Annotated in this window: 109 protein-coding genes, 1 pseudogene and 2 riboswitches (1 of these 112 running past the window's edge); of the genes and pseudogenes, 33 read left to right on the forward strand and 77 right to left on the reverse strand. The window is 43.1% G+C overall.

Going from position 1 to position 115,343, the window contains the following annotated elements; genetic code table 11:
• Positions 1-203: hypothetical protein (locus BK139_RS24230; RefSeq protein ID WP_217695234.1), on the forward strand; the 203-nt coding region annotated here is incomplete at its 5' end.
• A gap of 27 nt (positions 204-230) precedes the next feature.
• On the opposite strand, the gene hprK is transcribed toward BK139_RS24230, so the two are convergent.
• The gene (hprK, locus tag BK139_RS06075) at positions 231-1,166 is read right to left on the reverse strand and encodes an HPr(Ser) kinase/phosphatase (protein ID WP_061793405.1); all 936 of its coding nucleotides are present in this window, start codon (positions 1,164-1,166) and stop codon (positions 231-233) included.
• A gap of 353 nt (positions 1,167-1,519) precedes the next feature.
• On the opposite strand from hprK, the gene BK139_RS06080 reads away from it, so the two are divergent.
• From BK139_RS06080 to BK139_RS06110, 7 genes are all read left to right on the forward strand, one after another.
• Positions 1,520-2,899, forward strand: a complete 1,380-nt coding sequence (locus BK139_RS06080; protein WP_076257473.1) for a PTS transporter subunit EIIC — start codon at positions 1,520-1,522, stop codon at positions 2,897-2,899.
• A gap of 85 nt (positions 2,900-2,984) precedes the next feature.
• Positions 2,985-4,055, forward strand: a complete 1,071-nt coding sequence (locus BK139_RS06085) for a DUF871 domain-containing protein (RefSeq protein ID WP_076257474.1) — start codon at positions 2,985-2,987, stop codon at positions 4,053-4,055.
• The gene (murQ, locus tag BK139_RS06090) at positions 4,055-4,954 is read left to right on the forward strand and encodes an N-acetylmuramic acid 6-phosphate etherase (protein WP_076257475.1); all 900 of its coding nucleotides are present in this window, start codon (positions 4,055-4,057) and stop codon (positions 4,952-4,954) included. Before BK139_RS06085 ends, murQ begins: the two co-directional genes overlap by 1 nt.
• A gap of 187 nt (positions 4,955-5,141) precedes the next feature.
• The gene (nagA, locus tag BK139_RS06095) at positions 5,142-6,332 is read left to right on the forward strand and encodes an N-acetylglucosamine-6-phosphate deacetylase (protein ID WP_076257476.1); all 1,191 of its coding nucleotides are present in this window, start codon (positions 5,142-5,144) and stop codon (positions 6,330-6,332) included.
• Complete coding sequence (gene nagB / locus BK139_RS06100; RefSeq protein WP_076257477.1) at positions 6,329-7,063, forward strand: glucosamine-6-phosphate deaminase; 735 nt, start codon at positions 6,329-6,331, stop codon at positions 7,061-7,063. The genes nagA and nagB overlap by 4 nt, the downstream gene beginning before the upstream one ends.
• Positions 7,064-7,095: 32 nt before the next feature.
• Positions 7,096-7,827 carry a GntR family transcriptional regulator gene (locus BK139_RS06105; protein WP_076257478.1) on the forward strand — a complete coding sequence of 244 codons (732 nt, stop codon included), beginning with the start codon at positions 7,096-7,098 and terminating at the stop codon, positions 7,825-7,827.
• A 105-nt stretch (positions 7,828-7,932) separates the two neighbouring features.
• The gene (locus BK139_RS06110; protein ID WP_076257479.1) at positions 7,933-8,598 is read left to right on the forward strand and encodes an N-acetylmuramoyl-L-alanine amidase; all 666 of its coding nucleotides are present in this window, start codon (positions 7,933-7,935) and stop codon (positions 8,596-8,598) included.
• Positions 8,599-8,637: 39 nt separating this feature from the next.
• Here BK139_RS06110 and BK139_RS06115 read toward each other — a convergent pair whose 3' ends face one another.
• The 9 genes from BK139_RS06115 to BK139_RS06155 form a co-directional block, all read right to left on the reverse strand.
• Positions 8,638-8,997 carry a phage holin family protein gene (locus BK139_RS06115; RefSeq protein ID WP_048009336.1) on the reverse strand — a complete coding sequence of 120 codons (360 nt, stop codon included), beginning with the start codon at positions 8,995-8,997 and terminating at the stop codon, positions 8,638-8,640.
• Between the two features lie 3 nt (positions 8,998-9,000).
• Positions 9,001-9,195, reverse strand: a complete 195-nt coding sequence (locus BK139_RS06120) for a PspC domain-containing protein (protein ID WP_048009337.1) — start codon at positions 9,193-9,195, stop codon at positions 9,001-9,003.
• Positions 9,196-9,525: 330 nt separating this feature from the next.
• Entirely contained in the window at positions 9,526-10,635 is a 1,110-nt protein-coding gene (locus BK139_RS06125; RefSeq protein WP_048009338.1) for a DUF4097 family beta strand repeat-containing protein, read from the reverse strand.
• A 23-nt stretch (positions 10,636-10,658) separates the two neighbouring features.
• Positions 10,659-10,973, reverse strand: coding sequence for a magnetosome magnetite crystal formation protein family (locus BK139_RS06130; RefSeq protein WP_076257620.1), 315 nt, complete (start codon positions 10,971-10,973; stop codon positions 10,659-10,661).
• A gap of 481 nt (positions 10,974-11,454) precedes the next feature.
• Positions 11,455-11,799 (reverse strand): hypothetical protein, encoded by a 345-nt coding sequence (locus BK139_RS06135; protein WP_035329260.1) that lies wholly within the window; start codon positions 11,797-11,799, stop codon positions 11,455-11,457.
• A 414-nt stretch (positions 11,800-12,213) separates the two neighbouring features.
• On the reverse strand, positions 12,214-12,927 hold the full coding sequence (locus tag BK139_RS06140) for a DUF459 domain-containing protein (RefSeq protein ID WP_286148062.1): 714 nt from the start codon (positions 12,925-12,927) through the stop codon (positions 12,214-12,216).
• 127 nt (positions 12,928-13,054) lie between these two features.
• Complete coding sequence (uvrA, locus tag BK139_RS06145; RefSeq protein ID WP_076257480.1) at positions 13,055-15,931, reverse strand: excinuclease ABC subunit UvrA; 2,877 nt, start codon at positions 15,929-15,931, stop codon at positions 13,055-13,057.
• A 7-nt stretch (positions 15,932-15,938) separates the two neighbouring features.
• Positions 15,939-17,918, reverse strand: coding sequence for an excinuclease ABC subunit UvrB (gene uvrB / locus BK139_RS06150; RefSeq protein WP_076257481.1), 1,980 nt, complete (start codon positions 17,916-17,918; stop codon positions 15,939-15,941).
• A gap of 396 nt (positions 17,919-18,314) precedes the next feature.
• Positions 18,315-18,551 (reverse strand): DUF2198 family protein, encoded by a 237-nt coding sequence (locus BK139_RS06155; RefSeq protein WP_076257482.1) that lies wholly within the window; start codon positions 18,549-18,551, stop codon positions 18,315-18,317.
• Positions 18,552-18,700: 149 nt separating this feature from the next.
• Between BK139_RS06155 and BK139_RS06160 the strand changes: the two genes are divergently transcribed.
• Positions 18,701-18,976: an alpha/beta-type small acid-soluble spore protein gene (locus tag BK139_RS06160; protein ID WP_076257483.1), complete on the forward strand. Its 276-nt coding sequence runs from the start codon at positions 18,701-18,703 to the stop codon at positions 18,974-18,976.
• 148 nt (positions 18,977-19,124) lie between these two features.
• Here BK139_RS06160 and BK139_RS06165 read toward each other — a convergent pair whose 3' ends face one another.
• The 5 genes from BK139_RS06165 to BK139_RS06185 form a co-directional block, all read right to left on the reverse strand.
• Positions 19,125-20,333: a M20 family metallopeptidase gene (locus BK139_RS06165; RefSeq protein ID WP_076257484.1), complete on the reverse strand. Its 1,209-nt coding sequence runs from the start codon at positions 20,331-20,333 to the stop codon at positions 19,125-19,127.
• A 129-nt stretch (positions 20,334-20,462) separates the two neighbouring features.
• Positions 20,463-21,290 carry a MetQ/NlpA family ABC transporter substrate-binding protein gene (locus tag BK139_RS06170; protein ID WP_076257485.1) on the reverse strand — a complete coding sequence of 276 codons (828 nt, stop codon included), beginning with the start codon at positions 21,288-21,290 and terminating at the stop codon, positions 20,463-20,465.
• Between the two features lie 18 nt (positions 21,291-21,308).
• Positions 21,309-21,959: a methionine ABC transporter permease gene (locus BK139_RS06175; RefSeq protein WP_035329251.1), complete on the reverse strand. Its 651-nt coding sequence runs from the start codon at positions 21,957-21,959 to the stop codon at positions 21,309-21,311.
• A complete protein-coding gene (locus BK139_RS06180) occupies positions 21,949-22,980 on the reverse strand; it encodes a methionine ABC transporter ATP-binding protein (protein ID WP_076257486.1) in 1,032 nt (343 codons plus the stop codon). The genes BK139_RS06175 and BK139_RS06180 overlap by 11 nt, the downstream gene beginning before the upstream one ends.
• A 158-nt stretch (positions 22,981-23,138) precedes the next feature.
• Positions 23,139-23,240: riboswitch (SAM riboswitch) on the reverse strand.
• A gap of 101 nt (positions 23,241-23,341) precedes the next feature.
• Positions 23,342-23,441, reverse strand: a riboswitch (SAM riboswitch).
• 72 nt (positions 23,442-23,513) lie between these two features.
• Positions 23,514-24,428, reverse strand: a complete 915-nt coding sequence (locus tag BK139_RS06185; RefSeq protein ID WP_076257621.1) for a DMT family transporter — start codon at positions 24,426-24,428, stop codon at positions 23,514-23,516.
• Positions 24,429-24,560: 132 nt separating this feature from the next.
• Between BK139_RS06185 and pdxR the strand changes: the two genes are divergently transcribed.
• Complete coding sequence (gene pdxR / locus BK139_RS06190) at positions 24,561-25,985, forward strand: MocR-like pyridoxine biosynthesis transcription factor PdxR (protein WP_076257487.1); 1,425 nt, start codon at positions 24,561-24,563, stop codon at positions 25,983-25,985.
• A gap of 126 nt (positions 25,986-26,111) precedes the next feature.
• On the forward strand, positions 26,112-27,527 hold the full coding sequence (locus BK139_RS06195; protein ID WP_076257488.1) for a PAS domain-containing sensor histidine kinase: 1,416 nt from the start codon (positions 26,112-26,114) through the stop codon (positions 27,525-27,527).
• 31 nt (positions 27,528-27,558) lie between these two features.
• Here BK139_RS06195 and BK139_RS06200 read toward each other — a convergent pair whose 3' ends face one another.
• Positions 27,559-28,314, reverse strand: a complete 756-nt coding sequence (locus tag BK139_RS06200; RefSeq protein ID WP_076257489.1) for an NRDE family protein — start codon at positions 28,312-28,314, stop codon at positions 27,559-27,561.
• 88 nt (positions 28,315-28,402) lie between these two features.
• The gene (locus tag BK139_RS06205; RefSeq protein WP_076257490.1) at positions 28,403-29,506 is read right to left on the reverse strand and encodes an AI-2E family transporter; all 1,104 of its coding nucleotides are present in this window, start codon (positions 29,504-29,506) and stop codon (positions 28,403-28,405) included.
• Between the two features lie 259 nt (positions 29,507-29,765).
• Here BK139_RS06205 and BK139_RS06210 point away from each other — a divergent pair, with 259 nt between their 5' ends.
• The 3 genes from BK139_RS06210 to BK139_RS06220 all read left to right on the forward strand — a co-directional run bounded on the left by BK139_RS06210 (position 29,766) and on the right by BK139_RS06220 (position 32,328).
• Positions 29,766-29,951 (forward strand): hypothetical protein, encoded by a 186-nt coding sequence (locus BK139_RS06210; protein ID WP_076257491.1) that lies wholly within the window; start codon positions 29,766-29,768, stop codon positions 29,949-29,951.
• 85 nt (positions 29,952-30,036) lie between these two features.
• Entirely contained in the window at positions 30,037-31,140 is a 1,104-nt protein-coding gene (locus tag BK139_RS06215) for a glycosyltransferase family 4 protein (RefSeq protein ID WP_076257492.1), read from the forward strand.
• A gap of 12 nt (positions 31,141-31,152) precedes the next feature.
• Positions 31,153-32,328: a glycosyltransferase family 4 protein gene (locus tag BK139_RS06220; RefSeq protein ID WP_076257493.1), complete on the forward strand. Its 1,176-nt coding sequence runs from the start codon at positions 31,153-31,155 to the stop codon at positions 32,326-32,328.
• Here BK139_RS06220 and BK139_RS06225 read toward each other — a convergent pair.
• The 9 genes from BK139_RS06225 to BK139_RS06265 all read right to left on the reverse strand — a co-directional run bounded on the left by BK139_RS06225 (position 32,321) and on the right by BK139_RS06265 (position 43,305).
• A complete protein-coding gene (locus BK139_RS06225) occupies positions 32,321-33,478 on the reverse strand; it encodes a glycosyltransferase (protein WP_076257622.1) in 1,158 nt (385 codons plus the stop codon). The genes BK139_RS06220 and BK139_RS06225 overlap by 8 nt on opposite strands.
• 32 nt (positions 33,479-33,510) lie before the next feature.
• Positions 33,511-34,986 (reverse strand): sugar phosphate nucleotidyltransferase, encoded by a 1,476-nt coding sequence (locus BK139_RS06230; protein ID WP_353615004.1) that lies wholly within the window; start codon positions 34,984-34,986, stop codon positions 33,511-33,513.
• Between the two features lie 391 nt (positions 34,987-35,377).
• On the reverse strand, positions 35,378-36,571 hold the full coding sequence (locus BK139_RS06235; protein ID WP_076257495.1) for a PDZ domain-containing protein: 1,194 nt from the start codon (positions 36,569-36,571) through the stop codon (positions 35,378-35,380).
• Between the two features lie 179 nt (positions 36,572-36,750).
• Positions 36,751-38,202: a S41 family peptidase gene (locus BK139_RS06240; RefSeq protein ID WP_076257496.1), complete on the reverse strand. Its 1,452-nt coding sequence runs from the start codon at positions 38,200-38,202 to the stop codon at positions 36,751-36,753.
• A gap of 258 nt (positions 38,203-38,460) precedes the next feature.
• A complete protein-coding gene (locus BK139_RS06245; protein WP_076257497.1) occupies positions 38,461-39,795 on the reverse strand; it encodes a murein hydrolase activator EnvC family protein in 1,335 nt (444 codons plus the stop codon).
• 157 nt (positions 39,796-39,952) lie between these two features.
• Complete coding sequence (ftsX, locus tag BK139_RS06250) at positions 39,953-40,846, reverse strand: permease-like cell division protein FtsX (protein ID WP_048009812.1); 894 nt, start codon at positions 40,844-40,846, stop codon at positions 39,953-39,955.
• The gene (ftsE, locus tag BK139_RS06255; RefSeq protein WP_048009813.1) at positions 40,836-41,522 is read right to left on the reverse strand and encodes a cell division ATP-binding protein FtsE; all 687 of its coding nucleotides are present in this window, start codon (positions 41,520-41,522) and stop codon (positions 40,836-40,838) included. Before ftsE ends, ftsX begins: the two co-directional genes overlap by 11 nt.
• 510 nt (positions 41,523-42,032) lie before the next feature.
• Positions 42,033-42,386 (reverse strand): cytochrome c551, encoded by a 354-nt coding sequence (gene cccB / locus BK139_RS06260; protein WP_048009814.1) that lies wholly within the window; start codon positions 42,384-42,386, stop codon positions 42,033-42,035.
• Positions 42,387-42,438: 52 nt separating this feature from the next.
• Positions 42,439-43,305, reverse strand: coding sequence for a YitT family protein (locus tag BK139_RS06265; protein WP_076257498.1), 867 nt, complete (start codon positions 43,303-43,305; stop codon positions 42,439-42,441).
• Between the two features lie 282 nt (positions 43,306-43,587).
• Here BK139_RS06265 and BK139_RS06270 point away from each other — a divergent pair, with 282 nt between their 5' ends.
• Positions 43,588-44,190: a hypothetical protein gene (locus BK139_RS06270; protein ID WP_076257499.1), complete on the forward strand. Its 603-nt coding sequence runs from the start codon at positions 43,588-43,590 to the stop codon at positions 44,188-44,190.
• 87 nt (positions 44,191-44,277) lie between these two features.
• Here BK139_RS06270 and prfB read toward each other — a convergent pair.
• The 13 genes from prfB to BK139_RS06340 form a co-directional block, all read right to left on the reverse strand.
• Positions 44,278-45,391, reverse strand: a protein-coding gene (prfB, locus tag BK139_RS06275) for a peptide chain release factor 2 (protein ID WP_139325602.1) whose coding sequence is annotated in 2 segments (ribosomal slippage) — positions 44,278-45,318 and positions 45,320-45,391 — 1,113 coding nt in all. Because the reading frame shifts where the segments join, the coding sequence is not laid out codon by codon here.
• A 128-nt stretch (positions 45,392-45,519) separates the two neighbouring features.
• Positions 45,520-48,033, reverse strand: coding sequence for a preprotein translocase subunit SecA (gene secA / locus BK139_RS06285; RefSeq protein ID WP_076257501.1), 2,514 nt, complete (start codon positions 48,031-48,033; stop codon positions 45,520-45,522).
• A 556-nt stretch (positions 48,034-48,589) separates the two neighbouring features.
• Positions 48,590-49,639 carry a YecA family protein gene (locus BK139_RS06290; protein ID WP_076257502.1) on the reverse strand — a complete coding sequence of 350 codons (1,050 nt, stop codon included), beginning with the start codon at positions 49,637-49,639 and terminating at the stop codon, positions 48,590-48,592.
• Between the two features lie 21 nt (positions 49,640-49,660).
• On the reverse strand, positions 49,661-50,053 hold the full coding sequence (locus tag BK139_RS06295; protein WP_076257503.1) for a UPF0158 family protein: 393 nt from the start codon (positions 50,051-50,053) through the stop codon (positions 49,661-49,663).
• 95 nt (positions 50,054-50,148) lie between these two features.
• Positions 50,149-50,415: a phage terminase large subunit family protein gene (locus tag BK139_RS06300; RefSeq protein ID WP_076257504.1), complete on the reverse strand. Its 267-nt coding sequence runs from the start codon at positions 50,413-50,415 to the stop codon at positions 50,149-50,151.
• Between the two features lie 11 nt (positions 50,416-50,426).
• The gene (locus BK139_RS06305) at positions 50,427-51,593 is read right to left on the reverse strand and encodes a HEAT repeat domain-containing protein (protein WP_076257505.1); all 1,167 of its coding nucleotides are present in this window, start codon (positions 51,591-51,593) and stop codon (positions 50,427-50,429) included.
• 20 nt (positions 51,594-51,613) lie between these two features.
• Entirely contained in the window at positions 51,614-53,914 is a 2,301-nt protein-coding gene (locus tag BK139_RS06310; RefSeq protein WP_076257506.1) for a TOTE conflict system archaeo-eukaryotic primase domain-containing protein, read from the reverse strand.
• A 166-nt stretch (positions 53,915-54,080) separates the two neighbouring features.
• Positions 54,081-54,920 carry a DUF1028 domain-containing protein gene (locus tag BK139_RS06315; protein ID WP_076257507.1) on the reverse strand — a complete coding sequence of 280 codons (840 nt, stop codon included), beginning with the start codon at positions 54,918-54,920 and terminating at the stop codon, positions 54,081-54,083.
• Positions 54,921-54,933: 13 nt separating this feature from the next.
• Positions 54,934-55,464: a chromate transporter gene (locus BK139_RS06320; protein WP_076257508.1), complete on the reverse strand. Its 531-nt coding sequence runs from the start codon at positions 55,462-55,464 to the stop codon at positions 54,934-54,936.
• Positions 55,461-56,036 (reverse strand): chromate transporter, encoded by a 576-nt coding sequence (locus tag BK139_RS06325; protein WP_076257509.1) that lies wholly within the window; start codon positions 56,034-56,036, stop codon positions 55,461-55,463. Before BK139_RS06325 ends, BK139_RS06320 begins: the two co-directional genes overlap by 4 nt.
• Before the next feature lie 183 nt (positions 56,037-56,219).
• Entirely contained in the window at positions 56,220-57,830 is a 1,611-nt protein-coding gene (locus BK139_RS06330; RefSeq protein ID WP_076257510.1) for a gamma-glutamyltransferase family protein, read from the reverse strand.
• A 155-nt stretch (positions 57,831-57,985) separates the two neighbouring features.
• Positions 57,986-59,539, reverse strand: coding sequence for a glutathione ABC transporter substrate-binding protein (locus tag BK139_RS06335; RefSeq protein ID WP_076257511.1), 1,554 nt, complete (start codon positions 59,537-59,539; stop codon positions 57,986-57,988).
• A 16-nt stretch (positions 59,540-59,555) separates the two neighbouring features.
• A complete protein-coding gene (locus BK139_RS06340; protein WP_076257512.1) occupies positions 59,556-60,620 on the reverse strand; it encodes a M24 family metallopeptidase in 1,065 nt (354 codons plus the stop codon).
• A 231-nt stretch (positions 60,621-60,851) separates the two neighbouring features.
• Here BK139_RS06340 and nikC point away from each other — a divergent pair, with 231 nt between their 5' ends.
• From nikC to BK139_RS06375, 7 genes are all read left to right on the forward strand, one after another.
• Positions 60,852-61,751, forward strand: a complete 900-nt coding sequence (nikC, locus tag BK139_RS06345) for a nickel transporter permease (RefSeq protein WP_083675303.1) — start codon at positions 60,852-60,854, stop codon at positions 61,749-61,751.
• A gap of 12 nt (positions 61,752-61,763) precedes the next feature.
• The gene (gene nikB, locus BK139_RS06350) at positions 61,764-62,684 is read left to right on the forward strand and encodes a nickel ABC transporter permease (RefSeq protein WP_076257513.1); all 921 of its coding nucleotides are present in this window, start codon (positions 61,764-61,766) and stop codon (positions 62,682-62,684) included.
• Between the two features lie 30 nt (positions 62,685-62,714).
• On the forward strand, positions 62,715-63,749 hold the full coding sequence (locus BK139_RS06355; protein ID WP_076257514.1) for an ABC transporter ATP-binding protein: 1,035 nt from the start codon (positions 62,715-62,717) through the stop codon (positions 63,747-63,749).
• Positions 63,730-64,725, forward strand: a complete 996-nt coding sequence (locus BK139_RS06360) for an ABC transporter ATP-binding protein (RefSeq protein ID WP_076257515.1) — start codon at positions 63,730-63,732, stop codon at positions 64,723-64,725. Before BK139_RS06355 ends, BK139_RS06360 begins: the two co-directional genes overlap by 20 nt.
• Positions 64,726-65,145: 420 nt before the next feature.
• A complete protein-coding gene (locus BK139_RS06365) occupies positions 65,146-65,913 on the forward strand; it encodes a sensor histidine kinase (protein WP_076257516.1) in 768 nt (255 codons plus the stop codon).
• Entirely contained in the window at positions 65,910-66,602 is a 693-nt protein-coding gene (locus BK139_RS06370; protein WP_076257517.1) for a response regulator transcription factor, read from the forward strand. The genes BK139_RS06365 and BK139_RS06370 overlap by 4 nt, the downstream gene beginning before the upstream one ends.
• A complete protein-coding gene (locus BK139_RS06375; protein ID WP_076257518.1) occupies positions 66,602-67,861 on the forward strand; it encodes a hypothetical protein in 1,260 nt (419 codons plus the stop codon). The genes BK139_RS06370 and BK139_RS06375 overlap by 1 nt, the downstream gene beginning before the upstream one ends.
• A 13-nt stretch (positions 67,862-67,874) precedes the next feature.
• On the opposite strand, the gene BK139_RS06380 is transcribed toward BK139_RS06375, so the two are convergent.
• The gene (locus BK139_RS06380; protein WP_076257519.1) at positions 67,875-68,855 is read right to left on the reverse strand and encodes an HD-GYP domain-containing protein; all 981 of its coding nucleotides are present in this window, start codon (positions 68,853-68,855) and stop codon (positions 67,875-67,877) included.
• 440 nt (positions 68,856-69,295) lie between these two features.
• On the opposite strand from BK139_RS06380, the gene BK139_RS23670 reads away from it, so the two are divergent.
• From BK139_RS23670 to BK139_RS06405, 5 genes are all read left to right on the forward strand, one after another.
• Positions 69,296-69,430 (forward strand): FbpB family small basic protein, encoded by a 135-nt coding sequence (locus tag BK139_RS23670; RefSeq protein ID WP_139325604.1) that lies wholly within the window; start codon positions 69,296-69,298, stop codon positions 69,428-69,430.
• 378 nt (positions 69,431-69,808) lie between these two features.
• On the forward strand, positions 69,809-70,195 hold the full coding sequence (locus BK139_RS06390) for a sporulation protein (protein ID WP_076257520.1): 387 nt from the start codon (positions 69,809-69,811) through the stop codon (positions 70,193-70,195).
• Positions 70,196-70,431: 236 nt separating this feature from the next.
• Positions 70,432-70,710 carry a YkvA family protein gene (locus tag BK139_RS06395; RefSeq protein ID WP_076257521.1) on the forward strand — a complete coding sequence of 93 codons (279 nt, stop codon included), beginning with the start codon at positions 70,432-70,434 and terminating at the stop codon, positions 70,708-70,710.
• A 131-nt stretch (positions 70,711-70,841) separates the two neighbouring features.
• On the forward strand, positions 70,842-71,816 hold the full coding sequence (locus BK139_RS06400) for a BMP family lipoprotein (protein WP_076257522.1): 975 nt from the start codon (positions 70,842-70,844) through the stop codon (positions 71,814-71,816).
• A gap of 12 nt (positions 71,817-71,828) precedes the next feature.
• Entirely contained in the window at positions 71,829-73,490 is a 1,662-nt protein-coding gene (locus tag BK139_RS06405; RefSeq protein WP_076257523.1) for a methyl-accepting chemotaxis protein, read from the forward strand.
• Between the two features lie 215 nt (positions 73,491-73,705).
• On the opposite strand, the gene hpf is transcribed toward BK139_RS06405, so the two are convergent.
• The 22 genes and pseudogenes from hpf to BK139_RS06510 form a co-directional block, all read right to left on the reverse strand.
• The gene (hpf, locus tag BK139_RS06410; RefSeq protein ID WP_048009852.1) at positions 73,706-74,263 is read right to left on the reverse strand and encodes a ribosome hibernation-promoting factor, HPF/YfiA family; all 558 of its coding nucleotides are present in this window, start codon (positions 74,261-74,263) and stop codon (positions 73,706-73,708) included.
• A gap of 229 nt (positions 74,264-74,492) precedes the next feature.
• Positions 74,493-74,693 carry a YjfB family protein gene (locus BK139_RS06415; RefSeq protein WP_076257524.1) on the reverse strand — a complete coding sequence of 67 codons (201 nt, stop codon included), beginning with the start codon at positions 74,691-74,693 and terminating at the stop codon, positions 74,493-74,495.
• Between the two features lie 29 nt (positions 74,694-74,722).
• Positions 74,723-75,106 (reverse strand): DUF8042 domain-containing protein, encoded by a 384-nt coding sequence (locus BK139_RS06420; RefSeq protein WP_286148091.1) that lies wholly within the window; start codon positions 75,104-75,106, stop codon positions 74,723-74,725.
• Between the two features lie 13 nt (positions 75,107-75,119).
• Positions 75,120-75,464, reverse strand: a complete 345-nt coding sequence (gene fliT / locus BK139_RS06425; RefSeq protein WP_076257526.1) for a flagellar protein FliT — start codon at positions 75,462-75,464, stop codon at positions 75,120-75,122.
• On the reverse strand, positions 75,464-75,865 hold the full coding sequence (gene fliS, locus BK139_RS06430) for a flagellar export chaperone FliS (protein WP_076257527.1): 402 nt from the start codon (positions 75,863-75,865) through the stop codon (positions 75,464-75,466). The genes fliT and fliS overlap by 1 nt, the downstream gene beginning before the upstream one ends.
• A gap of 18 nt (positions 75,866-75,883) precedes the next feature.
• Positions 75,884-78,007, reverse strand: coding sequence for a flagellar filament capping protein FliD (fliD, locus tag BK139_RS06435; RefSeq protein ID WP_076257528.1), 2,124 nt, complete (start codon positions 78,005-78,007; stop codon positions 75,884-75,886).
• 14 nt (positions 78,008-78,021) lie between these two features.
• Positions 78,022-78,381, reverse strand: a complete 360-nt coding sequence (gene flaG / locus BK139_RS06440) for a flagellar protein FlaG (RefSeq protein ID WP_076257529.1) — start codon at positions 78,379-78,381, stop codon at positions 78,022-78,024.
• Positions 78,382-78,898: 517 nt separating this feature from the next.
• On the reverse strand, positions 78,899-80,128 hold the full coding sequence (fliB, locus tag BK139_RS06445; protein ID WP_076257530.1) for a flagellin lysine-N-methylase: 1,230 nt from the start codon (positions 80,126-80,128) through the stop codon (positions 78,899-78,901).
• A gap of 59 nt (positions 80,129-80,187) precedes the next feature.
• Complete coding sequence (gene hag, locus BK139_RS06450) at positions 80,188-81,012, reverse strand: flagellin Hag (protein WP_076257531.1); 825 nt, start codon at positions 81,010-81,012, stop codon at positions 80,188-80,190.
• 147 nt (positions 81,013-81,159) lie between these two features.
• On the reverse strand, positions 81,160-81,390 hold the full coding sequence (gene csrA / locus BK139_RS06455) for a carbon storage regulator CsrA (protein WP_076257532.1): 231 nt from the start codon (positions 81,388-81,390) through the stop codon (positions 81,160-81,162).
• Positions 81,390-81,830, reverse strand: a complete 441-nt coding sequence (gene fliW / locus BK139_RS06460; protein WP_076257533.1) for a flagellar assembly protein FliW — start codon at positions 81,828-81,830, stop codon at positions 81,390-81,392. The genes csrA and fliW overlap by 1 nt, the downstream gene beginning before the upstream one ends.
• A 15-nt stretch (positions 81,831-81,845) precedes the next feature.
• Entirely contained in the window at positions 81,846-82,409 is a 564-nt protein-coding gene (locus BK139_RS06465; RefSeq protein WP_076257534.1) for a DUF6470 family protein, read from the reverse strand.
• Between the two features lie 55 nt (positions 82,410-82,464).
• Positions 82,465-83,325: a flagellar hook-associated protein FlgL gene (gene flgL / locus BK139_RS06470; RefSeq protein ID WP_076257535.1), complete on the reverse strand. Its 861-nt coding sequence runs from the start codon at positions 83,323-83,325 to the stop codon at positions 82,465-82,467.
• A gap of 13 nt (positions 83,326-83,338) precedes the next feature.
• On the reverse strand, positions 83,339-84,901 hold the full coding sequence (gene flgK / locus BK139_RS06475) for a flagellar hook-associated protein FlgK (protein WP_076257536.1): 1,563 nt from the start codon (positions 84,899-84,901) through the stop codon (positions 83,339-83,341).
• An 18-nt stretch (positions 84,902-84,919) separates the two neighbouring features.
• Positions 84,920-85,399: a flagellar protein FlgN gene (locus BK139_RS06480; protein ID WP_076257537.1), complete on the reverse strand. Its 480-nt coding sequence runs from the start codon at positions 85,397-85,399 to the stop codon at positions 84,920-84,922.
• Positions 85,400-85,414: 15 nt separating this feature from the next.
• On the reverse strand, positions 85,415-85,681 hold the full coding sequence (flgM, locus tag BK139_RS06485) for a flagellar biosynthesis anti-sigma factor FlgM (RefSeq protein WP_076257538.1): 267 nt from the start codon (positions 85,679-85,681) through the stop codon (positions 85,415-85,417).
• A 144-nt stretch (positions 85,682-85,825) separates the two neighbouring features.
• Positions 85,826-86,257, reverse strand: a complete 432-nt coding sequence (locus BK139_RS06490; protein ID WP_076257539.1) for a TIGR03826 family flagellar region protein — start codon at positions 86,255-86,257, stop codon at positions 85,826-85,828.
• Positions 86,258-86,328: 71 nt separating this feature from the next.
• Positions 86,329-88,893, reverse strand: a complete 2,565-nt coding sequence (locus tag BK139_RS06495; protein ID WP_076257540.1) for an EAL domain-containing protein — start codon at positions 88,891-88,893, stop codon at positions 86,329-86,331.
• A 151-nt stretch (positions 88,894-89,044) separates the two neighbouring features.
• Positions 89,045-89,422, reverse strand: a complete 378-nt coding sequence (locus BK139_RS24540; protein ID WP_353615005.1) for a ComF family protein — start codon at positions 89,420-89,422, stop codon at positions 89,045-89,047.
• A 129-nt stretch (positions 89,423-89,551) separates the two neighbouring features.
• Positions 89,552-89,746 (reverse strand): annotated as a pseudogene (locus tag BK139_RS24545) (double zinc ribbon domain-containing protein); the annotation flags it as partial.
• Complete coding sequence (locus tag BK139_RS06505) at positions 89,739-91,208, reverse strand: ATP-dependent helicase ComFA (RefSeq protein WP_076257625.1); 1,470 nt, start codon at positions 91,206-91,208, stop codon at positions 89,739-89,741. The gene BK139_RS06505 and the pseudogene BK139_RS24545, both read right to left, overlap by 8 nt.
• Positions 91,209-91,428: 220 nt before the next feature.
• Positions 91,429-92,268, reverse strand: coding sequence for a DegV family protein (locus BK139_RS06510; RefSeq protein WP_076257626.1), 840 nt, complete (start codon positions 92,266-92,268; stop codon positions 91,429-91,431).
• Positions 92,269-92,463: 195 nt separating this feature from the next.
• Between BK139_RS06510 and BK139_RS06515 the strand changes: the two genes are divergently transcribed.
• Positions 92,464-92,742: a hypothetical protein gene (locus BK139_RS06515; protein WP_076257542.1), complete on the forward strand. Its 279-nt coding sequence runs from the start codon at positions 92,464-92,466 to the stop codon at positions 92,740-92,742.
• 70 nt (positions 92,743-92,812) lie between these two features.
• Here the strand turns inward: BK139_RS06515 and BK139_RS06520 are convergent, their stop codons facing one another.
• Together BK139_RS06520 and BK139_RS06525 are read right to left on the reverse strand one after the other, a co-directional pair.
• A complete protein-coding gene (locus tag BK139_RS06520; RefSeq protein ID WP_076257543.1) occupies positions 92,813-93,499 on the reverse strand; it encodes a response regulator in 687 nt (228 codons plus the stop codon).
• A gap of 51 nt (positions 93,500-93,550) precedes the next feature.
• Positions 93,551-94,693: a sensor histidine kinase gene (locus tag BK139_RS06525; RefSeq protein ID WP_076257544.1), complete on the reverse strand. Its 1,143-nt coding sequence runs from the start codon at positions 94,691-94,693 to the stop codon at positions 93,551-93,553.
• Positions 94,694-95,063: 370 nt separating this feature from the next.
• Here BK139_RS06525 and BK139_RS06530 point away from each other — a divergent pair, with 370 nt between their 5' ends.
• The 5 genes from BK139_RS06530 (at position 95,064) to BK139_RS06550 (ending at position 101,786) form a co-directional block, all read left to right on the forward strand.
• Complete coding sequence (locus BK139_RS06530; protein ID WP_076257545.1) at positions 95,064-95,696, forward strand: YigZ family protein; 633 nt, start codon at positions 95,064-95,066, stop codon at positions 95,694-95,696.
• Positions 95,697-95,793: 97 nt separating this feature from the next.
• Positions 95,794-96,822 (forward strand): LCP family protein, encoded by a 1,029-nt coding sequence (locus BK139_RS06535; RefSeq protein WP_076257546.1) that lies wholly within the window; start codon positions 95,794-95,796, stop codon positions 96,820-96,822.
• A 158-nt stretch (positions 96,823-96,980) separates the two neighbouring features.
• On the forward strand, positions 96,981-99,440 hold the full coding sequence (locus BK139_RS06540) for an N-acetylmuramoyl-L-alanine amidase family protein (RefSeq protein ID WP_076257547.1): 2,460 nt from the start codon (positions 96,981-96,983) through the stop codon (positions 99,438-99,440).
• A gap of 133 nt (positions 99,441-99,573) precedes the next feature.
• Entirely contained in the window at positions 99,574-100,257 is a 684-nt protein-coding gene (locus BK139_RS06545; RefSeq protein WP_076257548.1) for an SH3 domain-containing protein, read from the forward strand.
• 2 nt (positions 100,258-100,259) lie between these two features.
• The gene (locus tag BK139_RS06550) at positions 100,260-101,786 is read left to right on the forward strand and encodes a SpoIID/LytB domain-containing protein (RefSeq protein ID WP_076257549.1); all 1,527 of its coding nucleotides are present in this window, start codon (positions 100,260-100,262) and stop codon (positions 101,784-101,786) included.
• A 23-nt stretch (positions 101,787-101,809) separates the two neighbouring features.
• Here the strand turns inward: BK139_RS06550 and BK139_RS06555 are convergent, their stop codons facing one another.
• The 13 genes from BK139_RS06555 to BK139_RS06615 form a co-directional block, all read right to left on the reverse strand.
• Entirely contained in the window at positions 101,810-103,054 is a 1,245-nt protein-coding gene (locus BK139_RS06555; RefSeq protein WP_076257550.1) for a glycosyltransferase family 4 protein, read from the reverse strand.
• A 13-nt stretch (positions 103,055-103,067) separates the two neighbouring features.
• Complete coding sequence (gene galU, locus BK139_RS06560) at positions 103,068-103,931, reverse strand: UTP--glucose-1-phosphate uridylyltransferase GalU (RefSeq protein WP_076257551.1); 864 nt, start codon at positions 103,929-103,931, stop codon at positions 103,068-103,070.
• Positions 103,928-105,010 carry a glycosyltransferase gene (locus BK139_RS06565; RefSeq protein WP_076257552.1) on the reverse strand — a complete coding sequence of 361 codons (1,083 nt, stop codon included), beginning with the start codon at positions 105,008-105,010 and terminating at the stop codon, positions 103,928-103,930. The genes galU and BK139_RS06565 overlap by 4 nt, the downstream gene beginning before the upstream one ends.
• Positions 105,007-106,119, reverse strand: a complete 1,113-nt coding sequence (locus BK139_RS06570; RefSeq protein WP_076257553.1) for a glycosyltransferase — start codon at positions 106,117-106,119, stop codon at positions 105,007-105,009. Before BK139_RS06570 ends, BK139_RS06565 begins: the two co-directional genes overlap by 4 nt.
• An 11-nt stretch (positions 106,120-106,130) precedes the next feature.
• Positions 106,131-107,510 carry an oligosaccharide repeat unit polymerase gene (locus tag BK139_RS06575; RefSeq protein ID WP_076257554.1) on the reverse strand — a complete coding sequence of 460 codons (1,380 nt, stop codon included), beginning with the start codon at positions 107,508-107,510 and terminating at the stop codon, positions 106,131-106,133.
• A gap of 12 nt (positions 107,511-107,522) precedes the next feature.
• Positions 107,523-108,581, reverse strand: coding sequence for a non-hydrolyzing UDP-N-acetylglucosamine 2-epimerase (gene wecB, locus BK139_RS06580; protein WP_076257555.1), 1,059 nt, complete (start codon positions 108,579-108,581; stop codon positions 107,523-107,525).
• A 45-nt stretch (positions 108,582-108,626) separates the two neighbouring features.
• On the reverse strand, positions 108,627-110,066 hold the full coding sequence (locus BK139_RS06585; RefSeq protein ID WP_076257556.1) for a lipopolysaccharide biosynthesis protein: 1,440 nt from the start codon (positions 110,064-110,066) through the stop codon (positions 108,627-108,629).
• The gene (locus tag BK139_RS06590; protein ID WP_076257557.1) at positions 110,067-110,798 is read right to left on the reverse strand and encodes an acyltransferase; all 732 of its coding nucleotides are present in this window, start codon (positions 110,796-110,798) and stop codon (positions 110,067-110,069) included.
• A 25-nt stretch (positions 110,799-110,823) separates the two neighbouring features.
• Positions 110,824-112,137 (reverse strand): nucleotide sugar dehydrogenase, encoded by a 1,314-nt coding sequence (locus BK139_RS06595; RefSeq protein WP_076257558.1) that lies wholly within the window; start codon positions 112,135-112,137, stop codon positions 110,824-110,826.
• A 13-nt stretch (positions 112,138-112,150) separates the two neighbouring features.
• On the reverse strand, positions 112,151-113,164 hold the full coding sequence (locus tag BK139_RS06600; protein ID WP_076257559.1) for a Gfo/Idh/MocA family protein: 1,014 nt from the start codon (positions 113,162-113,164) through the stop codon (positions 112,151-112,153).
• On the reverse strand, positions 113,157-113,894 hold the full coding sequence (locus tag BK139_RS06605; RefSeq protein ID WP_076257560.1) for a hypothetical protein: 738 nt from the start codon (positions 113,892-113,894) through the stop codon (positions 113,157-113,159). The genes BK139_RS06600 and BK139_RS06605 overlap by 8 nt, the downstream gene beginning before the upstream one ends.
• A 65-nt stretch (positions 113,895-113,959) precedes the next feature.
• Positions 113,960-115,072, reverse strand: a complete 1,113-nt coding sequence (locus BK139_RS06610) for a DegT/DnrJ/EryC1/StrS family aminotransferase (protein ID WP_076257561.1) — start codon at positions 115,070-115,072, stop codon at positions 113,960-113,962.
• Between the two features lie 269 nt (positions 115,073-115,341).
• Positions 115,342-115,343 carry a 2-nt sliver of a glycosyltransferase family 4 protein gene (locus BK139_RS06615; RefSeq protein ID WP_076257562.1) on the reverse strand. 1,069 nt of this gene lie beyond the right edge of the window, so only 2 of the gene's 1,071 nt are visible here; the start codon falls outside the window, past its right edge — the gene reads right to left on this strand; its stop codon straddles the right edge of the window (only 2 of its three bases are visible, at positions 115,342-115,343).

Genomic DNA, 115,343 nt, shown 5'->3' on the forward strand with positions numbered 1-115,343 from the left:
AGGGAACGGCTTATGACCTCGAGTCCCTAGGAGCCGAAACAAGACAAGCTTATGACCTCGAGCCGATGGCGCCTGGAGCTAGACAGTTATCAAATTTGAAAGATATAATTTCTATTAATTCTATGAAAGCGCAAGGCGCCCTTTATCTAGTTATTTTGAAGCCTGATAAAAGATTAGCAGCTTTCAATCAAACGTTTGATTGAAAAAATGATTGATCTGTTTTTAACAGCTTAACGATCATCATGGTCTCCATCCTCAATTACATCAGACAGTCGGTTCGTGAACTGTTCCGCTGCATTCATTCCCATTCTCTTTAAGCGGAAATTCATGGCAGCCACCTCAATGATGACAGCGAGATTTCGTCCTGGTCTTACCGGAATGGTCAGCTTCGTAATCTCCGTATCAATGATTTTCATTTTTTCTTCATCAAGGCCTAGACGATCGTACTGCTTTTTCGGATCCCACAGCTCCAAATTCATAACCACAGAGATTTTTTTATAGCTGCGGACAGCTCCAGCACCGAACAGTGTCATAACATTGATAATGCCGAGACCGCGGATTTCAAGCAGATGTTCGATCAATTCCGGTGAATTTCCCACCAGGTAATCTTCATCTTCCTGCCTGATCTCCACACAGTCATCCGCAACAAGGCGGTGTCCGCGTTTTACCAGTTCGAGTGCCGTCTCGCTTTTACCTACTCCGCTCTTACCTGTTATCAGCACCCCTACCCCATAAATATCAACAAGGACGCCGTGAACAGCTGTTGTTGGAGCAAGCTTGCTTTCCAGGAAATTGGTCAGCAGACTGGAAAAACGGGTTGTTTTTTGCTTGGAGCGAAGCAGCGGAACTGATTCTCTCTCGGCTGCTTCAATCAGTTCTTCAGGGATATCAAGCCCTCTCGTCACGATTATGCCGGGCGTAATATCTGTACAGAGGCGTTCAAGCCGGATTTCCCGCTCGGAATTTGTTAACGTTTCAACGAAAGACAGTTCCGTTTTTCCGATCAATTGAACGCGTTCAGCCGGATAATAATCAAAATAACCTGCCATCTCCAAGCCCGGACGTGAAATATCACTGGTTGTAATCGGCCGGTTTATGCCTTCCTCTCCGGCTATCAATTCAAGCCCGAACTTTTCTATAATATCTTTCGTGCGCACTTTTACCAAAATAAGTTCCTCCTTTAATGCTGGCACTGCCGGATGATCTCTTTATATGTAACTCTTTAATTAAGTTCATACTGAAGTTCACTTTATTTTAGCACTTTTTAACCCAGAACCAAATTTCTTATATCTATTTTTTCAAAAATTAACACTAGTCCCATATGCTTAATCCTGTATAAAAAGGACAATTTTCATGATTGTTCTGCGTATAAATATGATGACATGCCCGAATAAAAATATATATAAATGGTATAGACAACTAGACTTAACCTTGGTAATATGGGTATGTAAGCGAATTCATTTATTTCTTTAGCTCTTATTACGTTCATTTATTTTAGAAAAAGAGGGGGAAAAAGCTCATGCGTAAAGAAGAACGCTTGGCGAAAGAGATTACGGAGCAGTTAGGCGGCACCGGCAATATTGCGGAACTGGCCTCCTGCATGACCCGTCTTCGCGTGAAGCCGATCGATGAAAGCAAAGTCAACCTGAATGGCATCAAGGATATTGACGGCGTTATGGGTGTTGTGGAAGCAGAAACACTCCAAATCATTCTCGGGCCCGGGATCGTCACCAAGGTAGCTGACGAAGTTTCCAGAATGACAGGCAAAAATGTTTCTTCCGTTGATGAGGACGAAGAGATTGACACTTCATTGGAAGGACTGGCAGCCCGGACGAAAGCCGGACTCAATGAGAAAAATGCTACTCCTTTCAAGCTGTTTTTACGAAAAATTGCAAGTATCTTCATCCCGCTGATTCCGGCTATTGTTGCTTCCGGTTTGATTGCAGGGATCAATAATGTCATCATCAAATCAGGCGGAGATCCGGAATCTACTCTTGTGCAAATGCTTGATCTAATTGGCTGGGGGTTATTCGGTTACCTGGGCGTATTTGTTGGTATTAACACAGCGAAGGAGTTTGGAGGATCTCCTGCTCTTGGCGGTGCGGCCGGTATTCTATTAATCAATCCAGGCCTTGCCAATATCACTTTATTCGGTGAAGCGCTGGTGCCAGGCCGCGGAGGACTTATCGGAGTCATGCTCGCTGCTGCATTGGTGGCCTTTTTGGAAAAAAGAATCCGCAGGGTCGTTCCTTCAGCTATTGATATAATCGTAACACCGACACTTGCATTATTAATTACAGGCTTTGCGACATTCTTTGTCCTGCAGCCTGTTGGCGGATTCCTTTCTGATATTATTACTAAAGGCCTGCTTGGCATACTTGATTTCGGCGGCATCCTGGCTGGATTAGTACTTGCCGGAACATTCCTTCCTTTAGTTGTAACTGGTTTGCATCAAGGATTAACACCAGTTCACATGGAATTGATTAACTCAATCGGCGATGACCCTCTTCTGCCAATTCTTGCAATGGGCGGAGCCGGCCAGGTAGGTGCAGCATTTGCCATTTATTTCAAAACAAAGAATGCCCGTCTAAAAAGAGTTATTAAAGGCGGACTTCCGGTTGGAATGCTCGGAATCGGCGAACCGCTTATTTTCGGGGTTACCCTGCCGCTGGGGCGCCCGTTCCTGACAGCGTGTCTCGGAGCTGCTGTCGGCGGTGCTTTCCAGGCATTCTTCAAAATTGCTACAGTAGCCATCGGGGTTTCAGGCATACCGCTTGCCTTCCTCGTTCACACCAATCAAATCATACTGTATCTGATCGGCTTATTAATTGCCTATGCTTTCGGGTTCCTGTTCACATGGCTGTTCGGATTCAAAGAGGAAATGGCGAAAAACATATAATAAACAAGGAGAAGGAGGAGCATTCCTCCTTCTTTACTTATGAGTCCTCATTTTTACAAAATTCAGATTTAAAGAGGTGACCAGGATGCTTGGAATATCAATTTACTTATCAGAAGAGCGTCAGTATCAAAATGCGGAATGGATAGAAAGGGCGGCTTCTCACGGCCTCACATCCATTTTCACATCCCTCCATATTCCCGAAGATGACCACAGCACTTATAAACATTTGCTTCAGAATCTTGGGGCCTTGGCAAAGCAGCAGCATATGGAACTCCTCGCAGATGTTTCCCCCCAGTCATTGAGCCATTTAGGATTGGGCTGGGATTCGATTGATACACTTCTCGAATGGGGCCTTACCGGAATCCGGGCTGATTACGGCTTCACTTCTGAACAGATTGTTGAACTCTCAAAAAAAATGAAACTTGGAATCAATGCCAGTACCATCTCTGCTGAAGAATTGCATGAGTGGATGGAAATGGGATTAAACACCAATAATATAGAAGCCTGGCATAACTTTTACCCGCGGCCGGAAACCGGTTTGGATAAAGACTTTTTAATAGAGCGAAATAAGCTCCTAAAAGGCATGGGGATAACTACCATGGCGTTTGTGCCTGGAGACGGGGAACTTCGCGGTCCAATTTTTTCCAGTCTGCCTACTCTTGAAAAACACCGGGGCTCGTCACCTGCTGCTGCTGCGGCTGAACTGTTGAACAGCTGCTGGACAGACAAGGTATTGATTGGTGACCATTCTGTAAAAGACGGGACTCTTGTTCAGCTGGCGAAAATCGCGGAAGGTGTCGTGCCTCTCCGAATCGAGCTGATCGGCGGACAAATCTATGAGGATCTTTTTAATAAAACCCATACAAACCGGATGGATCCTGCCCGGGATGTTGTCAGGTCGGTTGAATCAAGATCCTATGCAGGGCAGGGATCTAATAAATGGGAGCCTGTGAACCAGCTGGAACGCAAAAAAGGCAGTGTCACAGTTGATAATATTCTATATGGCCGATACGCAGGAGAGATGCAAATTACACTGGCAGATCTCCCTCGGGATGAACGCGTGAATGTAATCGCCAGAGTAATAGAAGAAGATATGCCCCTGCTGGATGAGATTAAGGCAGGAACAAAATTTCAATTAACAGTGAGGGATAAATAATGAATATTACAAAGCTGAATACAGAGCAGCGAAACCCAAAAACAATGGAAATCGATTTAATGACAACAGAAGAAATTATTACAATCATAAATCAGGAGGATACAATTGTTCCTAATGCCATCGCAAGAGAAATCCCCCATATTGTAAAAGTGGTGGATGAAATTACGGAGAGCTTTAAAAAAGGAGGCCGCTTGATTTATGTTGGGGCCGGCACCTCAGGACGCCTTGGCATTATCGATGCTTCAGAATGCCCGCCAACCTATGGAACAGACCCTGAAATGGTTGTCGGCATTATCGCCGGGGGCAAGGAAGCCATGACCGAGGCGGTTGAAGGCGCTGAGGATGACAGTGAACAGGGACGCCAGGATGTCGCCGATATTCAATTATCGGACAAGGATGTGCTTGTCGGCATTGCGGCGAGCGGCCGTACGCCATACACGATCGGAGCTCTTCAATACGGAAATGAAGTCGGCGCTGTTACTGTTTCTGTTGCCTGCACCAAAGATTCCGAAATGGGGAAAATCTCTAAATATACGATTGCACCTATCACAGGTCCCGAAGTGGTTACAGGCTCTACAAGAATGAAAGCAGGCACTGCACAAAAGCTCGTCCTGAACATGCTGACGACAGCATCCATGATCAAGTTGGGAAAAGTGTACGGCAATTTAATGGTTGATGTCCAGATGACAAACGAGAAGCTGTTTAAGCGTGCAGAAAATATCGTCAAAATGGCTACAGGCGCATCTGATGAAGAAGCCCGGGACGCACTTAAAGAACAAAACTATCATACAAAGGCAGCCATTCTTCAAATTTTAACAGGATTAAAAGGTGAAGCAGCCGCCGAGCTTCTGAAAAAGCATAATGGCTACTTACGGGAAGCAGCTGCGGATACGAATTAATCATTTTTTGGTATGTATTTCTTTTAACACTCAAATAAATAGGATAGAAAGCGTCCGATCGCCTTCTATCCTTTTTTTAGTTGTATAGACCATAAAGTTTTACAAAGTTAATTCCTTCTACTGGTATAGACATCTAACCACAAACCTTTTATAATAAAAGTATCATTCAAACGGAGATGAACTGAAAATGAGCCGTCTATTACTGAAAAATGCCAGAATTCTTCTGGAAAACAGCACCATTGATAAAGGGTTTATTTTAATAGAAAATGAGCAAATCCTGCAGACTGGAACTTTGGAGGAGCTTCCTGCCATCATCCAGGATACAGAAATTATAGAGCTTTCCCCTGAGCACACCATCAGTCCGGGGTTTATTGATGTCCACATACATGGCGCTGGCGGTTCCGATACGATGGATGCTACATTTGAAGCGCTGAATACGATGGCCGGCGTTTTGCCTGAAGAAGGGACTACAAGTTTCCTTGCCACAACCATCACACAGGAAAAAGAAAAAATAGAAGCTGCACTGGTCAATGCGGCTCACTTTCAAAAAGAACAAAATACTCCCGGCAAAGCGGAAGTGATCGGAATCCACCTGGAAGGCCCGTTTATTAACGAAGCAAGAGGCGGAGCCCAGCCGAAGGGTCACATCCTTGAGCCTGATATTGAACTCTTTAAGCGCTGGCAGGAAGCAGCGGACGGGACGATCAAACTGATCACACTGGCACCAGAAAAAGCAAATGGCTATGAATTTATCCGCTATTTAAGTGAAAATGGCGTTGTCCCTTCAATCGGCCATAGTGATGCCATTTTTACCGAAATGGAAAAAGCTGTTCAGGCTGGAGCTAAACAGATAACCCACCTGTTCAACGGAATGAGAGGCATGCATCACCGTGAACCTGGTGTTGCCGGCGCTGCGCTTTTATTTAAGGAATTGATCGTTGAAATGATCGCTGATGGCATCCATGTCCGTCCAGAGATGATCAAGCTTGCACTGAACGCCAAAGGCGCGGATGGAATGATCCTGATAACAGATTCGATGAGAGCCAAATGCCTGAAAAATGGCCATTATGATCTTGGCGGACAGGATGTAAAGGTCGAAAATGGCCAGGCACTGCTTGCTGACGGCACATTGGCTGGAAGCATTTTAAAAATGAAAGACTCCATAAAAAATATGATTGACTTTACTGATATACAGCTGCATGAAGCTGTCCGGCTTGCAAGCAGCAACCCGGCCAGACAGCTCAATATTTTCGACCGGAAAGGCAGCATTTCAGAAGGCAAGGATGCGGACCTGGTTGTACTTGATGAGAACCTTGAGGTTGCCATGACCTTCTGCCGAGGCGCCAAAGCCTTTGAACGTGAGGTGAAAGGAAATTGAAAATCATTCGAACAGCCGATTATCACGATATGAGCCGAAAAGCTGCCAGGCTGATAATTGATAAAGTCCGCCGGCAGCCTGATATGACATTAGGGCTTGCTACCGGAAGTACACCAAAAGGAGTTTATGCCGAACTGATTAAAGATCATCAGGAAAATGGCACTTCTTATGAAAAAGTCACGACGATTAATTTGGACGAATATATCGGCCTGCCCCTAACTGATCCTAATAGCTACAGGCATTTCATGAATAGCGAACTATTTGATCATCTGGACATCCAGCTCGAAAACACGCATCTTCCCAATGGAGCCGCAGAAGAAATGTCCAGGGAATGCGAACGGTATGAACAGCTGATCAAGGATCTGGCGGATATTGATCTGCAGGTGCTGGGAATCGGACGCAACGGACATATCGGATTCAATGAACCGGGAACTGCCTTTAACAGCCGTACGCATGTTGTGGACCTTGCGGAAAGCACGCGCAAGGCTAACGCAAGATTTTTCAGTTCTATAGAAGACGTTCCAGCCCAAGCCATTACAATGGGAATCGCTTCGATACTTGATAGCAGGGAAATCATCCTGCTCGCATCAGGACCAGCCAAGGCAGAAGCCATCAGACAATTGGTTAACGGAGAGCCTGATGAACAGTTTCCCGCGTCAGCCTTGAAGCTTCATCCGAATGTAACCATCATCGCCGATGAAGAAGCACTTAGCCTCGTCAGTCAGGACTGATAATCAGTACTAATAGTGATAGGAGAATTTCCATGATCGATAAGCAATCACCCATCCCGATATATCACCAATTGGAAGAGTACATTAAACATTTAATAGAAAACGGCAAGTTAAAGCCTGATGAAGCCATTCCTTCTGAGCGCGAGTATTCGGAGCAATATCAGATTAGCCGAATGACAGTCAGACAGGCATTAAATAACCTTGTCAACGATGGCTATTTATACAGGCAAAAAGGACGCGGAACTTTTGTCAACAAGCAGAAGGTCGAACAAAAGCTTCAGGGATTGACCAGCTTTACTGAGGATATGAAAGAGCGCGGCATGGTGCCGAGCAGCCGCTTAATATCCTTTGAAATCATCCCGGCCGAGCCTCAGCTGGCGAGAAAGCTTGATATAAAAGAAAACACACCGGTATATGAAATTAAAAGGGTGAGGATGGCAGATAACCTGCCAATGGCACTGGAAACCACCTACTTGCCTGCTAACCTCGTTAAAGGGCTTACGGAAGAAATCATCAACAAGTCACTTTATCAGCATATCGAAGAAAAATTATCCCTTACCATCAGGGAAGCCACCCAGCAGATTGAAGCCTCAATCGCTAAGGAAACGGAGGTAAACCACCTGCAGGTAGACCCCGGATCTCCTGTACTCCTTATCGCCCGCACTTCCTTTTTAGAGGACGGCACACCTTTTGAGCTTGTAAAATCAGCATACCGTGCAGACCGCTACAAATTTGTTCATACGATGCAGCGCGCTGCAAAATAGGAGAAAGCCCCTGGGGTTTTCTCCTATTTTCATTTTACCATGTCCTTTTGGAAGGTTTGTCCATATTATATAGATGAAGATATTTTTTCAGAAAGGAGCGATCAGATGAAGATCATATTGGATGCCGGACATGGATATAGCACCCCCGGCAAACGTGGCCCTGATGGAATGAGAGAATATGAATTCAACCGTGCAGTCGCCAGCCTGGCAAAGGAGATGCTGGGAAAGTATCAAAACACAGAGGTTTTCCTGGCCCACTCCGATGAACGGGACGTGCCGCTTGCCGAAAGAACCTCCCTGGCAAATACTCAAAACGCTGACTGCTATGTGTCCATCCATGCCAATGCATACGGAACAGGCGAATGGAACAGCGCAGGCGGAATTGAAACATATGTCTATCCTTCCAAGCCTAGAGAAGCATTGGCATTAGCCCAAAAGATCCAGCGAAACTTAATCAGTTCTACAGGTTTGCGGGACCGTGGAGTTAAAACAGCTGATTTCCATGTGCTGCGTGAGACAAAAATGACTGCAGTACTTGTGGAATGCGGGTTTATGACCAATAAAGAGGAAGCCTCCCTTCTCCGGACCCCCATTTACCGAAAACGCTGTGCACAGGCTATTGCAAAAGCAATTGCCGAACAATACGGCTTAAGAAAGCATGATAGAATCAAACAATACAAAGTTCAAGTTGCCTTTTCCGAAAAACAGCTCGCCGAGAAGCTTGCTGGAAATCTGCAGAAGGATGGCTATAATGCGACGATCATTGAATAGGAAAAAGCCAGCATAATGGATGCTGGCTTTTTAACGCATTTATTTTTCCCTCGCCGGTTCCAGGATTGCTTTTTGAATGATCAGGTTAACGATAGACATAATCACCGATACCAGAATCGCTGTGCCAAACCCGGCAATTTCAAAAGAATCACCCATAAATCCATCCGTTATCATAAGCGTGACAGCATTGATGACGAACAGGAACAAACCGAGCGTTAAAACAGTTACGGGAAGAGTTAAAATAATCAGGATTGGCTTCACAAGAATGTTCAGGATGGAAAGCATGAAGCTGGCTCCAACGGCAGCCCCAAAACCCGATAAGTAAAACGAATCCTTAAAAAAACCTGCGATCGCTACAAACAGGACCGCATTTATCAAGATTCCCAGGATCCATCTCATGACCTACAGCCCCTCTTCATTAGGAAGCACAAACACAAGCAGGGCATAAACGAGTGTCATCGGAAAAACGCCAGTTGTAAATAATAAAACAATGAAAATCACCCTGAGTATGGTAGCGTCTATTCCGATCGATTTTGATAAGCCGCCCAATACTCCCGCTAATTTCCGGTTGCTGCGGGAGCGAATTAATTTGTTCATTAAAAATCCCTCCTATCAAGAAAAGCGGAAGGCGCCCGCTTATCGGCGACAAGCATAAGACAAGACGGCTGAAAGGTTGTTCTTTAACCTTTTGGCCGGATTGAAAGAAATGTTGAGGCGACTGCCCAGGGACGACCAGCATAAGACGGTCCCTGTAAGAAGGTGTTTTTTCCTTCTGGAAGGGAACGGCTTATGACCTCGAGTCCCTAGGAGCCGAAACAAGACAAGCTTATGACCTCGAGCCGATGGCGCCTGGAGCTAGACAGTAATCTAACTTCAGAAATAATACATTCTATCAAGAAAAGCGGAAGGCGCCCTTTCCACCCCATTTTACCAGGCAGTTGACCGCTTAATTGTGATGGCACCTGTCTTTGAGTCAGCCCGCAGCTTAAGTCCGCTGCCGCTTTCTTTTACAGATTTAAAACGCATCATTTTCTGAATTACTTCGCTCTTTTCTTCTATTACTTCAATACCCTCAATGTCAGGATGGAAACTGCCCAGATTGGTGCGAAGCTCTCCGCTGACTGCAGCGAAATCCGGAACAAACAGATCGATGCTGCCTGTCGCTGCCTTCGCTTCGATCCATTCGCAGCGCTCATTTTCTGCCCTGCACGTTACATTTCCATTAAAGGATTGCAGTTCAGCTTTTTTGAAGTCTCCATCAGCCAGAATGGCGCCATTTAATGTTTCGGCTTCAACATGATCGATCCGGCTTTTTTGAATGGTAATCTGCCCGTTGGCTGTCTCAGCCTCCACATTACGGCTGTTCAAATCACTAACCGTTATTTTTCCATTAGCCGTTTTCGCTTTAAAATTTTCCACTGATAAGTTTTGGCTTTCAATCGGCCCATTAAACATGCGGATTTTCACATTTTCATATTCAGACTTTGGAATATAGATGACTGCTTCAAGCTTCATCCATTTTTGCTGAGTCGAAAATCTCAGCCTCTGCCCTTCAATGGCAAAAATAACATCCTTCAGAAAATTCCTGCGGGCTTCATCCTGATTATCCACACGATAGACCTTCGCCTTGCATTCAACACGCACATCACTTTGCTCCCACGGAATTACCTTAACTGTTCCATTGGCAACATCAATGTCCAGATCTTTTAAGTATGCGTCTGCATGCTGAAATATATGAGAGATTTCAACACTTTTCCCAAAATTAAAATCAAGATCCAGATCCTTCACTTTCTTAAATGCTGAATCTACAAAATCAATGATTTTCTCCTTGGCACTTTGATGCTTTGAGCTATATGGCTCACCTTTTTTAGCTTCTTCAAACTTAACCTCAGCAGATAGCTCCTTAATTAAGTCCTCCTGCTTCTGTTCCATCGTCTGATTTGTTTGTTCAAGCTGTTCCAGCAGAGTTAAAGCTTCATCAACTGTAAGCTTTCCATCCTCGACCATTTTCAAAATACGTTTGCGTTCCTCTTTCATTTTCTGGCCCTCCTCTATTAGTTCTATTCCTGTATCAGGACTTTTACCCCTTTAATGATATTCCATATAAATACAATTAATAGCAGAATGATTGTGATGCCGACAGCAGCAAGAAAAAATACCGGAATTTCCTGTTCATTCACTGTAAACTGAGTTACCGCTGCAAAAACAATGAATGGAACAGGAACCAGCGGGATCAAATGTGATAAGAATGCACTCTTCGCATGCCGCTTCACTTCCCTGTCTTCTGAAGCAAAAAATACAATAAGCGGAAAAATAAATCCTGCGAACATAATACTAAAATAGCTTAAAGCAGACAGAACCTTTCTTGTTTCCAATGTTCTCAGCTCCTTTATCTGTGTAATACGGAACTGGCGCGGTAAAAGTTTCAGCTTCCTCTTCATTATAGAAAATCATCGGGGCATTTTCCTCCATATTTTTAAAAATACATCTGCAGGCTGATGGGCTCCATGGCCTCAAGTCTCATAGCCTTCTCTATAAGAAAGCGCAAGCGCCTTGTCCACCCCCGACAAGCACAAGACGAGCCTCCCGGAAAGGCGTTCTTTGCCTTTTTGGGAGGATTGCCCGAAATGTGGAGGCGACTGCTCAGGGACGACAAGCATAAGTCGAGCCCTGCAAGAAGGTGTTCTTTCCTTCTGAAAGGGATTGGCTTATGTCTCGAGTCCCTAGGAGCCGAAACAAGCCAAGCTTGTGACCTCGTGGGGGTATGCGCTGGAGCTAGACAGTTATCAAAGTTCAAAAATTATATACTTTCTTATCTATAAAAAAACCGCCTTTTATTCAAAGACGGTTTTATGGCTATTTATAGGCAGCTGCCAGGTCGGTGCGCGGCGCTTCCTTCTTTTTCACTTCGTCGATTTTATTGACAAACATCTGGAAAACTTTTCGTTTTTCATCCAGATCACGTATGTACTCTTTCAATTCGTTATACTTCTCTTCAAAAGGCTTATGATACATTTCACGGATATTATCAATGATCTCTTCGTTCACAGTAGATTGGATAACCTGTTTGGTAATTCCGTATTTGTAGGAATATACTTTCAGTTCTTTTTTAACATCCTCGTATTCATTATTAATCTGGTCTAAAACTTCAGAAATATCTTCTTTCCATTCTTCCAGTGACTTTGCTAAATAATCCTCCATAATGACCTCCCCTTCTGTTTCCAGACAATAGTTTCCCTTATATAGGAGTATAACGCTGCTTGGTTACACTGATTTTGCTGGAACATTACATTGTGTTATCAATTAAAAGGAGGAGATATTGCCTGTTGATGTGGGAGTGTTGATTTCCGCTGCAGGCACTCGCTTTCCGCGGGGCAGGCGGTGAGCCTCCTCGACGCTCTGCGTCTGCGGGGTCTCACCTGTCCCGCTACTCCCGCAGGACTTTGAATAAGCATCCACGAATAATCACCGCACGAAGGAAATGCGGCAGCATTTTCGAGGATCTCGCACCTTCCGCTACAATCAACACACAAAAATATCATATTAGCGTTATCACAGCATATAAGAAAACAAAGTCTGGTTAGAAGACTTTTTATAATGTAAAAAGCCAAGAACTTAAAATGAGTAATTATCTATAATTTTATCAGCAATCAGCTCATATCCCTTTCCGTTTGGATGGAGGGAATCAGCGAAGTATTGTTTTTTGTTTTTTCCCTTGAACAGTTCATTGGTGGAAATGTAGGTGATATGTTTATCTTCTGCCGCTTTTTTTCTGATGGATGTGTTCCAATGGTCAATATATTTTTCGATCCGGTCGCCGTCAGGATAAGGATTGTATAGTCCAATCAGGATAACAGGTGCATCACTATTGGCGGTTTCCAGTGTTTCCAGGATTCCATTCAGTTTATCTTCAAATATGCCCTTAGCTTCAACAAGATTTTCGTGATGGAGCGGATACAGATCCCCCCCATTGCTTTTCAGCAAATCGTTTGTGCCGATATATACTATAAACATGTCTGCATTTTTGATATCCTCTGCCACTTTCGGTTTGAGCATTTGCTGGAGAACATCAGAAGATTTATAACCATACACTCCATGATTTGTTATGCGGTAATTCTTGTCCTGATATGCCTTATCCAGTTTGCTCTGCAGCCTCCCAATATAGCCCTCTTCCGTTTCATCTCCATACCCATAGGTAAGTGAGTCCCCAAATGCAACAATCATTTGGCTGCTTTCCGCTTTTTTCTCATCACCAAGGAATGTGATGGAAAGATAGATGCCAATCCCTAACAGGATAATGCCTGCTAAAAGGTAGATTTTATTTTTCATAGTGTATGTTCCTTTCTAGGTTGAGATAAATGATGGCTGCAGACGCATGTTCTTTACCCCGCATCCCAGCTATCTAATCTTATTTCCATAAAAAAGAAGCAGTACCAAAACGGTACTGCTCCTGTAATTAAGCGTTTGTCACGCCCTCTTTTTCTTTAATTTGCTGTTTCATTCTCTGCCGGTCTCTTTCCAAGATCGGCTTAAGATATTTGCCTGTATAAGATTCCGGTACTTCGGCAATTTTTTCCGGCGTACCTGCAGCTAAAATGGTGCCGCCCTTATCTCCGCCCTCAGGCCCAAGGTCGACGATATAATCGGCGGCCTTGATGACATCGAGATTATGCTCGATAACCAGTACGGTATCCCCATTCTCAACCAGACGCTGAAGGACCACAAGCAGTCTGGAGATATCATCCACATGAAGACCTGTTGTCGGTTCATCAAGAATATATAGGGAGCGGCCTGTTGAACGGCGGTGCAATTCGGAAGCAAGCTTGACACGCTGCGCTTCACCGCCGGACAATGTTGTCGCAGGCTGCCCCAATGTGATGTAGCCCAGGCCAACATCATAAATCGTCTGCAGCTTGCGGCGGATCTTAGGAATATTTTCGAAAAAATCCAGTGCATCTTCCACCGTCATATCGAGAATCTCCGAAATATTTTTCCCTTTGTATTTAACTTCAAGTGTTTCCCTGTTATAGCGCTTGCCATGACAGACTTCACATGGCACATACACATCAGGCAGGAAGTGCATTTCAATCTTAATGATTCCGTCTCCGCGGCATGCTTCACATCGTCCGCCTTTTACATTGAAGCTGAATCGCCCCTTTTTATAGCCCCGAACTTTTGCTTCATTGGTTGAAGCAAACACATCACGAATATCATCAAACACTCCTGTATAGGTTGCCGGGTTGGAACGAGGCGTCCGTCCGATTGGAGACTGGTCGATATCAATGACTTTATCAAGGTGATCAATACCTTTTATCTCTTTATGCTCACCCGGCTTCGCTTTGGCTCTATGAAGCTTCTGGGCAAGCCCTTTATGAAGTATCTCATTGATTAATGTACTTTTCCCTGAACCGGATACACCCGTAACAGAAATAAAGGTGCCGAGGGGGAACTTAACGTTCACATTTTTAAGATTGTTTTCTTTAGCGCCTTTAATTTCGATAAAGCGTCCGTCATTCTTGCGGCGCTCAATTGGAAGCGGAATGAATTTCTTGCCTGACAGATATTGCCCTGTCAGGGAGTTTGGATCATCCATTACCTCCTGAGGCGTACCCGCTGAGACGATTTGCCCTCCATGAACTCCCGCTCCCGGGCCGACATCAATTAAATAGTCGGCCGCCACCATTGTATCTTCATCGTGTTCCACCACGATCAGGGTGTTGCCGATATCACGCATATTTTTGAGCGTATCAATCAACCGGTCATTATCACGCTGATGGAGACCAATGGAAGGCTCGTCCAGAATGTAGAGTACACCCGTCAGGCGCGAGCCGATTTGTGTAGCCAGGCGAATACGCTGGGCTTCACCGCCTGATAAGGTTCCAGCTGCCCTGCTTAATGTCAGGTAATCAAGCCCGACATTGATGAGGAACCCCAGCCTTTCCTTAATCTCACGGAAAATAAGATTGGCAATCTTCATTTCTTTTTCAGACAGTGTCAGGTCCTCAAAGAAGCTGAATGCTTCCTCAATCGAATATTCTGTTACATGGCCGATATGCTTTCCGGATACTAGCACTGCAAGAGTTTCCGGCTTCAGACGGTAGCCTTTGCAGGAAGGACATGGATGCTGGGCCATGTATTTCTCCATTTGCTCCCGGATATAATCAGAGCTTGTTTCTTTATAGCGGCGCTCCACATTGCGGATGACACCTTCAAAACGAATATAATTCTCCCTTACCTGGCCAAAGTCGTTTTCATATCGGAAATAGATGCTGTCCTTGGCGGATCCGTATAAAACTTTCTCAAGCAAGTGTTCAGGGATATCCTTAACCGGCAAATCCATATCAATCCCATAATGATTGCAGACAGCCTCAAGCAGCTGAGGATAATATTGAGAGCTTGTCGGTTCCCAGGGCGCAATGGCATTTTGCTTTAATGAAAGACCCTTATTAGGTATTACCAGATCAACATCAACCTCAAGCTTAGATCCCAATCCATCACATTCCGAACAGGCACCAAATGGACTATTAAATGAGAACATTCTCGGTTCAAGCTCACCGATTGAAAAGCCGCATTGAGGGCAGGCATGATTCTCGCTGAACAGCAGTTCCTCTTCCCCAATGACGTCCACAAGCACCTTGCCATTGCCCAGATTCAAAGCAGTTTCCAATGAATCTGCAAGCCTTGGCGCTACGCCTTCTTTTACGACAATGCGGTCGATTACTACTTCTATAGAATGCTTTTTGTTTTTTTCCAGCTCTATCTCTTCACCGAGATCCATCATTTCTCCGTCGACACGGACGCGGACGAATCCCTGCTTTTTCACATCCTCGAACACTTTTACATGTGTCCCTTTTCGGCCGGAAACAAGGGGAGCCATAACCTGGAGCTTTGTTCTCTCAGGGTAATCCATTATCCGGTCAACCATTTGTTCAATGGTCTGTGAGGAGATTTCGATATTGTGAATCGGGCAGGTGGGACGCCCCACCCGTGCAAATAATAATCGCAGATAATCATAAATTTCTGTCACTGTTCCAACTGTGGAACGAGGATTTCGGCTTGTTGTCTTTTGGTCAATAGAGATTGCCGGAGACAGTCCTTCGATCGCATCCACATCAGGCTTATCCATCTGACCGAGGAATTGCCTTGCGTAAGCAGATAATGATTCCACATAGCGGCGCTGACCTTCAGCGTAAATTGTATCGAAGGCCAGAGAGGACTTTCCTGAACCTGAAAGTCCGGTCAGGACGACAAGCTTATCTCTTGGAATGGTGACATCTATATTTTTCAGATTATGGGCTCTGGCACCCTTTACAATCAGTTTATCCATCGCCATTTTTTCGTCATCCTTCCGCTTTCAGCTCTAATATTAAATCACGAAGCTCGGCAGCCCTTTCGAAGTTGAGGGATTTGGCCGCTTCCTTCATTTCTTTTTCCATATCGCCGATCAGTTTCTCGCGCTCTTTCTTGTTCAGCTTGCCGAGCCTTGCTGACGGCTGGTATTCTTCCTGCTCTTCTGCCGCATGGGTTGCACGGATCGAATCGCGAATATCCTTCTGGATAGTCATTGGTGTGATGCCATGCTTCTCATTGTACTCTTCCTGAATGGAACGGCGGCGCTTTGTTTCACTGATGGCTTTCTCCATACTGTCCGTAATCCGGTCTGCATACATTATGACATGGCCGTTTGCATTACGTGCTGCACGCCCAATCGTCTGGATGAGTGAACGTTCTGAACGGAGGAAACCTTCTTTATCAGCGTCAAGTATGGTAACAAGGGATACTTCAGGAATATCCAGTCCCTCCCGCAGAAGGTTGATCCCGACCAGCACATCGTACTTGCCAAGACGAAGCTCCCGGATAATCTCAATCCGCTCAAGCGTTTTTATCTCTGAGTGCAAGTACTGCACTTTAATGCCGATTTCCTTTAAATAGTCAGTTAAATCCTCGGACATTTTCTTCGTTAAAGTGGTAACAAGAACACGTTCGTTTTTCTCAACACGATCCTGGATTTCGCCAATGAGATCATCAATTTGACCTTCGATTGGACGGACATCAATTGTTGGATCAAGCAGACCGGTTGGGCGAATAATCTGCTCAATCATTTCCGGTGTATGCTCAAGCTCATAAGGACCGGGTGTTGCCGAAACAAAAACAGCCTGCTTCACATGCTTTTCGAATTCAGTAAACGTAAGCGGCCTGTTATCCATCGCTGAAGGCAAACGGAAACCATGGTCCACAAGCACAGATTTTCTTGCCTGGTCACCATTGAACATACCGCGGATTTGCGGCAGAGTTACGTGTGATTCATCAATCACAATCAGGAAGTCTTCCGGGAAGTAATCCAGAAGGGTGTACGGTGTTGAACCAGGAGGTCTTAACGTAAGATGACGGGAGTAGTTTTCAATTCCGGAACAAAAGCCCATCTCCCTCATCATTTCAAGATCATAGCGAGTCCGCTGCTCGAGGCGCTGTGCTTCAAGAAGCTTATCGTTTTCTCTTAATTCAGCAAGGCGCACTTCCAGCTCTTTTTCAATGTTCTGGATGGCGATCCGCATTTTTTCTTCACGCGTTACGAAGTGGGATGCCGGGAAAATCGCAACATGTTCACGTTCACCCATTATTTCACCTGTAAGGGCATCCACTTCACGGATCCGGTCTATCTCGTCTCCGAAAAATTCTACACGGATACAATGCTCATCCCGTGATGCCGGAAAAATCTCGACAACGTCTCCGCGTACACGGAAGGTACCGCGCTGGAAGTCGATATCATTGCGCTCGTACTGAATGTCAACGAGCCTGTGAAGAAGCTGGTTCCTCTCAATCTCCATTCCGGCTCTGAGGGACAGCACCATTTCACGGTATTCTTCAGGTGAACCCAAACCATATATGCAGGAGACACTGGCAATAATAATGACATCATTCCGCTCAAACAGGGAGGAAGTCGCCGAGTGGCGAAGCTTATCAATTTCATCATTGATGCTTGCATCTTTTTCAATAAAAGTATCTGTAGAAGGCACATATGCCTCAGGCTGATAGTAGTCATAATAGCTGACGAAATACTCAACCGCATTGTTTGGAAAAAAGTCCTTAAATTCACTGTATAGCTGTCCTGCGAGTGTTTTATTATGGGCAATAACAAGCGTTGGCTTGTTTACTTCTTTTATGACATTCGAAATCGTGAAGGTCTTACCCGTTCCTGTCGCACCCAGAAGTGTCTGGTGTTTCTTGCCGGAATTGATTCCCTTCACTATTTCTTTAATCGCCCCCGGCTGGTCGCCCTGCGGGGAATATTTTGAGACTAATTCAAATTGATCCTTCACCTAAAAGCCTCCCGTTCAGATTACTTTTATCTATTTATATTAATCACAAACCAGCATTGAGATAATTCAAGATCCGGGATGCACCGCTGATTTGTCAGTTTTTTACTCAAAACTCATATCATCATTCTACCACAAAGAGCCTAAAACAAACCAATAATATGCGAACGGATATTCGTTTTTGTGTTTTCACTGAGAAAATATTGCTTGGGAAATATGCCGAATCATTGAGGGGAGTGTCGAAGAAAGGTTAATCAAACGTTTGATTGATTGCCTTGAGTTCAAACAAACGTTTGATTGAACTTCATTATAAGCTGATATGACGTATGCCTAAATACAGCTTTTAACTCATTAAATAAAAAACCTGTCGATAGGTTTGTTCGACAGGCTCTGCAAATTTCATTCCGCACTTGGCTTTATTTTCGGATTCAATTTTTGGGCATACCAAAACCCGACAGTCAGCGAAAGTGCGTCTATAACGATTAAGGCAAATGAATTGGTGTAGCCTTTATATACAGAAGCAGCAATAAGTCCCACCGTCAGCACCAGCCCGATTACACGATTATAGCTGACTCTCGTAAAAAACAATACCAGCAGTCCAGGAAGCAGAAGAGCTGACAGATATTTTAATCCCATTTAAAACACCTTCTTTTGGTTTTTCACAAAAATTCAAGGTTTCTACCATTAGAATAGCTTTTCACCGAAGGATGTACAAGTTTTTTCAGTGTTATTCCAAGCGTTCTTTCACATAATAAGAAAAAGAATTTATTATGGAGGAATGCATCATGGCCAGAAGAAAAAGACGCCCGCTAGTACCGGAATCAAGAGGTGCATTGGACCAGCTGAAAAATCAGGTAATGGCAAACCAGGGGTATCATGTTGACAGAAAAAATCCGGACGCTGTGAAATATGAAATTGCTGGCGAGGCAGGTGTGCCTTTGAAGCAAGGCTATAATGGCACGCTTACATCCAAACAGGCAGGAACAGTTGGCGGAAAGATTGGCGGCAGCATGGTGAAGGAACTTATCCGGATGGCACAGGAACGGATGAAGGAACAGTAGAAATGTGAACTTTGGGAAAAGAGTGGGGAAATTCGGGAAACGAACACTTATTTTGAGGAAAAGACTCATCAAATTGGGGAAACAACTCTCCAATTTGAGGAAAACACTCACAAAAAAAAGCTATCCCGCAAAAGGATAGCTTTTGTTCTTATTCAGCAGCCTTTCGCTCTAGAAATTCCTGTTTAATGGATTTAAGCAGTTCCGGGTCAGTTACTAGCTGGAAGGCAGTGAGTGCCAGTCCTTTCGCTCCCGTAAGCAGCGCTTCGTCTCCTTTTGCAGATGCGGCCGCTTCCCGGAACGGAACAGTATGGGCAACGAGATTATCCGCACCAATTTTAATATAAGGGTGAATGGTTGGCACCACCTGGCTGATGTTGCCGGCATCCGTCGAACCGATTCCATCCCGGTCCCCTTCCACTACGGTTTCTCCCAAGTCTTCAATCACTTCTTTAAACACCTTGTCATATGTCTTGTTTAACAGCAGGTTATCTACTTCGTTTTGAAATGCGATGACATTCAGCTTTGCTCCTGTTGCCAGTGCAACACCTTCAGCGACAGCTTTAACCTTCCGTGTTACCTCATTTAAATCTGTTCTGGTTGAAGCACGAATGAAAAATCTGGCTTTTGCATACTCAGGGATAATATTTGGAGCATCCCCGCCATGTGTAATAATTCCATGGATTCGCACATCATCCTTCAATTGCTGACGGAGAGCATTTATTCCGTTGAACAGCTGAATAACTGCATCCAGAGCATTGATTCCTTCCTCCGGTGAAGCTGCTGCATGGGCAGGCTTTCCGATAAACTCGAAGTCAAGCGGATCCACAGCCAGTGATGAACTGGTGAGGCGGGTATGGTTTGATGGATGAACCATAAGGGCAGCATCAATGCCTTCAAGCAATCCATGCTTCACAAAGCTTCCTTTTGCACTTCCATTTGGCCCGCCTTCTTCTGCCGGGGTTCCAAGCACTACTGCTTCTCCGCCGGTCTCATCAATAACCTTGCTCAATGCAATGGCTGCCGCCACACTTGTTGTGCCTATAATATTGTGGCCGCATCCATGGCCCAGTCCTGGAAGAGCATCATATTCTGCAAGGAATGCAATGGACGACCCCGGTTTAGCGGATTTTTTCCGGGCCAGAAAAGCTGTTTCATGCCCGGCCACTGCCCGCTCCACTTCAAATCCTTCCTTCTCAAGAATGCCTGAAAGCAAGCGCGAGGCAAAAAACTCCTCATTCCCTATTTCCGGGTTTGCATGGATCTGATGGCTTGCAGAAAGGTAAAGTTCCTTATTATCATCAACATTCTTCCTGATTGCTTCTTTCAGTTCGGATAGTGCTTTTACAGGTGCCGTCATCATTGTTCCTCCTTTTATAAAGTGAAACTTAAATCAGTGGGGATTTTCCTTATCCCCCACTTATCCTCCTTTGATTCCTCTGAGTCTTGGTGTGGGGGTCTTACTGCCCGTTAGACTGCGATAAATTAATTACCAGCCAATATCACTTAATGGAATGAACGTCGGGATCATGCTTCCGTCATATTCTTTCGTGATGAAATCAGCTACATCATCTTCCTGGTAAAGTTCCGCAATTCTCTTAAGCGTTTTGTTATCCTTGTCTTCTGTTCTTACAGCAATGATATTTACATAAGGTGTAGCGGTTTCGCTTTCAATAAACACTGAATCCTTAGTTGGGTTGAATCCGGCGTCTACGGCAATTCCGTTATTGATGACTGAAGCCGACACATCCGGAAGTGCACGCGGCGTCTGCGCTGATACCATTTCTACAAATTCAAGGTTCTTTTTGTTTTCAACGATTTTATTCAAGTCCAGATTTCCGTCATAGTCCTCGGATAATTTGATCAGGCCGGCTTCCTCCAGTAAAAGAAGGGCTCTTCCGCCATTAGAAGCATCATTTGGAATGGCGATTTTGCCGCCTTCCGGAATGTCTTCTACAGATTTTACTTTCTCAGAATAAAGACCCATTGGTGCTAAAACAGTTGTCGCAATCGGTGTAAGATCCATATTATGCTCTTTAATAAAAGTGTCGAAATAAGCGACAGTCTGGAATGCATTTACATCAAGATCACCTTCTGCAAGGGCTACATTTGGCTGCACATAGTCAGAGAAAGTCACAACCTCAATGTCAATGCCTTCTTTTTCAGCTTTTTCGGCAATAAAGTCCCAGATGCGTGTATCTGATCCGCTGACACCCAATTTAACCTTCTTTGTTTCTTCTCCGCCTGTTGTGCTTGAGCATGCCGCAGTGAACACAGCCAATGCTAAAATAATGAATGATAAAAACAGTTTTTTCATGATGTGTTTCCTCCTAAGTTATCTTCTTCTGATTTTTTTGGATAAAATATTTCCGAATGACTGCAGGCCTTGAACCATGACCACTAAAATTGCAACGGTAATCAGCATGACGGTTGTATCGAATCGCTGGTAGCCGTATGTAATGGCAAGGTCACCAAGGCCTCCTCCTCCGACTGCCCCGGCCATGGCTGAAGCTCCGACCAGACCGATTGTCGCAATGGTAAAGCCTAATACCAGCGAACTGAGTGCTTCCGGAATCAGAAACTTTAAAATGATCTGGCCAGGTGTCGCTCCCATTGCTTCTGCCGCTTCAATAACTCCCGGATCAACCTCAAGCAATGAGTTTTCTATTAATCTCGCAATGTAAGGTCCTGCATAAAAGACGAGCGGCACTACGGCTGCAGCAGTTCCAATCGATGTTCCGACAATCATCCGTGTGATTGGGATGATGGCTACCATTAGAATGATGAAGGGGACTGATCTGAAAATATTAATAATGCTGTTTATGATGTTAAAAACAACGGTGTTTTCCAGCAGATGCCCTTTCCTTGTCACAACAAGCAATATGCCGAGCGGCAGTCCGATAAGAGCTGAAAACAGCAAGGAGAATGCCACCATTTGGACCGTTTCGATTAAGGCTTCGATGATTTTTTCCTGGTTAACTAGCACGTGATGTCACTTCCTTTATTGAAACTTTTTCCTGGCTGATATACTGAATAGCACGTTTGATTTCACTGTCCAGACCTTGGAATTCGACAATCAGGTTGCCAAATGGTGTTCCCTGCAGTTCAGTAATATTTCCAAACAGGACGTTGAAGTCGATATTAAACTTTTTGGCAACCTGCGAGAGCAGCGGCTGTCCGGCAGAGTTTCCGACAAAGTTGATTCTGAATACCTTTTGAAGCCCCTGCTGTTTTTCAATCACTTGCTTAATGGAGTCAGGTATTTGATCATTCATGACCGTGCTGACAAAGTTTTTCGCTGTTTGTGTTTTTGGTGATGAAAAGACATTGAAGACGGTTCCTTCTTCAATAATTTTTCCTCTCTCTATGACAGCGACACGATCACAGATCTCTCTGATAACAGACATTTCATGGGTAATGATCAGAATGGTAATGTTGTATTCTTTATTTATTTTTTTCAGCAGCTGCAGGATCGAGCTGGTTGTCTGCGGATCCAAAGCTGACGTTGCTTCATCACATAATAGAATGGAAGGCTGGGTCGCCAGCGCCCTTGCAATCCCGATTCGCTGCTTTTGCCCGCCTGATAGCTGATCAGGATAGCTGTTCGCCTTATCGGCAAGCCCTACAAAATCTAATAGTTCATGGACACGCTTTTTTATTTCTTCCTTAGGGATCTTAGCCAGTGTAAGCGGCATCGCCACATTGGCAAACACGGTTTTGGAGTTTAAAAGGTTAAAATGCTGAAAGACCATTCCAATGTTTCTTTTCACTTCGCGAATTTCTTTTACTGATAAAGCCGTCAGATCATGGCCACTTACAATGACCTTTCCTGAAGTCGGCTTCTCCAGCCAATTGACACAGCGGATCAAAGAACTCTTTCCCGCACCACTGAAGCCGATCACTCCGAAAATCTCACCCTTATTAATCTTTAAATCGATTCCATTCAGAGCAGCTACCTGCTGACCTCCGCTTTCATAGACCTTCTTTAAATTCTGAAACTCTATCATGCAGCATCTCTCCTTTGTTGGTGACAGGCACCTATACCACTTTCGTGATGTGGTATAGGTACCTGTCACCGCTTTATAAACAATTATTCCTATGCGAAAACTAAGATTTATATCCTAAAATTTACCCCTTCCGCCAGAAGAGGTTTTTTGAAATCCTCTCCTTATCTTTCAGGCTTTTTGCCTGCTGGATTTGGCACAGTGCGTTCTGCCTGCTGCCGAAGCTTCATTGGGCCAGGTCCCTCTGCTTCTCTCGATAAGAATTATTCATATGTTTATGAATAGAATCTTGATGTATTTTTTCCACATAAAACAAAAACCCTCTTCTAAAGAAAGAAGAGGGCAGCATTTATCAATGGTCCTCTTCTTATCTTTCAAGCAATGCTTGCTGGATTTGGCACGGTACACTTTTGTCCGCTGCCGAGGTGTCATAGGGCCAGTCCCTCAACCTCTCTTGATAAGAAGATTTTTATTATGCGGTTGTTAATATGTTTATTACTTTACCATCTTAAAGAAAAGGATGTCAATCATATTTTTTAAATATTTTCACTTGATCCATTTTCATAAATTTCTGTAACTTTTTTAGAGCTATCTTTTCGGTGAATAATCACCACACCTGCTAGAGCGATCATCCCACCCACAATGGATAACATAGCCGGCACCTCCCCCAGCCAAACCCACGCAATGACAAACGCCATTACTGGAGTCAGATATAGAGAGCTCACCGCTTCAGACGCTCCCCCTATGGATGCAAGAAAAGCCAGGGCAATATATGGAATTACCGTCGGAAAAATCCCCAAATAGAGGACACTTAAAGTGGATTCAGCCGAAGCATGAAAGATCTCATTTCCGAGCCCGGGAAGATAAACCAGCATAAAAGCAGTCCCTGCCCATACCGTATACGATGTAAATGACAAAAATCCGTATTTATTAAAATATTTAGTCTGAAATACGAAATAGATGCTTTCTGAAATGGAAGCAAGGAGGACGAATAAAATACCGGTTTGGATTTCAAACCCGCCTCCTGTACCAAGCGAAATTAGTGCGGCACCCGCAAAGCTGACAGCGGAACCAGTCCACCTTGCTCTTCCAAACCTTTCGCTTAAAAATAAAGCAGCCAATGCAGCCGAAAAGATTGGAGTCATTGATACAATCAAGCTTGCCGGCCAGGCGCTTACTGTTTTTTCACCCATATTCAGTGCTGTATGATAAACCGTAAAACCAAGGAATCCCAGCATAAAAATGGCAGGAAGATCCCTTATATCCGGAAGGCGCATCTTCGTCACCAGTGCGAGGGCACCAAGTGCAGCAGAGCCAATTAAAAGCCTGAAAAGGGCAAGGTGTTCCGGGGAGTATGATTCCAGCCCAGCCCGGATTCCCGGGAATGCGGATGCCCAGAGAATGATAATAGAACTATGCGCCGCGATAATCATAAATTTTTTATTTGCCAACTTCATCCCCCTTATCAGCATTTCCCAGCCATTATCTATGCTGCTTTTCAGGATAAGCAATAACTGATACAATGTCCTCAACCAATTAGAAAAGAATTTTGCCAGCCAATTTTCCTAAAGGCGGTTATATGGATGGATACAGCACAATTGCCAAAATATCAGCAAGTTATGGAAACGATTAAAGGAAAGATTTCCAAAGGCGAATGGCCAATCGGAAGTAAAATTCCAAGCCAGCGGAAACTGGCTGAAGAGTTTGGAGTAAACCGAAGCACTATTATCACTGCTCTGGAAGAACTTGCAGCAGATGGATTAATAGAGGGGAAAACGGGGGTTGGCACTAAGGTTATTAATAATACATGGACTCTGCTCGCTTCAAGGCAGTCTGCCAGCTGGAGCGAGTATATCGATACAGGGATACACAGGGCCAGCGAAAAAATCGTTCAGGAAATTAATGACTTAGAAATGGACCCCGCTTTTATACAGCTCAGCAAAGGAGAGCTTTCCCCAGAAATTTTCCCTGTACAAACAATGCAGAAAGTTCTAAAGGAAGCTGCTGATGAATTGAGTGAGCTCGGTTATGAGGAACCAAAGGGGTATTTCCCATTAAGACAGGCAGTAAGTGAGTATTTGGCAACATCCGGAATCTTCACTTCTCCTTCCTCCATACTTATTGTTTCGGGAGGGCTGCAGGCACTGCAGCTTGTTTCACTCGGACTTGTGCAAAGAGGGGCACCCGTATTTCTGGAAAAGCCCTCTTACCTATATTCTTTACAGCTTTTCCGGTCTTCAGGCATGAATTTAAAGGGATTGCCAATGGATAAGGAGGGAATTATCACTAAAAGCATCTCTTTGAAGAAATACGAAAAAGGGAAATCCATTTTATACACGATTCCTTCCTATCATAATCCCACTGGAATTTTAATGACAGAAAAAAGAAGGAGGGAACTGCTTGATGTGTGCAGAATAGAACAGCTGCCAATTGTGGAAGACGATATTTACCGTGAGCTATGGCTTGATGAAATGCCTCCGCCACCATTAAAAGCAATGGACAAAAATGGCCAGGTCCTTTATATGGGAAGCTTGTCAAAAACATTGAGTCCCGGACTTCGAATAGGCTGGGTAGCAGCACCTGAACCTGTTATCGACCGGCTTGCCGATCTTAAAATGCAGACTGACTATGGTTCAAGTTCACTTTCACAAAGGGTAGCTGAAAAATGGCTGTCCACCGGCCTCTATCAAAAGCATATGGAAAATGTACGTGAGAAGTTAAGAATTCGTCGTAATACTGCACTGGATGCATTAGATGCTCACTTGTCCGGGATAGCAGAATGGAATTCTCCAGAAGGCGGTTTTTTTATATGGCTGAAAGTACCGACCAATATTCCAATTCGAAGTCTCTATCGGCAGGCTATTTCAAGAAAGCTGCTGATGAATCCAGGCAGCATATACAGTGACGGACCGAATCATTATATACGAATTTCGTATGCTTATGCCCCGCTGGGGGAACTGGAGGAAGGGATATTCATCCTTGGAGAGGAAATAAGAAAGCTCCTGTGATTATAGCACCACCTAAAAAGGTATCTTTTTCAATTGGCATAGAGTGAAATTTATCCTATATGTCAATCTAAACATGTATTGTATAATGATGGAAAAGTGCCATTTTTCAAAAAAAGGAGGGAGAAAATGATTATGACCGAGAATCCGGCAGATTTATTCGCGGACAAAGTCGAAGCGAGGAATCTGCAGCTGGCCATTCAGCATTCCAGCGATGTGATTGCAAGAGTGACAAAAGAAGGCATTGCTTTATATGTATCCCCTTCCTGCCTGCCGACACTGGGGTATTCCCCGCAGGATTTTTACCGGAGCAGTCTTTACACATACTGCCATCCAAATGACCGGGATCTTCTAAGAGATGCACTGGCCGAGCTCGAACAGCTTCCGCATAATCGGGAGACTTTTCGTTTCAGGCACAAGGAAGGACATTATTTGTGGCTGGAAGCCAATTTTTCAGTCATTAATGAGGATAAAGAAGCAATTTGCATAATCCGGGATATGACACAGAGAATTATTATGGAAGAGGAAATTCTTGAGACACAGGAGAAGTACCGTTTTCTGGTGGAGTACTCCAAGGATACGATCGGAATGGTGACTCAAAAGGGGATTTGGACCTATATCAATAATGAAGGGAAGAAGCTCTTCGGGTATACGAGCATCAATGAGATGATCGGCACTTCACTCCACGACTACACTCCTCCTTCAGAACATTCCACCCTCGATGATTTTCTGCAAACAAAGCTAAGCGTGAATTTTGAGCTTAATTTGATCCGGACTGACGGACAAATAAGAAAAGCCGAAGTCCAGCTGATCCCAACCACTTTTAAGAACAGAAAAGTCTACCAGATCATTATCAAAGATGTAACTGGACAAAAGAAGACTGAAGAAAAGCTGCAGAATGCTGAAAAACTTTCCGTGGTCGGTCAGCTTGCGGCAGGCATCGCCCATGAAATCCGCAACCCGCTTACAGCCATAAAAGGCTTTACACAGCTGTTATACGAAGAACATAAAGACAATTTCGCAGAGGTCATTCTAAATGAGCTGGAGCGGATTGAAGGCATCGTCAATGACCTGCTCGTTCTCGCCAAGCCTCAAATAACCGAAATGGAAAAAACCTGCCTGACAAACATAGTAAAAAGTGTGATTACTCTTTTAAACAGCCAGGCAGTCATGGAAAATATTCTGATCGAATTAACTCAGTCACCTGGCGAATTCTTTGTGAATTGTGAAAAAGATAAAATTAAGCAGGTGCTGATTAACATCATTAAGAACTCGATGGAAGCCATGCCCATGGGCGGCAAAATAAACGTCGATATCCGCCAGGAGGACCATTCTGTCATCATCACTGTCGAGGATGAAGGAATCGGCATACCGGAAGAACGCCTCGCCAAATTGGGAGAGCCGTTTTACAGCACAAAAGAAAAAGGGACAGGCCTTGGCATCATGATCTGCAAAAAAATCATTAAAAATCACGGCGGAAACCTATACATCCACAGCAGGGAAAATGAAGGCACAACAGTCCGGATTACACTGCCGCTTGCCTGAATAAAAGAAGCCAGATCACTGAGCTGGCTTCTTATTTTTTAAGGATAAACTCCTGTTCCTGCCTATCCTCCCCAATATGTACCCTTTCCTTGTAAAAAATCTCATCCTTTGACATCAGCAGCACAGTTGAACTCCTGGTTCCATAGCCATCGCTTTTGATAAATAATGGAGACAGAATCCGTTCCCATTCAAGTGAAACTCCTGTTTTCGGAAGCCTATCATCCGGGGCGGGGTCTGCATTCCGGAGAAGTGTGAACAGGTCTTCTGTTAAGTTTCCCCCTGCATTATCTAAGAGAGCAGATAAGCCCTCCTTCCCTTTTTTCACCTTTGGCCATTCGGTATCCAGCACATGATTGCTGACCCCGTACACCCCCGGCTGAAGCTGCTCGATTCTATCCTCCACGTTCGAATAATAAAAAAGCTCGTCCAAATTCCCTGCAAGCAAATTGTAGCCGGGATAGCTGACGCGATGTTCAGATGCCCTGTTCATAAAGTCAGCAGGCGAAGCACTGCCCTTCAAAAAATCCGCCGCCAGATCTCCTCTTGACCTCTTGCCTTCTGTCACTTCATTTGGATCGCGGTAATTTGTCAGAGCTGCAAATCTGCCATTTTTAGTGACACCCATCCACGTTCCCATTTTCCTCAAATCGCGTCCGGCGAGAATGTGGGGATGATCCTCCCAAAAATGTGCAGGTGCAGTCGGACGCTCGTAAAATTCGTCGCGATTGGCTGCAGCAATCAGCTTATATTTCGGATGGACTTTGTATGCAAAAAGGATTAGACACACGGGGATCACTGCTTTCGTTTTATTATCATTATAGCTTTACATGCAAATACAGCAAAAAGCCCCTTTCTGCAAAGGAGCTTCCCCATCTTCACGTAACCGTCTCCTCGAGCCGAGCTGCTTTCCTCGCCCTTAAAAACCTTATTGTATTTAAAACAATCGTTTTAGTCACAGCATAAGTAGGAATCGCCAGAATCATGCCAAGAATTCCGGCAAGATTGCCTGCAACCAGCAAGAGGATAATGATGGTGGCCGGATGTGTGTTTAAGGTTTTGCCGAGAATCAGCGGTGACAGCACGTTCCCTTCAACCTGCTGGGCAATCACGATGACCACAACAACCAGAAGGGCTTTAGTCGGCGAGTCAAAAAGTGCGACGATTACGGCAGGTGCACCGCCAAGAAACGGTCCGACATAAGGAATAATATTCGTGATGGCTACAATCAGCGCCATAACCAGCGCATAAGGCAGATCAATGATTAAATAACCGATAAATGACAGTGTCCCTACAAACAGCGCCACAGTAATCTGCCCCTGAATGTAAGAAGAAAGGGTTTCGCCTGTTTCCTTAAGGGTTTTAACCCCTTCTTCCCTGTAAGCAACAGGAAGAAACTTCGAAACGGCGGCAGGAAACTTATCGCCGTCTTTGAACATATAAAACAACAGGAAAGGCACCGTGACAATCGTGATTGCAATATTCGTGACCAGACTGACTATGCCGGCTACTCCCTGCGTCAAACGGCTTGGGAGCGTATTGGCATAATCCATAATGCGGGCTTCAATTTCTTGTATGGATACGTAGTCCTGTGCCAAAAACCACTTAAACTCTTCCGTGTTAGACATTGAATTAACAAAGTCTCTTGTCGCTTTCGCATATCCCGGAAGATCATTGAATAATTCAGTAACCTGTCTGCTGATAAGAGGCGCAATGTTGCCAATAACGAGCATCACTAAACCGATCACCGCTGCATAGATAATTAAAATCGCTGCCGTTCTTGGCACCCTGTAGCGCTGCAGTAGTTTAACTAGCGGATTCAATAAGAAATACAGAAATCCCGATATTATGATTGGAAAAAATAGAGTAGATACAAAGATGCCGACCGGTTCAAACAGAAAAGAAATTTTTGTTGATACATAAATGATTGTTAAGATTATCAGTAATTGCAAAGTCCAGTACTGCAGTTTTTTCTTTGCCACATTGTCACCTTTTTCTTTGAATAGATTAAATAAAGGATACCATATTCGCGTGTTTACTCCTACGAAGATGTTACTTCTTTTACGAATAGGGATTGAAAAGGTTTCGGAAAAATCATTCATATTTTAAGAAATTACACACAATAAGATTAGATATATTTACTCATATAATTCCATTATTTTGTTTAAACCTATCCTTTTAGAGGTATAAAGTACTACAGGACACAAACTTCCCCCTTTAAAGTCAGGAGTGAGCAGACTTATGAATACAATAGACATTTTTAAGAATGAACTCGCATTACTGACAGACGAAATGGATCGCTGTAAGAATGCTAAGATAAAAAAACAAATTCTTAATGATATTCGTCTCATCCAGAGTGCAGTCCAGAACTTACTTAAAGATACAGAACAAAAAAACAACCTCGCAGGCATAATCACCCTCTACTAATAGTAAATTCATTGTGATGTTAATTGGAGTAAACGAATATTATAAAGTATTCATTAGAAAATCTTCATTCAAGGAGGCTGCAGGCATGAGGATTGGAATTAATCTTCTCAATCTCACACAAGATCGATTCGGAGGGGTTGAACAGTATATAAAGAATTTGATTACCCATCTCGCTGACAGCAGGGAAAATCTTACTTTGTTCCTCTTTCTCAGTGCCAATATGAGGAATATCTTTCCCCGTCATGAAAAAATTCAAATCCAAAAGTTAACAGATTCAGCTCATATTTATAAATCCATTCGACAATGTCAGCTGGACCTCTGGTTTTGCCCATTGCATAAATCGTATATATCAAATATTGATGTTCCCAGTGTCGTAACGATTCATGATGTTCTTCACACTGAATATCCCCATTTTGTGCCAGGTGGATTAGATGAAAATAACCGTTACTATCATCAGTTTGCACCTTCTTTTACAAAAGTGATTACAGTCTCACACTTTTCCAAGAATGCTATAGCTAATCATCTGCCTATCCCAAAAGAAAAGATTCATGCCATTCACCTCAATGCACCCGCCATATTTGAAAGAGCTCCTGCACATGCGCAAAGAAAAAGGGTGAAACAAAAATATCAGCTGCCTGATAGATATGCCCTGTATCCTTCCAGTTATAATCCCCATAAAAATCATCAGAATCTTCTAAAGGCAATTCTGATATTACGGAAAAAGTATAATACCTCCATACCGCTGGTCCTGACTGGCTTTGCAGATAAAAACAATGGGATTTACCAGTCTGTATTGCGGTTTATAAGGGACCATTCATTAGAGGAAGACATTCATGTATTAGGGTATGTAAAGCCGGATGATATGCCATCTCTTTATTGGAACTCCAGCTTTTTAGTCTTTCCTTCATTATACGAAGGATTTGGCATTCCACTGGTTGAAGCTCTTAAGGCCAAGAAACCGATCGTCTGTTCAAACAAGGGAAGCATCCCGGAAATCGCAGGCGATGCAGCTCTCTATTTTGATCCGGAAAGTCCTGAGGACATTGCTTCCAAAATGAAAAGCATGTTAGATCCTTCAACAAGAGAAAGACTTAGGAAGATGAGCAGTCTACGATCAAAGCAATTTTCCTGGAAAAGGACTGCAGCAGAAACGCTGAACGTTTTTCGAAGTGTGGTCAAGAAACGTTGAGAGGAGAAAAATATGGCAAGAAAATTACTTGTTCTTAATATTTTCCCGACGGTTTTCCCGCCTACAAGCGGTGGCACTTTGAGGTATTTTCATATTTATAACGAATTAAGCCGCTATTATGATATTACTCTATTATCCCAGTCGTACGGCATAAGGGGCAAAGTGATCGAATACTCCTCAAAATTCCGGGAGTACCTAACAGAAAAAGATCCTCTCTATCCGCGTATAAGGCAGCAGCTTCATGATGCGGCACACACCTATGAACTTCCTTTACTTATGTGTTTGGAGTCTGCCAATCATCACGTTTTATACAAGAGGTATTTTAAGAAACTCTATCACAAAAGCGATATTATCATTCATGAATCCCCTTACTTACTGGATTGTGATTTGTATTTTAACAAAGATAAAAAGCCAAGAATTTTTAATAGCCATAACCATGAATACGCACTGGCAAAGCAGCTTTGGAAAAATGAGAAGGCAAGAGAGTACCTTCCCCGGCTTTATCAAGCAGAACAGCGATTAACTTCACTCGCTGATTTGATTTTTGCCACATCCTCTGCTGAGAGGGATGAGTTTATTCGAGCTTATGGCCTGGAGCCTCAAAAGGTAAAGCTTGCTCCAAATGGAATTAATTCCGGTGAGTGGCTTACACGAAGAAATAGGTCTGCAGGCAGGCCGAAAGCCCTGTTTATTGGAGCACAGTATCCGCCTAACATTCAGGCAGCGGATTTTATCGTTCACAAACTTGCGGACCAATGCCCGAATATCGATTTTATTATTGCAGGCGGATGCTGCAGTTCATTTCAAAATCCAAAGAAAAGAAATATAAAATTACTGGGCTCCGTTCAGCACCAAGAAAAATTAGCCTTATTTGCCGATGCGGATATCGCCATTAACCCAGTTATTACCGGAGCAGGAGTAAATATTAAAACACTTGAATTCCTATCTGCAGGAATCCCCCTGTTTTCCACATTATTCGGTATTCGGGGATTGGAGCTCGTTGATCATAAACACTATATTCACGCAGAACAGGAAGATTTTGCGGATAAATTGAACGAGTATGCAGGCAGGCCTGAAATGTTGGATAAGATAGCATCAAACGGGCAGAATTATATCAACAGCCATTATTCATGGAAAAGCATTGCGAAAAAAATCTATGAAGCTATAGAAAAGACTCTTTCTATTTAAGAAGCTCTTCTATAGCCTTTTTCATTGAAATCCCCGCCACATCCCATGTAAGCTTCTCCATATCCCATCGCCCTTTTTTTCCTTTCTGCTTACAAAGGTGCGGGTTTTCATAGGCCAATCTCATCTTCCTTTTCGTGTCCTCCAAATCCGCTTCAGCCCATAACTGGCCGCCCTGCCCAAATAAATGGTGATATCGTTTTGATATAGCATTATCGCTGTACATACTTTTCCTCGGGTCCTCAAGCTTATAGTCGATTAAGAAGGAATTTTGTTCGTTTAAAAAATCCATCTGTCCGCCCCAGCCTGTAGCTATAACCGGGGTTCCGCTTGATAAGGCCTCCATGTACGGCAGACCTACTCCTTCCCCTCTTGTGGGAAGAATAAAGGCATTGCCAAGCGTATATAAACCCTTTATCTGTTCTTCCGGCAAAATGCCAGTTAATACATGTATGGGAGCCGTTCCATTTGTAAACCCAAGATTTCTTTTATACTTTGAGATAGCATTTAATATATTTTTGCGGCTTCTTCCGTAGGTTTTAATAATCAGCAGCACATTATCCCTGGAAGTGAATTCACTCCAATACGCTTTTAACAAAGTTTCAGGATTTTTTCTATGCTGAAAATCAAAGATCGAAACAAAAACAAACTTCCCATTTGCTTCTTTTAATGCAAGCTTTTTATTTCCAGGATTGAACGTTTGTATATCTGCTCCATGGGGAGCCAGAAACACGGGGATTTTCACGCCGCTTTTTTTCATTGCATATACATTTTGGCTGCAAGGCACGCATACCCCATCACATGCATTAATGAAAGGCAGCCAGGAACGTGGAATCCTCGCTGTTTCCCAAACCGTATTCAATAGAATCAGATCACATGTTTTTCTTTCCTTTTTAATATCTTCAATATTCCCTGGGGGACAATGATAGATTAAAATTTTTTGTTTGTTTTCTTTGTAAGGGGTATCTATTAATTGTAACAATCTGTCTTTCTTGCCTGGATCATTAAACTGATAGGGGAAATTCCATGTAAATGGCTGAATCTTAATATCGGCACCAAGACGGTCCAATGAAAGAACATACTCTCGGCTCGCAATTCCGTATCCGCTTGCATCCAGAACCGGCCCTTTCCAAATGACTTGATAATCTGACACATCTTTCCCTCCCGCCATCACGAACAATTTGATTAATTCTTTTTCATTCCTAACCTGGTTTTCATAGATTTCAACCCCATTTTCCATATCATGCTGGCCCATTGTACAGAAGATGACAGAAACGATCTATTCCTCCCCTTTATACTATGGTTAACCGTATCATCCCAAGAATCCGCAATCCGGATGATATCCTCTTCCAACAGCTTTTCTCCCCACTGGACTTCTATGATTTCAAGGGATGTAATGGCTTTAACTGCATGTTTTGCTCCAAAAGGAATCTGGAGGACGTCCCCCGCCTTTATATAAGAAAGCCGTCCATCCAAAATAAACTTTCCTTCTCCGGAAATGACAGTCCAAGTCTCCTGCCTGAATTGGTGAGTCTGGTAGCTGATATTCTTTCCTGGATTTATTTTGATCAGCTTGGATAGTGAGTGCATACCTTCGTTCGTACTGGTAAAATCTAAAACCTTATAAACACCCCATCTTTTCTCCTCATACATAGGTCTTGCTTTTTCAGCCTGTTCCTTAATAGCATTGCTCTTGTGCTTATTGGCTACCAGAATCCCATCCGGACTGGCAGCTATAATAGTGTCAGAGACTGAAATGGCATGAATCGGAATGGACATTTCATTGACAATCTGTGTATTTTGACAATCCTCAGACAAAGAGCCTTTGCCAAATATCGAATTCGCAAGCTGACCGCTCAATGCTTCCCAGCTGCCAAGGTCCTTCCATTGTCCAGAGTAGGGTATGACAATCGACTTGCTATTCTTCTCGACAACCTGATAATCAAAACTGATATCAGGCAGACGATCATATGTTTTCAGCAGCTGGCTGTAAGATGTAGAAAACTTCTTTTCTTTCAAGTACTCAATCATAAAATTTAAAGAAAATCCAAATATACCACAATTCCAATAAGCATTTTTTTCGATCAGCATCTGGGCTTTGTCTGAGTTTGGTTTTTCTATAAATTCATCGATTAATAGGCAGCCAACTTCTTCCTTTAGAGCCTGCTTAGGTACGATATATCCAAACTGCTCAGACGGAAACTGAGGTAAAGCACCAAAAAGTGCAAGTTCTGCCTGCGATTTCTGAAGAATATCCGGAATGGTTAAGAGCTGTTCATAAAACCGGGGCTCCACATAGGAATCGACCGGAAGCACACAAATGGTTTCATTAATACTGGAATGTTGATGTGAATGAAGATAAGCACAAGCCAAAACAATGGATGGGAATGTACCTCTTTGACTCGGCTCGCAGATAACGGGGATGTGACTGCCTATTTGGTTTTTTATAATATCCATTTGACTCTCACAGGTAATAATATAGGCGGATGATAAAAGCCCAGCGTCAGCAAGCTGCCTGCATACCCGCTGAATCATTGATTCATACTCGCCCTGTTCATTTTTCAAAAGCTTTAAGAACTGCTTTGAACGGACCGAATTGGATAATGGCCAAAGCCTCTTTCCGATTCCTCCGGATAACAGCAAGATTTTCAGCTTCTTCACCCCCTTTTTCAAAGGAAAATACATTTCTTACTATTGTATGGGATTGAGTAAATTCCGATATGGTCATTTATCTCATTGCTTATAACAGGGACGGAAAAAATAAAAAGGTATTCCTTTACTAAAAGGAATACCTCAGAGTGTAGACAAACCCCTTATTCAAAAATTCATCTGATGAAAAAGGGGTTTTGCTTCTTTTTTTGTAGCATATTTGGTAGTTCATGTTCCGAAACAGTACCATATATTGATGAGGTATTAATTACAAAAAACGGCTATCGACTTTGTCGACAGCCTGAGGTATTCCTTTACTAAAAGGAATACCTTGATAACTTATTTTAACTTTTACTTTTAAGGAAGACTGACCCATTCACAGCATTAAATGAAAATTAATCTTCTATACCGCTTCACTATCCCACTTCTTCTCATCCTGTACAAACAGCAGCCCCAGTTCATGATGGTCACCTTCATAAAGAGCACGCTGAACGAAACGAACCTGTCCGTTCACATCAAAGACCTCGAGCTTGCAGTGAGCGCCGTTCTTTTGTAGGGCTTCATAGAAGCCTTTCTCATCATGGATTTTCACGCCATTGACTTTTGTAACAACCTCTCCCACTCCAAGAGACATTTTATCAGCTGGTGAATCGGGAACTACCCCGAGTACCATGATTCCCTGATTGCGCTTGGAAAAATAAAACGGCGCCTGATCCTCTGCCATTCTCTGGCGGAGCGAGATGAATTCCCGCCCGATGATCGCAAGTGCAGATGCACCCACAGCAGCAAGCGGATACCAGTAGCCTGCAGCAGAAATCAGCAATAAAAGTATGCCAAATACGCTGATTCTTTGTCCAAGCAGGGCTGTTGCCTCTTTAGGAAGCGTACCTTGTATTCTCTGATGAAACCCGATTGAAAACGGGACAAGAATGAGTGAATACATTTCATCGCCAATCGGTATCATTGGCCACCACTCAAACGGCAGCTGCAGCGCCTGACCCGGTATCAGCAGAAATACAGGAACCATCCAGATTCTTTTGGATTCATGAATGCCGATGATTTGACCCCGCTTACTCTTTACCAGCCTGGGAGATGTCCCTTTTCGGCCGTTTCTTATAATCAGGAAGCCTTCTGCAATCACCAGAAGAGCAAGGAGAACAGCGATGGATGGAAAGATGGAAGAATCAAGATCTGATGCCGACTGGGCGAATGACGGCAATGGCCACTCCTGTTCAAAAGCAAACATTGTGGCGAAAAAGGCAAAGCCCAGCGTATAAACTGGCGCCATCCATCTCACTTTTGCCGTTAAGCTCCACAGGAACGTAAGTGCAGCGGTAAACACAATCGTCTCCAATGGCAGGACAAGTCCCGCTCCCACCATCACCACGCTTACGGCAAGACCTGCCAGAATCCCCAGCGGAAGAAGCTGCCTCAGCTCAAAATAAGCATTTTCAGCACGGACCGAAAAGTCCTTTCGCTCTCGCTTTACACGGGAAATGCCTAAAAAGGCTGCCACAAAAAACAGGTAATAAAATACCGGATTTAACAGCAACTTTCCCGTTCCTTTTAAAAACTCAAAAATCCACTCCTCTATCAAAATTGCCACCAGCCTCTATTAATAAATTCTCATGAATTATGTAAACAGCAGAAAACTCTATTACTCTATATTCTACCAAAAGCACCTTGCAAAACCTATTACAATCTCGCTTTAAATAAAAAATAGCAGAAGGAAAATTCCTCCTGCTTCAATCGACAAAATTCGGGTGGTGCCTGTCACTATTTGGCTATATATCTCAAAGCCGTCTGCAGCTGCAAATCGTTCTGCTCTTTTTTCATTTCTTCGATTGCGGCCTGTTCAAGCGCTGCTGCGGTTTTCTTGTCTATCCGGCCGGTTGCTTCAAGCTCTTTTTGCTGCTGAAAGACTTTCACTGCTGCTTCAGTGGAATCATTGAAATAGCCATCTGTCCTGCCCGGGGCATATCCGAGTCCGGCCAGAATTTCCTGTGCATTCTTCACCATTTCATTATTCATATCAATCTCCAAAGGCTTCTCCACCTGCAAAGGATGAGTCTGATAGATATCCGGCTGTTTCACCTCAAGAGTAGGCTTGATTCCTTTATTATGAATCCAGTTTCCGTCTGGTGTCAGCCATTTAAATAAAGTGAGCTTGATATTGCTGCCGTCGCCCATCGGAACAGGCTGCTGAACAGTCCCTTTTCCAAATGATTTCTCACCGATAATGGCATAACCCTCCGCTTCCTTTAATGCGCCGGCCAGAATCTCTGATGCAGAGGCACTTCCTTTATCCACAAGAACGGCAATCGGATAGCTTTTTGGCTTTTCAAGTGTGGAGAAATACCTCATCTTCTCCCCATTCCGTTTCTCAATCTGCAAATATGGTTTGTCAGCTGTAACCAATTCCTTCAGAATTTCCTGAACAGAGGTCAGGAGACCGCCGGGATTTCCACGGACATCAATGACAAGCCCTTCGATCCCTTCCTGTTCCATTTCACTCAGCTGTTTCGCAAATTCTTTGGATGTATCTTCGGAAAAGGAGGTAATCTCCAGATACCCAACCTCTTTTCCTCTTTCCTTCTTGATTTCTGAGTAAACAGTAATTTGAGGAATTTCATCTCTTTTTACTTCCACCTTTAAAGGCTCCTTTAATCCCTGGCGCGCAACTTCAAGCTTTACCTTTGTGCCTTTTTTACCTCGGATCTTCATGGTCGCTTTATATAAATCAAGACCCTTCACACTTTCCCCGTCCACTTTTAAGATTTCATCTTTTGGCTTTAGGCCCGCTTTTTCCGCCGGTGAGTCCTTAAAAGGCGCAACAATGATGATTTTTCCGTCCACCATGCTGACTTCCGCACCGATTCCTTCAAAAGAAGATTCCAATGTATCACTGAATTGTTTTGCCGTTTCTTCATCCATATAAACGGAGTATGGGTCTTCGAGGGTTGCAAGCATGCCCTGGATGGCTCCCTCCACGAGCTGTTTCTCCTCTACTTTTTCCACATAGCTATTCAAAATCAGCTGATAGGCCGTTTCCATCTTTTCCACCTTCTCTTGATCTAACTGTTTTCCGTTTTCCTTGGAATCTAGTAATTGATTTGGGGCTCCTGTCTGCGGAGCTTCCTTTGCCAGCCACTGCATGCCAGCATATGTACCGCCAGCCCCTGTCAGCAATGATCCCGTCATCAGCACGGCGATCCATCCTCTGCTCATCGTCATCTCCCTTTCCAGTTTGCTGCGTTCCTGTATATTTTCAGCGTCTGCGGCCTTCCCCGATTTTTAAATAAATAAAAACAACCCGCAAAGGGAGCGGGATGTCTTCGCTTATTTCATCCTATGTTTGCTATGGACGAGTTATGATTTCTTTTGCTTGAGAGTATTTTAAAAACAGACGTCTAATAGGATTAAAGACCCTCTTTTCGGGTAAAAGAAAAGTGGAAGAAGCTATGCTCCTTCCACTTTACGCTATTTTTATAGAGGCACAATGCCTACAGGATTAATCGCATTTGATTTTGCTGCATTCCAAGAACCTCTGTGAAGTTCAAAGTGCAGATGCTGACCGTAAGATTGTCCAGTATTACCCATGATACCGATTTGCTGGCCTTTAGAAACTGTCTGGCCAGAGCCGACAGAACGGCTTCTCATGTGAGCATATACGGTAGTATACGTTTGTCCGCCTACAGAGTGAGCAATGAAAATCGCATTTCCGTAGCTGCTTGAGTAATATGAACGGATGACAACACCATCTGCTGCTGCCACGATCGGTACTGTACCGCCTGATGCAATATCAACACCATAGTGCTCGCCTAAAGAACGGCCGCCAAATCCTGAAGAAAGTCTTCCTGCAGCTGGTTTTGTCCAGGCACCGCTTGCTACAGAAGGTGCAGATACCTGCGGGCTGCTTGATGATCCGCTGTCAGATGAGGAGCTGCTTCCCGCTGATGAAGAACTGCTCTTCTTAGCCGCTTCTGCTGCCGCCTTTTGTTTTGCCAGTTCAGCTTGTCTTGCTGCCTCAGCTTGTCTTTCCTGCTCAAGCTTGATCGCTTTTTGAATTGCCGCTTCCTGAGCTGCAAGAATCTCATTTTCTTCAGCCAGTTCAAGCTTATGGGCATGCATTTCCTCTTCTTCATGCTTTAAGGATGCAAGCAGCTTATCTTTCTCTGCTTTTTGAGCGTTTAAGCTCTTTTTCATGCTTTCAAGCTCGGCACGCATTGTTTCTAAAGAGGCAAGCTCTTCTTTTACCTGATTCTGTTTTTTCTCAAGCTCGTCTTTATCCGCCTGATGCGCTTGTAAAATTTCCTGGTCAGCTTCTACGATTGTTGCAACTGCTCCAACTCGTTCAACAAAATCTCCAAAGCTCTGCGCACCCATTAAAACATCAATATAGCTCACCATTCCGCCAGTTTCCTGGTAGTTGCGTGCACGGTCTTTTAATAGTTCATTACGCTTTTTGATGCGCTCTACTAATACTTTAATTTCTGCTTCAAGTTTCTCAATTTCCTTTTTTGTATCTGCAATTTCTTGATTCTTTTCTTCAATTTTAGCTAAAGCATCACTGATCGCTTTATCCAGACGCTCAATCTCACTTTGTACAGATTGCTGCTCGCTCTGGTTTTCGCTGATCTTTTTATCTGTATCGTTTAACTTCGATTCTACTCCGGAACGCTGCTGGTTAATTTTTTCCTGCTGGCTGTTTAAATCGTTTAGTTTATTTGCTGCAGACGCCTTTTCAATAGGCATCCCCACTGTTATGCTGCCAAAACCAAGAACGGCAGCTAATGATAATGTGATGATGGATTTCTTCAATTTCCGATTTCTCCTTTCAATGAACACCATATGTACAGGTTAATCGTTCTATATTTCATCCAAGTCTGAAACATTTAGCTTTTCTGAATCGTCTAATATAATGAAGCTTGAAGGCGCCTGGACAGGTTCCCCCCACCGCAGGGCCTTCTAAGCTTGTTTATACTTTCAGGAACTTTCTGACTGACATTAAACTTCCCCATACACCAATGAGGGCACCCATCAGGATAAGAAGCCCGGAAATCTGATAGACAAACGGACTAAACTCCAGCAGCTTGACAAAATGTCCTTCAAGCTTTGGCGCCAAATAATCATAGGCGTAATAATATGCTGATGAAACAAGCGCAATAGGAATAATGGAACCGAGCAGCCCAAGCCATAAACCTTCAAGGAAGAATGGCCACCTGATGAACGAGTTGGTTGCTCCTACCAATCTCATAATCTCAATTTCTTTTCTTCGTGACATAATCGTAATCTTAATGGTATTGGAAATCAGGAACATGGCAGTAAATAATAAGCCGATAATCAGCACAAGGCCAACGTTTCGTCCGGCATTGATAAAGTTGAATAGTTTTTCAACCTGCCCCTGCCCATATTTTACTTTTGCCGCATATTCCATTTTCTCAATCTGCTTTGCAGCTTTCATTGTGTCTGCCGGGTTTTTCGTCTTTACGATAAATACATCGTTCAGCGGATTATCCTGTTCGAACAGTTTGAAGGCTTCGCCTTCTTCACCAAGGCTGTTTATTAAACTATCAAGCTCTTTTTCCTTGGTTGAGTATTCAACTGTTTTGACTTCGGGTATTCCTTCGATTTTTTGCCGTAAAACTTCCTGATCCTGCTCATTTGCAGCAACATCGATGTGAACGCGGATTTCCACGTCCTCTTCAATGGTTGTAGCCACCTTGTTGAGATTCATCATAATGACGAAAAATACGCCAACTAAAATGAGGGTTACTGTGACCGCACTTGCAGAAGCAAATGTCATCCAGCCGTTTCGCCCAAGACTTTTAAAACTTTCGCGGAAGTGCCGGCCCAATGTTCTAGCTTTCATAGCCGTAATCACCTCTTTGCTCGTCACGCACAATTCTTCCGCCTTCAATGGCAATAACGCGGTGCTTAATCGTGTTAACAATTTCTTTATTATGAGTTGCCATGACCACAGTCGTTCCTCTCGTGTTGATTTCATCGAAGATGTTCATGATTTCCCAAGAGGTATCCGGGTCAAGGTTTCCTGTAGGCTCGTCCGCTATCACGACTTTTGGAGAGTTTACAATTGATCTGGCGATGGAAACACGCTGCTGCTCCCCGCCTGACAATTCGGTCGGAAGCATCCTTGCCTTATGTTTTAAACCTACAAGGTCCAATGTTTCCATAACTTGTTTTTTAATATTCTTCGGATGCTCTTCAATAACCTCAAGAGCAAAAGCGACATTCTCATAAACTGTCAGTGTCGGGAGGAGCTTAAAGTCCTGGAAAACGACACCGATTTTACGGCGCATTAGCGGCACCTTTGCATTCTTCAATGTAGCCAGATTCACTCCGTCAATGGTTATCGTTCCGCTTGAAGGCTTTTCTTCCCGGTACATCATTTTGATAAAGGTGGATTTACCTGCACCACTCGGCCCTACTACATAAACAAACTCACCTTGCTTAATATGAATATCTATCCCGCTGGCAGCTGTAACGCCATTGGGGTATCTCTTATATACGTCTTTCATTTCGATCATATATATCACCTAGCATCTAGTGTGTATTAAGAATTTAAATAACAGACGGCTTGTTTCGCTAAAAAACGACATCCTTTCGACATAGAGGATGACAAAATACTTGTAAATACTGCCTAATTAGCCATCTAAAATTCTCACACAACCCATTATAACATCATAAGTTGTCAAAATAACGGAAAAAATTATTACAGTTTCTTTTCAATCCTGATACTAATGTTACTTTTTTCCTGAATTTCTTTAATATTCTAGTGCTTTATTCTCTTAATCGACAGATTTTTCCTTCTTTTTTCATATTGCATTTACTCGATATTTGTCATAAATTGTGTGAAGCCATCCTGGGCTTTGAGATTGGTTATTGCAAATTTTCTTCAATACGGGGAGTTTAACTTAGGTTTTGACGCAGCTTGTTTTCACTTTGGGTGGATAAGCGGTGTCTATATTAAGCCGTAAAACTCTTAGCGAAAAAAATAAAAACGCCCTGGTAAACAGAACGTTTTCATTTGAATCCTCTTATTTCTTGCCTGCCAGCCAAGACGCTACTGCGGAAGCTTCTTCTCCCTGAAGCAATCCTTTAGGCATAGCTCCTTTACCGTTAGCTATCGTGTTTTCAATATCTTCCTGTGATAGGTTTGCACCGATTTTATCAAGCGCAGGTCCTACACCGCCTTCAAGATTTGCACCATGGCAGCTTGAACATTTCTGTTCATAAAGCTTTTGTGCATCACCAGCGTCAGCCGTATCCGTTGTTGTTTCACCGCCGCCGTTTGTAGAAGTGTCCTTGTCTTCAGCAGCATCGTCTCCGCCGCCGCAGGCTGCAAGAACTAAAGATGTACCCATTAGTAGTGCTAGTAGCTTCTTTTTCACCTATAATTCCCCCTCAGGAAAAAATACTAAGTACAGCTATATTATACCAACACTACGCTCGTTTGAAACCCTCGCCCAACACCTCGGAAGCATCCGTAACAATGATAAATGCAGTAGGATCAATGGTTTGAACCAGTTGTTTCAATTTTGTGAACTCTGTCTGATCCACTACACACATCAGGACCGGACGTTCATGGTCGGTATAACCACCGTATGCTGATAGTTTTGTCACACCGCGGTCAATTTTATTCAAAATTCCTTCACGAACTTCACTTTGATTTTCAGTAATGATTAAAGCCATCTTTGTCCGGCTGAAACCAAGCTGGATCAGATCAATTGTTTTACTTGTTACATATAGAGCAATTAAGGCATACAGCCCCTGCTCTATGTCAAAAATAATCGCAGCCGACAATACGATCAATCCATCGATTATCGCAACACAAGTGCCAAGAGACAAACCTGTATATTTGTTAATAATCTGTGCTGCAAGGTCTGTCCCTCCTGTTGATGCTTTACCCCTGAAAACAATTCCTAAACCAAGACCGACGCCAATTCCGCCAAACAGCGATGCCAGCAGCGGATCAGATGTCCATGGCTCATATTCCTTTGTCAGAAAAACAACAAACGGCAGGAAGATTGTCCCGGCCAGAGTCTTGGCTCCAAATTGTTTTCCAAGCAGCAGCACGCCAGCAATAAAAAGCGGTATATTAAATGCCCACTGTACATAAGCAGGCTCCCAGCCAACAACTGCATCCAGAATAGTACTGATCCCGCTTACCCCGCCTGATGCAATCCGGTTGGGCAGTAAAAACACATTAAACGCAACCGCAACAATGCCTGACCCTATCAAAACGTATAAATACTCCAGCAATCTCTCCGCTTTTGTACTATAAGTATATCCTCTTCTATATTTGCCCATTTCTTCTCCCTCCGGTGTCCCGATCTATGCAGAATCTGATATTCCATTTTTACCGTCAGTGAGTATAGCATGGAGTTTGAGGCCTGTAAATGCCATTGAACTGCCGTATTAAAGGACTCTGCTCTGCCTTTTCATTATGTTGCGATAAAAGCGTTCAATTTATCATGCAATATTAATGTGTGAAATGTTTATGAACATTGTGCAAGAATACTTCCAGGCCCCCTTCTCATCAGCATGAAATGCATCGGCATGTGGTATAATGTCGAAAAGGAGGTGAGAAAATTGGAGAAGATTCTTAACGAAATTTTAAGTACATTGAAGGATCATTCAAAGAGGTTTGATGGAATTGACGAGAAGTTCGATTCGTTTGATAAAAGATTCGACTCTATGGACAAGAAATTTGATTCGATTGATGAGAAATTTGAGTCGATTGACCAGAGATTTGAATCGATAGATCAGAAATTTGATTCGATTGATACAAAGTTTGATTTGATTGATCAGAGGTTTGATTCAATAGATAAGAGGTTTGATTCGATTGACCATGAAATCTTTGATGTTAAAAGCAGACTTGGAAATGTTGAGAATAGGCTTGGGAATGTTGAGAACAGGCTTGGGAATGTTGAGAACAGGATTGGAAATGTTGAGAACAGGATTGGGAATGTTGAAAATAAAATTGAAGCACTGTCTGAACAAATAGAGAACAATGCGACCGAATTCAGAAGCCAGTTTAAGCATATTGAAGTAAAGCTGGATCAGCATGAAGAAACTTTTAACATCATCTCTGACGCAATAAAAGGCACAAAAATTGATATCGTTCACCTCAGTGAAAAGAGCGGGGTTCAAGAAATGGAAATAAACCAGCTCAAAAAGCGTATCCACTCCTAGAGCATTCCCCATTCACCGGCTAGCTCAGTTAAAATCCCATAAAAAATAAGCCTATGCCGGTAGTATGCCAGCATAGGCTTTCTTGCATTAATCCTGTGGCAAAATCAATTTTGACCGCAAGTATGCGTTAATAAACATATCCAAATCTCCATCCATAACTCCCTGGACGTTTCCTACCTCCGTGTTGGTGCGGTGGTCTTTTACCATGGAATATGGGTGGAAAACATAGGAGCGGATCTGGCTTCCCCAGCCGATGTCTTTTTGTTCACCGCGGATTTCAGCCAATTCTGCTTCCTGCTCCTCGATTTTCTTTTGATAAAGCTTTGCTTGGAGCATCTTCATGGCACGTTCACGGTTTTTAATCTGGGAACGCTCTGTCTGGCAGGTTACCACGACATTTGTCGGCAAGTGGGTGATTCGGACAGCAGAATCAGTTGTGTTGATATGCTGACCGCCGGCGCCGCTTGCACGGTATGTGTCGATTTTGAGGTCTTCGGTACGGATATCAATTTCAATTTCATCATTGAATTCCGGCATCACTTCACAGGAAACGAATGAAGTATGGCGGCGTCCTGATGAATCAAATGGAGAAATCCTGACAAGGCGGTGCACCCCTTTTTCCGCCTTCAAGTAGCCATAAGCATTATGTCCCTTGATGCTTAGCGTAACACTCTTGATCCCCGCTTCATCTCCCGGAAGGTAATCCAGGGTTTCCACCTTGAAGCCTTTCTTCTCTGCCCAGCGTGTGTACATGCGAAGCAGCATGCTGCCCCAGTCCTGTGACTCGGTTCCGCCTGCACCTGGATGCAGTTCAAGAATGGCATTGTTTTTATCATATTCTTCGCTTAAAAGAAGCTGAAGCTCAAAATCGTTCAGGCGCTTTACCAGGTCCTTGAGCTCTTCCTCAAGATCGGCCTGCAATTCTGCGTCGCTCTCTTCTTTTACGAGCTCATAAGTTAATTCCAGATTCTCAAACACTTCGTATAAATCGTGGAATTCAACTACCTGGTCTTTCAGTGAGTTTGATTCGCTGATCACAATCTGTGCCGCCTGCTGATCATCCCAGAATCCAGGCTGCAGCATGACATCATCAAGCTCAGCGATGCGTGCCTCTTTGTTTTCTAAGTCAAAGAGACCCCCTAAAGTCCGCTAAAATCTTAGCTGTTTTTTCAAGTTCATTTCGAATATCTGCTAATTCCATTTTGGTCACCTCAAAAATTATTTTTACCTATTATAGCGTGATTATCTGTAAAAGCCTATATCAGCATATGCCTATACAAGCTTTTTCCAAAGAGAGAAGCCGGCAAAGCTGTTGCCGGCTCGGGTGTTTTATTTCTCTGCTCCACAGCAGTTTTTATATTTCTTGCCGCTTCCGCAGATGCATTGGTCATTCCGTCCAACATCCATCTGTTTGACGACAGGTTTCTTCTTAACCTTTTCGCCGTCTTCTTTCGGGTTGACAGCCTGGCCTTTGGCCACTTCCTGGCGCTCGAGGTTGTTGCGGATTTCAGCTTTCATAATGTACTTGGCTACATCTTCTTCGATGGAAGCAATCATGTTTTCAAACATCGCAAAGCCTTCACCCTGGTACTCGCGGAGCGGATCGGTCTGGCCATACGCACGCAGATGGATTCCCTGGCGAAGCTGATCCATTGCGTCGATGTGATCCATCCACTTGGAGTCAACGGCACGAAGCACGATAACTTTTTCAAATTCACGCATCTGCTCAGGGCTAAGCATTTCTTCTTTTTCATTATAGCGTTCTTTAACCTTGGCAAAAATAGTTTCGGCGATTTCCTCCGTATCCTTGCCGCGGATGTCATTTACAGTAAGGTCGCCTTCATTCAGAAGGTTTCCATTAACATAGTCAATGATACCCTGCAGGTTCCAGTTTTCCTCATCTTCATGTCCAGGTGCATAACCTTCCACATTGCGCTGGATGCTGGTCATGATCATTTTTTCAACGATCTCTCTCAAGTTCTCAGATTCCAGGACTTCGTTTCGCTGACCGTAAAGAATCTCACGCTGCTGACGAAGAACATCGTCGTAAGAAAGAAGCTGCTTACGGGCATCGAAGTTGTTGCCCTCAACGCGTTTTTGCGCAGATTCAACAGCTCTTGAAACCATTTTACTCTGGATTGGCTGAGTGTCATCCATTCCAAGGCGTTCCATCATCGATTTCATATTGTCAGAACCGAAACGGCGCATCAACTCATCTTCCATGGAAAGGTAGAATTGCGTGACACCAGGATCTCCCTGACGTCCGGAACGTCCGCGGAGCTGGTTATCAATACGTCTGCTTTCATGACGCTCTGTACCAATAACGCAAAGACCGCCAATTTCCTTTACACCTTCACCCAGCTTAATATCCGTACCGCGACCTGCCATGTTTGTGGCAATCGTTACAGCACCCTGCTTACCGGCATCCAGGATGATTTCCGCTTCACGGCCATGGTTCTTCGCATTTAGGACGTTATGCGGAACACCTTTTTTGCTCAGATATTTAGAGATGATTTCAGATGTTTCGATCGCCACTGTACCGACGAGTACAGGCTGTCCTTTTTTATGACGCTCGGCAATATCTTCTACGACAGCACGGAATTTTCCATCCATTGTGGCATAAATTAAATCTGCTCTGTCATCACGGGCGATCGGACGATTTGTCGGAATCACCACAACGTTCATATTGTAGATATTTCGGAATTCCTCTTCTTCCGTTTTCGCCGTACCAGTCATACCGGCGAGCTTTTCGTACATACGGAAATAGTTCTGGAATGTAATCGTTGCAAGGGTCATGCTTTCGTTCTGGATTTCAAGGCCTTCCTTCGCTTCGATAGCCTGGTGAAGCCCATCGCTGTATCGGCGGCCCTTCATCAGACGGCCTGTAAATTGGTCAACGATGACAATTTCATCGTCCTGAACAACATAATCGACATCCAGATGCATGCTGGAATGTGCCTTTAATGCCTGTGTAATATGGTGGTTAAGTGCGACATGCGAAATGTCGAAAAGGTTATCGATTCCAAAAGCCTTCTCTGCTTTCGTCATCCCTTCTTCAGTCAGCTGCACGCCTTTTGTTTTTTCATCATAGGTGAAGTCTTCATCTTTTTTCAGGCGGCTGACAAACGCATTGGCCTGAATATAAAGCTGTGTAGACTTTTGGGCTGAGCCGGAAATGATCAGCGGTGTACGCGCTTCGTCAATAAGGATGGAGTCAACCTCATCGATTACGGCATAGTGAAGAGGTCGCTGAACCTTCTGCTCTTTGTAAAGAACCATGTTATCGCGAAGGTAATCAAACCCAAGCTCATTGTTTGTGCTGTATGTGATATCAGCCGCATAGGCAGCCTGCTTTTCTTCTTTGGAAAGTCCGTTTAAGTTAAGGCCAACACTCAGGCCAAGGAATTCATAAAGCTGACCCATTTCAGTGGCATCACGGCTTGCAAGATATTCGTTGACTGTAACAACGTGCACGCCTTTGCCAGTTAAGGCATTAAGGTAAACCGGCATAGTTGCAGTCAGGGTTTTACCTTCACCCGTTTTCATCTCGGAAATGTTGCCGTCATGAAGGGAAATCCCCCCCATTAACTGAACCGGATACGGATATAAGCCAAGAACACGCTTTGCTCCTTCACGGACAACCGCAAAGGCTTCAGTCAGCAGATCATCAACGGTTTCGCCCTTTTGATAGCGGGCTTTGAATTCTTCCGTTTTCTCGCGCAGCTGCTCGTCCGATAATTTTTCCATATCAGATGCAAGGGCATCGATTTCCTCTGCCATTTTGGTGAGGCGTTTCAGTTCGCGTTTATTTTGATCAAACACTTTATTTAAAATCCCAAGCATTAAAAACGCTCCTTTATGTTTGATATGACAGCTCTTTATTCAGTGCTGGACATATCTGATTTCATAGTTAATATCATTGCACAGGTAGTAATAGATTCGCTGTTTCCCGGCTGAATCCTCCTATGAAAATTCACATTATTTCTTATTAATATTACCACTTTGAGAGGGGGGTGACAACTTATGCCGCATGCGGGGTAATTCGGGATTGTTAGTTTGATGATTGGGGTACTGGTTTTCGTTTGGGGGCTGGGTGGCTTATAAGCGGGGCTGAGTCCGGAGTTAGCTTGGGTTCTGACTCAGGATGGCTTTTTACCAGGGCTGTGTCCGAAGTTGGCTTGGGTTCTGACTCAGGAGCGCTGTTTTCCTCCGGCTGTGTCCGAAGTTGGGCTGGGTTCTGACTCAGGATGGCCTATTACCTCGGTTTGTGTCCGAAGTTGGACTAGGTTCTGACTCAGGATGACTTTTTCCAGGGTCTTGTGTCCGAAGCGTGACTCCGGTTAGATTCAGACTAACATTCCCGCAAAAATAAAAACAGAGAGCAGCGATGCTCTCCATTTTACGAATTCGACGATTCAATTAGTTCAATAATAGTTTTCTCGACTGCGTCGTAAATCTCGCCATAATAAGTGGAAACCCGGTTCGCATTGATGCCGTATAATTCTCCGAATTCTTTCTGAGTGAGATTTTCCTTTACAGGAGCAATTGTGCTTACAAGGTATCGGAGGCCGGCAACATAGTTATCAGGCTTTTTAACCTGTTTTCCGGTTTTCTCGATGTACTCCATCCAAAGTGAAAGTCCCATGCCGATCAGCCATGGTTCCTCACCGGCTTTTATCATATCGTCCCGGAACATGTCGGCAGCCTGCTCTGCACCCTTAGTAGGCCAGTCAAAATTGTCCATATTTGGGCCAGCTGATGATTTTGGCGTGTCATTCATAAGGTCAATGAGGAATTCAGCCATATATTCTTCAGAATTCTCATATCCGGATTCTTCGAAGGAGTATTGGATGTAATCTGCAAACTGTGCAGCATTATCTCCCGGCAGGTCAAATATAGCAGGAAATGCCACATACTCTTCTCCATAAGGAAGCAGCATGGCAAAGGCAAAGTTCCCCTCCTTAACGTCCATATCACCAAATAGGGAGACATTGTAAACCTTCCCGGTCAGACAATCCTCGATAACTGCTTTGTCTTCAGTCACTTCAATTAAGTTTCCAGCTGCAGCTTTGCTGTCCTCCCACGACTTCAGAATGCTTTTTAAGCGAGGGCGCGTGACGGCTGGCAGCTTAGAATGAATGAACTCATCCATTACGGACTCCACATCATCCAGCGTTCCAAAAAGAACGTACCAGAAAGAGTGGACAAATTCATAGAACTCTTTTTCCTGCGGTTCAATGTCTTCAAGTATATCCAGAAGGTCCTTGAAATCCTCTTTCATGTCATCCGCAAAGTGAGTAAGTGCAAACACCCTTGCTTCCTTTTGAAGCTCAAGAACTTCGTGATTCATTACATCCTTAATTGAAACGGCATCTCTGCTGCCGCAGCACTTTTTATATTTTTTTCCGCTCCCGCATGGGCACGGTTCGTTTCTGCTTACTTTTGACATTCTTTAAATCCTCTCAATCTCTTATAATGCTTTAAGCCACTTCTCTATTTCCCTTTTTGCATATGAGTGTTCAAATGCGTTCCATTCATCCCATAACTCTGTTTCATAAAGGGCATCTTTAAAGTGACTGAATGGCTTTTTATGACTCAAGGCCAGCCGGAAAACTTCAGCAGCCTTTTCACTATCAAGGCTTTCCGCAAATGATTCTCTCAATTTATAGGCTTCAAAGCTATCCATCTTAGGGACTGCTTTATATCTTTCATCACTTTCTTCGTCATCCCAGTCAATACCTGGCTCCCCTGTAATGGCAGGGTCTTCATCAAGCACTGCCTTTTTTTCAGCCAAGTCATAATAGAAAGCAAAAGAATGATCTCCTTCTAAATAAGCTTCAATCAGCTCTTCCACATCGTGCATTCTACCACGCTCCTTCTGGTTAATCCACTGTTAATCAACAGTTTGGACAATTTACCAGCAGATAAACTGCAAAGAACAAATAAATGCCTGAATGATCAGGCACCTGTCATCTTCTTATATTCTTCAGCTGTTCCAGGAAAAAAGACCTCATCTTCTCCGTCATCTATTAATCTATCGCATTTTGGACAGGAAATGAAGGTATCATCAGTATGAAAACCGGTATAGCCATGAGTCATTTCTTGTAAATCCCATATGGTTTCCCAATCCATTTCAAAGGTATGGCTGCAGTGTTTGCAGTGAAATTCACATGTTCCGAAGTCTTCTTTTTTCTTTTTATTCTTTTTTGGCTTTCTTTTCCCCAATTACCTCACCTCTAATTCAGACAGCATTTTTTAAATTTTTTTCCGCTTCCGCAAGGACAGGGATCATTTCGGCCAGCTTTTAGGTCTGGAGATTTATTGAGGGGAATAAGCCCAGCATCCATTCTTTCCTGAATAACCCGCTGCTTTTCAACCTCTTTTTTTAACCTTCTCTCCAGTTCATCGATCAGCGGATGATCAATTCCGTTTATTTTTACGTTTGCATAAAACGATTCCTTTAAATCAAGTATGCTGGAATCAAAGCCTTTTTTCAGCATACTTTCCACTAGCGGAATACCCTTTACAGAAAGCTGCTGGCATAATGCGTCGGCGATAACCGTTTTAATGTCGGTTCTATCAGTTTCATTAAAAAGCCTTAATAACGCCGCTTCTGCTTCAGAAGCTTTAATTTTAGCCAAAATATCAACGGCAAAAAAACAGGCATTTTCATGGAGCGCAGCCTCTTCCACTGCTTTAACAACAGCCGGTGTTCCAATTTTGATAAGTGCTTTAGCAGCCTCCTCAACGGCCACGTCCTCTTCTGTCTTTAAAATCATGATTAAATCGGGAACTAATGAATCTAAACGCAATTCACCCGCTAAAAATATCTTATAGATTCCATCATAAGGAATGAAAGAATGGTCCTGAATATAACTCCTCAGACTGTTTACTGTTTCTGCTTCGGAAATTTCATTACGAAGAAGAAGCTCCCTCAGCATTTGCTTTCCAAGCTTAAAAAGTGAATCATTAAAATAATTGCTTTCAAGCTGAACAATGACTGATTGCAGCTGATGATGCAATTCCGGGGTTTCAGACTGCTTGATTTCCCCAAGAACTTTATAATATTCCTGATTTGTATAAGGCATCTTTTCTTTATACTTCAATTGAAGTTCAACCGGTGCATTTGCAGCCAGCCGCAAAAAATAAATAAGATGTTCATGTTCTATATCCAATCTGCTCATAATCTCCTGCATGCCCTTTTCAGCAATTGGCATAAAATCGATATGAGGCAAAATGGAAGCCGGAAAAAGATCACTCTGTCCTTTATCGTAAGCATCCAAAGCAATTAAAAACGTATCCTCAGTTGCCAAAAAACTATCCTTCAATATCGTGACAGCATATTGCTGTACAAACGGATCTTCACTTAAAATTGCTGATTCAATTTTCTTCAGAAATTCCACTATAATGTTCAACCTTTCTATTAAAATAACTTCATCTGTTCTGGTCCCATTGCCGATTTTGTCACGTAGCCCATTGCAGCATATCCTTCCATTCGTTTTTCATACATGTTCTTCAGAATGGGGACTTGCCTGTCAATATAATCATACACCCTTACCTCTTGCTTGTCCGAATGTATTCTGTGCAATCTGCCGGCATACTGCTGAAGTGTTCCTTTCCAGGCAATGGGCATGGAAAGGAATAACGTATCCAGTCTTGGGTCATCAAACCCCTCACCAATAAACTTGCCAGTTGCAATCACTAACCGCTCTTCATGATCCGGAATGGCTGCCAGCCGCTCTAACTCCTGTTTTCTTGCCTTTTTCGGTATTTTTCCTGAAAGGACAATTATATTTCTGGCAAACCCTTTGAATTGCCTTTCCAAATTTTCAAGATGTTCGATCCGTTCGGTTAAGATAATGGGTGTACGTCCTTCTTCAAGTTCGTGGAGGACATCATTAAACAATTGCTGATTTCGTTCTGTGTCAGTTGATATTTTTCGATATAGTTCCTGCAAGTCAGATGAAGAGGATTTAAAACTTGTATATTTTGGGATGAGCAGATGCTTGAATGGCCTGATTTTCGCCTGTCTTTTCCCATCGACTCTATAGCGGACAGGTCCGCATTGCATAAAAATAATAGGATGAAGACCGTCCTTACGGATGGGTGTCGCCGTTAATCCATAAACATATTTCGCCCGGATGGCTTTTAATACCTTTTCAAAACTATATGCTGAGATATGATGGCACTCATCCACAATAATTTGGCCATATTGGGTAATAAATGATTTCAATTCCCCTTTTGATTTAATGCTCTGAATGGTGGCGATATCTATTTTTCCTGTTAATTTCTTCTTCCCGCCACAGTATTGTCCAATCTCCTTAGGATCCAGTCCGAGAAAGGTGGATAGCTTTTCAATCCACTGGTCCAGGAGCTGAGTTCGATCAACAATAATCAAGGTATTTGTCTGCCTTTTTGCTATCAGAGCTGCTGCTGCAACAGTCTTGCCAAATCCGGTTGTTGCCGAAAGAACACCATTTGCATGATTGAACAGTTGTGCAACAGCTTCTTCCTGCTGGGCAGTGAGGTTTCCGTTAAAAACTGCATCTACTTTTTCGCCTTCATAATGTTCAAAAATGACGTTACCTTTTATTGAGTGCTCTTTAAAAAGCTTCTTCAAATCATCCATACATCCCCGCGGTAAAATAACATGCTCAGCATCCTCATGACAGCAGCTGATTATTCTTTGCAGCCCATATGTGGACATTCTTTTAGCCTGCGCTTTGTGAAACTCAGGGTTATTAAAGGAAGCAAGTGAAATGATTTTGGAAAATAGAGCCGAAGGAAGATTCTCTTTTTTTATATAAAGGCCATTTTTCACCAAGATATCGATTTGTTCTGGTAAAGGCACCTGAATTGCAGGCAACGATGATATAAGCTTATTCAAAACAGAGAGAATACTGCTTTTCGAAAACTTTTCAACAGAAGATAAGTACATCCACTGATCCTTAAAAGGGGTAAAGGTTTCGTCCACAAAGACACTGTTTCCTGCTCTCTTCGATTGGAGCTGGAGCGGCAGGGCAATTAAGTTCCCAAAGCCGCCCTTTGTCAGGGTGTCCTGATTGGGAAACATCCTGTCAAAGGATTCAATTCCCAGTCCATGCCTTCTTTCCATTGTTCTTTCCAATAAAGCTGACCCCAGTCTTCTGGCTAAGGAAGCACCAACATCTTCCGAGAAAAACAGCCAGCAATGCGCCCCATTTCCCGATCTGGATCTTTCAACATTTATTGGAACACCTAATTCTTTGCTGACTTTCACAAAAGCCGCAACATCTTCTTTCCAACTTTGCTTATCAAAATCGAAAGCTAAGAAAGTGCAGGTTTCATCTTGCTGCATCGGATAAATTCCGATCGTTTTCTTTCCGCTCAAATGATCAAAAATAACTTGATCTGTTAAAGGAAGAAGCTTTCTGTTGCTGCAGGCGCTGCATTTTATATTTGGTTTATCACACAGAGGTTTCTGCCACTCCAATGCACAGGCTGGGATATAGCCGGATTTTCCATTTTTTGATTCCCAGCGTACTGCATAGACATCTGTTCGCCCTTTAAAAAACGACCTGAACAATCTTATTTTTTCCTGCGGATTGGAACGGTTTGTCAGTATATTTTCTTCTGTGTCTTCTTTTGCTTCGCGATGATGCATCATATTTGAGAGCAATTTTTTCAAATAAGCATTTTCTTTCCTCAGCCGGTCCAATTCATCTAAGTGAAAGTTATTTTTCATCCCAATCCCTCAATTTGGTAGAATATTTACTATACATTCTATCGAAATGATAAGAATTTAAACAAATTTAGTAGTTTCTCTTCTAAAAGTACACATGTTCGACTGCAAGAATTTTCTAACAGCTAATCTGAACCCAAAGAAAAAACGAAGAGCTCCCTCTCCGTTTTCACAGCTTTTTCATATAAGCTAAAACATCCAAATCAATCTTCCCCGCTTCCTGCTCACGGGCTTCGAAGTTTTCGGTATGAATAAAGGCAGTTAATGCTTTCAATAGCTGTTCATCATCCTGACCAGCCTTTAAATACTCGAGCCGGGTTAATTCCAGTACAAGCTCCTCTTTTACCTCACCTTCAATAGCCGCAACCCGTTCAGCCTTTGACGGTGCAAAGTACAGCTGCTGCAGATGATAAATCCGAATCAGCTCGGTAATCGGCTCCGGATGGTCATCAACCCGCAAGTCGATGTAGCAGTCGTTAAATCCTCCGTATCCCCCTGCTTCTTTCACTACAAGAAGGGCTGCGGATTGCTGGCCCCGGCTGTCACCGCCGGCTGCCTGACCAGCATTTAAGGCAGCGAGCAGGCGCTCAGCCAAAGTGCCGTCAGTACTGATAAACGTCTGGCCCATTGCCTCAACCGTTTTTTCATCCACCAGGATATTGCCCTGCGCGGCAAAGTGATGTCCGGTCATGCCTCCAGCCCACTCATAGCAGCCTTCCCCTGTGAACGTCGCCGGGTTTCCCATGCTATCCAGCAGTCCGACCTGGCGGAGCTCTTTTTCGGGATCATCTTTAGTAATGATTTCAAGGGCCTCCTCGGCCGTTTTCCCTTCTTCCATCAATTGCAATGCACGCGGTCCATAGGAAGTATTGGCGTATGACTGAGTCGCAACGGCTCCAATACCTGCTTTTGCAAAGGGCACTACTGCACCAACCCCGAGAAATTTCGATTGAACCGCAATTCCCCATTCTTTTTCCTTCGGATCGTATCCCACGATGGAAAATGTCATAAAAACCTTCCCCCTATCCTAAAATAAGTCCTCCGTATACGAGCGCTCCGGCGATCACATAAGCCGGATGAACCTTAAGCCTTTCCATGAGGAAGAAGCTAACCAGTCCGATAAATAGTGTCTGCCAGATGCCGGCACCTTCGTATGCAGAGAAAAAGAAATCATACGCCATGACGCCAAGGAGTACCGCTATCACCGGCCGGATATAAGTAGTCATGCGCTTCACACGCGGCGATTCCTTATATTTCATAAGAAGTCCGAGCAAGGTAATCATCAGAATCAGCGATGGAGCTACAGTGGCGAATACGCCCACGATGGCTCCGAGGATTCCCCCCTGTTCATATCCGATATAACCGGCCATTTTTGTGGCAATCGGACCGGGCAGTGCATTGCCCATTGCCAGCATTTCACTGAATTCATTTGTTGAGAGCCAGCCATAATGGTCGACCACTTCATTCTCAACCAGCGGAATGGATGCCGGTCCCCCGCCGTATCCAAGAATCCCCGGAATGAAGAATGCCAAGAAGATCTGAACGTAAATCATGCGAGATTCCTCTCCTTTTTTGCTTCATTTTTATCAGCTTTATCTTTTTTCAGGAGAGCCGCAGTCAGCAAAACAAAAATGATAATCGCAGGATGAATGTTAACGAACTCAAGAAGAGCTAAGCTCACCGCTGTAAAAAGCAATGTCCAGCCCCAGCCCAGAGATGATTTCGATGACTTTTTAACAAAGTCCCAAGTGAGTGTTGCCAGCATCACGGCCACAACTGGAACGACTGCCTTTGTCATGCCTGCTACCCATGGCTGGTCTTTGAATGTATTTAATGCGGTAAGAAGAATAATCATAAGGACAATTGTTGGTACCATTGTTGCTGCAAGTGCAGTGACCATTCCCAGAATGCCGCCAACACGATAGCCGATATAGCCGGCCATTTTTGTGGCAATCGGGCCTGGGAGTGCGTTCCCGAGCGCCAGCACATCGCCGAATTCATCCGTATCCATCCATTTATATTTATCAACAACTTCTTTATGAACGAGCGGAATCGACGACGGGCCGCCGCCATAGCCGAGGATGCCTACTCTGAAAAAAGCCATAAAGATGTCAAGCTGCTTCATGATGCCTCCACCTCTTTTCGTTGTTTTCGGTACCAGGTACCTATACCACCACTAGACCAGTTGGGTAACACTGCCTCCGTGTCCGGAAAAAGCAGGTGGAGGAGCGGCTTTTTATGGTCCGCTCCCCTTTACCTTTTATATGGTTATTTTACTCTTATATGCGTGCTGCTTCCTCACTTTTTATTACCAGGCGGCAATCGATCCGTCTGTTCGCGGTTCTGTTCCGCCCATAAGGACGCCTGTTTTCGGGTCACGCCAGATAATCTGGCCGCGGCCGAATCCGCCGGTATCAACGGTTACCTCGATTTGATGTCCTTTGCGCACCAAAGCCTGCGCAATGTGATTAGGGAAATGAGGCTCCACCTGAACCTTTTTCCCTTCAATCCACTGCCATCTTGGCGCATCAAGCGCTGCTTGCGGATTCAAGTGGAAATCCACTGTATTCATAACCACCTGCATATGCCCCTGCGGCTGCATATAGCCGCCCATTACACCGAAAGGTCCAACGGCTTCTCCGTCTTTTGTCAGGAATCCGGGAATAATCGTATGATATGTTTTCTTGCCCGGCTTCAGTGCATTATGGTGCTCCGGGTCAAGAGAGAAGTCATGTCCGCGATTCTGAAGGGCAATTCCCGTTCCAGGAACCACAAGCCCTGAGCCAAAGCCCATATAGTTGCTTTGGATGAAGGAAACCATATTGCCTTCGCTGTCTGCAGTCGCCAGATACACAGTACCTCCGCGCGGCGGCTGATATGGCTCAGGTGTTACTGCTTCCTCGCCAATCTCACTTCGGCGGGATTCACCGTACTCCTCTGAAAGCAATTCTTCAACTGTCACTTTCATTTCTGCCGGATCTGTAATAAATGCCTTGCCGTCTGTGAAAGCTAACTTCATCGCTTCGATTTGTTTGTGATAGGTATCCGCTGTTTCTTTATCACCGAATTCAAAGCCTTTAGCAATGTTTAATCCAAGAAGAGCCACAAGACCCTGGCCATTCGGCGGGATTTCCCAAACATCATAGCCGCGGTAGTTTACTGTGATGGGATCTACCCATTCCGCCTTGTAATCTGCAAGGTCTTCTTTTGATAAGAAGGCATTGTATTTTTTTGAAAAAGCATCAATTTTTTCGGCGATCTCCCCGCGGTAAAAGCTTTCGCCGTCTGTTTCGCCAATGGCTTTCAAAGTGGAAGCATGTCCTTCAGAACGCCAGACCTCGCCAACCTCAGGGGCTTTGCCTTCCGGAGCAAAGGTTTCAAACCAATGCTGGAATTCATCGTCCGTTAGAATCTGTTTGAACTTTTTATACGCATACTGCCAGTACTTGCCGAGAATCGGTGTTAATGGATAGCCTTTTTCCGCATAATCAATGGCAGGCTGAAGGACTTCTTTTAACGGAAGCCTGCCGAATCGCTTGGAAAGCTCAGCCCACGCGGATGGAGCACCAGGCACCGTAACCGGCATCCAGCCATGCGTCGGCATCTTTTCAAAGCCTCTTTCCTTTAGAGCTTCTATGCTAATGGACTTTGGTGCAGGGCCGCTTGCATTCAAACCATGCAGTTCCCCTTTCGTCCAGACGAGGGCAAATGCGTCGCCGCCGATTCCGTTGGATGTCGGTTCAACCACAGTTAGAGCTGCTGCTGTGGCGATTGCTGCATCTATGGCATTTCCGCCTTTTTTCATGATATCTAATCCAGCCTGTGCCGCCAGCGGCTGGGAAGTTGCGACCATGCCGTTGTTTGCCATGACGGTCGTTCGCTGGGATGGGTAAGGGTGGTTGTGGAAATCGAAATTCATGGAGTTCACCTCTGTGTTAAAATGGTTAATTCTGATTATAACAAATTATTAATCTATTAACGTTTTAATTTGATAAAAAATTTCGGATTTAGAAATACCTGCGATGAAAGGAGCCGTACCCTGAGGGCTACAGCTCCTATTTTGTGATTAAAGCCTTATTCAACCGTAACCTTTTCAAGCATGTACAATCCTGATGGATGCATCCAGAAGCCTTTGACATTGCTGCCGATAACGGCAAGGTCTTCATCATTGCGAAGGAAGACCATTGGCGCTTCTTCCATCTCAATTTTTTGAGCTTCCGCATAAATTTCAAGACGTTTCTTCTCATCTGTTTCCTGACGTCCCTGATCGATCAGCTCATCCACTTTCGGATTGCTGTAGAAAGAACGGTTACCAGGGTTTCCTCGTGCATCACTATGGAATAGGAAGTACTGGTTATAATCCGCATCCCCGGTCATGTTAGACCATCCAAGGATAAACATATCGTGGTCGCCTTTTGCTGTACCTTCAAGGTAAGCGCCCCACTCCACTACTTTTGTTTCCACTTCAATGCCAATACCTTTTAATTGAGATTGAACAACTTCTGCCACATCCATACGGGCTTTATTGTCATTTGTCCAGATGGTTGTTTTGAAGCCGTCCGGGTAACCGGCTTCGGCTAAAAGCTGCTTCGCTTTTTCAAGGTCATATTTGTAGCCTTCAAGATCCGGATTATGACCCCAGATGGCAGGTCCCATCGGAGCTGTTGCCACTGTACCCACATTGTTATAAACACCTTTTACAATCGCTTCAGTATCAATCGCATAGCTGATAGCCTGACGCACTTTTACATTATTGAATGGTTCTTTTTCTACGTTAAAGCCGATGTAGTCAACACCTAGCGCGTCACTGCGCACAAGCTCCATGCTATTGCTGTTTTCAATGCGTTCTACTTCTGTTACTGGCACAGGTTCTGCAATATGCGCTTCCCCTGTTTCAACCATGGCAATACGGGTAGAATCTTCCGGAACTACCTTATATGTGACAGTTTCCATCGAAGGCTTATCACCCCAGTAATCTTCAAATGCAGTCAATTTAATTTCCTGTCCAGGCTTCCACTCACCAAGCTTATATGGGCCGGTGCCAACCGGATTTTGACCAAGGTTTTCTCCTGACTCAATGGCAGCCGGGCTTAGAATGCCTGCTGCATAGTGCGCAAGATTAGCCAGAAGTGGAGCATATGGATATTCTGTAATCAATTGAACAGTGTGATCATCAACTGCTTTAACCTCTTTAATCATTTCAAATAGGTTTGAACGCGGTGAAGCTGTTTCTTCAGAAAGAACACGTTCGATTGTTTTCTGAACAGCTTCTGCCGTAAAATCAGTTCCATCATGGAATTTCACGCCTTCGCGAAGCTTGAATTCCCATGTAAGATCATCAATCTGCTTCCATTCTGTAGCAAGAGCAGGCTGGATTTCCATATTCTCATCCTGCTGCACAAGGCCTTCGTAAATTTTCCCGTGATACACATTTGCAGACGGAATATCTGTGCCAAGATGCGGATCCAATTTGGTCGCATCTGACAGGACAGCAATCACCAGGTCTTTATTTGAAGCATTAGAATCACTGCTGGAAGCTTCCAGGCTCCCAGGGTCGCTGCCGCCTGAGCAGCCGGCTAATAATAAAATCAAGGCTGCTAAACCCAGCCAAAAACTTCTCATTTTCATCTTCCTTACCCCCTGTTTAATATGATATCACTTGCAGGTCCTTCGTTGATTTGGTGAAGTTCACATGGCCATCTTTCGTAATCACAACCAAATCTTCTATTCTAACTCCGCCAAACCCCGGAATATAAATCCCCGGTTCAACAGTGATGACCATCCCTTCTTGAAGAACGGTCTCATCTGTCGATCTCATCGCAGGCTGTTCATGGATGGCCAGACCCAAGGAATGCCCCAGACTATGCCCAAAGTTATCGCCATAACCGGCATCACGGATAATGCCGCGGCCGACTTCATCAAGCTCTCTGCACGTTTTTCCGGGACCGATTGCCTTCAAGGATTCCTCCTGCGCGCGGCGGACGATATTATAAATCTCCACCTGCTTTTCAGACGGCTCTCCCACAACAACAGTTCTTGTAAAATCGGAGAAATAGCCATTTACAATGGCGCCGTAATCCATTTTGACAAAATCCCCGACCTCAACCACCCGGTCAGTAGCCTGTCCATGGGGAAGACAGGAACGCGGACCTGATGCAATCACATGATTGGGCTTAATGCGTTCAGCCCCCTGCCTTTTCATGAAAATCTCAAGTTCCAGCCCGATATCCTTTTCGGTTATGCCGGGACGGATGAAATCCAAAATGTGTGTGAAAGCCTGATCGCATATCTCAATCCCTTGCCGCATGTTTTCGATTTCTGCTTCATCTTTAATCATCCGGATTTCGTTTGTTGCAGATGTAACATCAACAAGCTCAGTTTCCGGCAGCCTTGTTTGGATTTCCAGATAAACCGATGCCGGGACATCTCCAATTTCAAGGGCCAGTGTTCCTTTTGAAAACGAATCACAGACCATTTCGATCAGGTTTTGCTGATGCTGGACCACTTCGAAATCGGGTGCCTGATCCTTCGCCTGGTCCACATATCGGAAATCTGTAAACAGCTTCTGTGAGTCCTCTTCTATTAAAAGAACTCCCGCTGATCCTTTGTATCCGGAAAAATAGTATCTGTTTTCAGGTGAGTATATAAAAGCACCCTTCCAGCCATTTTCCGACATTTTCCTTCTGAGCTTTTCAATTCTTTGTTTCATCCCTTCACCCCCTAGTTTGTTTGGAATATGTAGTTCTATGATGCAATGAAGCTGGCTTAATCAGCTCATTTGTTAAGGTTGTGTCCATTATAGGAAAAAAAATTAGCCAATGTTTTCGTTATTTTGTCATGTTTTTGCGAATTTTTTACTTTATCATAAAATTCAGACAAAACAGTCAATATTTTTGATAAATTAGTTCTCAACCAATAAGACACATGGGGGGACTAAATCATGAGCACAATTGCAAATCCTCAGGAATCTGCGAAAGCTCCAGTGCCTGTATCTAAAAGGAAGGCCAAGGGAGCCGACCTGGCAAAAGCTCTTATCAAAAATAAAATGTCGCTGGTGGGCGGCAGCATTGTTCTTATTTACATTATTCTCGCTGTCCTTGCACCGCTTATTTCGCCTTATGATCCATACGAAATTGACCTTGTGAATAAACTGCAGCCTCCATCAGCTGACCATATTATGGGAACTGATGACAAAGGGCGGGATATTTTCAGCCGTATCTTGTACGGTTCACAGCTTTCCCTTGCGGTTGGCTTTGTTTCCGTCTTCATCGGAGCATTATTTGGAATTGTTTTAGGAATTATTTCCGGCTACTACGGAGGCTGGGTGGATACGATTATCATGCGTTTCATTGACGTCCTGCTTGCATTCCCCGGGCTGCTGCTTGCATTAGCCATTGTCAGTGCACTGGGACCAAGCCTCATTAACGTCATGATCGCTGTCGGTGTTTTTTCAATCCCTACTTTTGCCCGTATTGTCCGCGGTTCAACGTTAAGTGTTAAGAAAATGGAATACATTGATGCCATAAGGGTTTTAGGGGCAAGCGATCCGAAAATTATTTTTGTTCATATCCTGCCTAATATCATGAGCCCGATTATTGTACAGGGGACATTGCGTCTGGCTACATCGATTTTATCAGTTGCCGGTCTTTCCTTCCTTGGAATGGGAGCACAGCCGCCAACTCCTGAATGGGGAGCCATGCTGAGCGATGGCCGCGACTTCCTGTTCACAGCACCGCATATCGCACTATTTCCGGGTATTGCCATTGCCCTGATCGTTCTGGGCTTTAACCTATTTGGAGACGGACTCCGTGATGCCCTGGATCCGCGAATGAAAAACTAAGGAGGTTCTAATATGTTTATTTTTCTATTGCGCAGGCTTGTTCAAATCGTCCCGGTTCTGCTGGGCGTTACTCTTATGGTTTTTCTCATCATGCAAATGGTTCCCGGAGATCCTGCCGTTCTGGTGGCAGGGGAAGGAGCAACAGATGAGCAGGTGGATGCAATCCGGCATGACCTCGGGCTTGATCAGCCTCTCGCCCTGCAATACTTGAGTTATGTTGGAGATGTTGTAAAAGGGGATTTTGGCGAATCCATCCGGACAAGCCGCCCTGTTCTGGATGAAATCCTCGTCCGTTTGCCGATCACACTTGAATTGGCCTTCTGGAGTATTGTGATTACGGTTGTTCTAGGTGTTCTAATCGGAATTATTGCCGCAACGAAGCAAAACAGTTTTACAGATGTTGGATTAATGATGGTAGCCCTTCTTGGTGTATCCCTGCCGAACTTCTGGCTCGGGCTGATGCTGATCATTTATTTTTCAGTCGGACTTCAGTGGTTTCCGGTTGCCGGCTGGGGGACCTTCAGCCATATCATCCTTCCGGCCATTACACTCGGGACAGGCGGTGCAGCCATTGTTGCCAGGATGACTCGGGCAAGCATGCTCGAGGTTATCCGCCAGGATTATATCCGCACGGCCAAAGCAAAGGGTGTGCGCCAGCGTCTGATCATTTATAAGCACGCTTTAAAAAATGCGCTGATTCCGGTTATTACAGTAGTCGGACTGCAGTTTGGAGCCCTTCTCGGCGGAACGGTTTTAACAGAATCCGTCTTTGCCATCAATGGAGTCGGACGATTGATTATTGATGCCATCCGGATGCGTGATCTGCCGCTTGTGCAGGGATCGATTTTATTCGTATCGGTGCTGTTTGTCATCGTTAACCTGCTTGTTGACCTGTCCTACCGATTCCTGAATAAACGTGTTGAACTGAACTAAAACCATTCCCGATTGAGAGGAGCAAGAAAAATGGGAACTGAACATAAAGAAACGATACTGGAAGTGAAAAACTTAAAAACTCATTTCTTCTCCGGCAAAAAAGTCATTAAAGCGGTCGACGGCGTAGACTTTGATGTTAAAAGAGGAGAAACGCTCGGCATTGTCGGCGAATCCGGGAGCGGAAAGAGCATCACCTCCCTCTCCATCATGCGGCTGATTGCAGAGCCTCCCGGAAAGATTGTGGACGGTGAAATCAATTTTAAAGGGAAAAACCTGCTTTCAGAAACAGAGGAAGGCATGCGGCAAATGCGCGGAAACAAAATTTCAATGATTTTCCAGGAGCCGATGACTTCACTCAATCCTGTTTATTCTGTTGGAGAACAGATTGCAGAAGCGTTCCGGATTCATCAAAAGCTTCCAAAAAAGGAAGCCTGGCAAAAAGCAGTCGAAATGCTGCGATTAGTCGGCATCCCTTCACCTGAAAAAAGAGCTAAGCAGGAGCCACATGAATTAAGCGGCGGAATGCGCCAGCGCGTCATGATTGCGATGGCATTGGCATGCAAGCCGGAGCTGCTGATTGCCGATGAGCCGACGACAGCTCTTGATGTAACGATCCAGGCGCAAATCCTTGATCTATTAAAAAATCTGCAGGAACAGCTCGGAACGGCTGTCATCATGATTACGCATGATATGGGTGTTGTTTCCGAAACCTGTGACCGGGTCGCCGTTATGTATTGCGGAAAAATTGTTGAGCATACAGATGTAGATTCCCTTTTTGATAACCCAAAGCACCCTTACACACAGGGCTTGCTGAGAAGCATTCCGGCAGTGGACCGGGATGTCGAGGAATTGGAAGCCATTCCAGGTACGGTCCCAAGCCCGGACAACCTTCCCCCCGGGTGCAGCTTTGCGCCAAGATGCCCGTTTGCAACAGATTTATGCCTGACGGAAGAACCATCATTAATAGAAGATAACGGAGATAAAGTACGCTGCTGGATGTACTCGGAAAGATGGAACGGACCGGCAGTAAAGGAGGTCGCAGCAGATGTCAGCCACGCTAACTAAAGAAAAGGAAATCCTTCAAGTCAGGGACCTGCAGCAGTACTTCCCGATTAAAGGCGGTGTTTTTGGCCGCACCGTCAATCATGTTAAAGCGGTTGATGGCGTGAACTTTACGATTTATGAAGGGGAGACTGTCAGCATTGTCGGTGAATCCGGATGCGGAAAGTCGACAACAGGACGTGCGATTTTGCGACTGGATGAGCCGACTGGCGGAGAAGTGATTTTTCAGGGAACGAATTTGCTTTCCAAATCAAAACGGGAGATGCGTTCGATCCGCAAAGACTTGCAGGTCATTTTCCAGGATCCGTTCGCATCTCTTAACCCAAGAAGGTCGGTTGGCCAGACGCTTGAGGAAGCAATGGGAATCCTGAATGTTGTTCCGAAAGCGGACAGGAGGCGCCGGGCAGTTGAACTTTTAGAACAGGTCGGATTAAAGGAAGAACATATTGACCGCTATCCGCACGAATTCAGCGGGGGCCAGCGCCAGCGGATCGGAATTGCCCGCGCATTGGCGGTAGAGCCGAAGCTGATCATCTGTGACGAGGCCGTATCTGCGCTTGATGTATCTGTTCAGGCACAGGTGCTGAATCTATTAAAAAAATTGCAGAAGGAATATGGCTTAACCTATCTATTTATCTCCCATGACCTTGGGGTCGTTCGCCATATCTCTGACCGGATCATTGTGATGTACCTGGGAAAAGTAGTTGAAATTGCTGAGAAGAAGAGCTTATTCAACAACCCCCGCCACCCTTATACACAGGCGCTGCTGTCAGCCATTCCGGAGCCAAACCGGAAAAAGAAAAAGGAACGGATCATCCTGAAGGGCGATGTCCCGTCCCCTATCGATCCTCCTGCCGGCTGCCGGTTCCATACAAGATGTCCGCTGGCTACAGATTTGTGCAGACAGTCCGACCCGGAACTTAAGAGTCTGGGAGAAGGACATCAGGCGGCCTGCCATTATGCCGAGGCGATTTCTTAAATTGTTAGAGTACCAGCCTAGTGCTGATCTCAATATATTGTGTAACCCCCTTTTGGGCGGAGCTTTGCGGCTTCGCTCTTTTTTTATAGTTTGCGTTGGGCTTCATTCAGGGTTTTTTCGCTGGGTTGCTGCCTTTATGCAGACTTCGAAGCGTCTTTTCTTCTTAAGAATAGCTTAAATTCTGGATTTACCATCTACCCACTCTTCTGCAGTTCGTTTATTTGCAGAAATCAGCTTTCTATTTGCAAGTTTACTATTCTATTAGCAAATAACCTCTTTTTATTTGCAAATTCCTAAATCTATTTGCAAAATTCCCCGTCCTATTTGCATATGCCATTTTATTACGATTCCCAAATTAACTTACTAACCAGTTATCTGACATGTTATACTATTAGAAATTCTTTTAAGGCAGTGAAGATCATGCTAATTACCTACGAGACGTTTTCATTGTTTGCGATTTTTTCGATATTCGTACCGATGGCAGGTGCCATTATTTTAATGATGGTGCTGGCGTTTGAGAAACAAATAGATACTCTTTCCTTTGAGAAACAGCAGGTCGTTCTTGAGAACACGCTGCAGGAAAGCAAATATATGCAGCTGAACCAGCAGATTCACCCCCATTTTTTATTCAATACGATTAACCTGATGCTCGGTCTTGCCCGTTTAAACCGCATAGATACACTGATCAAGGCGATGGAAACACTGTCCCTGTTTTTAAAATTCAAATACCAGATAAAAGAGCAGCTCATTCCATTAAAAAAAGAATGGGAGTACACAAAATATTATCTAAAAATCCAGGAGCTAAGGTTTCATAACCGCCTCACCATTACGGAGGAAATTGACGAGGAGGCTTTGAAGCACTATGTTCCTCCTTACCTTCTTCAGACGATTGTGGAAAACTCATTCAAGCACGGACTGGAGAAAAAGCCGGGGCCCCTTTCCCTCTCCATTAAAGCTGTCAGCCATGAAGACAGCATCACCTTATATGTGGAGGATAACGGCCTTGGCATCGGTGATTATTCATTTGAGGAAATGATAGCTAAAGGGCAGGGTCTTTCTAACGTCAAAAAGCGGCTTGATTTGCTTTTTCAAACCTCTGATTTAGACATATTTAAAAATGAACAAGACGGGGCAACTGTGAAAATAACACTTCCCAAGGTCGAATTCCAGAAGGAGGAGCAAGCATGAATGTATTATGCATTGATGATGAACCAATCGTAATTGAACAGCTTGAATATATTCTAAAGCCGGCATTTCCTTTGTGGAACTTCCACTTTGCCTATGACAGCAGCCAGGCTCTTGCCATCAGCAAGGAACATTACTTTCATCTCGCCTTCGTGGACATCGAGATGCCGGGAAAGTCGGGGCTTGAACTGGTAAAAGACTTAAAGGAGATCCAGCCCCATCTGCAGATTATCATTCTATCAGCTCACCAGGACTTTGACTTTGCCAAAAAGTCCATTCAGCTGGGGGTTTCCGAATACCTGACGAAACCAATTATTGAAGAAGAATTAAAAGAGACACTGAGAAAATTCTCCACTCCTATTTTCCAAAAGGAATATTCCAAAATGGTAAATGAGGCTTTAAATCAAATACATGAGTCTTATGAACAGCGGGTTGGCCTTCAGGATATTGCAGCCAGAGTCCATGCAAGCCCAGCCTACTTAAGCCGCAGGTTCAGCGAGGAGGTCGGCACTTCCCTTATTGACTACCTGACTGTTTACAGGCTGGAAAAAGCTAAACATCTTCTGTCCACGACCCATTACAGCATTTCAGAAATTGCTGAAAAAACGGGCTTTAACAGCCTGCATTACTTCTCAAGCCAATTTAAGAAAAAAGAAAACATCACACCAAAGCAATACAGGGAGCAGCACTGATGAACACAAACCTATCGAAATCAGTTCAATATGGCTTCGGGCTGCTGAGCATCGCCATTATCTCAAGATGGACTTCAGGCAATGCCGTTTTTACAGCACCAGAAGCTTTTTTGCGTTACGGCTTTATCGGGACTGTCAGCTTTTCAGCAGCCGGCGCCCTTGCCTTTCTGGCCCTTATTCCAATAATCAAACGGATACGGTCTTCAGAGGAATCTTCATCCTTTCTCGCTATCATGGCAAGCCGATTGTCCGAACCTGCGTTAAAGTGGATGAAGAGGGTTCTTCTGCTGGCTATTTTTTTCGGCATGGCGGTCATGGGCTTTGCGGCGGGAATCCTTGTCTACCCTTTAGGCACACCGGTTCCTGTCGGGATGAGTTTATTCTTTTTATTCGGGTTTCTGATAGCGATCTTTTTCCGGTTAAAATGGTTTACCCGATTCAGCATGCTCAAGGTCGGCATTCTTTTTTTGATTATGATCATGATTCTTGTACACGCCTATATGCTGGAAGGAATTGAAGTCGTATATGATGGCATACGCCTGTACCATCCGTATCTGCTTTATGTGGAATGGGATATACTGCCTTTGCTGCTGACAGCCTTTACGATCGCCATGCTCGGTCATCTGCTGCTGGATCTGAAGATGTGGAATATGCTTCTAAAAAGCAAAAGAGAAAAACTGAGGCTCGGTCTAAGCATGACCGGATTGATCTGGAGCACGATCCCCTTTTCGTTTTCAATGATTGCTTTATCGGCTATTTACAAGGGCGGTTTTCAAAACTTTTACTCAGTCTTTGAAAAGATTTTCCTGAGATATGAGCATTTCACGATTACGATTCTGCTTATTTTTATTCTCATGGTTATCTTCTTTGAAACTTTTTTATCACAGATTCACTCGCTATATGTTCTGTATGACCGGAATGACCTCAAGCTGAATAAGCATATGTGGGGTATTCTGATTTTGTTTGTGGCGGCCATTCCAGGTTGGGCCTACCTTTTCTCAATATCTTTGCTGGATTTGTTCTTCATTTCAGGAGTCTTTTTTGCAGCTGCCTTGCCGGTTATTTTGCAGATTTTATGGAGCAGGAAGGAAAAAGGCATGCTGATGCCATCAGCAGTGCTGATTGGGACATTGTCCGGTTGGACGTTTTTATTTTTCAGCGAAGGACCGAACAGTATCCTTGTTGGATGCGTATCCTCTCTGATTGTATTGCTGATAGGCTGGTTTGCTGTAAATAGAGAAGCAGTACATCATGACTGAGTACTGCTGTCTTTTATCCCACCAAAATCCCCTTAATCACAACCGACGGGGTCACAGCCAGATCGATTTCCCGCTGATCTTCCAGCAGGCGGATGACCGGTCTGTGGAAATGCTGTTTAATCTTTGTCACAATGGCCTTCTGCTCGTTATGAAGAATGACTTTCGTTCCCGGGTAGTAGGAAGGAATGCTATTGACAAAAGCTTCAATAACCTTTCCTTTATATTCCGTTTCATATTTGGTCATAATCAATTCCAGCGCTTCATGCGGAAGCATCTTGTCGGTGGAGATCAAATTTTCGTAGAAACTGGCCACTGCACAAACCTGCGGAAGCTCAAGGATGTCATCCCCTGCCAAGCCTCTCGGATAGCCTTTTCCATTCAAAAGCTCATGGTGCTGGTATGCAATATGGGCCGACAGCAAGCTGATTTCCCGCTGGTTTTTAATAACGTCAAAACCGGTCTGCGGATGCTCCTTCTCCTCTTTAGATACTGCTTTTCCAATATCATGCAGCAGGGAGCCGATGCCGAGGTCCCGAAGCTGTGACTGCGTATATTTCAGTTTTTTGGCCGTCTGGATGGCAAGCAGAGCCACATTCACGGAATGGGCATAGCTTTTTAATTCAGGGGGAACAGATGATGACGGGACCAGCACGATGGTCTTTCGTTTTGTGACCTCGCCAATCATTTGAGCAACTGCTTTTTGGAGCTCTGCCACATTTAACATCTGCTTTTTAGCTGCCAGATCAAATGCTTTCTGCACAACCGTGATTGTGTCCATCCAGGTAGGCATATCAATCATTTCGTCCATTGAAATGCCTTCCGATTCCGCATCTTTAACAATCAAAGTAGTGATGCCCATATTCTCGATTCTTTCCAGAATGGCCGGATGAATGGAACGTCCTTCTGCCAGCAAAACTCTCTTCATCCTGTCATATATAGGCCTGGCCAGTTGCATTGTCTCCGGATTGTATTGTGTAATATCGATCATTTGCATCCGTCATCTTCCTTTCTTTCAGCAGCCTGTATTAATACTGTACCGATTTCCATCACCATCTGTCTATGGAAGATCAAACAGGATAAGCAGAGTTTAGCACATCTTGCATTCCATATTCGACAGAACAAGCCAAATTCCTGACTTTTAACAACATCGCAAGAATACAGAATTTCTGCCGCCTTATACTCCTTTTAGTGCTAAAAAAACGCATAACAGGCAGGAATTTCGACATTTGAGGACAACCCCATTGGCAAAAAAGGTCTTTAGGACTATGATAAAAGAAATAGAAAATTATTTAAATTTTCAGATTTAAATTGCTGAAGGAGTCAGCGGCTCCCCCCCTCCCTGATTCCTGATCCCTTTTGGGTGTTCATATATTAACATAGATGCAGCCGTTTCTGATCCCTCTGCCAAAAAAACTGTACATGGAGGAATGGAAGATGAAAAAGAAAATCAGATACTCACTGGATGAACTAATTAAACGCAATAAAGAAGAGCTGCTGCGGGATAAATTAAAACTGGAGAAGATTGAAGAAAGACTTGACGAACGCCATCTGAAGGCTCATCAGGCATAAAAATGATTGACAGCGGCTTAAGAATCCACTATGATGTAGCTATAAATTGAATAGTTTCTCCTAAAGGGGAGTAGCTTTTACAGCAGAGTCGTCATTACGGAGCACATGCTCTCGGCTTTGTTGGCAATTTTAACAATTGTTAGCAAGACCTTTACCAATTTGGTAGAGGTCTTTATTTATGGGCCTTTACCACCGCGGTAAAGGCCCTTTTTGTATACAGGCCCACACCGCGACACGTTTGACTTTATAAAATGGAGGAATAGGTAGAGTGAAAATTGCTTGAAACTTTATCCTTATCAGCACGTAAAGAAGGAAACAGCAAAACTGTGGTGTGAGCGAGCAGCTCCCCCCTATATAAAATTAGAGGAGAGATCTTTGTTGATTTTACGAAAATACATGTCAATGCTTGGAATAGGCTCTGCGAAAATTGATCTGCAGCTGCCAAAGCTTCAATATACGCCAGGGGAAAATGTGAGCGGAATCTTCCTGATTGAAGGAGGAACGATTGAACAGCAAATTAAGCGGATTGAGTGTGATCTGGTCATGACATCGCCTGAGAATGAGAAGGAGGAAGTGATAGGGACAGCGACCATTCTGTCCACCAAAGTCATTGAATCAGAAGAAACCAACAAAATGGACTTTAACTTTCAGCTGCCTGAAGACATTCCCTGCTCTGCGCCTGACCGGATTTTTCAATTTAAAACAAGACTGATCTTTAACGAAGGCGTCAAAAGCGCCGATCTGGATAAAATCACGATTATTTGATAACCACTTCTAAGGAGGAAGAAACGAGTGTAAACTATCCCCTCTTAACCTATAAATTATAAAAAGAGGAGATTCATACCTAATTGAACACGTTGCAAAAATGGCTAATTCTATTTACTTTTTGAAGCATACTTGAAACAAGCTATCTATCAGCTGCCACACTTGAAGTGAAAAACCCGCCGCGCATTCAGGTGGCAGCTCCCATTCAGCGAATGAACTAGAAAAAGGTGAACCTAATGAAGTTTCTCAAACGCATCAAATTTGTATTTAAATTTTGGAAGTTTCTGCCCTTCCTGAAAGAATATTTTTTATCACCGGAAGTATCGGCCGGCAAAAAGCTGTTCCCAATTGCGGCTGGACTTCTGTATATCCTTCTGCCGCTCGACCTTGTTCCAGACTTCCTGTCGATCTTCGGCTTTACGGATGATATTGTGATTACATCGTTTGTCCTTCAGCAAATGGTGAAGATGGCTCCGGAGTCGTTGAAGGAGAAATATAAGGTGCTGGAAGAATGATGCTTTTGAAGCCTGTGTTATGCAGGCTTTTTTATTTTGTTTTTTTGAGGTAAGGTCTGACTTCAGACTTAAAACCTCCTTCTTTCTGCCGATATTATGTAAGGCGAAATATTACAACATGGAGGTTTACCTTGAAAAAACTATTACCCTTCCTGCTGACGTTCAGCTTACTTCTGGCAGCCTGCTCTGCCTCTGAACAAAGCACAAACCAGCATAAAGAATATAAAATTGGCATTCTCTTATCGGACACCGGACTTGGAGATGAGTCTTTTAACGACTCTGCATTCCGGGGCCTGGAAAAAGCCCGTGATGAACTGGGCATTCTGTTTGATTACAAAGAAGCGCCTGACGGGAATTTTGAAAAGCCGCTTGAAGAGCTGGTCAAAGAAGATCATGACCTGATTATCGGACTGGGTTTCACAGCACAGGAAGCACTTGAAAAAACAGCGAAGAAATATCCAGAAAAGCAATTTCTGCTGATTGATGCTGTATCTGAGCTTGATAATGTCGTCTCACTTACGTTTAAAGAGCATGAAGGCAGCTTTCTTGTCGGAATGCTCGCTGCCATGACAAGCAAAACAGGCAAGCTGGGATTTATCGGCGGTGTTGATGTCCCCGTCATCCACCATTTTGAAAATGGATTTGTGCAAGGTGCTAAGCATTTCAACCCGAAAATTGAAGTTCTGACGGAATACGCCGGAAGTTTTGGAGATGCCGCTCTCGGCGGAAAAATTGCCGAGAAGCAAATTGCTGGCGGTGCCGATTTTATATACCCTGCTGCCGGATTCACCGGTTTTGGCGCACTGAAAAAAGCCGAAGAAAAAGGCGTGCTTGCAGGCGGTGTCGATTCCGATCAGTACTTTGTTGCAGAAAAAGCCGTTGCCACCTCGATGGTCAAAAACATCGACATTGCTGTTTTTAACCTGGTGAAGGAATTGACGGAAAACGGAAAAATCGAAGCTTCTTCCTATGAATGGGGACTGGCAGAAAACGGTGTCGGCCTTTCTGAAATCCGGGTCGTCTCCTTAACAGAGAAACAAAAAGCTGCATTAAAAAAAGCAGCAGAAGACATAATCGATGGAAAAATCACAGTAAAAGCTGAATAAAGGAGTTCCAAAATGACATTACGAAAACGCCTCATTATTGTCACGCTGATCCCGCTCGCACTCTCGGTCAGCATGATTGGCTTTATCATTTACCAAACACTGAACATTCAAAGCTCTGCCAAAGATGATGTGGAACTCCTTCTGAAAGTGAAGGACCTGGAGCAAAGCCTGGTGGTGACAAGCCAATCGCTTGCCAATTACACCTACAATTCAAGTGATGCCAACAAGGACCAGGCACTAACCATGATGACAGAAGTTCAGGAAAACCTGACTTCCCTCTCTTCGGTTGCCACAGTTCCTGAGCATAAAAAAATCATCGGAAGCATTGAAGGAAAGTATGCTGAGCTATCGAAAGTTTCCACTGAAGCTTTCAACAAGGGAAACAAAGCGGAAATCAAGCGCCAGAGCATACGGATTTCCGGCATTTTAAATGATATGCACCTTTTGAAAAAGCGCACAAATGAATGGTATGAAGGCATTCTTCAGCAAACCAGCCAGAAAATCGCCTTTATCACGAATTCTTCCCTTATAGGAAGCGCTCTGCTTATTCTTTTATCGGCTGTATTCTCATGGATGGCAGCCCGAGGAATTACAAAGCCAATCAATGCCATTGTTGAAAAAGCAGAGAAAATCTCAGAGGGCGATTTAACAGCAGACTTATCACGGCTCATCTATAAAGAGAACAGCCGCTATGAAGTGGATAAACTAACGGAAGCTTTTTCGAAAATGGTTATGAACCTGAAAGGAACCGTGCAATCCATTGAAGAGGTCAGCCAGAATGTAAAAGGATTTGCCGGGGATGTGGCTTCCTATATGCACAGCTTAAATGAAAGCAGCAGTCAGGTGGCTGTTTCAACGGACGAATTGGCGAGAGGCAGCCAGGCCATCTCTGAAGACGTTCAGGCAACCGCTGAATTAATGAGTGTGATGGGTGAGCAGTTTTCCGCTGTCCATCAGTCGAGTGCCGAGAGTGCTGTGCAAAGTACACAGGCATTGGAATCTGTTCACCAAGGACGGGTGTCTTTAGAAAAACAAATGAGGCTTGCTGACGAAATCTCCAGTTCGTCCAACCATATTAGAAGTTCAGTCAGTGAATTTGCCCAGTTCACCAAGGAAATTGAAGGGGCAGCTAACACGGTGAAAGAAATTGCGGATCAAACTAATCTGCTGGCATTAAACGCAGCGATTGAAGCAGCCCGTGCCGGTGAAGCCGGAAAAGGATTTGCGGTTGTGGCAGAAGAAGTCCGGAAGCTTGCTGATTCTTCATCAAAAGCAACCGATCTGATTGCATCAATGGTCAGCAATATCCAAAATGGAATCAGCCATATTTACAATGCCACCGAGCAGGGACATGCCCTTTCAAAAGAGCAATCCCAATCGATGAGTGAGACGGAACAAGTCTTTGAAACCATCTCTGCACATGTATCCGGCATACACAGCCATTTGGAGAAATTGGTTGAAGATATGAAGAGCTCCAGTGATATGAGTCAGCAGGTCATTAGCGCTGTGGAGAACATTTCGGCAGTAACCGAGGAAACAGCTGCCGGGACTGAGGAAATCTCAGCTTCTACTGAAGAACAGCTTCGCGCGTTTGAGCAGGTTATGGTAAAGGTGGAGCAGCTGAAAGAAATGACCGGTGTGATGGAGAGGGAATTGGAGAAGTTTACGGTTTAAGGGGGTTTTTGGCAGTGTCGTTTTAGGTGAAGATGTGAACGATGCAAATAGATCGAGGAAACCTGCAAATAGAAGAGCGATTTTCGCAAATAGAGCTTGATATCTGCAAATAGAACAGCGAAATTGCAAATAGCAGGCCAATTCCTGCAAATAGCCCAATAGTGAATCCGCACCAAACGAAAACCCCGCTTCAGCAGCGGGGTTTTCACGTTTTATTATTGTGCTTCAATCAGACCATAGCGGCCGTCTTTACGCTTGTACACTACATTTGTTAAATTAGACTCGGCATTCGTGAACACGTAGAAGCTGTGGCCCAGCATGTTCATCTGCAGGATCGCCTCTTCACTGTCCATCGGCTTCAGATCGAAGCTCTTTTGGCGGACAACTTCAAGATCGTTATCCTCCTCGTCCAGTTCAGGTGGCTCTGCCTCATTTTCAAGCGCTGCAAACACAGCAGTCAGATTGCCCTTTTCACGGAATTTGCGGTTCACTTTTGTTTTATGTTTGCGGATTTGACGCTCCAATTTATCGGTAATCAGATCAATCGCTGCATACATATCATCATGATCTTCCTCTGCACGAAGAACCAGGTTCGGCATCGGAATCGTTACTTCCACTTTAGAACGGTTATTGTTATACGTTTTTAAATTTACATGTACATTTGCATCAGGAGTTTCAGTAAAATACCTTTCTAACTTCGCAATTTTCTTCTCTACGTACTCTCTAATTGCTGGAGTTACCTCAATGTTTTCACCACGAATGTTGTAATTCATACGTGAACTCCTCCTTCTCATTATACAATGACAACCCTTTCATTAGCGTTTACTGTGAAAATCACCAGTAATGTCTGAAAAGGAAATGCCTAGTCTTAAAAGTATATTAAGACTATGTATTTATATTTCTATTTTACCCCTAAAAACTCCTGCTGAAACTGGTAAAAAGATTGAGAATATTTGTCGAATTGGTGACTTATATAAAAAAATGAGCAGCTGATTTCACTGCTCATCCTTTTATATCAATATGTCCGCCCAAATGAGGCTGGGCTGCGTGCTGGAGAGCCTGTACCTGAGACCCGCTCATCATCTTATTAATGAATTCTGCATTTCCTGCTGCCTGGTCCATGGCTTTTTTCATGACTGAGATGGATGCCTGCTGCTGGACCTGGCCTTGGGATAAGATCATAGACATTAAGGGGATATCCAAGTGAACACCTCCGGGACTGTTAACCTTATTCAGGATTGGATATATGGATTTAACTCCTGCTGAATATTATTATGCCACTGCGTAAATGCAGGATAGAGCTTTTTCGAAATGATTTCCTGTCTAACAGGCAGATCATCGAAGTTCTGAATAAGCAGTTCAGCCTGATCAGCTACTGTACTGATATCAGCGATTGCTTTAAGCATGGGCTGATTGTCTCGAACAAGCTGGCTAAGCTGTTCATGGGCTGAAGCAACTTTAGGAAACGCCTGAAAAATATCACCGAGAAGCCGCTCTCCCTCTGTTTTACTGAAATCGCTAAAGCTTTTTACGATATAATCGAATGCTTCATCTATGGTATATAAAAGATCGCTGTATTCCTTCAGGAAAAGGTATTGGTCTTCGGTCAAAGTCAACAATGTTAGTCACCTATTTTCTTTTATCATAAAACATGCCATCCGTTGCCATGGATTGATAGGGATTAGCATATTTTCCGGTTGATTCCTTTTTAATGCTTAAGTCTTTGATGTCTTTTTGGATAAAAAGCTTTTCCCTTGTCATGAGCTGGGTGACTTTTGCATTCAGGCTGATGAGCCTGGCTCCCAAGTCCTTTTCGGCGTCTGAATATGGAGGAGCCATGCCAGCCATTGCCTGCTGGCGGTTTTCAAGCAGGCTTTCAACCTGACTGATTTTCGCATCACGGTCAAGCCCGGTATCTTCAAGTAATGCTATTAGCTTTTGTGTTGCATCATAGAAGGTTTGTACTGAACTCACTAAACTGTACCGCCCTGCGAGAACTGCTTCTGGCGGTTCACCTGGATGACTTCCTTCCACGTATCCCGGAACTCAGTTACCAGGCCTTCTACCTCATCCAGTATGGAAGCATCATTTTTAATGTTAGCTTCCATTAATCTGCGATTCATGAAGTCGTACAATGACATCATATTTTTAGAAACTTCGATGTCCATATTTAATGTAACCATCAGCTCCTGAATAATAGATTGAGCCTTTTGGATATTGGTGTTTTTCATTTCAATATTCTTTTCCTCAATGGCTTTCTTTGCCTGATGAATAAACTTTAGGCAGCCGTTATACAGCATCAGCGTCAGCTCTCCCGGAGATGCGGTATTCACTGAGTTTTGCTGATAGGATTGATATGGATTGCTTACTGCCATTTGTAACACTCCTTTTTCTTACATGCCCCCGCTAAATTGGTTCATAAGGAACATGGATTGCTCATTGGAACGCTGAATCGCTTTTTCCATGGCGGTGAATTGGCGCCAGTAGCGGTCTTCAACCTGCTTTAATTTATTTTCAAAACTATCAATCCGCTTGCCCACATCATTCAGTTCCCTGCCGATGGTAAACTGCTGATTGGTTGAAAAGCTGTTTCCGGCTTTTGTCTTCAATTTATCCATTGCAGCGTTCACCGTATCATATAGCCTGTGGGCAATCCCTCTCTGTCCGTCTGTCTGCCCTTCCCCTCTAAAAAGATTCTCAACAGACACAGGATCATCTTCGATTGCCTTTTTCAGGGCAGCTTCATCAATTTCAAGCTTTCCGCCTTCTAAATAATTGCTGGTCGTTTTAATGCCGATACTGGCCAGCTGATTATAAAGCGGAGAAACAAGATCATTCGATACAGGCTGGTAAAAGTTCATCCGCATCCCCGATAAAACAGACTGGAGCGTAGAATCCTTGCGCAGGAGACCGCTTTTAGCTCTCTCCTCCCATTGCTCCTGCTGCTTGTCTGATAGTTGCTCACGCTGCTCATCGGTTAATGGGGTATAGCTTCTATAGCGCTCTTCACCAGTCTTTTTCTGAATTTTATCGATCATATCATTGTATTTATCAACAAATGCCTTAATATTGTCAAAAACCTTTGTGGAATCATTGCTGACATTAATGCTGACCGGCTGATCTTCAAAGGTCTGCTTAAGAGTGAAGGTAACACCGTTCACTTCAAATGTATTTGAGCTCCGATTGGTAGCCAATCCGTTAATCACAAATTCAGCGTTTCTACCTTCTTCTTTGACCGCAGCCCCTTTAAAGCGCAGAACATCATTTAGAAAGCTGCCGCTTGTCGTGATCTCAGCCCCGTCTTTATTAAAATCACCCGTCTCTGTGCGAGTCATCGTCATTTGGCCAGTAGCACTGTCAAAGAACATGTTGACACCAGCGCTTGAAGCATTAACTTTACTGATGACGTTATTCAGAGACTCAGTGCCTGAAATAAGGAAGGAGTCATGACGCTCTCCTTTAGAGGTTGAGGTATCGACTGAAAAAGCAGTGTATTTGTGGTCATATGCAATCTCCAGACTCACCGTTGTACTAGATCCCTCTGCCGGTTTTTGCATATCAGCATTAAACGTGATTTTTCCTGTTTCGTAGTTAAGGGTGCCTACCACTTTATTCGCATCATCGAGTATTTCTCTTTCTCCATTCACGATATTGCCCATTGAAAAAGTTTTCTCAGTGGTCGTTCCGGAAGTGGTTTCCTTAATCTTAATGCTTTTCACTTCGTTCAAGGCACCTTGTGCCAATTGAATGGAAGAAGTGCTGCTTGAAATAGCGTGTGAACCCGTCCGTTCAGTAGCCACATAATCAATCTTAATGACACTTCCCTTTGCAAGTTCCTTGCCGAATTGCAGGGTTCCATCATCTTTTACCAGCACTTCATTCTCTTTTAAGGGACGGTTCGCCGCAGTTAATTCTGCCTCACTCAGCGCATTAAGCCCTGCCCCATTAACCTTTACACTCCACGAGCTGAGTTCACTTAGATCCACTTTGGACATATCTCCGAAGCTAATAGCAGCTGGATCGGTCACATCAATATTTTTAGTTAAAACGGCACCATTTTTCCACGCACTCGCGACAGTGTTTCCATTTGAATCTGTATGATTGCCTTTATACATAAGACTGCTTTCCTGTGCATATAGGCTTTTGCTTGGGTCTATGGACTTCCCATCCGCAGAAATGCTGCCGCCGTTCACTCGAGTTTCAGCACTTGCCAGCTGTGTTACTTTCGAAATCGAGTAAGAAGACTGACTGGCCGCACCGCTAGCTGTGGCAGTTACCATTGCTTCATTTGAAGAAGTTGTCAGACGGGAGCGATAACGTGTAGTCAGTTTCATCTGAGTCAATTCACTTCTAAAGTCCAATAGTAATGAATTCATTGCACGATAATCATCCCGCTGCCATTCTAACACTTGTTTCTTCTGCTTTAATTTATCAAGAGGCATCCGTTCTGCCTTCATTAGATCTGATACAAGCTGGTCAATATCCATACCGCTCGCCAGACCTCCGATTCTAACCAATGAGAACTCCTCCTTTAAATCTTCTTATCTACCATCAGTCCAACAAAATCTGTCATTGCTGCGTACATATCCAGCATTTTTTTTGATGGGATTTCCTTTACTACTTCCTGGGTTAGGTCATCAACTAGTGTTACGTAATATTCATTTAACTCTTCGTGAAGAACAAACTTTAATGAAGTGTGAGAAGCTTGTAAGAACTCGTTCATGCTATCGACTACTTCTGTTAGCTGTTCTTCCTTCAGTGGTTCAACATGTTTACGTGCTGGCTGTTCGAGTATATTAGATTCTTTTTTTGTAAACTCATTATTTACTTCATTATTATTAGAAAATCTAGGTGTAAGAGGCATGTGTTGAGATGATAACCGATCGATCATGAAAATCCCCTACCTATATTAAATGTATTTCTTAGTTTTTATATCGGAAGGGAAGCAGAAATGTTGAGAGGGAAATTAGGCGGAGAGAATATTGTGATATTGCGGGGGAGATCCTTTATTAGAACCATTAAAGAGTAGGAAACCATCCTCTTTAATTCATTACCGTATGTGGGGACAGGCACCGATTCTTCGGGTCAAACTGTTCACTTTTAATGTATAGACTTGATTCCAATTGATTCCTCTCCCTCCAGAGTTAAATGAATGAGACTTTAAAACCAAAAACATAAGACCCCAGATAAACTAGGGTCCTATGCTTAGTTAAATTAACGAAGAAGTTGTAGAACTCCTCGTTTGATTCGCTTGCTTTGCGACTGTATCTTCCGATGACAGAATAGACTATATCTTCATCCATATATACATAGAGCTGGCACCAATGTAATGTTATTTGCATGGTAAAAATCACGATTAGGGATTTTTTTCTGATGTATACTTTTTTAAATATCACCATTTTTGTTAATTAGTTTTTTAATAATATTGTATAGGAACCTAAATTATTTAAGGAATTTTCTTCTAGAAATTTATATACTTTCTGTAAGTACCCCTTATTATGACCTACGTTTCTCGAAAAGGATTGAATAAATGAAACAATCTCATACTCATTAAAGTTTCCTTCTAAATTTGCTTTTATTCCAACAAGATGCAATCTAATTAACACATAATGTAATATAAGATAACTGTATTCCCTCATATAATTTCCATCAGTGTTCAATGGGAACATTGTCTGGAAGACGTAATTGACCAAATAATTTTCAAATATATATTCAATTTCTCTCTCAATTTCTAGGTAAAATCTCAAGGCTTCTTTATAATCCTGTAAATTTTCCGAGTCATGACGGGAAGAAGAATAACTTATTCCTTTTAAAAAATCATTATAGTGCTTTTGGAATTTTGGATGATTAATTCCTTCTATTTGTCTTGCCTCTGCAATCAGTTTTAAAATCTTATATTGTGTTTCCATATTAACAGGAATCTGTTTAAATAAATCTGATACATTACTATTAACTAAATTATATTTAAATGTAGAAATTAGATTATTAAGTTCACTTTTAGTTGTATAATTCTCAGACTGTATTTTCTGTACAAACAACCCTATATATAATAAACGTTCCCATAATTTTATGCTTCGTTCCTGAAGAATTTCTATTATAAAGAAACGGATATTCCAATAATTGTGTTCTAAACTATTTAACTTAAAATCGTTTGATTGAAGTTCACCGTTATATTTCTGATAAGGTTTATCCACTTCGATAATTTCAAATTGGATTCCTTCTTTATTTAATAATGCTAATCTAGCAATTTCTGGACAAGATACCGTACCAGACTTTTCAATATTATCATCTAATTTGTTAATTATTCTTGGATACACTGAACATGTATGACAGAGATAACTCTCTCCGAATTGCTGCTGTATCCCACATAATTTATCATCTGTTAAAAAACTGCACTGACTTTTTTCATCTAATTTCATTTTTGCATAATAATTTTCATTTGAATTATTAGAATCCTTAATTCTCTTTATACCTTCTTTAAACTTCTTTTGAAAACTAGGATTTGCAATCTTTTTGTATTTTTTATATGACTTTTTATCGATTGAAATTGTCCAACTCGCACAGCATGTATCCTCACATTCAGGACCTATACATTTAAAATCTTTCATATAAACTGGATGAAGTGTTTTTTCTTTCATTATAAGCTCCTCATTTAAAAAAGAAGAAGCTTAATATTAAGCTCCTTCTTTTAAATTAATTAGCGAAGTAATTGAAGTACTCCCTGCGGTTGTTGGTTAGCTTGAGCCAACATAGCCTGTGCTGCTTGTGAAAGAATTGAGTTCTTTGTTTGGTTCATCATTTCTTTCGCCATATCAACGTCACGGATCCGAGATTCCGCAGCAGTTAGGTTTTCAGAAGACGTGTTTAAGTTGTTTATTGTGTGCTCTAAGCGGTTTTGTTTTGCACCTAGCTGAGAACGTTCATCTGAAACTTTGGCGATTGCTTTATCAATCGTATCAATTGCTCCTGTAGCAGCAGTATGGTCAGTAGAAATAGTAAGACCATTTACACCTAAAGCAGTAGACTGCATATCCGCAAATGTTACTTCTAATTTTTGGTCTTTGTTTGCACCAATTTGGAAAGTGAATTTCCCTGTAGTACCACCTGTAGTATCCAATAAATTTTGGGTATTAAATTGAGTTGTTGTTGCGATTCTATCAATTTCTGCAATTAAATCAGTAACCTCTTTCTGAAGTTGACCTCTATCTGCTCCTGTATTTGTATCGTTACCAGCCTGAACGGCCAATTCACGCATACGTTGAAGGATAGAGTGTGTTTCATTCAATGCTCCTTCACCAGTTTGAATCATTGAAATTGCATCCTGTGAGTTTTTGGAAGCCATATCCAATCCACGAATTTGCCCACGCATTTTTTCAGAGATGGCTAGACCTGCAGCGTCATCTCCAGCTTTGTTAATACGAAGACCTGAAGATAACTTCTCCATTGACTTACCTTGTGCATTTGAAGCACTATTCAACTGACGATAAGTATTCAACGCCGCAATATTATGATTAATTCTCATTGTTTATTTCCTCCTTGAGTTATATATCCCACATCCATGTGGTTTGTTTACCAAACAACAGAAAAGTCGGCCGCCTTTTTGCTGTTCGGCTTTACAATGGTTATATCGACTTATTTTGACAGGTGTTTAATGGTTTGGAAAAAATTTTTATATCTTTTTAAAAAAGCTGCTCAAACTTTCAATTGCACTTGCTTCTGTTTGCGTTGCACTGCTGTTTTCCTGCTGAATGGATAGGTAAATTTCTTTCCTATGTATATCCACATTTTTCGGTGCACTGATTCCCAGCTTTACCTGGTCGCCTTCGATAGAGAGGATAGAGATTTCGATATCATCACCAATCATAATCGATTCTTTCAGCCTCCTTGTAAGTACAAGCATTATCTCTCCCCCTGTTCTTGAGGTGTCATGATTTTATGCTTGGTCTTATAAGGTGTTTGATTAAGTATAATTTGTTTGCCTATTTTTTTTGTTTGGTTAATGACCAAAGGGGCCTGCAAATTAGCGGTTGTTTCCTCAAATGGATCCCTTACTGTCAAAATCGCAAAGGTTGCCACATCTTTAGCTGATTGGATTTCTAATTTTCCCAATGTCTCTTCTGGCAAATCAAACTCATACTGAGGAAAAAGAACAAATGGATCTGTAACAATAAATGCCACCTCAGTTGTTTTGACTGACTGCAGTACAAATAAATCTGTTCCTTCAAGAGGGAGAATAAAAAATTCCCTCTCTTCTAAAAACCCCGGTATCCCGGATGGAAAATATATAATGTCATCCTTATTAATTTCTTGCTCACCATGAAACTTTGTTTGAATATTCATCTTTTCACCTCATTGCTATATTGTTAGACTGATAAAATCAACGCTTAGGCTATTTTTCTCAATAATCTCTGTACTGACTTTACCTGGCGTATAGTTATGTACCGGCTTTCTGATTTCAACATCAATCTTCGGCTTTTGCGGCTGAGCCTCAATGTTTACTTTTGCAGGTTCGTATTGAATCCTTACGCTATTATGAGATGGCACCCAGCCAATATTGAACTGCAGGGGAGGACCCTCACTGTTTCCTTTGGCCTGATAGGCGATAGGGTTGCCGCCGTTTTCAATTTTCATGAGCTCTGTTCCCTGTGCAGCTCTTCTCTCCAGCCCTTTCAGCCAATCCTGGTACCCGTTTTGGGCAAATTCCTCTATCCTTCTGCCGACACTTTTAAGGTCGACGTCCTCGCGTGCTTTTGTCTGGTCGATTGTAAGCTTCCCCGGGATTGTTTCGATTTCCAGGATGGCTTTAGGCTGCTGGATGGATTGGGCGGCTGGGGGCTGTTCGATTTCCTGCACCGGTTTTTCTATTGTTAATCCCATCTTGATAAAGTTAGATTCCAGCCTGATTTGCGGCACGTTCATGTTTGACACCTCTTTTATGAAAAAAAGCTATCTCCTATGGATAGCTTTTCATTGATTATCTTAAAAAGTCGGTTAAGCTCGGCTGAATGATTCTTGCCCCAACACTTAGTGCTGCTCTGTGAATGCTTTCCTGGGTTGTCAGCTCGATGATGGCTTTTTCCATATCGATGTCTTCATTATCTGAAAGGATTCTTGTCGAGAAGACTTCCTGCTGGGAAAGGCGATCCTCCATTAGTTCGACACGATTCTGTTTGGCACCAATCAGGGCACGGGCAGACAGGAAATTATCTATGTTTTTATCAACACTTTCAAGCATATCCCCAACGGCTGGATCATTCGTTTCAAGCGCTGTGATTAGCTTTTGGATATCTCCCTCGTCACTGAGCATGTCTCCAAATAGAGCCTTTCCTTCAGTGTTAACAGGAATCTTTATACCTGAAAAAACCTCAAGCTCAATGGTCCCACTTTGAAAGCCTGATTCAGATGGCCGTACATTTGTCTGATTGCCATTAAAAATATACTTTCCGCCCACTTGTGTATCTCCAAGATTCTGCAAATGCTCTTTAAGCTGTTTCACCTCTTCAGCAACAGCTTTGCGCTGATCTTCTTCCAGCGTGCCATTGCTTGCCTGGAGAGTAAGTTCCCTAATTCGCTGCAGAGCCAGCACACCTTTATCCAAAGCATCATCGGTACTGTCAACCCAGTTTCTCACTTCCCCAATATTGCGGGTAAACTGCTGAATCCGATTTAAGTCCGTACGATAGTTCATCCCCATCATTGCAGCAACCGGGTCGTCGGAAGGCTTGGTAAATTTCTTCTGTGTAGAAATTTGATCCTGCAGCTTGTCCATCCTGCTGTAGCTGTTGCTTAAATTTCGAAGCATGTTATTTGATAGCATCGATTGTGTTACACGCACTTTATTTCACCCTTTATCTGCCTACAACGCCCATGCCGTTGATGATTTTATCGAGCATTTCATCGACCACAGTGATATTGCGGGCCGAAGCGTTGTACGCATGTTGGAATTTAATCATATTGGTCATTTCTTCATCTAATGAGACTGCACTGACGGATTGCCTGTTCCGGTCTACTGAATCTGCCAGCACGGCGGAGTTTTTTAAATCCTTTTTAGCACTCTGAGAGTCTACGCCTAACCGTCCAATAATTCCTGCATAATAGGAATCCAGGCTCCCGTTCAGCTTTGATTTTTCATCATCTGTCAATGATGTATAATCACTAAAGCTTTTCTTTCTTAAATCAGCCAGCAGCTGAGCATTTTTGTTATCACCTGATGCTCCGCCTTTTTCGGCTGCCGCGGCAATTTTAGATGAGTCATTAAGCAGTGCTTGATTCACTTTCATGCTTTGTGCCGGGTTCTCTTCATCAAACTCGAAAAAGTCCAATCCGGAGATAGTATCTGCTCCAAGGGCATATCCATTCTTATGAATCTCATTGAATTCCTTGGCAAAAGCAGACGCCATTCTATTCAGCTTCTCCAGCATTTCAGGGTAAGCACCCTTAGCGGAACCACCTGCTTCATAACCATAGCTGTTAATTAAACCGGATAGTTCACCTGATAAAGTCTCAAACTGTGTAAAGGAAGTGGGTCCAATCTTTAATCCTGTTACAAGTCCGCTCTCTTCGCTTTTTTCAAGCTCTACCTTGTTAGTGCCCACAATGCCGTTCTCTTTTGTTACGGAAATGAGGCTGATAGGCGGATTATAGGATTTTCCATCCTTTTGGACAATCTCGATATTATAGAGGCCCGCTGCCATCGGTTTGGCATCTCCATATGTATTCGGGACCACACCGCTCACTTTCACGTTAACCAATTGCGAAAGACTATCTACCAATAAGTCCCGCTCATCATACAGATCATTTGGCATGTATCCGTGAGGTTCAACTGAGGCAATCTGTTTATTCAGATGATCAATTTGCGCAACGATCGCGTTAATTTCATCCACTTTCACGGCAACCTGATTGCCAATATCCTCTTGAACACGCGACAGGGAGTTATGATAATAATTCAGCGTATCCGCAACCATCTGCCCGGTGGCTGCCACCACATCCCGAGCTCCGGTGTTTTCAGTATGGCTTGATAAATCCTGCAGGGCATTCCAGAACTTTTCCAGGGTACTGTGCAATCCATTCTCAGACGGTTCATTTATGATTTCTTCCATCTTGGTGAGGGACTCGCTCATGGCACCATAATAGCCCATTTTGGTGTTTTCGGTTCTATATTGCAGATCCAGGAATGATTCTCTTATTCTCTGAACTGTTCCCGCCTCAACACCTGTTCCCATTTGACCGGGTATCTGCGGACGGTTCATGCCAACGCCGGGATAAGGCTCGGTTTGCGCGAAATTAATGCGCTGCCTGGTGTATCCCGGCGTATTCGCATTTGAAATATTATGACCTGTTGTATATAAAGCACTTTGCTGGGTGAACATGCCGCGGCGGGCCGTTTCAAGTCCCATGAAAGTTGAACGCATGTTTGTTCCTCCGTTCTGCTACACTTTCGAGTTGAAAATTCCTGGATTCATTTTTTCAGTTTTCTTTCTGGCAGGCGGGCCGTAATTTATATTCTCAGGCTGCGGTCTTAATAGATTCATAGATACATTCACAAACTGAAGGGATTGGTGAACAAGCTGCTGGTTTAGGAAGTTCTGTTCTTTCAGTTCATAAACCAGCTCCGCAAGCTCATTCGTGATTGCCTCCAGCCTTAGTCGGTCAGGCTGCGTAAGGATATTTAAACAATCTGATACTGTTGGGCTTTCGAGCATAGGTGCGATGGAATTGGCCGCTTTCTCCCGTTCTTTATCCAACCGGCTGATAGCCGCTATATGAGCCTGCTCATCCTTCAGCATCTGATTCAGGGCGTCCATGTCGCCGGTTTTAATAATGTCTGTTTTTTTAACTGCAAGTTCAAATAGGCTTTTATGAAGCTTAAGCAGTTTCTCCATCGATGCAGTAAGTGCTTCGGCTGACATGCCATCCCCTCCTCATTATTTTTTCGTATAGAAATTAGCGATGCTTTTCGCTACTTCTTTTGGGTTGATTTTATAAGTACCGTTCTCTACTTGGATTTTAAGCTCTTCTACTTTTGCTTTACGGTTTTCACTCAGCTGTGATACCTGCTGCATTTCCTTTGCAGTGGAGCTGATTTCAATTTTATCTGATGCCGTTCTGGCTGGTTTTCCTGCATTTTCAAGCTTGTTCAGTTGGCGTTTGTATGGGTTCACGCCTGAAGGACCAAAATTATTGATTTTCATGTGTACCCCTCTCTTTCTTTCCGGTCAATTTTACCCTAAGTTTATTATCGGCTAATGCGGCAATTTGTTTAAATGTTAATTTATTTTTGGCAATAAACACATCAATAAGCCTATAGAAAAAGCTATGTGAATGGGCCACATAGCTTAAAAACTCCTATTAATTTTATCATTTACGGCAAAATAAGTGCCTTGTTTTTCTCGCTGGGCTGCTTCTTTCCTTCGTTCTTCTTCAGCTGTAAACTGCTGAAGATCCTTCCTCAGTTCCACTGCACAGCTGCCGCACAGCTTGCCTTCCCGGATGCTTGTCCCGCATTTCTCGCAGGGATAATCTAGGTTAGGAAATTGTGCCAGCTTCAATCGGCCGGTTTTAATGAATTTGATGATGAGTTCCTCCACGACTCCGGTCGCCTCGACAACCTCCATCATCTTCGCTGTCCTGTTTTCCCTCTTCCGGATAAACTGGTAAACCGTCTCAAATGCCTTTTCTTCTTCTTTCCAGCAGTCCTGGCAAACGTCGCGGAATTGATTTTTTACATAAATCGCATCACATTTCGGGCAGTTAGATAACTCAGCCATATGATTTCTTCCTCTCTCAGTTTGTGATGAAATTATTATAGCTCGAAGAATAGGATAATTATAGAAAAATGTTATTCGAAGTACTGCTGGCTGCTGGCTGTTTCTATGAATCGAGATTCGGGAACGGGGAGGTCTTGCTCGAACTGATTTTGCAAAACATCAAGCATACCCGCCAATTCCGCTCTTGGTGCCTCTTCGATAATAAATTGAAATCCATAAATAGTCAGAGCATCTGATATCTCAGCTTTTCGGACAATCGTTCCGGTATAGGAAAGATCCTCTCCTGAAAGCTTGGTCTCAATTAATAAAATGATATCTTTCCTCACAGGGAGTTTCATCTTTGATACAAATTTCACTCCGCCTGCACTCATATCTTCAATCAGGATCTTCGTGCTGCCCATTTTGACAGGCTTGCTGTTAAGCTCTAAGATGGTCATGTCCGCCTCCAGCGGATAGGGAAACTCGACCCGGACATACTTGCGCAAACCTTTAAACACATTGTCTTCCTTAATATCCCGCGGCTTCAGGGTGCCAATTAACAGATTCTGCTCAAAGGCGGAAGGCGGAATCGGCTTGCTGAAAAGATACCCCTGTATTTGGTCACATTCATTTTTCCTTAAAGTGTAGAATTGCTCAAAGGTCTCTACACCTTCCGCTACCACCTTCATATTCAGCCCATGTGCAAGCGAGATCAGGTTGGCGGTAATGATGGCATCTTCCGCATTTTTATCCATTGCCCGGATAAACGTTTTATCAATCTTTAAAACATCGAATTTATATTTCTTTAACTGCGTGATGGAGGAGTAGCCTGTCCCAAAATCGTCCAGCGCAATTTTCACTCCCATCTCACCCAATTCCTTAAGCACCGCTATCACGTTCTCTGAGTAATTGATTAGGGAAGATTCCGTCAATTCAATCTCAAGCAGTGACGCGTCCAGATGATTCTCGTCCAATGCGGTCTTTATCGTGAAAACAAGACAGCTTTTCAAAAAGCTCAGCGGAGAGATATTCACGGATATCGGAACAATCGGCAGCCCGCTTTCCTTCCAGGAATGAATCTGCCTGCATACCTTCCTTATCACGTATTCACCAATATCTACGATTAAACCCGTTTCTTCTGCAACGGGTATAAACTCCAGCGGAGAGACCCTGCCCCATTCAGGATGATTCCATCTTAATAAAGCTTCCGCACTAACTAGTCTCCGTGTTTTCGCATCAACTCTTGGCTGGTACTCAAGAAAAAACTCGTCATCCTGAAGTGCCTTCCGCATATCCTGTTCCAGCGTAAAAAGCTTATAAGACTCAATATCCATGGAGGGATGGTACACCTGAAATCGGGTATTCCCTTTCTGCTTGGCATGGTACAGGGAAGATTCCGTATTTCTGACCAATTCATCAGCTGTGCTCCCATTATCCGGATATAAACTTATGCCTATGGAGGGAGAGATATTTAGCTCAAAGCTGTTGATATGGAACGATTCAGAGAAGATCAGATTGATAGAATCTGCTAACAGTGCAGGGTCCTCCCCCTCCTGAACAGATTCCATAATGACCGCAAACTGATCACCGGAAATTCTTGCTGAAAAATAATTTACCCTCTCTTTAATTCTTTGTGAAACAAGCCTGAGAAGTTCATCTCCAGCAGAGTGGCCGAAGGTATCATTAATCTGCTTCAGCCGCTCCAGATCAAAAAATAAAACCGCAAATCTCTTATGTGCATCAACTTCTATAAGACTCTGGAGCTTCTGATCAAAGTACCGGCGGTTTGGCAGGTCGGTTAGATGATCATAAAAAGCCATACGCCTCATTCTTTTTTCAAGCCATTTTTGTTCGGTTATATCTGTTACAAATCCATCAATCCGGATAAGCTCGCCCCTATCATTCAGGTGCGGGATGCTATGATGATTAACCCACCTTAACTCACCGGACTTATGAACAATCCGGTATTGATAGCGGATGCTATTCCCATTCAGAAGTTTCTCCCGCTCAGCCTCTACCGCCTGCACATCATCCGGATGGATTACATTGTTCCACAAATCGAAGTCGGCAATAAACTCCTCGGCCGTGTAGCCGAAAATCCCTTCCACCCCTCTCGAAAAATGAAGAACCTTTCTTTCCAGTAAATCTGCAGAATAAATGCCCACATCAAGATTTTCATATATCTGTCCAATTTTCCGCTCGTTTTCATAAAGTTTTTCTTCCATGTGCCGTTTTTCAGTTATATCCTGAATCGTGGCAATGATCTTGGGCGATCCATCTTGATCTGCAAAATAATCTGCACGATGGTGAATATATCGCTCCTCTCCATCCTGCCTGGTTATCCGGCATATCAAATCCACACTTTCTTTTTCATTCAGCAGCCTGCTAAACTGCTCTACAAATGCCGGCCGGTCATCCTGATGAAGGTAGCTCAAATACATTTGATAGTCTGGAAATAAGTCTTTTTGAGGGTTCAGGCCAAAAATCCGGAACAGCTGATCAGACCAAAAACCTTTATCAGTTTCCACATCGTACTCCAGGCTTCCGATGTTTGCGATCTTCTGTGCCTGGTTGAGGTTATTTTTTATTTTCATAAATTCCGTTTTATGGATGTTATATTCAACTATATCACTGTTATCTTCAGCCAATGACTTCACTACATCCTCTCCCAATAAAGCAACTGAACGCAGGCCCGCGGTTCCCCGACCGAAGCCTGGTATTCTTATCTATAAATTTTACTTGTTTAGAATATTTTAACATAGGATTTATTACCTATTAACACTGCGACCAAAAAATTACGCTGAAAAACTACCCTCTCGCCAGTGTAAGTGACAATACTGAAGCTGCACCGCCTGTTTTCAACACCTTTGCCGCATGGTATAAAGTGGAGCCGGTAGTATAAATATCGTCAATTAGTAGAATCACTTTATTTTCAATATTAATATTGAGCGGCTCGAAGACCTGATGATGATGAATCCGCTCAAGACGCGATTTCTTGGATTGCTTCTCAGAATGGATTCGCTGCAGCAGTTCTGCCGGTGTAAAGCCTGCCTCAAGGATGAGTGCAGCAGACTGATTAAATCCGCGCTCATACAGCCTTTCAGGACTTAAAGGAATCGGAACGAGACAGTCGAATTTCATATTTTCCAGCTTTCCCCTTATAAAAGGAGAGAAAGCTCTGGCCATAACATAATCTCCCCGGAACTTATACCGGGCGAGTGTCTCTTTCAAAAAGGCATCATAGGTGAAAATAGAATGGTTTTTATCAAGCATCCCTGACCACTCTGGATCACGATTCCACCTTACACAATCACTACAAGTATCGCCTTCCCGAAATTGGGGCTCTAAAGTGCTGAATGGCCGGCTGCATTTAGCGCAAGTCTCTCCTCTGATAAATGGGAGTTTATCTGTGCAGACTTGGCATAAATGATGATCTTGCGGCCGTGACCAGAGAGTAGACCAGCTGACAGCTGAGACAATTTCTTCATGACAAATTAAACAGTTAATAATCGATCAATCCTTTCTTTTTGGCTTCAGCGTTCATATGGAGGATTTGCTTTCGTGCTTTGACCATGCTGTCGGTTTTACCGTAATGGAAAAAAGTGATATCTCCGCCTGGAAATTGAGCACTTCTTCCGACCCGGCCGGCGATCTGGACTAAAGCGCTTTCGGTGAAGATTCGGTCTTCAGAGCCTAAAACAGCTACGTCAATATTAGGAAACGTAACTCCTCTTTCCAGGATGGTTGTGGTGAGAAGCATGGGGATTTCCTTGTTGCGCATCATTTGGACTTTGGATTTTCGCTCTGGGTCTTCTGCGTGCACTGCTTGGATTTTAGGATAGATTTTACTGAGGAGGGTGAGGACTTTCTCCATTTTATCGATTTTGGGGAGGAAGAGCAGGCATTGCTTCTGATTATCCAGCCTCTTTTTGATCCATTGGGTGACTGCAGGCGGGAGCTTATCCTTCTTAAGAGATTTCTCCCAATTGCCGCACCATTTGAAGGATGGAACAGGCAAGGGGTTGCGGTGATATCTGGCCGGGATGGTGACAAATCCCCTCTTCCCGCTCCGGCATTCATTCTGCCATTTTTGATTTGGGGTAGCTGTGAGATAAACCATCGAGGAATGTTCTTTGCGGGACTGGCGGACAGCATACTGAAGGCTCTCGTCTGCTGTATAAGGAAAGGCATCCACTTCATCCAGAATGACTGTATCAAAAGCTTTGTAAAATCGGAGCAGCTGGTGCGTGGTGGCGATGGTTAAGGGTGCTTGAAGATGGCGGTCTTCACTTCCTCCGTAGAGGACAGCCACCTGGATGCCGGGAAAGACTGCTTGAAGCCGCGGACCAAGCTCGAGCACAACATCTGTTCTCGGAGTGGCAATGCACACTCTTTTTCCGGAGGCGAGGGCGGTGCTGATTCCTTCAAACAGAACTTCCGTTTTCCCTGCGCCGCAGACTGCCCAGACGAGGAGCTCTTTATTTTCGATTATAGTCTGTCTAACCTGATCGGAGGCATGCTGCTGGCCGGGTGAGAGGGTGCCTGTCCATATGAGCGGATTTTCGGTCAGCACCTGAGCTGGCTCAGGTCCGCTCCAGCCAATCAGAGGCGTGCACTCACTGACTCTGCCCATCATGATGCATTTCCGGCAGTAAGTACATTCTTCCTCTCCGCAGCGGGCACAGGGAAAATCTGCGAACAGTGATCGATCTTGATTGCCGCAGCGGGCACAACTTGTCTTGTTCTTAGCCTTATTTATCCCTTTTCGGTAGGTAATATATCCATTTTCATAGTGCTGATGGATTTCATTGAGTGGATTCGGGAGATTTTCGAGTAGGAGCTGTTTTCCGTAGAGGATTTGCTGAAGATCTCTGTTGAATGGGTAGTTTTCGTTGAGTAGCGGCTCCGGAATGGTTTCAATCGAGGATATCTGGTGGCTTTCAGGAGGAAAATCTTTTATATAGGGGGTCATTTCAGGAGTAAATCTCAATTAGTTCACCTCTGGACTAAATAGTTTATCTGTCTATTTGCAAGTATTACGGTTCTATTTGCAAGTTCCCGGATCTATTTGCAGATTTAGGCTCTCTATTTGCAACATCAAACTTTCTATTTGCAGGAATCCTTAATCTATTTACAAATCCACATCACCCCTCCCAAAAAAATCTGCGCCATCCCATAGAATGGCGCAAACATCACTTCTTCACCCAGCCAAACCCCATCGCGCCTTCGCCCAAATGGGTTCCAATAACCGGGCCAAAGTAGCTGATCATAAATTCCACATTCGGATATTCCGCTTCAAGCTCAGCTTTCCAATCACGCGCTTCCGCTTCACGATTGGCATGGATAATCACCGCCTGATACGGCTCACCGCTTTTCACATCTTCCCAGAAAAGGTCAACCATCCGCTTCATCGCTTTTTTCCGGGTGCGAATTTTTTCAAACGGAACAATTTTCTTATCCTCAAAATGAAGCAGCGGCTTCACCTGGAGGAGACTGCCGATCAAGGCCTGTGCACTGGACAAACGTCCTCCGCGCTGAAGATGCGACAGGTCATCCACCATAAAATAAGCGCGAATGCTTTTTTTCATTTCCTCAAGCCGTTCCACGATTTCCTGTGGACTCTTCCCTGCAGCAGCCAGTTCAGCAGCTTCCACCACATAAAAGCCCTGCACCATACAGCTGATTTCGGAATCAAACGGAAACACCTGAATATCCTCCACCATGCTCCCGGCGGTGACCGCCCCTTGAAACGTGCCGCTGATGCCACTCGACAGATGAATCGAGATCACCGCATCATACTCTTTCGATAATTTCTCAAACAGCTCGGCAAACTCGCCAACCGGCGGCTGTGAAGTAGTTGGGAGCTCTTTGTGCTTCACTTCTTCGTAAAAGTCTTCAGCCGTAATTTCCACTTCTTCCTGGTACGTCTCACCGCCAAAAATAACACTCAGCGGAATCATATGTATATTTAACTTTTCTCTTAAGTTCTTAGGAATGTATGCTGTACTATCCGTTACAACAGCCGTTTTCATAAATAGAAGTACCATCCTTATCTTATTTCCTACTGTATGTTCCATTTTATATGATAGCGGGTAAAAATGCATTAAGATTATTGGGTGCTCCTTTGTGCCCAAGTTGTAAAACTGGTATATTTTCACATTCATATAAAGATAGTGTATATGGTAAAATTCCTTTTGTGTCTTCATTTCGTAAAGGAGCTGTAACAATTGAAAAATAACACTTCTTTTACAGGCAAAGCCCACTCCGGTAAATATACTCTCGATACACTTCACCACTTATTGAATAGTGAATTAAGCAAATACAAAAACATTAAAGTTCCAAACATTAATCACTCCCTAAGCGGGACGGAACTTGCCTCCTGGCTGATAGACAGCGCATCCCCGCAAGAGCTTGAAGAGCTGATCTCAATGGTCAATCAGGCTAAGAAGAGGTCTTCTGATACGAAGACGATCTTCCAAATTGCAGCCGCTGCCCTGATAAAGTAAAAAGCACGCAATGGTATAAAACCATCTGCGTGCTTTTTCAACAAAATTCGGGTGGTGCCTGTCACCAATACTATCGCACTTCCACCCAGCCATTCTTAATCGCTACTACTACGGCTTGTGTACGGTCATTTACATTCATCTTCTGCAGGATGTTGCTGACGTGGTTCTTAACGGTTTTTTCACTGATGTAAAGAGCCTCTCCGATTCCACGGTTGCTTTTTCCGTCAGCAAGCAGCTGAAGGACTTCACATTCGCGGCGCGTCAGCAGGTGAAGCGGACGTCGGATTTCAATCTGTGATGAGTAGCCGCCGCTGCTTCCTGCTCCTACAGCGGATAAGCGCCGGTATTCATTGACAAGATTATGTGTAACCTTCGGATGCAGGTAAGATCCTCCATCTGCTACAACTTTTACTGCTTCAACTAAGGCATCTGCATCCATTTCTTTCAGCAGGTAGCCGCTCGCGCCTGTTTTCAGCGCATGTGTAACGTAATTTTCATCATCATGGATAGAAAGGATGATGACCTTTGAATCAGGATGCTTTTCAATTAATTGGCGAGTTGCTTCCACACCATTCACATTCGGCATGTTAATGTCCATGATGACAACATCAGGATTATACTCTTCCACCAAAGTGATCGCTTCAGCCCCGTCGTCACCTTCTGCTACTACATCAAATGATCTTTCAAAATCTAAGATGCGTTTTACCCCTTCTCTGAACAATTGATGGTCATCAATTATGACAATCTTTGTAGTCAATTGCTTCGCCTCCCAAATTCTCCGGTTAAATGGTTTCTCTATTTATAATTTCTACAAGTTCAAAGGTACCTGGATAATGACAACCGTGCCTTTTCCCGGTTTGGAATCGATGGAAAGCTGCCCCTCAAGAAGCTCGACTCTCTCTCTCATTCCAATAATCCCAAAGGACTCCGCTTTTCTTTCCCGGATATCAAATCCTCTGCCATTATCTTTAATGATAACAGCTACCCTTGCCTTATTAATCTCCAATTTCACGACAATCTCGGTGGCCTCTGAATGCTTCAGTGAATTTGTAACAGATTCCTGAATCAGCCTGAAAAGTGCGACCTCATATTGAGACGGAAGCCTTTTTTCTTCTCCAAGATTGGAAAACCTGATTTTAGTGGTACTGTGATATTCTTCGATAGTCTGCAGGTATTTTTTGAGGGTAGGCACCAGCCCCAAATCATCAAGTGCCATTGGACGCAGGTCGTAAATGATCCTCCGCACCTCATATAAGGCACTTCTGACCATTTTTTTGAGGCTTTTAATTTCTGTAATTGCCTCAGCTCCGCCCCGTTCTTTATAAATCCTTTCAATTAAATCGGATCTCATCATAACGTTAGCCATCATTTGTGCAGGACCATCATGGATTTCCCTTGATAATCTTTTCCGCTCTTCTTCTTGAGCTTCTATTATCTTTAAGCCGAATTCCTGCTTAACCTTTGCATCTTCTATGATTTCACCCATTTGCTTCAGGTCACTTGTGAGATAACTCATGACAACGGAAATTTGTGAAACAAGTGATTCTGCTCTATCAATTGTTTCACCGACACCCAGAAGCCTTCTTTCAATGTCATCCCTGCGATCACGCAGCTGTTTTTCCAGCTGCCTGTTCATGGTTAAGTCCATCTGCAGCTGATGAGCCTTCTCATAAGCATCCCGAACCTCAAATTCGGTATAGTTCTTGAAATGCATGCTGACTTCAGACAGCCGTTTACGGGCAAACTTAGTTTGAATCTCAAGCTGATCGCCTGCATCAATGGTTTTAATCACTAAGTGTTTAACATCTCTAAGCTCTTCAGTAAGGGTTTCATAATCTTTTCTGCATTGTTCGCCAATTCTGAAGATCTCATCCTTGCTCGTCCCAACAGTGTCTATTATCTTTTGCAATATAAGATCAAGGGTTTTTGAATCAAACTTCTTAATATTCATATGGAACCTCCAGAAGGAAGCAAGTCCTCTCTTAACTATTATATCTGCCATATATTGTAGCTTGTAATAGGAAAGGTTACTATATCCGTATCATGAAAACTATGCCAATAAGGCAAAAAATCGATAAAAAGACTCAATCTTGTTTTTCTCACCCGTGTCTTATATCCTATATATATGGATGGTAAACCTTTTTACTGAATTTTATACAGCAATTATTTCATAATAGAGTTCCCAATGAGAATATTTCCTATTATACCATCTCTAAAAGTTACCTATATTAAAGTTTCATTACAATCACTTGAAATCTAAATTTATCGATTATTGTCGTTTTATAATGGAACTTGTATTTCAATTGAAAGGAGCTGCAGAAATGCTGCCCCGTTATTTAACAGTCAAAGGTACAGGTGAACATGAGATCATTATTCAAAAATCACGGTTCATTGCTCATATAGCACGAACAGAAACTGAAACTGAAGCCCAAAATTTTATTCAGGATATTAAAAAGAAGCATTGGAACGCCACACATAATTGCTCAGCCTATTTAATTGGCGAAAATGATCAGATCCAAAAAGCAAATGATGATGGAGAGCCCAGCGGTACAGCAGGAGTTCCGATACTTGAAGTTTTGAAAAAAAAACAGCTTAAAGATACAGCTGTTGTCATAACCAGATACTTCGGCGGAATAAAATTAGGTGCAGGCGGCCTGATCCGGGCTTATGGGAAAGCAACCTCCGATGGCATTAGTGCGGTTGGGGTTGTTGAAAGAAAATTGATGCGCATCATGCATGCAAAAGCAGATTATACCTGGCTCGGAAAGCTTGAGAACGAGCTGCGGTCTTCCACTTTTACACTAAAGGAAATCCTTTATTTAGATCGCGTTGAACTACTGACATATGTGGAAGAAGGCCAAACAGAAAGTTTTTCCGAATGGATCACTGAATTGACCAATGGACAGGCTGAAATTTCGCAGGGTGAACAGCTATATTTAGAAGAGGAAAAATAATTTTCAACATTTATTTACGAAGGGATTTTAATTCGGTAAAATAAACTATTGCAAGAAACTTAATTCCTTTCCAAACCATTTATAAAGTAGGGATAAAATGTCTGTTTCGAGATCGAGAAAACGAAAGATTAGAAGAAAACGCTTTTGGCGTGTCATAATACTTGCCCTCTTTCTTACGATTATTGGAGGAGGAACATTCCTGGCATACGATCTAATATATAGTGCCAATAAAGCAACAAGTGAAATATATCAGGAACTGGACAGTGATAAAATTGCGAATCACCGGTCCGAAGAAGTGGAAATTTCAAAGGATCCTTTTAACATCCTGTTAGTGGGGATTGAAGATCAGGAAGGCGGAGAGAGATCTGATGTCCTGATGCTCGTCACCGTAAATCCTCAAACAGAAGAAGTAAAAATGCTGAGCATCCCGCGGGATACACGGACATACGTGCCTGAAGTCGGATATAATACAAAGATTACCCATTCATACAGCAATGGGGGCATAGAATCAACCATTACCACAGTAAATGAGCTTCTCGATGTTCCAATTGATTATTATATTACAACAAACTTTGATGGCTTTGAGGATATTGTCGATACGTTAGGCGGAATTGATGTCGATGTTCCATTCACCTTCAAAGCACAGCTGACCGACAGTTTAAAATGGAAGACTTATTACGAAGGAAATATGGAACTTAATGGAAATGAAGCATTAGCATATGTAAGAATGAGAAAGAAAGACCCTAAAGGCGATATGGGAAGAAATGAACGGCAGCAGCAAGTCATTAAAGCAATCGTCAATAAAGGGACTTCTTTCGGCACGATTACAAAAATCGATGACATCATGGAGGATTTAGGAGCAAATGTGAAAACAAACATCCCTCCTTCTAAATTCGCAAGTTTCGTCAAACTTTATTCAAAAATCAAGAATACAAACATCGAGAATTTAACCTTAAAGGGATATGATAAATATATCGATGATGTATATTATTACATTCCTGATAAAGATTCCATTTATGAACTAAGCTATGAACTTAATGATACCTTAGGCAACAGTACGGATAGTTATACAGCTGAGGATGAAACCTGGCAAACCGATGCCGATCAGCAGGAAGATGAATATTGATAAATGGCTGAAGAGTACACCCAATGTGTACTCTTCTTTTTTTACCATTATTTTCTACAGGTATTTTAGACTATTCTTGCTTTTAACGGGTTGGAAAATTTGACAATTTTCGCTAGAATAGGTAAAGAACTCAAAAATATGTCGATGGAGGGAAAATTATGAAAAAATTTTTGGCATCTTCGGTTCTTGCTACTGCTGCTTTGTTCCCTGTCCTCGTGAATGCGGAGGAGTTAGATCTTCCTGCTAATATGCTTGTAGGCCAAAAGGTTGAGATCAGGTCAGGTGCGACCACATCTTATCCGCTGGTTACATCCCTGTCAACCGGTAAAACAGTCACCGTCATCGATGAATTTACCAATTCATCAGGAGAACTTTGGTACCGGGTAGATTTGGGCACGAATAAAGGCTGGGGATTAGCATCCAGTTTTACAGAGCAGACCACAGGCAATTCCGGGATACAGGTCGGAAAGCAGGCTATCATAACCGGAGATAATGTCAACATCCGCAAAGGAGCTACTACTTCCTATGAAGCTATCGCAAAACTATCAAAAGGAACTTCAGTTAAAGTGATTGATAGTTTTAAGAATAGCAGCGGTGAACTTTGGTACCGGATTGAATCAGGTACTATAAAAGGATGGATTATAGAAGACTATCTGAAAGCAGATGCAGAGGTCAAACCGCCTGCGCCTGCAAAAGAAACCAAAACGGTTCAGATTGACAAAGCTCCTGTCCGCAAAGGGGCAACCGACTCTTATAGCATTGTTACATATGTAACTAAGAATCAAGCTGTGACGATTATTGATACGTTTAAAAATGCGAATGGCGAGGTTTGGTATCGTGCGGACTTAGGATCTGTTCAGGGCTGGATTAAGGAAAGTGCATTTAAGGCAGGATCTTTGCCGCCTGCACCCGAAACTCCGGATCTTCCTGCCATCGGAAGCTATGTCTATAGCCAGGTAAATTCATTAGATGTCCGAAGAGGAGCCACTTCCTCTTATCAATCCGTCGGAAAATTGTCACTAAATCAAAAGGTAAAAGTGCTCGACCACTTTGTTCCGTCAAGCGGTGAAGCATGGCTGCGAGTGCAAGTAAACGCAAGCCTTGCCGGCTGGATCCCTGCTGATAGTGCGAGTGCCAATCAGACTATTAATACAAAACTATATGTAAGTGTTGATGTCGCCAACATGCGAAGCGGCCCTTCCTTAAGTCACTCTGTTATCGGCCAGGCTTCCAAAGGCGATGAGCTGACCGCCTCTGAAACCGCTAAGGATTCAACAGGAGATTTGTGGTATAAGGTGAAAACATCCTCAGGCAATATTGCCTGGATACACGAATCTGTAGTCTCAAAACAGCCTTCTGTATCCATTGGCACAACCATGCTGGTAGGCACAATGAATGCTGCTTTATACGCTGGAGCTTCATATGATTATAAAATCAGTGAGAGACTTTCCTATAACAGCAAAGTATCCGTTCTTGGCGAATTCACCAACTCTCTTGGACAGCGCTGGATTCGAATAAAAAGTGCATCCGGAAAAACGGGATGGACTCCGGAATACGAACTAGTAACATCACAGAATGTATTTAAATATGTTTTTGCTAAAAAAGGTGCAGTCATCCGCAAAGGTGCAGGAACGAACTATGGAGTCAGCGCGTATCTTGCTGAAAACGAGTCTTTGAAAATTCTGCGCAAGCTGAATGGCTGGCTGAATGTTGAAAATGCGAAAGGAACGAGGGGGTGGGTTTTAGAAACTCAGACAACGACTGTATCTGCTAAGAGACTAAGCTCCCCTGCCTATTCCACAGTCAATGGAGAGAATTATTTAACATGGATTAAACCTGGCAACTTTGCAGTCTCTTATACTACTTTGTCTGCAAACCGATTAAAGATTACAGGTGCTATGACTGATGTGGAACTGCCAAAAGGAAGCATAAAAGGCATTAAGTCCATTGAAACTTTTGCATCCGGTTCACAAAAATCTGTCGTTCTTACGTTCGAACCAGGGTATTCATTTACTTTAAGAGATTACTCAAATAAGGTTTCAGTGAAGATTGTTCCATTAGGATTATTAGGAAAGAAAATTGTGGTGGATGCAGGGCATGGCGGACATGATGCAGGAGCTGTAGGACCTACTGGATTAAGAGAGAAAGATGTTAATCTCGGTACTGCACTTTTACTAAAATCAGAGCTTGAAAAATACGGGGCTACTGTAATCCTTACTAGAAGTACTGATGTTTTTCTTGAACTTGCAGAAAGAACTGCCATTGCGAACAACTCTACTGCAGACGCGTTTATCAGCATTCACGGTGATTCGTTCTCATCTTCTTCAAAAGGAACAACAACCTATTACAATTCTACTGTTAACTTTAATGGTCCGAGAAGTGAAACAATGGGAACTGCGATTCAGAAAAATATGATCTCATCTATGAATACTTATAATAGAGGAGTAAAAGAACAGAACTTCTATGTAAATAGAATGAACCAGCTTCCAAGTGTCCTGGTTGAACTTGCATTTATCTCAAATCCAAAAGAGGAAGCTCTTCTCAAAACGACAGCTTTCCGTCAAAAAGCTGCTGTTGGCATTACAAAAGGATTAGAGGAATATTTTAACAAATTTTAAATAAATAGATTCTATTTCCTTTAATTTCACAATCTGTTAATCTACTATATGTCAGAATTGGGTATATATTTTACTATGTACCCAATTTATTTTTGCATTAAACCTTTCTATAAAATTTACAGGGGGAAAATAAATGAGCCGTACGAAGAAATTGATCGCTGCAGGTGCCTTAACACTTGGAATTGGAGCAGGAGCAGTATTATTTACTCCGAATGCAATCAATGCTTCCAGCAATGTAGTGTTAGCAAGTGTCGATTGGGTTACATCACAATTAAATCCGATGAAAAGCAAGATTACAGAACTGGAATCAAAGCTAGCTTCCCAGCAGCAGGAGATAAATAATCTGAAAAGCCAAATTGGGAATCCAACCACTCCGCCAGCTGAGGGACAGCTTCCTTCTGCCGTTTATGTGACAAAAAGCTCAGTGAATATCCATTCCGGAGCTTCAACTGATTATAAAGTCGTGGCCACTAAAGCGATGGGATCAAGCTTAAAAGTAATTGATTCTTTTAAAGCATCAACCGGACTATGGTACCGAGTGGAATTATCGTCAACTTTAAAGGGCTGGGTGTTCTCAGGCAATGTATCGATAGATAAACCATCAACTGCAGCACCTTCTCAAGTTATCACAACCGGCGATGTTCACTTGCGTAAAGGTGCCACTACTTCGTATGGCGTCATTCAAACACTGCCAAAAGGAACGGTCTTAAAGTATATTTCGACTTTCGTAAACTCTAAGGGAGAAACCTGGTATAATGCCCAAACTTCTTCTGGAGTAAAAGGCTGGGTATTCGGCGGTCTTAGTGAGGTGAGATAGTTTTGAAAAAGATCATCTCACTCTTCAGCTTCCTTGTATTGCTCATTTGCTTGCCTGCCTTCACTCAGGCAGCCGAACCTAAACAATATAGTAACGAAGTAAATGTATCTGTTTATTTAAAATCAAGTTTAACCATTTCGTTAAATGGAACATATCAGCTTGTTAATAAAGATACTGGAGCCAAAATGGTTATTCCGCAAAGCACCATCTTAAACGTAAGCAAGGATACGTCCGGAGTCTCTGTCAGCTTTACTGGCTTCAATCAGAAATCCGCCAAAGGATTTGACCTGCAGGAACTAAGCGGTACCTCTAAGCTGGCAGTCTTTACGGCAGATACTCCATTAAGAAGGGGTGCAACCTCTTCATACGAAGTCATTAAGAGGTTTAAAGCCGGGGAAAGCGCCAATTACCTTGACACTTTTACAAATGCACAAGGACATGTCTGGTATAAAGTTTCTTCTGGAAGTTTATCAGGATGGGTTTTATCGACAACAGTGAGACTCTCAGAAGTAAGCTCGCTATCCACAGCCAAGGTAAGTAATGGGACAACCTATCGGGGCAGCTTCTTTTTAAAGCCGAATGGATCGCAAGTTGAGGTCATCAACTTTCTGGATATGGAAGATTACCTAAAAGGTGTTGTTCCAAGTGAGATGCCAGCTTCCTGGCCGAAAGAAGCTTTAAAGGCTCAAGCGATTGCAGCAAGAAGCTATGCTGCCAATACGATGATGCTTACAAGCACAGCTGCAAGCCAGGTTTACAAAGGCTATTCAGGGGAAGATTCCAGGGCCAATACCGCTATTCAGGAAACAGCCGGATTAGTGGCCAAATATAATGGAAAGCCTATCCAGACCTTTTTCTTCTCAACCAGCGGCGGCAGAACAGCCAATGTAGGTGACGTATGGAACTCCAACCAGTCTTATTATCCTTATCTCGTTTCGGTTGATGATCCATATGAGTCCTCCCCATACACCAGCTGGAGTGAAACATTTTCTTCCGCACAGCTGCTGAAAAACTTTGGTTTTTCAGATACATCTGCCGTCATTTATGATTTGACTCTATCGAAAACGGGAGCAAATGGAGAGGTTCGCGGGGTAACCATTAAAACATCTGCCGGCGATAAAACTGTAACAGGCAACGAGTCTGTCATCAGAAAGCTTTTCCCGCTTCCTAATTCAAATGTCTATAACCAGCTGTATTCAAACTGGTTTGATGCGGTGCTGAATGGCTCTGCATCCGGATTAAGCGTCCAAACCTCAAGCGGTACGGCAAACATCAGTGATATGAAGGGCCAGACTGTACAGACAGCAAACGGCCAAGTAACACTCTCTGACTCAAAAGTTTCCATTCAAACTGCAAGCGGCATCGTGACCAATGAAGGTTCAGGCATCACATCTGTTACATTAAACGGAAAAGGCTGGGGACACCGAATTGGCATGAGCCAATATGGAGCAAAGGGATTTGCCGAAAAAGGATGGAAAGCGGAACAGATTATTACCCACTATTTCAAAGGAACTACAGTTTCAAAATAGAACAAGCAAAAGAGCCAATTCACCTAGGAATTGGCTCTTTTTTCGTTATTCTGCTCTCCCAAATGGAAAAGGATATCGTCAACGATGCTTTTCCAGGAGTATTGATCAATGGCCAGCTTACGGCCACTTTCTCTCATGGTTTGATAATCCGCATCACTTACACTCATTAACTCTGAAATTGCGGCAGCAATGCCTTCCGGGTTTTCAGGCGGGGCAATCTTACCGCAATTATACTCTTCCAGAATGGCGGCACTCTCTCCATCTCCACAATAAAGAACAGGCACACCTGAAGAAATGGCAGGAAATATCTTAGAAGGCCTTGCACCTTTGAAAAGTTCGATATTCCTTAAAGAAACAATGCTGTAATCTGCTGCGGCAAACATATCCGGCATCGCAGAAACCGGTACAGAACCATAGAAGGTTACATTATCAAGCTGCAGTTCTTCTTTGATGCTCAGCAGCTTTTCCCGCTCCTGTCCATCGCCAACAAACAGAAAATGGGCATCCGGCTGCTTGTCCTTTAATAGAGCAGCGGCTCTCAGAACAGAATCAAGACCCTGGGCATAACCAAGATTTCCGGCATACATAAAAACTTTTTTGCCCTCAATACCTACTTCTCTCAACAGCTCAGTGTTTTTCGGCTGGGGAGCAAATGTATCTGTGTTGACCCCGTTAGGAAGAAGAAATACATCTTCCTCTTTCTTTCCTTTGCGGACCATGTAGTCTTTAATCCCTTCCGTGGCAGTCGCAATTTTCCAGGACTTCTTATAAAGAAACATTTCAAGGCGCTCAGCCAGGCGGATAAATGATTTATTCTTCAGGATCCCAAGCTCTACAGCTGATTCCGGCCAAATATCTGCAACATTGAATACAAACTTTGCCCTTTTCATTTTCGCTCCTAAATACCCTGTAATGCCAAGGAATAGCGGAGGAGAATTACAGATAATCACATCTGTCGGCTTTGATTTAAGAATCGAGTAAAAAGCGCTGAACGTAAAAGAAAAATAGGAAGCAAGCCTTTTCCAGAAACTTCCCTTTGGAGATGGATAAATCCATGAACGATGTACAGGAATTCCATCCCAGTTTTCAAACATATAGAAGCGTCCCTTATACTCCTCTGGAATGATGCCATGAGGATGATGCGGGAAAGCTGTGATGACTTCCACCTGATGCCCTCTGCTGATAAGCTCTTTACTTACTTCGTAAACACGAATCTGAGGAGCTCCAGTTTCAGGGGGAAAATGCTGACACAAGTAAATCACTCTCATTTTCCCATCTCCATTACTTAACATTTAGTTCTTTCAGATAGGCTGACAGCTTATCTTTTAGGTCAGGGCGCTTTAAAGCAAAATCAATTGATGCCTGCAGGAATCCGAATTTGTCTCCGACATCATAACGGTTTCCCTGAATGATATAAGAGTAAATTGATTCCTCATCAAGAAGGCTGTCAATTGCATCTGTCAGCTGAATTTCACCCTTTTTATCCGGCTGGACATCCTCGAGCATATCAAAAATAGCTGGTGTAAGGATATATCTGCCTACGATTGCCTGTGTTGATGGAGCTTCTTCAACTGCAGGCTTCTCAACCAGGCTCTGAACTTTAAAAAGGTCGCCGGTGTTTTCAGAATAATTTACAATACCGTACTTATATACCTCTGAGCGCGGTACTTCATTGCATCCCAGGATGCTGGACTGTACCTTTGTGTATTGATCGATCATTTGTTTAAGCGCTGGAACTTCACTGTCAACGATATCATCGCCTAACAGAACAGCAAAGGGCTCATTACCGATGAATTTCTTTGCACAAAGAACGGCATGCCCAAGGCCAAGCGGCTCTTTCTGTCTTACATAATGGATATCAACCAGGTTTGAAATGTTCTCCACAACCTCAAGCATCTCATGTTTGCCCGTTCTCTCCAAAAGCATTTCCAATTCAACAGATTTATCAAAATGATCTTCAATCGCTCTTTTGCTTCTGCCAGTTACAATAATGATATCTTCAATGCCAGACTCAACTGCTTCTTCAATGATATATTGAATGGTCGGCTTATCGACGATTGGCAGCATTTCCTTAGGCTGTGCCTTAGTAGCAGGCAAAAATCTGGTTCCAAGCCCGGCTGCCGGTATTACTGCTTTTTTAATCATGATTTCATCCCCTTATTCAAGGTTTGCTCATATAAATCGAGCATGCCATTTGCGTTATCCGTCCAGTTGTAATTAGTTTTTACATGTTCAATGCCGGCGAGTCCCATTTCTATGCTTTTTTCTTTGTTGTCGGCTAAGTGCAGCATCGCTTTTGCAAGCTCTTCCGGGTTCTCTTTCGGCACAACAAAACCGGTCTTCCCTTCAAGCACCACTTCAGGAAGTCCGCCGACGTTCGACACAACTGCCGGCACACCGCAGGCCATTGATTCCACAGCTGCTACACCGAAACTCTCGCTGTCTTCAGTAGAAGGAACTCCAAATACGTCCATTTTATTAATGTATTCCGGGACTTTATCATTTGGCACCCGTCCGGTAAACTCGGTCACATGATCAATTCCCAGGTCTTTTGTCAGCTGCTCATACTCTGCCCGCTGCGGTCCATCCCCGACGATGAGAAGCTCAGAATTGGTCTTTTCTTTATAAATCCTGGCAAAGGCTTTAATTAAATCACCAATGCCATATTTATCTGAAAGTGCCTTAACAGTCCCAAACGTAACTTTCCCCTCAGTCTTAAATTCAGGCATTGGTCTGAACTTGTTCATATCCACGCCAAAAGGTGTAACATACACTTTTTTATCTGTATACTTGTTTGTTTCTTTAGCCATGATATGACTTGTTGAACAAATAACGTCTGCTTTAGAAAGGGTATATTCAACAATTTTCCTGTTCACGCCGCCCTGCTGGGGAAATTGAAAAATATCTCTTCCCCAAACGGACACATAAAAAGGTTTGTAATTGGCTAATGCACCGACAAATCCATAGCTTGATACATAATGTGCATGAAGAATGTCAGGCTGATAGCTCTTAAGTACCTTTTTCAAAGCGAAAACACTCGAAATATACGACAATTTCCCGGGTAATAGCTTAGGAAGGGTGATGGTGTCGATTTCCTTGGCATTTTCTGCTGAAAAGTGGTCAGAGAATGTAACAACCTTAACATCAATGCCCTTATTTTTATAAAATAAAGCCCATTTATGGGTGTGTATCGATCTGCTTGGAGCAAGTATTAGTACTTTCATAGTTCCTCCTTTAACAAGGCACTCTTTACCTTCTTGACTCTTGCAAGCCAGGAATGCTTATCGGCAAAAGTCTGCTTAATGTTGTGACGGTATATTTGTGTATGACCCGCCATTTCTTCAATTGCTCTAGCCATATCATCTGCCTGGTCTGCACAGATTAACCCGTAGCCATCCGTTTCAATAATATCTCTTTGTGCCTCACAATACGTGGCAATGACAGGCAGCTCATTGGATAGATACTCCACAAGCTTTACAGGCACAGAGAAATCATTATATGTGCTTCTATATCGCGGGATGAAAGCAAAATCCATTTCACGGTATAATTCGTTTAATGCTTCCCCGCTCAAATGCTTAACCGTCACATTCAGCTTTTCAAGACGGTTTCTTCTTTCAGAAGGAAGACTGGCCAACTCCTCTTCGCGGCAGACAACAGTCAAATCACAGACTCTACGGTCTTTGTTAGCCAGCTCTAAAGCGTCCAGCAGCAAAAATAAACCATAATCTTCGTTGTTTATCCCGCCAACATATAATCCCTGAGCAGCCACACTGTCTTTTTCTTTTTTGATGATGTTCTTTGCTTTACCGCCGGGAGGCAGAGCTATTTTCCTCTTATTAATATCAACATACTCGCCCATTGCATCGCTTGGAAGGAAAATAACATCGCAATACTTCTCGTAAAAGCTTTCTTCCATCCGATAAACAGTTTTCATGATTGTCTTTTTTGGACCTCTTAAAGGATAAAGCTCATCAAATTTCCAATAAACATCCCGATAAAATACACCGACAGGCACATTTTTCTGTTTTAAAAATTTCATGACCTTCAGGTCGATAAATGGTTTTTTGGGAACATGCCCTTTATCTGTAAGCCAAAAGGGAATCGTCTGGTTCTCCATATAGCAGAACCAAATATCATCAAGCTTCCCTTCACTTTTCCAACTGTTAAAAAGCTCCTCCCTTGCGGCTGAAGAACCTGACAGCAGAAGAACTTCTGCATCATTTTCCTTCCCCCAGTTCAAGAAAGCCTGATGGATTTCTTTTGGCCTGAGTTTGGATCCGCTATTCGCATTTTCAGCTATTTCAAAAGGATAATAAAGCAATACTTTTTTCATGGAATTTCTCCTTAAACTTCATTTCCAGACCTTTTCTTCAGCCGTAAAGCAGTCAAGTAAATACGAAGTCTGATAAATATTAAGATCCCCACAAACAAACCTGTCATCAGCATCCAGATTGGATTGAATAAAAAGTCTGCAAACCCTCCAACCAGGGTTCTTGGAATATTAATGGTAAAGAAAATAAACAAACATAAAAATACCGGATTTTTAGGGAGCCTAATCAATACGATATATAAAATCTGCACTAATGCAGCTATATAAATTGTGCTGACAATGACACCCAGGTACCCAAAGTTCGCATATGCTTCAGCAATAAAAAGAGTGTTCAGCACCCCTGCTGTACCTGCTTCTACCTTTTCCGGGAACACCGTTTCCATTACAACCCTGGCGGAACGGACCTGATCCATATCAAATAAATCCGTAATGATTGGCAGGCTTTTCCCATTTAAAAACGGCAGTAAACTACCATATAAATCAAAATGCAGGAAAGTCGGCGCAATTTGAGCAAAAATCAATCTGCCAACAGGACCGGAATTATAGGACAAATAAGAACCAATATCCGTCACACCCTGAATCACGATATACATGGAAACAAGAGCAGCAGCACCCAGCATCCCCCATAAAACCAAACGTCTTACAGTAAATCGGATCACACCGATATACAGGCTCAGCAGCAGGAACATAATCAAATAGAAAAACACTGGCGATTTAGCCAAATCGTAGATATTAATTAAAATAGCACCTGCAAACAGAGACAGATACAGCAGTTTCCATTTCACCTGTCCAGTCCTGACAGCATAGACGTACGCAATCAGGGACAGAAGCGGGGTCAATGCAATCGCGAAAATGTTACGTATCAATACATTACCGCCGAATTCTCTTTGAGCCATGATCCTTAGTTCTCCAGGTGAATACTCACTGTTCCCTAAAGCAACTTCGAGAATAGGAATGACAGGGGCTTTCCAAAGCGTATATAGAATGGACAGCATTGAAATGCCAGACAGCATGAGAAAGATAAGAAAGAATTCATTCTTCTCTTTAAAAGGCAATGAAATATCCTTAGCAAGATACGAATTAAATTCCTCTTTGGCATCAAAATTGCTCAGCTTTGAGATTAACATCATGATTAACGGAAACAGAAACATCACCAGACAAATCATATAAAAACCTATTTGCCTGCTTTCTTCAAATCTTAGCCGATTAATCATATAGTAATCATCCACTCCCATTCCAATCAGCAAAGTCCCGATAAAGCTGGAAATGAGAAATGAATAATAAAATATGATTGAAATCATATTTGGCTTTAAAAGGGAGAGGCTTCCGCCAGCCTGTTTGAAAAGGTAAATGGAAGCCGTTAAAACAATACACCAAATTAAAAGATAGAGCATAGCTTAGCCGCCTTATCTGTTATCGATTAGAGATACAATTTTCTCCGCTGCTTTTCCATCCCCGAAAACTTCCTTATAAGATGGATTTACTTCTTTGTTTACAGCATCCAATAGCTGTTTTACGTCTGTACCAACAAGAATGTTTGCATCTTCTTCAAGCGTTTCAACCCACTCTGTCTGTTCGCGTACTGTTACGCAAGGAACTTTCATGAAGTACGCTTCTTTTTGGACTCCGCCAGAATCCGTAATGATTTTCTTCGCATTTGCTTCCAATGTCAGCATGTCCAAATAACCTACTGGATCAATAACTTTCAGGTTAGGAACATCGCTTAAGCTCAGGCCGTACCCTTCAAGCTTATGCTTGGTACGCGGATGAATGGGCCATACTTTTACATCTTCAATTTTTGAGAATGCTTCCAGGATATTTTTCATATTCCCGATATCGTCCGTATTTTCAGCTCTGTGGATTGTGATGAGATGGAAGCCTTTTTCAGTTAAATCATTCTCGCTCAGAATAGATGATTTCTCAGCTGCCAGCCCTTTATTGTACAGAACTGCATCATACATAACATCCCCAATATTGAAGACATTGTGTGTGATGTTTTCGTTTTTCAGATTCTCCACTGCTGTATCAGTCGGGCAGAACAGGAACTCTGAGACATGGTCAGTCATAATGCGGTTAATTTCTTCCGGCATTTTCTTATTGAAGCTTCGTAATCCCGCTTCAATATGTATGACCGGAATATGCAGCTTGGAAGCAACTAAAGACCCTGCCAATGTGGAATTCGTATCCCCATAGACCAATAGGTAATCAGGTTTTTCTTCCAGTACAATTTCCTCTATTTTCGCAAGCATCTCGCCAGTCTGCTTGCCATGGTTCCCGGATCCTACATTCAAATGATAGTCAGGCTTTGGAATGTTCAATTCTTCAAAAAAGATATCAGACATATTTGCATCATAATGCTGTCCTGTATGAACAATTAACTCCTGGTGATTTTCACGCAAAACCCGTGAAAGAGGAGCGGCTTTGATAAATTGAGGCCTGGCGCCTAATACTGTTAGAATTTTCATTATTCATCCTCCTGTGGAGTTCTCTTCTATTTAGCATTTCCAATTCTATTCATTCAATGATTTTTCAGTTTGAAATGATTTTCTTCTGAAATCTTTATCAACCCGGCTGATTCCAATGATTAGAAGCATATAAAGCCAGGCTAAAGCGATAAATAAGTAGTTAAGCTCATGTTCCTGAACATAAATAATACTGATAACAGCAGCAGTCATATTTACAAATAAAAATGCCATTTTCCCAAATGACACCGGTACATAATATGCTTGCTGGCTTTTTCTGAATATGAATACAATGGCAGTCATATAAGCAATCAAATAAGCCGCTACGGCACCCCAGATGGAGAACACCGGAATTAGCGTAATGTTTAAGACTGTATTAATCACAGCCACAATGCCAAACGTTATGGAGATAACCCCGGTTTTCTTTGTGAAAAATAAACCGGCAGAAATAATCAGGTAATAAAAATTCAGGAACGTCGCTGCCGATATCAATGCCACGTATTGATAGGCATTGTAATAGTCTTTGCCAAGAATACCAATAATGAAAGGCATGACCGTTGCAATAGCCATGATTCCAAAAATCCCCATTAGCAGAAGTCCCATATAAATTTTTGAAAAGAGCAAAGGGCTATTTTCTTTATCTTTGATGGACATGGAATAAGGACGCCAAGCCATTTGTACTCCGCTTGTCAGCAAAGTGATGACGGTAGCAAGCTTGGTGGCAGCTCCATATATCCCTACTTCTTCTGTGGAATGAAAAGCCTGCAGAAAGAAAACACTTGCATTGGCAATTACCCAAAAGGCAAGGGAAGCCGGAACAAGCGGGGCTGCATACTTAACCAATTCCTTCAGCGATGGAAAGGAAATCTTGGGTTTTAAATATTTTATGCTGGTTGAAAGCAGAAGCAGAAAGATAATGGCACTGCTCGCTATTCTTCCAAGCAGGATTCCTTCTGGTGTCTGAACAAAATATTTTAGGAAAAGGTAAGATAATATCGCAACCAGCAGCATTTTCCCTACTGTGAAAATGACGACTTTTTTGGTTTTAAAGTCAAAGCGGAGCACCATCAGCACTACAACTAGAATGGTATCCAGAAAAAGTACCCCAATACTGATATATAAGAGCCTTACATACCCTGAATCGCCAAAAAGGAGCTCAGAAATATAAGGGCCAGCTGCAAGTACAATGAGTCCCAGCAAAGCTACAATAAAGATCCTGAAATACATGACGTTACGGACATGCTCCAGCTTTTTGCCTTCATCCTTTGTTTCAAAATAGTAGAAAGACAATGCAGAATCAGTGCCGAAAATAATCAAAAACGTCAGCATGGCTGTCCATTTATCTATGATATCAAGCACTCCATATTCCGCTGGAGGCAGATAGTTTGTATAAATAGGCAGCATGATAAAAGCGATTAACTTGGTTCCGACATTCATAAATGCGTAAAGGAGCGAATCCGCTCCTAAACGCTTAAATTGGGCGAGCACCTATAACAGCTCCCGCTCGTCAACATCCTTGACGTACTTAGCGGGTACACCCTTTACTAATGTTTTCGCCCCGGTATTTTTTGTAACAAGAGCACCAGCAGCTACAAATGTTTCTTCTTCAATTGTAATGCCTGGCAGGATAATGGACGCACCGCCAACGCGGGCACCTTTTTTAACGATTGCACCCTTGATTTTATCAAAGCGCTCTTCCGTTCTGCCCATGAAGTTATCATTTGTAGTTGTTACACATGGCGCAATGAATACTTGCTCTTCCAATGTCGTATAAGCAGTAATATAAGAATTGGACTGAATCTTTGTGCGGTCGCCAATGGTCACGTAGTTTTCTACTGTAACACCGCGTCCAACAATGACATAGTTTCCGATTTCCACGTTTTCTCTTACACTCGCAAGATCAGCAATCAAAGTGGAAGAGCCGATTTTAGCACCGCGATAGATGACACAATTCGCACCAATCGTCACATCCTCTCCCACTTCAAGCGCAGGAATAGAGTCAGATAATTTAACAGTGCTCGTCTTGGCCGGTTTTGGCGGTTTCCCCACAACAGCACCATCCGCAATGGTTGTATTGTCGCCAATAACAGTGCCTTCATGAATGGTAACGCGATTTCCAATGACAACGTTTTTGCCAAGTTTTACGTCTTTTTCTATAACGGAATAGTACCCAACTTTTACAGATGAATCGGTTTGTACTGTAGGATCAATAAAATTCATAAGAATCTCCCTTTACCTTTAGAAATTATAGTTTAACGTACTTGTTTGGCTTTTCAACATCTTTCATTGCATTACGTGTATCGAAGATGACTTTGCTTTCGTCAGCAATCATCTTATAGTCAAAGTCTGAGTGGTCTGTTGTAACAAGAACAAGATCCGAATCATTAAGCAGCTGCTTTGAAAGCTCAACCGTTTCCACTTTTGCACCGCATGATTTGAATGAAGCTACATAAGGGTCAACCACCGTATAGTCAGCTCCATGCTGTTCTAACAGTTCAACAATTTTAAGGACTGGAGATTCACGGACATCATCAATGTCCTTTTTGTATGCCACACCAAGAATGGTTATTTTAGCTCCGCGAAGGGCTTTGCCGTCTTCATTCAGGATTTGCATAGCACGGTTGATTACGTACTCAGGCATACTGTTATTGATTTCTCCGGAAAGCTCAATCAGTCTTGTGTGATAATTGTACTCACGCGCTTTCCATGTTAAGTAGAATGGATCGATTGGGATACAGTGTCCGCCAAGGCCAGGTCCAGGATAGAAGGCCATGAAACCATATGGTTTTGTTTTGGCAGCATCAATTACTTCCCATACATCAATGCCCATTTTTTCACATAGGATCGCCATTTCGTTGGCAAGAGCAATATTGATATGTCTGAACGTATTTTCAAAAATCTTTTCCATTTCCGCAATAGCTGGAGAAGAAACTTCGAACACATCTCCTTCAAGTACATTGCGATAAAGTGCAGAAGCTACTTTTGTACAGTTTTCAGTAATACCGCCAACTACTTTAGGCGTATTTTTAGTTTTGAATTGCTTATTGCCCGGGTCCACACGTTCTGGAGAGTAAGCAATGAATACTGATTCTCCTACTGTAAGGCCTTTGCTTTCAAGAGCAGGCTTTACAATTTCCTCAGTTGTTCCAGGGTATGTTGTTGATTCTAATACAACCAGCATTCCTTCATGCGCATACTTGGCAATTTCGTTAGAAGAGCTTTCAACATATGAAGTATCCGGCTGCTGGTAAATATCAAGCGGTGTTGGCACACAAATCGCCACTGCATCAACTTCCTGAATTTTAGCGTAGTCTGTTGTTGCTTCCAATCTGCCGTCCTTAATCATATCGGCAAGATCCTGATCCACAACATCTCCAATATAGTTAATCCCCATATTAACTTGCTCTACACGGGCAGCCTGTACATCAAAGCCAATTACTTTATATCCCGCTTTTGCTTTTTCTACAGCAAGCGGAAGGCCCACATAGCCCAATCCTACTACACCAATAACTGCTTCTTTATTCTCGATTTTATTTATTAATGTCTGATATGCACTCATCTTGCATTCTCCTTTACTTTATAACGACTTTTTTCCCAGTTTCTGCTGATTCTAAAATTGACAGTATCAATTTTACAGGAGCTAAACCGTCTTCTCCAGTTACAATTGGGTTACGGTTTTCTTTCAATGCAAGTACCATGTCTTCAATAATGCATTGATGGCCTGGCTTGCCGAATGGATCTGCTTTAATTTCATCTTTAATTTTCTCGGCTTCTTCTTCCTCTACACCCTCGATATCCCATGTTTCAATGTAGTTTGCATTTCTGCCGGAGATTTTAACCGAAGCAGTCTCACCGAAAATCGCAAGCGATTCTTCCAGATTTTTCGGATAGATGGTAGTCGCTGCTTCAATTACGCCCAGTGCCCCGCTCTTGAACTGAACAACTGCTGCTGCAACATCCTCAGTTTCGATTTTACGGAGGCGTGTCGCTGCCATCGCCTGAACAGACTCTACAGGTCCCATCAGCCATAGCATAAGATCAAGATCATGGATAGCCTGGTTCATAAGAACGCCGCCATCAAATTCTTTCGTGCCTCTCCATGCTGCCTGATCATAATATGCCTGATTGCGATTCCAGCGCACAGTCGCATTCGCATGGCTCAGCTTTCCGAATGAACCTTTATCCATTTCAGCCTTCAGCTTTTGAATAGCCGGACGGAACCGGTTAGGATGGACAACAGCAAGCTTTACGCCATTTTCACTGGCATATTGAATCATATCTTCAGCATCCTGAAGCTTTAATGACATCGGTTTTTCAACAATAATATGTCTTTTATGATCTGCAACAATCTTCGTTAGTGCTGCATGAAGTCCGGAAGGAACACAGATATTCACCACATGGATATCCGGATTTTCTTCCAGCATTGTATTTAGATCGGTATATTTCTTTACATTAGGATTGTCAATCTCAAGTCTTGCCGGGTTGTTATCGCAGATTGCATACAGGTTTGCATTTTCCGCCTTCTCAATTGCCTCGATATGCTTATTTGCGATATGTCCCATACCTACAATAGCAAAATTAATCATTGTAGTATCTCCTGCCTTCACTTAGATATTTCAGTAATGCCAATAATGCGACGGTTAGTACAAGTCCCAGGATTAGGCCGATGGCTGCGCCTTCTTTTAGGTAGTTTTTGCTTGGGGTTACAGTTTCAGTTAAAACTCTCGGCTTCTCCTTTTGGTAAAAAAGCAAATCACTACTCATGCGGTTGAGAGTGGCGGCCGCATCAGTAAGCTCTTTCTCAGTTTCAATAATTAAAGCCGTTACATCCTCATATTGGTCGGGATCTAAACCTTTCTCAAGTTCCTGTTTATAACTTTCAATTGCTTTTTCAAGAACTGAAACTCGTTTATTTAGTGATTGGACATAAACATCTGACGTTTGAAATCTTTCATCGAAATGTTTTACCAGCATTCCCCTGTATGTCTCGGTTATTTTGTCGAGCCTGTTCGCAATATCCTTTTTATTGTCTCCTTTTAAGACGAATTTCACCTGCTTAGAAGTTACAACTATCTCTAGATTTTTTTCATCCTCAAATGTTGCTTCAATATTATTTTGGCGTGTCAAATCCGGTGAAGTAATAGAACCTGTATAAACCAGTGCCTGCCCCGTATATGGCATATCCTTCTTCAAAAAATAAACCGCTCCGCCAATCAGCAGCATCGTGATAATCGGAACAATTAAAAAATAATGCTTTCGTTTCCAGAAGTACATAAGGTATTCATATAGTACAAATCGTTTCTTTTCTTCTCTCATTCCAACACCAGCCCTTTGTAAGCATGTAAAGAAACGCCCCCAGTCCGGCGGCGTTTCCTGGATTTTTATTTACCGTAAAATTCTGCAATTTTCTCTACGACATACTCCTGCTGCTCTCTTTTCAGCTCAGGGAACATTGGCAGAGAAAGGGCTTCTTTAGCCGCTTTTTCAGTTATAGGAAGATCTCCTTCTTTGTAGCCCAGCTCCTGGAATACTGGCTGAACATGCAATGGAAGCGGGTAGTAAATCATTGTTGAAACCCCTTGCTCCTGAAGGTACTTCTGAAGCTCATCACGATTTTCCACTCGCAGTGTGTACTGGTGGAAAACATGATAATTCCCTTCTTTTTCAACAGGTGTTACAACATGGTCACCCACTTTTTCCTTTAGAAGGCTAGTGTATGTGTCCGCGTTCTTTCTGCGCATTTCGCTCCATGTATCCAGGTGAGGGAATTTCACGTTTAATACAGCAGCCTGAAGCTCATCCAGGCGGCTGTTATAGCCCAATACATGGTGATAATATTTCGGCTTGCTTCCATGCACACGGATGACACGGCATTTTTCTGCTACGTCATCATTATCCGTAACAATCATGCCTCCATCTCCGTATGCTCCAAGGTTTTTCGTTGGGAAGAAGCTGTAAGTAGCAGCTGTGCCAAGCTCCCCTACACTTTTTCCGTTATGCTTTGATCCAATTGCCTGTGCAGCATCTTCAACAATCGCAAGGTTATGCTTTTCAGCAATTTTCGCAATGCTTTCCATATCAGCCATTTGGCCGTACAAATGTACAGGTATGATCGCTTTCGTTTTCTCTGTAATCGCCGCCTCGATTTTGGACGGATCAATATTAAATGTTACTGGGTCAATATCCACATAAACAGGCGTAGCACCAGCACGGGCGATTGCTCCGCCGGTAGCAAAGAATGTAAATGCAGTTGTGATTACTTCATCTCCAGGGCCGACTTCTAAAGCCTGAAGCGCAATATGTATGGCGTCGCTTCCGTTACCGCAGCCAATGCCATGATTAACATTACTATATTTCGCAACATCTGCTTCTAATTTTTTTACATTGTCCCCAAGGATAAATCTTGAAGAACTCATAACCTCATCAAGAACTTCCAATACTTCAGATTTTAATCCCTGGTACTGTTCACTGAGGTCAAGCATAGGTACTTTCATTAAGAATACCTCCAAAAATAAATAAAATTAAAATTCACAAGTTAGTTTACCACAACTTCTAATAATATAATGATCAAAATATGACAAAAAAAGTATAAGATATTACCTTTTTCGACATAAATTCCACATAAAGAAGAACAGTGATTTTTCACCTTTTAAATTCTTGCATATTTTTTTGAAAAAGGGAAATAATAAGCGATAAAATTTCTTAAAAAAACCGTTTGCACCATAAAATGCTACAAACGGTTTTAATTTTTATAAAATTATCGTT

This window comes from Paenibacillus sp. FSL R5-0490 (assembly GCF_001956215.1).
In the GTDB taxonomy this organism is placed as follows: domain Bacteria; phylum Bacillota; class Bacilli; order Bacillales; family Cytobacillaceae; genus Cytobacillus.

Coding starts and splice junctions, on each gene's coding strand:
- BK139_RS06360 (WP_076257515.1), top strand. CDS start 63,730: ATGTCAGCCACGCTAACTAAAGAAAAGGAAATCCTTCAAGTCAGGGAC.
- BK139_RS06530 (WP_076257545.1), top strand. CDS start 95,064: ATGCTGCCCCGTTATTTAACAGTCAAAGGTACAGGTGAACATGAGATC.
- BK139_RS06540 (WP_076257547.1), top strand. CDS start 96,981: ATGAAAAAATTTTTGGCATCTTCGGTTCTTGCTACTGCTGCTTTGTTC.
- BK139_RS06505 (WP_076257625.1), bottom strand. CDS start 91,208: ATGACCCCCTATATAAAAGATTTTCCTCCTGAAAGCCACCAGATATCC.
- BK139_RS06335 (WP_076257511.1), bottom strand. CDS start 59,539: ATGAAAATGAGAAGTTTTTGGCTGGGTTTAGCAGCCTTGATTTTATTA.
- BK139_RS06215 (WP_076257492.1), top strand. CDS start 30,037: ATGAGGATTGGAATTAATCTTCTCAATCTCACACAAGATCGATTCGGA.
- BK139_RS06565 (WP_076257552.1), bottom strand. CDS start 105,010: ATGAAAGTACTAATACTTGCTCCAAGCAGATCGATACACACCCATAAA.
- BK139_RS06195 (WP_076257488.1), top strand. CDS start 26,112: ATGATTATGACCGAGAATCCGGCAGATTTATTCGCGGACAAAGTCGAA.
- secA (WP_076257501.1), bottom strand. CDS start 48,033: ATGCTTGGGATTTTAAATAAAGTGTTTGATCAAAATAAACGCGAACTG.
- BK139_RS06555 (WP_076257550.1), bottom strand. CDS start 103,054: ATGAGAGTGATTTACTTGTGTCAGCATTTTCCCCCTGAAACTGGAGCT.
- BK139_RS06310 (WP_076257506.1), bottom strand. CDS start 53,914: ATGAAAAATAACTTTCACTTAGATGAATTGGACCGGCTGAGGAAAGAA.
- BK139_RS06160 (WP_076257483.1), top strand. CDS start 18,701: ATGGCCAGAAGAAAAAGACGCCCGCTAGTACCGGAATCAAGAGGTGCA.
- nikC (WP_083675303.1), top strand. CDS start 60,852: ATGAGCACAATTGCAAATCCTCAGGAATCTGCGAAAGCTCCAGTGCCT.
- BK139_RS06365 (WP_076257516.1), top strand. CDS start 65,146: ATGCTAATTACCTACGAGACGTTTTCATTGTTTGCGATTTTTTCGATA.
- fliB (WP_076257530.1), bottom strand. CDS start 80,128: ATGAAAGAAAAAACACTTCATCCAGTTTATATGAAAGATTTTAAATGT.
- BK139_RS06220 (WP_076257493.1), top strand. CDS start 31,153: ATGGCAAGAAAATTACTTGTTCTTAATATTTTCCCGACGGTTTTCCCG.
- BK139_RS06575 (WP_076257554.1), bottom strand. CDS start 107,510: ATGCTCTATCTTTTAATTTGGTGTATTGTTTTAACGGCTTCCATTTAC.
- BK139_RS06570 (WP_076257553.1), bottom strand. CDS start 106,119: ATGAAAAAAGTATTGCTTTATTATCCTTTTGAAATAGCTGAAAATGCG.
- pdxR (WP_076257487.1), top strand. CDS start 24,561: ATGGATACAGCACAATTGCCAAAATATCAGCAAGTTATGGAAACGATT.
- hpf (WP_048009852.1), bottom strand. CDS start 74,263: ATGAATTACAACATTCGTGGTGAAAACATTGAGGTAACTCCAGCAATT.
- uvrA (WP_076257480.1), bottom strand. CDS start 15,931: ATGGCGATGGATAAACTGATTGTAAAGGGTGCCAGAGCCCATAATCTG.
- BK139_RS06610 (WP_076257561.1), bottom strand. CDS start 115,072: ATGAAAGTACCTATGCTTGACCTCAGTGAACAGTACCAGGGATTAAAA.
- BK139_RS06355 (WP_076257514.1), top strand. CDS start 62,715: ATGGGAACTGAACATAAAGAAACGATACTGGAAGTGAAAAACTTAAAA.
- csrA (WP_076257532.1), bottom strand. CDS start 81,390: ATGCTTGTACTTACAAGGAGGCTGAAAGAATCGATTATGATTGGTGAT.
- BK139_RS06595 (WP_076257558.1), bottom strand. CDS start 112,137: ATGAGTGCATATCAGACATTAATAAATAAAATCGAGAATAAAGAAGCA.
- nagA (WP_076257476.1), top strand. CDS start 5,142: ATGAGCCGTCTATTACTGAAAAATGCCAGAATTCTTCTGGAAAACAGC.
- BK139_RS06380 (WP_076257519.1), bottom strand. CDS start 68,855: ATGCAAATGATCGATATTACACAATACAATCCGGAGACAATGCAACTG.
- BK139_RS06480 (WP_076257537.1), bottom strand. CDS start 85,399: ATGTCAGCCGAAGCACTTACTGCATCGATGGAGAAACTGCTTAAGCTT.
- BK139_RS06080 (WP_076257473.1), top strand. CDS start 1,520: ATGCGTAAAGAAGAACGCTTGGCGAAAGAGATTACGGAGCAGTTAGGC.
- BK139_RS23670 (WP_139325604.1), top strand. CDS start 69,296: ATGAAAAAGAAAATCAGATACTCACTGGATGAACTAATTAAACGCAAT.
- BK139_RS06370 (WP_076257517.1), top strand. CDS start 65,910: ATGAATGTATTATGCATTGATGATGAACCAATCGTAATTGAACAGCTT.
- BK139_RS06170 (WP_076257485.1), bottom strand. CDS start 21,290: ATGAAAAAACTGTTTTTATCATTCATTATTTTAGCATTGGCTGTGTTC.
- BK139_RS06105 (WP_076257478.1), top strand. CDS start 7,096: ATGATCGATAAGCAATCACCCATCCCGATATATCACCAATTGGAAGAG.
- BK139_RS06155 (WP_076257482.1), bottom strand. CDS start 18,551: ATGGGATTAAAATATCTGTCAGCTCTTCTGCTTCCTGGACTGCTGGTA.
- flgM (WP_076257538.1), bottom strand. CDS start 85,681: ATGAAAATCAATAATTTTGGTCCTTCAGGCGTGAACCCATACAAACGC.
- BK139_RS06375 (WP_076257518.1), top strand. CDS start 66,602: ATGAACACAAACCTATCGAAATCAGTTCAATATGGCTTCGGGCTGCTG.
- BK139_RS06490 (WP_076257539.1), bottom strand. CDS start 86,257: ATGGCTGAGTTATCTAACTGCCCGAAATGTGATGCGATTTATGTAAAA.
- BK139_RS06405 (WP_076257523.1), top strand. CDS start 71,829: ATGACATTACGAAAACGCCTCATTATTGTCACGCTGATCCCGCTCGCA.
- ftsE (WP_048009813.1), bottom strand. CDS start 41,522: ATGATCGAAATGAAAGACGTATATAAGAGATACCCCAATGGCGTTACA.
- BK139_RS06605 (WP_076257560.1), bottom strand. CDS start 113,894: ATGAGAGAAGAAAAGAAACGATTTGTACTATATGAATACCTTATGTAC.
- BK139_RS06085 (WP_076257474.1), top strand. CDS start 2,985: ATGCTTGGAATATCAATTTACTTATCAGAAGAGCGTCAGTATCAAAAT.
- BK139_RS06115 (WP_048009336.1), bottom strand. CDS start 8,997: ATGAGATGGATCCTGGGAATCTTGATAAATGCGGTCCTGTTTGTAGCG.
- BK139_RS06135 (WP_035329260.1), bottom strand. CDS start 11,799: ATGGAGGATTATTTAGCAAAGTCACTGGAAGAATGGAAAGAAGATATT.
- BK139_RS06395 (WP_076257521.1), top strand. CDS start 70,432: ATGAAGTTTCTCAAACGCATCAAATTTGTATTTAAATTTTGGAAGTTT.
- BK139_RS06295 (WP_076257503.1), bottom strand. CDS start 50,053: ATGCACGATGTGGAAGAGCTGATTGAAGCTTATTTAGAAGGAGATCAT.
- flgK (WP_076257536.1), bottom strand. CDS start 84,901: ATGCGTTCAACTTTCATGGGACTTGAAACGGCCCGCCGCGGCATGTTC.
- BK139_RS06265 (WP_076257498.1), bottom strand. CDS start 43,305: ATGGGCAAATATAGAAGAGGATATACTTATAGTACAAAAGCGGAGAGA.
- BK139_RS06320 (WP_076257508.1), bottom strand. CDS start 55,464: ATGATTTACGTTCAGATCTTCTTGGCATTCTTCATTCCGGGGATTCTT.
- murQ (WP_076257475.1), top strand. CDS start 4,055: ATGAATATTACAAAGCTGAATACAGAGCAGCGAAACCCAAAAACAATG.
- BK139_RS06545 (WP_076257548.1), top strand. CDS start 99,574: ATGAGCCGTACGAAGAAATTGATCGCTGCAGGTGCCTTAACACTTGGA.
- BK139_RS06510 (WP_076257626.1), bottom strand. CDS start 92,268: ATGAAAACGGCTGTTGTAACGGATAGTACAGCATACATTCCTAAGAAC.
- BK139_RS06180 (WP_076257486.1), bottom strand. CDS start 22,980: ATGATAGAGTTTCAGAATTTAAAGAAGGTCTATGAAAGCGGAGGTCAG.
- nikB (WP_076257513.1), top strand. CDS start 61,764: ATGTTTATTTTTCTATTGCGCAGGCTTGTTCAAATCGTCCCGGTTCTG.
- BK139_RS06600 (WP_076257559.1), bottom strand. CDS start 113,164: ATGATTAATTTTGCTATTGTAGGTATGGGACATATCGCAAATAAGCAT.
- BK139_RS06525 (WP_076257544.1), bottom strand. CDS start 94,693: ATGAATATTAAGAAGTTTGATTCAAAAACCCTTGATCTTATATTGCAA.
- BK139_RS06340 (WP_076257512.1), bottom strand. CDS start 60,620: ATGAAACAAAGAATTGAAAAGCTCAGAAGGAAAATGTCGGAAAATGGC.
- BK139_RS24540 (WP_353615005.1), bottom strand. CDS start 89,422: ATGGCCAGAGCTTTCTCTCCTTTTATAAGGGGAAAGCTGGAAAATATG.
- wecB (WP_076257555.1), bottom strand. CDS start 108,581: ATGAAAATTCTAACAGTATTAGGCGCCAGGCCTCAATTTATCAAAGCC.
- BK139_RS06140 (WP_286148062.1), bottom strand. CDS start 12,927: ATGAAAAATAAAATCTACCTTTTAGCAGGCATTATCCTGTTAGGGATT.
- BK139_RS06315 (WP_076257507.1), bottom strand. CDS start 54,920: ATGACATTTTCCATCGTGGGATACGATCCGAAGGAAAAAGAATGGGGA.
- BK139_RS06210 (WP_076257491.1), top strand. CDS start 29,766: ATGAATACAATAGACATTTTTAAGAATGAACTCGCATTACTGACAGAC.
- BK139_RS06240 (WP_076257496.1), bottom strand. CDS start 38,202: ATGAGCAGAGGATGGATCGCCGTGCTGATGACGGGATCATTGCTGACA.
- BK139_RS06165 (WP_076257484.1), bottom strand. CDS start 20,333: ATGACGGCACCTGTAAAAGCACTATCCGAACTGAAAGAAGCAATCAGG.
- BK139_RS06290 (WP_076257502.1), bottom strand. CDS start 49,639: ATGTCAAAAGTAAGCAGAAACGAACCGTGCCCATGCGGGAGCGGAAAA.
- galU (WP_076257551.1), bottom strand. CDS start 103,931: ATGATTAAAAAAGCAGTAATACCGGCAGCCGGGCTTGGAACCAGATTT.
- BK139_RS06465 (WP_076257534.1), bottom strand. CDS start 82,409: ATGAACGTGCCGCAAATCAGGCTGGAATCTAACTTTATCAAGATGGGA.
- fliS (WP_076257527.1), bottom strand. CDS start 75,865: ATGGCAGTAAGCAATCCATATCAATCCTATCAGCAAAACTCAGTGAAT.
- BK139_RS06120 (WP_048009337.1), bottom strand. CDS start 9,195: ATGAACAAATTAATTCGCTCCCGCAGCAACCGGAAATTAGCGGGAGTA.
- BK139_RS06590 (WP_076257557.1), bottom strand. CDS start 110,798: ATGAATTTTATTGATCCTACAGTACAAACCGATTCATCTGTAAAAGTT.
- BK139_RS06325 (WP_076257509.1), bottom strand. CDS start 56,036: ATGAAGCAGCTTGACATCTTTATGGCTTTTTTCAGAGTAGGCATCCTC.
- fliW (WP_076257533.1), bottom strand. CDS start 81,830: ATGAATATTCAAACAAAGTTTCATGGTGAGCAAGAAATTAATAAGGAT.
- hag (WP_076257531.1), bottom strand. CDS start 81,012: ATGAGAATTAATCATAATATTGCGGCGTTGAATACTTATCGTCAGTTG.
- BK139_RS06110 (WP_076257479.1), top strand. CDS start 7,933: ATGAAGATCATATTGGATGCCGGACATGGATATAGCACCCCCGGCAAA.
- BK139_RS06535 (WP_076257546.1), top strand. CDS start 95,794: ATGTCTGTTTCGAGATCGAGAAAACGAAAGATTAGAAGAAAACGCTTT.
- BK139_RS06125 (WP_048009338.1), bottom strand. CDS start 10,635: ATGAAAGAGGAACGCAAACGTATTTTGAAAATGGTCGAGGATGGAAAG.
- ftsX (WP_048009812.1), bottom strand. CDS start 40,846: ATGAAAGCTAGAACATTGGGCCGGCACTTCCGCGAAAGTTTTAAAAGT.
- BK139_RS06330 (WP_076257510.1), bottom strand. CDS start 57,830: ATGAATTTCGATTTCCACAACCACCCTTACCCATCCCAGCGAACGACC.
- flaG (WP_076257529.1), bottom strand. CDS start 78,381: ATGATCGATCGGTTATCATCTCAACACATGCCTCTTACACCTAGATTT.